We start from the raw sequence: 111,554 nt of genomic DNA on the forward strand, positions 1-111,554 counted from the left end.
CGGCTGCACCCGCGAAGCCGACCCCGCCACCGCCGGCGGCAGCGCCCGCACATCCCACGCCGACCCCACCGCCGCCTGCTGCAGCACCGCAGCGGCCGGGCACGCCACCGCCCGGCGCAGGACCCGCGCACACGCCGCCGACCCCAGCACCGGCGGCCACTCCCACAGCACCGGCTGCCGCTCCGGCTGCACGCCCAGGCACGCCGGCTGCGACGCCGACGCCAGCCGCACCGGCGGCTCCTGGAGCTGCAACACCGGCGCCGGCCGAGCGCCGGCCTGGTGATCGTCCGGGTGGCGAACGTCCTGGCGGCGCCAAGCAACCGCCGGGTACACCGCCCGCGGTGACGCCGCCCGGCGCGACGTCGCCGGCAACGCCTACGCCATCGACAACGACAACGCCTCCCGCAGCAGGCGGACAGCCGCCCGCAAAGCCTGGCACGCCCGGCACCCCACCCGCCGCCGCGCCGTCCGGCGCGACGCCGACACCACCGGCGCCGGGTCAACAGGGACGTCCTGCCACACCCGTAACGCCGGCGACCCCAGGCGCCGCAATGGGCGCCCCCGGCGCGACACCGGCTCCGGGTCAGCCGGGACGCCCGGTCACTCCGCCGGCTGCTGGTGCTGCGCCCGTGGTGCCGCCGGCCCAAGGAGCGGCCATGGGCGCGCCAGCGGCACGTCCGGCCGGCCCCTCGGCACCGGGTGTCGTCCCCGGCTCGGCGGCCGCAACGCCCCCGCCCGACAAGGCGCAATACGCCCCGCCGACGGTCTCGTCCGCGTTCCGGGCCGCGCCAACGGTCACGGCGCCGCTTCCGCCGCCTCCGCGACGTGACAACGTGTCGCCGCTCGCGATCGGTGCCGCCGTCGGCGTCGGCGTGGTGGCCGGTGCGATCATCGGCGGGACCATCGCCGACCTGCACAACCAGCGGCAGGAGGTCGTCGAAGACGGCCGCACCATCTACACCGAGCCGGACCGCATCATCATCCGCGATCCGGGCGGTCAGGCCTATGTGCGTGGCGACGACGTCTATCGCTTCCGCTATGGCGCGCGCGACATCCGCACCGAGACGATCGGCGGCGAGACCCGCACCGTCGTGGTTCGTCCCGACGGCAGCGAGATCATCACGGTGGTCGGTCCTGACGGCCAGATGCTGCGCCGGATCCGCAGGGATCCGGGTGGTCGCGAGCTCGTCATCATCGACAACAGCTATCGCGATCCGGGCGCGGTCGGCGGCTTCTATGTCGACCTGCCTCCGCCGGTGGTCCGCATCCCCTATGATCGCTACATCGTCGAGTCCGACAGCGCGGCGCCGGACGTGATCTACGACACCATGGAGGCACCGCCGGTGGACCGGATCGCGCGACGCTATACGCTCGACGAGATCCGCTATAGCCCGAACGTCCGCATGCTGATGCCGTCGATCGACGTCAACAGCATCAACTTCGACTCCGGCTCCTGGCAGATTCCGCCGGATCAGGCGGCGAAGCTGCAGGCGATCGCCGACGGCCTCAACCGGGCTATCCAGCGCAATCCGCGCGAGGTGTTCCTGATCGAAGGCCACACGGATGCGACCGGCAACGACACCGACAATCTGTCGCTGTCCGACCGCCGTGCGCAATCCGCCGCTGAGCTGCTGACGCAGCAGTTCGGCGTGCCGGCGGAAAACCTGACCTCGCAGGGTTACGGCTCGCAATACCTGAAGGAGCAGACCGACGGACCGAGCCGCATCAACCGGCGCGTCACCGTCCGCCGCATCACCCCGCTGCTCAACGGCGGCACCGCCTCCGCAGCGCCACCGCGCTGAGCCGGCGCGACATCACAATACGAAATGGCCGGGAGCGATCCCGGCCATTTTTGTTTCTTCTCCTTCCCCCTGAAAGGGGGAAGGTCGGGATAGGGGTCGGCCGCAGGCGACGCTGTATCTGGCGAGAGAGCGGGTCCCCACCCGCTTTGCTCTAACGAGCAAAGCGACCTCCCCTTTTCAAGGGGAGGTTTGAGCTGCGTGGCGCAGAGGGAGCGCACCGTCAATGCGGTGCTGCCGGAGATTTCAGCGCGCCATCTGCTGCGGATCGTAGAAGAAGCGCTCCTCGACCAGCTCTTCGCCGCGCCAGGTCTGCCAGGCGACCTCCTCCATGCTGCGGACCTTGCCGTCCTTGCCAGTGAATTCGAAGCGCCAGCAGATCGCCGAATGATCGCCGTCGAGCAGCAGCGGTCCGAGCCGCGTGGTCTTCACGCCGGAGACCGCGGCCAGCACCGCCGCCTCGCGCGCCGCCAGCGCCTCGCGGCCGACGCGCCATTCGCCGTCGTTCTCCTGGGTGCGGGCATCGGCGGTATAGAAGTTTCTGATCGCGCCGACATGGTCGTTGGATTCGACCGTATCGGCGAAGGCTTGCAGCGTCTTGAGCGAAGGCATCGGGCAATCTCCATTTACCGACTGATGGTCGGTATTTATCGACTGATAGTCGGTAAGTCAACTGGCGCCGATCCGGAACCTGGGCTAGACAGCATGATCCGGAAAAGTGTGAAGCGGTTTTCCCGCGACAAACGGGAAGCGTTTGCGCTGAGATCATGCTCAAACAATAGCGAACCATGGCAACCCAGGCCGAACGGCGCGAGAAGACCAGAGCCGCCATCGTCAAGGCGGCGCGGCGCATTTTTGGCGAGCGCGGCTTTGCGGCGGCGACGATGGACGACATCGCCAGTGGCGCACGCGTCGCGAAGGGCGCGGTCTATCATCACTTCGCAACCAAGGAGGCCGTATTCGAGGCGGTGTTCGAGCAGGTCTCGATGGACCTCGTCGCCGATCTCGACCGCATCTCGCGCGCCGAGAACGATCCGCTCGCGGCGATGGCGGCGGGAACGCAGGGCTATTTCGCGGCGTGTTCGAAAGGCCCGACCGGCCAGATCATTTTACGCGACGGCCCGGCCGTGCTCGGCTGGGAACGCTGGCGCGAAATCGACGCGAAACATTTCGGCGGCAAGTTTCCGCGCGCGCTGACGGCCGCGATGGACGCCGGCGTGATCGCGAAGCAGCCGATCGAGCCGCTGGCGCGGCTGTTGCTCGGCGCGGTGACGGAAGCGGCGGTCGCGGTCTCCGCGGGGCCCGACATCGGCAAGACCGGCACGGATTACGCGCGCGCGTTTCGATCGCTGCTGGATGCGCTCAGGGTGAAGTAGGCGAACATTTCTCCCGTCGTCCCTGCGAAAGCAGGGACCCATAACCACAGGGGGCAGTCGTTGAAGCACGCTGTGGCCCCAGCGTGCTTCGTCACCACGGCCGGTGGTTATAGGTCCCGGGTCGCGCTTCGCTTGCCCGGGACGACGAGGTGAGAGAGCGTCGCCTCAATCCTTGTCGTTCTCGAGCTGAAAAATCTGCGAGCCTTCGCCGCTCGAGAGCAGACCGGTTTTGTTGTAGAGGCCGAGCTTGGCGCGGGTGTCTGATATGTCGAGGTTGCGCATCGTCAGCTGGCCGATGCGGTCGGCCGGCGTGAAGGCGGCGTCCTCGACCTTCTCCATGCTGAGCCGTTCTGGCGCATAGGTCAGGTTCGGGCTCTCGGTATTCGATATCGAATAGTCGTTGCCGCGGCGCAGCTCGAGCGTCACCTCGCCGGTGACGACGCGCGCCACCCAGCGCTGCGCGGTCTCGCGCAGCATCAAGGCCTGCGAGTCGAACCAGCGGCCCTGATAGAGCAGACGGCCGAGCCGCATGCCGCTGATGCGGTACTGCTCGATCGTATCCTCGTTGTGGATGCCGGTGACGAGACGCTCGTAGGCGATGTGCAGCAGCGCCATGCCCGGCGCCTCGTAGATGCCGCGGCTCTTGGCCTCGATGATGCGGTTCTCGATCTGGTCGCTCATGCCGAGACCATGGCGGCCGCCGATCGCATTGGCTTCCAGGAACAGCGCAACCGGATCGGCGAACGTCTTGCCGTTCAGCGCGACCGGCTGGCCTTCCTCGAAGCGCACCACGACCTTCTCAGGCTCGACGTCGCAATCGGCGCGCCAGAACGGCACGCCCATGATCGGATTGACGATGGTGATGCCGCTCGCAAGGCTCTCGAGATCCTTGGCCTCATGCGTCGCGCCGAGCAGATTGCTGTCGGTCGAATAGGCCTTCTCCGCGCTCATCTTGTAGGCGAAGCCCTGCGCGGTCATGAACGCCGACATTTCCGCGCGGCCGCCGAGCTCGTCGATGAACTGCTGATCGAGCCAGGGCTTATAGATGCGCAGGCTCGGGTTGGTCAGCAGGCCGTAGCGGTAGAAGCGCTCGATGTCGTTGCCCTTGAAGGTCGAGCCGTCGCCCCAGATGTTGACGCCGTCCTCCTTCATCGCCGCGACCAGCATCGTGCCGGTCACCGCGCGGCCGAGCGGGGTGGTGTTGAAATAGGTGATGCCGCCGGTCGAGATGTGGAACGCGCCGGACTGGATCGCGGCGATGCCCTCATGCACCAGCTGGGTGCGGCAATCGACCAGGCGGGCCTTCTCGGCGCCGAAATCCATCGCCTTGCGCGGGATCGCGTCGTAGTCGGCCTCGTCGGGCTGGCCGAGATTGGCGGTATAGGCAAAGACCTTGGCGCCCTTCAGCTTCATCCAGAGCAGCGCCGCTGACGTGTCGAGCCCGCCCGAGAACGCGATGCCGACTTTCTCGCCGGTGGGCAGGCTTTTCAGAATCGTACTCATGGGACGGTCCAATCGGTCGAAATCGGGATGATTACGCTGGGCGAATATCAAATTTCCGGAGCCTGGGCACGCCTTTAATCAGGCTTCCGGCTGGCTCGGCTCCACTCGGTCGCCCCGGCGCCAGCGCTGCATCAGCCGGTAGCCGGGCATTGCCAGCCGCGTCAGTGCCGCGTCGACCTGGGCGTCGGTCAGCCGGGTCGAGGCCCAACGGTAGATCAGCGCATAGAACAGCCAGACGGTGAAGAACGACACCAGGCCGGCGATCGCCACATCGGTGAAAAAGTGCCCGCCAAAGGCCATGCGAAGCCCGCTGGTGACGATGCCGAACACGGTCGCCCCGGCAAAGGCCAGCGGCCGCCAGGCGGGCGGCGTCAGCGCCGCCGGCGCATAGGTCCAGAACGCCGTGGCGCCCTCGCCGGAGAAGAAAGAGCAGTTGCGGGGACAGCCGCCGCGCGGGTCCCACCACGGCATGAATTGCAAATCGCCGCCGAACTGCGTCACGAACACCGGCCGCGGCCGGCCCCAATAGTTCTTGAAGGTGAGGTTGGTGAGCACGCCGGCCGAGAGCAGCATCGTGGTCAGCAGGAACACCGCGGCGCGCCCGGACATCAGCATCGGCCGATCCGGCCGGATGAATTTCCAGACGATGGTCACGATGGCGGGCAGCACCAGCGCCCAAGCGATCCACATCGCTGCATCGCGCGCGAACTGTGCCACCGCGTCGAGCTTCACGGGGAAGGTGTTTTCCGCGGCATCGTAGAACAAGGCCGCGAGCTTCAGGTCGAGCTCGGGATAGATCCCGAACACAAGGCCGATGATGAGCGCGAGCGCCAGCGCAATGACAAGTCCGGTCCGGTTCATGGCGCGCGGTTTAGCCGAGGCGGCGGGGCATGAAAAGTGCGTCGGCTGCCTTACCCTCCCCTGGAGGGGGAGGGTCGACTCACATTGAGCGGAGCGAAATGTGAGTCGGGGTGGGGTGAAGGTCCCTCCACGTCTACACTGCCCGAGTTGAGAGATCACCCCACCTCGGTTCGCATTGCGCTTACGCTTCATGCGAACCGATCCTCCCCCTCCAGGGGAGGATGAGAGTCCCGATCACGGCCGCGGCGATTGCGATGGCAATGGCGGGGGCGGCGGCAAGGGGCGCGGCGGCTCGCGCCAGCCGCCGGCGGTCCGGCCGGCGATCAGCCAGTAGACCAGGCCCGCGACGATGCCGGCGCCGGTCATGATCTCCATGTGCCGGCGCACGATGCCGTGGAATTGCATCATGTCGGGATCGAACGGAACCAGGCCAAGATAGCAGGCCGCACCGACGATCGCGCCGCCGACCGCGTAGGCCAGCACGCTCCGGATGAAGAACGCCTCGGTGATCAGCACCACGATCAGCGCGGGCAGCAGCGCAAAGCCTGAGATGAAGATAAAGCCGAAGCCGAGCACGACGTTAACAGCACTCTGGTCGATCTGCCCGCCAAAATCGCTGATCTCGGGATACAGCACCGCAACGACCACGATCACGCCTGCCACGAAGCAAGCCATCAGGAAGCCGAAGGCGACGACGAACAGGCGGCCGATCAGGGCCATGAGATCATTCCATCATCGGAAAACAAGCTTAGCACTCGTCTCTCCTCGTCATGCCCGGGCTTGTCCCGGGCATCCACGTCTTCTCTCGTCGCAGCAGAAGTAAGACGTGGATGGCCGGGACAAGCCCGGCCATGACCACAATTGTGGGCACCATCAATCCGTCATCGCCATCGCGCGCAGCGCCTGGCGCTCGCGGGCGGAGAGCTTTTCGGTCTCCGACTTGAGCTGACCGCAGGCGGCGAGGATGTCGCGACCGCGCGGCGTGCGCACCGGCGAGGAATAGCCGGCGTTGAAGATGTATTCGGAGAATTTTTCGATCTGCTCCCAGTCCGAGCATTCGTAGGCGGTGCCCGGCCATGGATTGAATGGGATCAGGTTGATCTTGGCTGGAATGCCCTTGAGCAGTTTCACCAGCAGCTTGGCGTCGTCGAGTGAATCGTTGACGCCCTTGAGCATCACATATTCGAAGGTGATGCGCCGCGCGTTCGAGGCGCCGGGATAGTCGCGGCAGGCCTGCAGCAATTCCTTGATCGGGTATTTGCGATTCAGCGGCACCAGCTCGTTGCGCAGCTCGTCGCGCACCGCATGCAGCGAGATCGCGAGCATCACGCCGATCTCGTCGCCGGTGCGCTGGATGTTCGGCACCACGCCCGAGGTCGACAACGTGATGCGCCGGCGGGAAATGCCGATGCCTTCATTGTCGCCGACGATCAACAGCGCATCGCGCACCGCGTCGAAATTGTAGAGCGGCTCGCCCATCCCCATCATCACGATGTTGGTAACGCGCCGGGTGCCGTCCTCGCGGTCGGCCCAGTCGTTCAGCCGGTCGCGCGCCACCATCACCTGGCCGACGATCTCGCCGGCGGTGAGGTTGCGCACCAGCCGCTGCGTGCCTGTGTGGCAGAACGAGCAGTTCAGCGTGCAGCCGACCTGCGAGGAAACGCACAGCGTGCCGCGATCGGTCTCGGGGATGTAGACGCACTCGACCTCGTGCGGCCGCTCGACCTTGTCGCCGCTCGGCAGCCGCAGCAGCCATTTGCGCGTGCCGTCATTGGAGATCTGCTCGGCGACGACCTCGGGACGGTCGACGGTAAAATGCTTCTCGAGCTCGGCGCGCATGTCCTTCGAGACGTTGGTCATCTCGGCAAAGCTCTTGGCGCCGCGGAAATACATCCAGTTCCAGAGCTGCTGGGTGCGCATCTTGCGCTGCGCGGCCTGCACCCCGATCTCGCCCAGGCGATCGGCGATCTCGGCGCGAGACAACCCGATCAGCGACGGCTTGGCCGGCGGCACATAGGTCTCGAGCGGAACCTTTTCGACCAGCGCGCTGGCGCCGGACACGGCTGTCGTGGTCACGGTGTCGGTCATGAAACCTCAAATAGGCCTTCCAGCCGGTGCTGGAAAGCCACCAAATACCTTGATTTTGTGTCTCCAAGCCGGTCTTAACGCCGGCAGTCCTGCCCAAGCCGGTCGAGCGCCTGCGCCAGGCCCTTCAGCGAGAAGCTGTCGATCGTCTCGGTGCCCTTCGCCGAGACGGCTTTTACCGTCAGATCGGCCGATTTGCGCATGGCTTCCACCATCCGCTCCTCCTCGGCCGCATTCTTGATCCAGAGGCCGTCGCCCTGGGTGTACATCGCATAGGTCCCGCCGCCGACCTGGAGCGTCGATTCCGAGCCCGGCTTCACGGTGTAGCCGATCATGATCGAGACTTCGTTGACGACCTTCTCGGCCGGGCGGGTCGAGATGAAGGCATAGGCCGGGTCACGCGGCCGGTTCGGCGGGTTGGTCTTCGACGACGACGGCTTGGCGAGCGCAAAGCACACCTTCTTGCCGTTGGGTGACGCTGTGTAGGCGCCCCAGGTCCCGAATTGGCCGATCAGCGTCGGCTCGGCACCGCCGGCCGCAGCCGCGGCGGCCGAAGGCGCCGGCTTGGCCGCTTCCTTCGCCGTATCCTTCTTGGGTGCAGCCTGCGCCGGCGCGAGGGAGACGATCCCGCACACGACACAAACAGCCAGTGATGTCAGAATTTGCCGCACGGCCAACTGGTTCCCCCATCATTGTGACTGGAAGATGGCTCGGCGATTCCCCTCCGCCGGCTCGGATGGATAACCGGGAAACGCTTTTTTGGGAAGGCAGTTAGGTCCGACGCGCGCGCCGGCGACAGCCCCGCGCGCGTTGATTGATTCTCAATTCACGCTCAATGCGTGTTGTTGCGTATCAGCGCTTGATCAACCCTTGGCGCGCGCTGCACGCTGGTTCTCCCACTGTGCATCGGTCCATTGCAGCAGGTCCTCGGCACCGGAACTGCGCAAATGCGCGCCGCCGTCCTGCACCACCATCTCGCCATTGATGTAGCCGCCCTGATCCGAGATCAGGAAGGTCGCGAGATTGGCGAGCTCCGAATGCTCGCCGGCGCGGCCGAGCGGGTTGCGATGCGACCAGGTCTCGCCGCGCGCTTCGGGGCGCAATTGTCCGGTCGCACCTGGCGTCGGGAACGCGCCGGGCGCGATCGCCACGGTGCGAATGCCCTTCGGGCCCCACTCGACGGCCAAGCTCTTGGTCATCGCCAGCACCGCGGTCTTGGCCATCGAGGACGGCACCGTGAAGGCACGGCCGGTGATGGTCGAGGTCGAGAGGATCGAGAGCACCACGCCCTTGTGCTTGCCTTCGATCCAGCGGCGGCCGGCGGCGAGCGTGCAGTACATCGTGCCATGCAGCGTCGGCGCGAGGATCGCGTCCGCCGCACGGAATGACAAATGTTCGCTCTGCGCAATAAAGGTTGCGGCAGCATTGTTGACGAGGACGTCGATCGGCGCGTCCTGCCAGACCTGATCCATCATCGCCTCGACCGCCGCGCCATCGCGGATATCGCAGCGCGCGGTCGACACCTTGGCGCCGAGCTCGCTGCGGAATTTTGCTGCGGTCTCCTCCAGCAGCCCCTCGCGCCGCCCGCAGATGATCAGCTCGGCACCGAGTTCGGCAAAACGGGCGCCCATCGCCGCGCCAAGACCGGAGCCACCGCCGGTGATCAGGATGCGCTTTTTCGCTAGCAGGCCTTTTTCAAACATAGTTTGATCCCTCCGCACTGTATTGTCGCTCCGCCGCAAATCCGGCATGAAGCTTGTAGTCCAAGATCTTGCAGCTCTTTCTGCGTCCGAAACTCAGGTGTGTCCATGAAAGCCATCCTCTGCTCGCAATACTGTCAACCCGACGATCTCGTGCTGGCTGACGTGCCCGATCCGGTGGCGGGTCCGGGCGAAGCCGTGATCGCGATCAAGGCGGCGGCGCTGAACTTCTTCGACATCCTGATGATCCAGGGCAAGTACCAGATCAAGCCGCCGTTCCCGTTCTCGCCGGCCGCCGAAGTCGCGGGCGTGATCGAGAGCGTCGGCGCCGGCGTCACTGACCTGAAGGTCGGCGACCGCGTCGTTGCGTCATGCGGTCACAACGGCGCGCGCGACAAGATCGCGCTGCCCGCGAATACGATCGTGAAGATTCCCGACAATCTCGATTACGACCGCGCCGCCGGCATCATCATCATCTACGGCACCGCGCTGCATGCGCTGGAAGATCGCGCGAGCCCGAAGCCGGGCGAAACGCTCGCGGTGCTGGGCGCCGCCGGCGGCACCGGCCTTGCCGCGTGCGAACTCGGCAAGTTGATGGGCCTGAAGGTGATTGCCTGCGCATCGTCGGACGAGAAGCTCGCATTCGCCAAGCAGCACGGCGCCGAGCTGACGCTGAACTACGCCAAGGAAGATCTGAAAGAGGGCCTGCGCAAGCTGACGAACGGCAAGGGCGCCGACATTGTGTTCGATCCGGTCGGCGGCTCCTATGCCGAGGCCGCATTGCGCTCGACCGCATGGGAAGGCCGCTTCCTGGTGATCGGCTTTGCCGCCGGCGACATTCCGAAGATTCCGCTCAACCTCGCGCTGCTCAAGGGCTGCGACATCCGCGGCGTGTTCTGGGGCGCGTGGGCGCGGCTGAACCCGGAGAAGAACCGCAAGAACCTCGAGAAGCTCGTGCAGTGGACCGCGGAAGGCAAGATCTCCTCGCATGTCGACCGCACCTTCCCGCTGTCGCAGACATCAGAAGCCCTGAAGGTGCTCGCCGGCCGCAAGGCGATGGGCAAGGTGATCCTGCATCCGGGAAGCTGAGCTGAGATCGCGTAGCCCGGATGGAGCGCAGCGAAATCCGGGACCGCTCGATCGATTGGTGAAAGGACCCGGATTACGCTTCGCTTCATCCGGGCTACTATTCCGTGCTGTCAGGCACTCCGCGCTTCAGTGCGGCGCGCGCGGCGTCGCGGTGCTCCGATGTGATGTGGCTTGCCACCAGGCGGATCGCGGTTGCGAGCACCGCGGCATCGTCGGTGAAGCCGAGCACCGGCAGCATGTCCGGGATGAAGTCGAACGGCAGGATGAAATAGGCGATCGCGCCGAGCAGCGCAGCCTGCACGTGGCGCGGCGTCTGCCGGTCGAAGGCGCAGTAATAGGCTGCGAGCAGATCCTCGGCGAACGGCAGCCGCGCCACCACTTTCTTGAACTTGATCCAGAAGCGGCGGCGCACGCTTTCCGGGTCCTGCGCCAGCCGGTCGGCAGGCCCAAACCCCACGCCGGTGTCGGTCGATGGCATCGCCAGGTTCCCTTCGGCGCCGCGCGACGGATCGGCGGCGGACGATGCGAATCTGGGGATGTCGGCCAACCGGCGCAAGGTTGCGCGCAGCCGGGTCAGTTGACCCCGAGCTGCCTTGCGATCGCGTTCATCGCCTTGGCGAGGTCGATGTCGCGCTTGGTCACCCCGCCGACATCATGGGTTGCCAGCACGACCTCGACCGTCTTGTAGACGTTCTTCCATTCGGGGTGGTGGTCGCTCTTCTCCGCGACCAAAGCGGCGCGCGCCATGAAGCCGAAGGCCTCGTTGAAGTCCTTGAACACGAAGGTCTTTGCGATCGCCTCACGTCCGGCCAGCTCCGACCAGCCGGCCAGTTCCCAAAGCGCGGCCTTCCTTGCTTCCGCTGACAGCCTTTCGACCATGGCAACCCTCCCGTTTGACGCTGACCTTAGCCTAACAACCGGCCTCCGGGTGGGATCCATGCCGAAAATAAGGCCGAAATAGCGTCCTATCGCCGCTGGTAACCATGACGGAGATGTAACATCTGTGGCTTCAGGAATTTGCTACAAATGCCTGATGTGTGCGCGTTGGTAGTTTTGCGAGATTGAGCCCCGACGATTGTTTGCGAGATCGATGACAGACGGCTCCGCCAGCATATCGCCCAAGCCCCTGCGCTCTGCAAAGCGACGGCTGATGTTCGTCTTGATCGCGGGCGCGCTCGCCATCGTCGGCGCGACGATCGCCGGTTATTATTTCGCGGTTCGTCCGGTGACGCTGCGGATTGCGGTCGGCCCCGCAAGCAGCGATGACCTCAGGGTCGTGCAGGCACTGGCGCAGGCCTTCAACAACCAGCAGCACACCCAGGTCAAACTCCGCCCGGTGCAGACCGACGGCGCCAACGCCAGCGCGCAAACGCTGGCCGACGGCAAGGCCGACCTCGCCATCATCCGCGGCGACCTCGAGGTGCCGAAGAATGCGCAGGCGGTCGCAACCTTACGCAAGAACGTCGTGGTGATGTGGGTTCCGCCCGCAAAGGGCAAAGTTCGCAAGTCCGCGCGGATCACCAAGATCGCACAGCTCTCCGGCCGCAAGATCGGCGTCGTCGGCCGCACGCCGGCCAACGTCAATCTGCTGAAGCTGATCCTGACGCAATACGGCGTCGACCCGATGAAGGTCGAGATCGTGCAGTTCCCGGCCAATGAGGCGGTCGAGGCCATCAAGAACCTGAAGGCCGACGCCTATCTCGCCGTCGGTCCGGCCAACAGCAAGCTCACGATCGATGCGATCACGGCGTCGGCCAAGGACGGCGGCGAGCCCACCTTCCTGCCGATCGACGCGTCCGAAGCGATTGCGCAGAACCATCCGGCCTATGAAGCCGCGGAAATTCCCGCCGGCTCGCTCGGCTCGGCCGACCGGCCCGACGACGAGGTGAAGACGATCAGCTTCTCGCACCATATCGTCGCGCGAAAGGGCCTGTCGGACGCGACGGTCGCGGCATTCACCCGGCAATTGTTCGCGATCCGGCAGTCACTCAAGAACGATTTCCCGCTCGCCGCCAAGATCGAGACGCCCGACACCGACAAGGACGCCACCATTCCGGTGCATCCGGGCGCGGCCGCCTTCGTCGACGGCGAGGAGAAGACCTTCCTCGATCGCTACAGCGATTACATCTGGTGGAGCCTGATGGCGTTCTCGGCGATGGGCTCGGCCGGTGCATGGTTCGCCGGCTATCTCAAGCAGGACGAACGCAACACCAACACCTCGCAGCGCGAGCGCCTGCTGGAGATGCTGAAGGCCGCGCGGCAGAGCGATTCGACCGACGAACTCGACCAGCTGCAGGCGGAAGCCGACGACATCCTGCGCCACACGCTGGACTGCTTCGAGCACGGCGCCATCGAGGAAGGCACGCTGACCGCCTTCAACATCGCGCTCGAGCAGTTCCACAACGCCGTCGCCGACCGCAAGGCACTGCTGCTCAGCATGCCGCAGAATTTGCAGCGGACTGCGAGCCAGTTCAGGGCGGCGGGCACGGCGTAGAAGCGTCGCCACTCTATCCACGAACTCCCTTCGCCTCCCCCGCGATACGACTCGTGGAGAGAGCCCCCACCCCACCCTCCCCCGCAAGCGGGAGAGGGAGCCCGACAGACGTGCTCACCTCACGCCGTGTACCCCCTGTAATCTCTCCGTCATGGAATTTTTCTAGGTCTGTGCTCGCCCGCGGCGCATTGTCGCTGTGACCTGAGGAGGCTTCCCATGACGATCCGGTTCTCGCGAAATCTGACCCGCCGACGCTTTCTCTCGACGGCTGCTACGGCCGGCGCGGGCGTGATCGCGATGCCTTATCTGTCGCGCGCGGCCGACCGCCCCGTGATCACCCATGGCGTGCAGTCCGGCGATGTCGGCGTCGACGGCGGCGTGGTGTGGGCGCGTGCGGACCGGCCGTCGCAGATGATGGTCGAGGTCGCGACGACAGATTCGTTCAAGAATGCCCGCGCGCTGCCGCCGATCACGGCGCTGCCGGAGAGCGACTTCACCGCCAAGATGCTGCTGGAGAACCTGCCCTCCGGTCAGGACATCTTCTATCGCGTCCGCTTCCGCGACCTCGCCCATGTCGACGTTGTCGGCGAGCCCGTGGTCGGCCGCTTCCGCACCGCGCCGAGCGACCGCCGCGACGTCTCCTTCGTGTGGGGCGGCGACGTGGCCGGCCAGGGCTGGGGCATCAATCCCGACGACGGTGGGATGATCACTTTCGCAGCGATGAAGAAGCACGCCCCGGACTTCTTCCTGCATTCCGGCGACACCATCTATGCCGACGGCATCATCACCGCCGAGCAGAAGCAGCCCGACGGCAAGATCTGGAAGAACATCACGATCCCGGAGAAGGCCAAGGTCGCCGAGACGCTCGACGAATACCGCGCCGCGCACAAATACAATTTCCTCGACACGAATTTGCGCGCCTTCAATGCCGAGGTGCCGATCTTCGTGCAGTGGGACGACCACGAGGTGACCAACAACTGGTCGCTGTCGAAGCAGCTGCCGGCGGTCTACAAGGAGCGCGACATCAACGTGCTGGCCGCGCGCGCGGCAAAAGCCTTCCACGAGATGTATCCGATGCGCGAGAGCATCGTCGAGCCGGGCCGGGTCTATCGCACGCTGAGCTACGGCCCGCATCTCGACGTGTTCATGCTCGACGAGCGCAGCTATCGCGGCCCCAATGGTCCGAATCTGCAGGAGACCTACGGCCCCGACGCCTATTTCATCGGTCCGGATCAGATGGCGTGGCTGAAGCGCGCGCTGCTCAACTCGCGCGCCACCTGGAAGGTGATCGCCTCCGACATGCCGTTGTCGCTGATCGTCTATGACGATGCCGCCAACAAGAAGGGCTCGGAAGCGTTCGCGCAGGGCGACGGCCCGGCGCGCGGCCGCGAGCTCGAGATCGCCGACATCCTGCGCTTCATCAAGACCGCGGGCATCGCCAACACGGTGTGGCTGACCGCCGACGTGCACTACGCGGCTGCGCATTACTACAACCCGAACAAGGCCCAGTTCCAGGAGTTCGATCCGTTCTGGGAATTCGTCTCCGGCCCGCTGCACGCCGGCACGTTCGGTCCGAACGAGCTCGACAACACGTTTGGCCCCGAGGTGAAGTTCGTCAAGGCGCCGGGCGAAGCCAACCAGAACCTGCCGCCGTCGGCCGGCATGCAGTTCTTCGGCCACGTCAAGATCGACGGCAAGAGCGGGCAGATGACGGTGAGCCTGCGCGACCGCGTCGACGCCGAGCTGTGGGCGATCACGCTCGATCCGAAGCCGGTGTAATCCGGTCGCAGCCGCGACGGAACCCTAACTCGCCGTGCTGAACGCCCTTGCCCCCAAGGCAAGGGCGAACAAGGCAAGGGCGGCACGATTGACGGGGGATAGACGTCACCGGCTTCTTCCGGTACCGATATCAGAGCCGTTATGCTGGGGGCCCGGAGGGGCGGAGCATGAGGCGCTGCGAATTGATTCGCGTGCTCGGTGGCATCGTCGTGGGGCTTCGGCCGCACCGCTTGCTTGTCGTCGCGATCGCTATGTTCGCGCTGCTGCCGATCGAAGTCAGTGATGCCGGCTGGCTGCCTGATTTCTTCAAGGGCTCATCGAAGCATCCCAAAGCGCCAAAGCGTGCGAAATCGGCAAAGCCGGCCAAATTGGCACGGCACCACGCGCCATCAAAGCAACGCGCCACGCGGCTTGCCGCCCTTGGGCCGGTCGCCCTGCCGCCTTCCGTTGCCAAGCCGGCCGCGGGGAAATGCGATCCCTCGACATTGCGAATCGTGCTCGACGTCGGACATACTGCTGAATCGGAAGGCGCGATCAGCGCGCGCAACGTCGCCGAGTTCGCCTTCAACCTGCGCCTTGCGCGGCTGATCGAGGAGAAGTTGAAGGCCGAAGGCTTTGTCGAAACCAGGCTGCTGCTGACCGAAGGCAAAGCGAGACCCAGCCTCTTCAGGCGGGTCGCCGCCGCCAACAATCTGCACGCGGATCTCCTGCTGTCGATTCACCATGACTCGGTGCCCAACAAGATGCTCGAGGACTGGGAATTCGAGGGCAAGAAACGCCATTTCAGCGATCGCTTCAGCGGTTACTCGGTGTTCGTCTCCCGCAGCAATCCGGACTTCAAGACCAGCCTCGTGTTTGCCGAGCTGGTCGCCAGGGAAATGAAGGCCGAGGGGCTGCAATATGCCGAGCAATACAGCCAGCCCATCATGGGCCGCGACCAGCATCCCCTGCTGAACAAGGACACCGGCGTCTACAGCTACGATAAGCTCATCGTGCTGCGAAAGACCGCGATGCCCGCCGTCCTGCTGGAGGCAGGCTCGATCATCAACCGGGACGAAGAACTCAAGATGGACTCGCCTGAGCGCCGCAACGCGATCGGCAGCAGCATCGTGTCTGCCGTCAAGGAATTCTGCGAGCCGCGATGGGCCCTCCTCGGTCCGCTCTGACGGCCCGGCGATCAGCACTTCCCGGCTCAGCCCGGTTTGCCGGCCTTGATCTCCGCGAATTTGGCCAGCGCCTGTTCGAACTTGGGGCTGAACAGCCACATCGCGTCGAGGATTTCGCGGAAGCTCGCGGATGTCCTTGCCCGGTCGGCCCGGCCGAAGGCGAAGACGCTGTTGTTTCGCAGATATCCCATGATCCTGGGCTCGGAGATCCTGTAGTTGACGAGGTCGCCTGACTTCAGCGCGGACCTGGTCGGGCTGGGAATGATCTGGATGAGCTCAAAGAGCTTCATCTGATCGATCGGATTGGGCAGGGCTTTTGCGATCGCCGGGACCTGGGGGAAAATATCCGCGTGCTCATTCATCAGCGCATCGCGCACCGCGGTCCAGTGATTGAACCGGTGATCGAGATTGCCGACCCGCGCTTCTTCCATGTCGTCGCGACGGCTCAGCGCAGGATCGAGGGCCGCGATCGATTGCTTGATCGCGGCCCACTTCTTACGGCCGTTGTGATCTTCGGACGGGCCGGTCTGCAGGCTGCCCTTGTAGGTGTTTGACCGCGCATTTCCGGCATTCTGCTTGCCGCTTGTCTCGGCAAAGAACAGGCCGAGGCTGATCCGGCCCGCAGTAGCGGCGGCAGCGGCATCTAGCCCCCTGGCGCGCGCGATCGCCGTCGCCAGGTCGACCACGTCCTTGAATGGCGTCTCGGAGCTTTGCGCGCCGGCGGGCGGCGCCTCCATCACGTCGAACAGCTCCCTGTACTCATCGAGCAGCGGCTCATTGTCGGCGTCGAAATAGGCCGGAGGGATCCCGAATCGGTTGGGCCTCCCGATCCTGGACGGAACCGCATCGGTGAGATCCTTGTAGGCGCTCATCATCTCGACCCGGGCAAGGTAGACGGCCTGGCCCGGCAGATCGGGCAGCGGCTGACGGGAATCGATCTGCGCGCGCCGCTGGCGCAGGATCGAGACGAAGTTCTTCAGGGCATTGTCGTAAGTCTTGAGCGCGGCCGATTGCTCGCTCGTCGGTGCGGCTGGCTCGGCAACCGCGGGAGACACGAAGCTACCGACGACGGTCGAGGCGAGCGGAGGCGCGAGCAGCAGCCCGAGAGAGAGCGCCGCTGCGCGCGCAGCGGCGGATGTCCTGATCGCCATGGCGGCTTCCCGATGCCTGTGCGTCGCCGAATCCGACAGACCGGATGGTAGACGACCAACGCGCCGACGGCGAGGCCGAAGCCCGGCGATCGGTCAGTGCCCGTTTCTCAGCGCGGCTTCGAGCGCTTCGCTCGAACACGGCTTGGTCAGCCGCGGCTTGCCGGCGAGCGATTCCGGCAACCTGATATCGGCGCCATAACCTGTGACGAATGCGAACGGCACCTTCAATGCATCTAGCCGCTCGGCAATCGCAAAGGTCTTCTCGCCCCTGACGAGGCCGACGTCGAGCAGCGCGAAATCCGGCGCGCGCTCGGCGATCAGTTCGAGCGCGCGGGCGACGTTCGCCGCGGTCCGCACCGTCCGGGCACCGAAGCCCAGGATGGTGTCCTCGAAATAGAGCGAAATGATCGGATCGTCCTCGACCACGAGAACGTCACCGGGCATGCCGGCATTGGAGGCGGATTCCATGGCTCGGTGTCCATTGCTTCGATGATGGATGAGAGACCGGATCAGTCCGGCCGGATGGCCCGCGACCGGCGCCCGAAGGCACGCCGGCTGTTCCCGGGATGAAACCCACCACATCGCAAGGTGCCGCGTCTGTTCACTAGTGCACATAAAAGCTGGAACTTCTTCATTATGGTCGGCGTTGGGTCGTCAGGATTTTCCAATGATTGCGAAACGGACCGATGTGGCCGGGACGAACGACCGGCCGTTCAACAACCTGTTGCGCCGGCTGAATGCCGCCGACTACGAGCTGATCGCATCGCATCTTGCGGTGGTCGACGCGGCGGCCGGCGACCTGCTCTACAATCCCGGCGACGACGTCCAGATCGTGCATTTCCCATGCGGACCGAGCCTTGCGTCCTACATGGTGGCCAACGAGGACGGGCGCGATGTCGAGACCATCCTGGTCGGCCGCGAGGGCGCGGTCGGCGGCATCGTCAGCCAGGGATTCCTGCCGGCGTATACGCGCATCACAGTCAAGTTCGGCGGCCCGTTCGTGCGACTGCCGATCAGCAAGCTCGACGCCGCCAAGCTGAAGTCGATCTCGGTGCGCAACATCTTCGCCCGCTATGCCGACTGCATGCTGGCGCAGATCTTCCAGTCGACCGCCTGCAATGCGATCCACTCGATCGAGCAGCGCGCCGCGAAATGGATCATCTCGGCGATCGAGCGCACCAATGGCAACGGCGTGGTGCCGCTGACGCATGAGCAGCTCTCGACCTTGCTCGGCGTCGGCCGCAGCTACACCAGCCGCGTGATCCAGAACTTCAAGGCGGAGGGCGTGCTGGACACGCGCCGCGGCGCGATCGTGATCCGCGACCCCGACAAGCTCAAGCTGCGCTCCTGCCTGTGCAACGAGGCGGTGAAGGATCACTTCGAGGAAGTGCTGCGCGGGGTGTATCCAAGCGAGGACAACCCGGCGAACTGAGGCCTCAGAGCGCGTACTCGCCCCGCGACTTCATCGCTAGTCATGCCCGGGCTTGTCCCGGGCATCCACGTCTTCAACACCCATCGAAGGAAGGCGTCGATGGCCGGGACAAGCCCGGCCATGACGATGCGGAGACATCGGGGCCAAATACCGACCAAGCTCCCCCACGAGCGGGAAAGCGTCCGCCTATCGCCCACCGCGAAATTCGCGCTACACTCGCCTCATGAGCGGGGCTGAACTTCACGCCGTTTTCGACGTCGCTGCATGGTGCGCCGCCGCCATCGCGATGTGGTGGCTGTCCCGGGTGCGCGGGCTGCAATTCCCGCGGCAATCGTTCGAGCTGACGTATATCGCCGCGCTGGTGTTCGGCGCCGGCATCGGCGCCTACATCTTCGGCACACTGAACCTGTGGTTCTCGGGCATGCCTGGCATCGCCCGCTCGGTCGAGGGCGCGCTGGCCGGCGGCATCGTCGCGATCGAGCTCTACAAGTGGCTGCACGGCATTTCGCTGCGCACCGGGGCGCGGTTCGCGCTGCCGCTTGCGATCGGCGTCGCGGTCGGGCGGCTCGGCTGCTATTTCGCGGGGCTCGAGGATTTCACCTATGGCACGCCGACTGCGCTGCCCTGGGGGCACGATTTCGGCGACGGCATCCTGCGCCATCCGGTGCAGCTCTATGAAAGCCTGGCGATGGCGGCGTTCGCCGCCTTCTATGTCCTGATGGTGTTGAACCGCAACGCCGCCGTCATCACCAATGGATTCTACCTCGTGCTGTTCTACTACGGCCTGCAGCGCTTCGTGTGGGAGTTCATCAAGCCCTACGGCGCGCTGATCGGTCCGTTCTCGCTATTCCACCTGCTGTCGCTGTTTGTCATGGTTTATGCCGCCGTCATGCTGGCGACGGCCCCGAATGTGAGTGTGAAGCATGAACGCGCCGCTGCGTAAGTCCCGCCCCTACATCTTCTGGGGCCAGACCCAATCGCTTTGCGAGACCTGCCTGGCCCTGGTGCCGACCAAGATCCAGATATCAGGCAACGAGGTCTGGTACGAGAAGCGCTGCAAGCAGCACGGCGTGCAGTCGACCTTGGTCTCGACCGATTCGGCCTATTGGCGGCTGTGCAAGGATTTCATCAAGCCCGGCGACCGGCCGCTGGCCTTCCAGCGCCACACCGAGTTCGGCTGTCCCTATGATTGCGGGCTATGCCCGGACCACGAGCAGCACTCCTGCCTGGCGCTGATCGAGATCACCGAGCACTGCAACCTGACCTGCCCGGTGTGCTTTGCGGATTCCTCGCCGGCCCGCACCAGCTTCACGCCGCTGGCCAAGATCGAGAAGATGCTGGACGCGCTGGTGGCGAGCGAGGGCGAGCCCGACCTGGTGCAGATTTCCGGCGGCGAGCCGACGCTGCATCCGGATTTCTTCGCCATTCTGGACGCGGTGCGCGCTCGCCCGATCCGTCACGTCATGATCAACACCAACGGCCTCAGAATCGCGCGCGAGCCGGACTTCGTGGCGAAGCTTGCGGAGAACAAGCGCGGGCTGGAAGTCTATCTGCAGTTCGATTCACTGAAGCGCGAGGCGCTGGTCAATCTGCGCGGCGCGGATCTGCGCAGGATTCGCCAGCAGGCGCTGGAGAATCTCGAGCGCCACGGCGTCTCGACCACGCTGGTCGCGACCATCAAGCGCGGCGTCAACGACGCCGAGATCGGCGACATCGTCCGCCATGCGCTGACCTGGACATGCGTCCGCGGCGTCACGCTGCAGCCGGTGCAGGACGCCGGCCGCAACGAGGATTTCAACAAGGACACCGACCGCATCATGCTGTCGGAGATCCGCCGGCGCGTGATCGAGACCGGGGTGTTCGGCGACAAGGACATGATCCCGCTGCCGTGCAACCCCGAGAGCATTTCGATCGGCTACGGCCTGCGCAACGGCGACAAGGTGCTGCCGCTGACCTCGCTGATCCCGCAGGAACAGCTCGTCGCCGTGATGCCCAACACGATCAGCCCGGAAAAATATCCGGTGCTGCGGGAAAAGTTCGTCGATTTGTTCTCGCTGTCGTCGGGGCCGCTGAACACCTCTGAGCGGGTCTGCGAACTGCTGTGCTGTCTGCCGAGCTTCGAAGTGCCGGAGGGCCTCACTTACGAGAACGTGTTCCGCGTCACCATCGTGCAGTTTCTCGATCGCTTCAATTTCTGTGTCGGCAACGTCAAGCGAAGCTGCATCCACTTCGTCACCGAGAGTGGCGCGATCATCCCGTTCGACAGCTACAATCTGTTCTATCGTGACGGAAAGATCGACGGCATCCGCGCCAGCCTGGCCGGCCAGACCTATCGGGAAGCACGGCAGGACGAGAAGGTGCCGCGATGAGCGACGACAGCCGCCCCATCAATCCGGATGGATCTCCGTCCTCGCTGCCCCCGCCGCTTCCGCCACCACGCGGCGGCTGCGCGACTGCGTTCATGGTGCTGTTCGGGGTGATCCTTCTTCTGCCCGGGCTCTGCGCCCTGCTGTTCGGGTTCGGCGTCCTGAGCGAGTCGAGAACCGATCCCTCCATTCTCTTCCTGATCCTGCTCGGGCTCGCCGTCTGCTTTGCCGGCGTGATGCTGATCCGCGCCGCGATCAAGGGGAGCTAGGACACCGTGAGCAATTCCGACATACCCCCGCCACCGGACCGGCCGCAGCAAGCATCGCGCCTGCCGCGTGGCTGCGCGATTTTCATGCTGATCGTCGGGGTGCTGCTGCTGATCCCGGGGGCCCTCTGCGTGGTCCTCAGTGTCACGCTGGGTGGGTCAAACGACCCAATCACCGGGTTCGCGGTGCTGGTGACGCTTGGCGGGCTCGGGCTGATTGTGTTCGCGCGGGCACAGAAGCGGGGCTGAATCGCACCCGAAAAGCCCCTCAAAACCAGCCTCCGGAGCGAAAATCAGCCCCCTAAACGGCCAATAAACCATTGTTTTTTGGCGTTTTCCGACTATATTGCGCCGCAACGCGCAAGGTGCCCGGTCCTCTGACCGGGCTTCCTTTTTGGGGTGATGCGTCCCCGTCAAATTTCTTGGGTATGAGCGTGATCCGGGCCCCGATTGGGCCACGTGAGCGAGCGGCCGGCCAAACTGGTCCGGCGAGATCGCGCATCTGACCATTGCACGACCAGAAGAAGAGCCATGAACCTTCGTAACGTCGCCATCATCGCCCACGTCGACCACGGCAAGACCACGCTCGTCGACCGCCTGCTGCAGCAATCCGGAACCTATCGCGAGAACCAGAAGGTCACCGAGCGCGCCATGGACTCCAACGATCTGGAGCGCGAGCGCGGCATCACCATCCTGGCCAAGGCGGCCTCGGTGCAGTGGAAAGATACCCGCATCAACATCGTCGACACCCCCGGCCACGCCGATTTCGGCGGCGAGGTCGAGCGCATCCTTAACATGGTGGACGGCGCCCTGGTGCTGGTCGATGCCGCCGAGGGCCCGCTGCCGCAGACCAAGTTCGTGGTGTCGAAAGCGCTCAAGGTCGGACTGAAGCCGATCGTCGTGATCAACAAGGTCGACCGCCCCGACGCACGCCCGACCGAAGTCATCAATGAAGTGTTTGACCTGTTCGCCGCACTCGATGCCTCCGAGGAGCAGCTCGACTTCCCGATCCTGTACGGGTCGGCCAAGCAGGGCTGGATGGGCGACAGCCCGGAAGCTTCGCATGACGCCGGCATGCAGCCGCTGTTCGACCTGATCGTGCGCCACGTCGCGCCGCCGAAGGTCGAAGAGGGCCCGTTCCGCATGATCGGCACCATCCTCGAAGCCAACCCCTATCTCGGCCGCATCATCACCGGCCGCATCTCATCGGGTTCCATCAAGCCGAACCAGGCCGTCAAGGTGCTTGGCGCCGACGGCAAGACCATTGAGCAGGGCCGTATCACAAAAATCCTCGCCTTCCGCGGCATCGAGCGCACCCCGCTGGAGGAAGCCGACGCCGGCGACATCGTCGCGATCGCGGGCCTCACCAAGGGCACCGTCGCCGACACCTTCTGCGATCCCAGCGTCGAAGCGCCGCTGACCGCGCAGCCGATCGATCCGCCGACGGTGTCGATGTCGTTCATCGTCAACAACTCGCCGCTCGCCGGCACCGAAGGCGACAAGGTGACCTCGCGCATGATCCGCGACCGCCTGCTGCGCGAGGCCGAGGGCAATGTCGCGCTGCGCGTCGTCGAGGCAGCCGACAAGGATTCCATGGAAGTCTCCGGCCGCGGCGAATTGCAGCTCGCGATCCTGATCGAGACCATGCGCCGCGAGGGTTTTGAGCTCTCGGTGTCGCGCCCGCGCGTCGTGCTGCAAAAGGACGAGGCGACCGGCGCGTGGCAGGAGCCGATCGAAGAGGTCGTGATCGACGTCGACGAGGAGCATTCCGGCGTCGTCGTGCAGAAGATGAGCGAGCGCAAGGCCGAGATGATCGAGATGCGCCCGTCCGGCGGCAACCGCCTGCGGCTGGTGTTCTACGCGCCGACCCGCGGCCTGATCGGCTACCAGGGCGAACTGCTCACCGACACCCGCGGCACCGCGATCATGAACCGCATCTTCCACGGCTATGCCGCCTACAAGGGCGAGATCCAGGGCCGCCGCAACGGCGTGCTGATCTCCAACGACCAGGGCGAAGCGGTGGCCTACGCCATGTTCAAGCTGGAAGACCGCGGCCCGATGATGATCGAGCCGGGCTGGAAGGTCTACAAGGGCATGATCGTCGGCGAGCACACCCGCGACAACGACCTCGAGATCAACGTGCTGAAGGGCAAGCAGCTCACCAACATCCGCACCACCTCGAAGGACGAAGCGGTGCGCCTGACGCCGCCGATCCGGATGACCCTAGAAAAGGCGCTCGCCTATATCGAGGACGACGAGCTCGTCGAGGTGACGCCGAAGTCGATCCGGCTGCGCAAGAAGCATCTCGATCCGAACGATCGCAAGCGCGCCGAAAAGGCCAAAGAAGCTGTAGCTTAAGCGGTGGCGTGAGCCTCATCTGTCGTGCCCCGGCTCGACCGGGGCACCCAGTACGCCGCGGCCTATGAGGCTAATCATCGCCATCTCGGCAATACTGAATCACCCGCATGCGCATGCGCGGGTGATGACAGTCATGCATGCGGCGGCTTCAGGCCCGGCGGCGAACGTGCTAGAGCCGGGACATGAGTTCCCTTCCCTCCACGGTCGATGTTGCCATCATCGGCGCCGGCGCTGCGGGCCTCGGCGCCGCACATGCGCTGAAGCGCAGTGGCCTTTCCACCATCGTTCTGGAAGCCCGCGACCGTCTCGGCGGCCGCGCGCATACGATCCAGGCCACGCCTGACGTGGTGTTCGACGTCGGCTGCGGCTGGCTGCACTCGGCCGACCAGAACAGCTTTGTCGGCATCGCCGAGCAACTCGGCTTCGAGCTCAACAAGGACCTGCCGCCGTGGCGCGAGCGCGCCTATGGCAAGGCGTTCCCGCAAGCCGACCGCGACGCGTTCATGCTTGCGCTCGACCAGTTCTACGATCGCATCGAGCAGGCCGCACGCGGCGGCAAGGACGCATCCGCCGATCGCTATCTCGAGCCCGGCAACTGCTGGAACCCGATGATCGATGCGATCTCGACCTATGTGAACGGCTGCGAGCTCGACCAGCTCTCGATCCTCGACTTCGACGCCTATGAGGACAGCAACGTCAATTGGCGGGTCAAGCGCGGCTATGGCGCGCTGGTCGCAGCCTATGGCGAACAGATATCGGTCGCGCGCAACTGCGAGGTCCGGCTGATCGATCATTCCGGCAAGCGCCTCCGCATCGAGACCTCGCGCGGCGTGCTTGAGGCGGACAAGGTGATCGTCACCGTGCCGACCAACCTGATCGCCGACGAGGCGATCCGCTTTGTGCCTGCGCTGCCGGACAAGCTCGATGCCGCGCGCGGCCTGCCGCTCGGCCTGGCCGACAAGGTGACGCTGGCGCTCGCCGAGCCTGAGGCGCTCCCCAAGGAAGGCAATCTGCGCGGCGCCACCATGCGCACCGAGATGGGCACCTATCACATCCGCCCGTTCGGCCAGCCTTGCATCGAAGGCTTCTTCGGCGGCCGTTTTGCGCGAGAACTCGAAGACGCCGGCGACGGCGCCATCGCCGCCCACAGCATCGACGAGATCGTTTCCTTCCTCGGCAACGATTTCCGCCGCAAGCTGAAGCCGCTCAACGAGTCCCGCTGGGCCCACGACCCGTTCGCCCGCGGCTCCTACTCGCACGCGCTGCCCGGCCACGCCGACAAGCGCGCCTTGCTGGCCGCACCGGTCGACGGCCGGCTGTTCTTCGCCGGGGAGGCCACATCGCCGCATTTCTTCTCGACGGCACATGGCGCACGGGACAGCGGAGAGAGGGCGGCGAAGGAAGTGGTGGCGGAGTTGGCGCGCAAGTAGCCCCATCGTCATTGCGAGCGGAGCAAAGCAATCCATCCCGCCGCAATCGGATAGATGGATTGCTTCGTCGCTTTGCTCCTCGCAATGACGGCGGAAACTATTCGAGCACCCTCGCCCGCATGTCCGCATCCGGCACAAAGCACGTCTCGTACTTCCCGAAGATCTTGTAGCGGTTGCGGGCGATGAGGCTGTAGACCGCGTCGCGCAGCGGCTTGGGCACTGCGAACAGCGCGCGGGTCCAGCCCCAGCCGGGGAGATGGCTCAGCACTGTCAGCGCCGCGTCCGACTTCATCCAGGCGATGCCGTCATGGACCACGGCGTTGGTGTCGGGATCCTCGGGGTCGATGCCGAAGGTCTTTGCCAGCCGTGTGCCGTAGTCGGACTGGATTGGCGTGAAGCGGAAGCGGTGCGTGGTGTCGCGGGCGACGACGAAGCGGACCCAGCGCGAACAGAAGATGCAGAGGCCGTCGTAGAGGATCACGTCGTCGTCGGGCCAGATCTTCATCGATTATCCAGAATGAGAAGCGCGACCAGCATCAGCACGATCGCGGGCCCGGTCTTCACCAGCGCGCCGAGCGGCTCGATCCACAGATCGGGCGTCAGGATCGCAGATCCCGCCATGTAGCCGAGCGAGGCGATGATGCCTGCAACAAGACCGAATGCCGCGGTGCGGCGGATCGCGATCAGCACCCCGATGCTCATGTCCATCAGGCTGGTCAGCACCGTCACCGGCCCGACCAGGGCAGGCGGGAAATGGTGCGCGCTCAGGATGCCGGCTGCAGCGTCATAAGAGATGACCAGCCCGATGAAGCCGGACGCAACCCAGAACAGCACGAGGCTTGCGAAGATCAGCGCCTTGATGAGGAACAGCCGCGCAAACCATTTGTCCTGAATGGTCGCGGGGCGCCCGCCAACCACCTGCACGATGGTCTTCGGCACGATGCCGGTCGCTTCCATCCAGGCTGTGGGATCGCCGGTGACGCCGCGGCGCAATTCGGCGATCGCGTTGGAGCGCAGCGGCGGCATCCAGCCCAGGCGGCTTGTGAGATCGCCGAGGCGGGCGCCGAGATCGATCAGCAACGGCGGCGTCGGAAGACGGACATGTTTCGCCGTGCCGAACGACCAGCGGAACTGGGCGATGACGCCGCCGAGCGAGATTGGCTGCTTCTGCATCAAATCCCATGTCACCGATCGCACCGCTTCATCGGCGACGTCGCGCGCCGCAAGCCAGGCGATGGTGGCGGCGATATCCTCGACCGCAACCGGCTGGAACGGCGTCGCCGCCTCGTCGGCCGGCAAATCGACCGGCAGCGCCGCCAGCGCGCGCAACATGGCGCTGCCGCCATAGGCCGAGGGCGCGATGACAAAGCCGGGGCGCAGGATGGCGTACGCTACGCCTGACGCCGCGATCAGCCGCTCGGCCTCGCGCTTGGTGGTGCTGAAGGCCGTGCGGTCCTCACTATCCGTGCCCGGAATCGAGATGTGCACGAGACGGATGGCACGGTGGCTGTCCCTGACGGCCTGCAGCAGCCGCGCCACGAAGTCGCGATGCACCGCGCGGGTGTCGCTGCCTGGACCATCCTGCAGCACGCCAAGGCAATTGACGACGATGTCCGCCTCGTGGGTGCGAACAAGCTGCGTCAGCGCCGCGGCATCCATCGACATCACGGGAAGCTCGAGGTCGGCCGCGCTCATCTTTTGCGCAGGCGTGAAGTGCCGTGCGATCCCGATCACGTGAAAGCCGCGCGCCCTCAGATCGTCGGTGATGGTGCGCCCGATCAATCCGGACGCGCCGAGCACGAGGATGTTGTGTGATGCGTCGTCACTCATGGAGCCGGATCATGCTCTAAAAGGGTTTCGCGATCATCAGCCACAGGATGACCATCACCGATCCGAAACCGGGAATCCCGAACAGGAACCAGCGGCGAAACAGCGCAAAGTAACGCGGCGGCAGTGGGAGGCCTTTCTCGGCGGCCGCCTGCGCGAGATCGCGCATCTCCATCTGCATGAAGATGACGGGAACCCAGAACACGCCGGCCAGCGCATAGAGTGCCAGCGAAACCAACAGCCAGCGTTCGGTCAGGCTTGTGGCCGACAGCATCATCAGCAGTCCGCCGCTGACCGGCTGCAGCAGCACGGCGCTCAGCGTGAAGATCATGTCCGCGATCACAACGGTCGACGCCGTGCGCGCGATGAAGGCCGCATCGTGGGTGCGATGCGCCGCCAGCATGAAGAAGGCGATGCCGGTCCCGGTGCCGAGGATCACGATGGCGCCAAGCACATGCAGATATTTGATCAGGAAGTAGAGCGTCATCGCAGTCCGCTAGTGATCAGGCCGGTCTCGGCGCGCACGAATACCGGTGCTGCCATAGGCCGGGCACGTGCGAAAATCCACTGCGGCGGCGCGGACGCCGCGCGCTCGACGCACCCGCGTCGTTATTGGATTCGCTCGCAAATTCCCGTGCCGAATCAGGTCCGAACGGCCTTTTCCCGAACTGCGGCATTGTCATCCAGCGCTCGCGATCCACGCTTTGCACAGGCCGGCATCGGCGATTGGTCGCGCGAGCCCGGCGAGTGTCCTCTTTCGGTACAAGTTTTCATGCCACTGATGCAAAAAATCCACACGTTAACTGATAATTAATGATGGACCTTGAAGGCGGCCCTCCGACTTGCTTTGATTGGGTGCATGAGCACAACGCTAATCGAGGTCCGGCCGGCCAAAGCTGCAGACGCAGCCTCGGTGGCGTCTACCCATGACGAAGCCTGGCGCTCGGCGTATCAGGGAATCATCCCCGGCGCCGAACTCGAAAAGCTGATCAATCGCCGTGGCCCGCAGTGGTGGGACAGCGCCATCCGCAAGGGCAGCCGCGTCAGCGTGCTGGTGTTCGGCGACAGAATCGCGGGCTACGCCAATTACGGCCGCAACCGCGCCCGCAGCCTGCACTTCGAAGGCGAGATCTACGAGCTCTATCTGCGGCCGGAATTCCAGGGCCTCGGCTTCGGCCGGCGGCTGTTCGCGGCAGCCCGCCGCGACCTCCTGCAGAGCGGCCTGAAGACCATGGTGATCTGGGCGCTCTCCGACAACGAGCCGGCGACCGAGTTTTACCGCGCGCTGGGCGGCCGCATGGTGGCGCGCTCCTCGGAGCGGTTCGGGCCGAAGTCGCTCGACAAGGTCGCTTTCGCCTGGAGCAACTGAAAATCCTGCTTCTCTCGCAGCTGCAGCAAGGCTAAACAGCCTGAGCGTTTGCGCGCGACGGCCAGCCCGGCTCCCAAGGCCGGGCTTGAAGCTGTTTCGCGGCCTGGCGGCGCCAAGCAAAAAATCACATCCTTCTCAACTTCCAAAGGCCACGCGGAGCAATCCATGCGTATCGACGCCATATCGATCGGAAAAAATCCGCCCCACGACGTCAACGTCATCATCGAGGTTGCCGTCGGCGGCGAGCCCATCAAGTACGAAATGGACAAGGAGGCCGGCACGCTGGTGGTGGACCGCTTCCTCTACACGCCGATGCGCTATCCCGGCAATTACGGCTTCATCCCGCACACGCTGTCGGGCGACGGCGATCCGTGCGACGTGCTGATCGTCAACACCCGCGCGATCGTGCCGGGCGCCGTGATGAGCGTCCGCGTGGTCGGCGTGCTGCTGATGGAGGACGAGGCCGGCGGTGACGAGAAGATCATCGCGGTGCCGTCATCGAAGCTGACCCAGCGCTACGACAAGGTGCATAACTACAGCGACCTGCCCGACATCACGCTGCAGCAGATCCAGCACTTCTTCGAGCACTACAAGGATCTCGAGAAGGGCAAGTGGGTGAAGGTGCTGCGCTGGGGCGACGCCGACGAAGCCCGCAAGCTGATCCTCGAAGGCATCGAGCGCGCGAAGAAGAAGTGACGGCGGAGCCGTCATTCCGGGACCTATTTCGTCATTGCGAGCGGAGCGAAGCAATCCATGCCACCGCATATGCGGAACGATGGATTGCTTCGTCGCTTCGCTCCTCGCAATGACGCCGGAACTAGTTTGCCTTAACTCACACCGCCGGCGCCGGCAGGCCGGCAATCGCGCAGGCGGCGCGCAGCGTGTTGACCAACAGGCACGCCACCGTCATCTGCCCGACGCCGCCGGGCACCGGCGTGATTGCGCCGGCGACATTGAGCGCTTCCTGGAAGGCGACGTCGCCGACCAGCTTCGGCTTGCCGCCGGGCACCGGAATGCGGTTGATGCCGACATCGATCACGGTCGCGCCCGGCTTCAGCCAGTCGCCACGCACCATCTCCGGACGGCCGACCGCGGCATAGACCAGATCGGCCTGGGCGCAGAGCTTCGATAGATCGCGCGAGCGCGAATGCGCGATCGTCACCGTCGCGTTCTCGTTCAGCAGCAATTGCACCAGCGGGCGGCCGACCAGATTGGAGCGGCCGATCACGATCGCATTCATGCCCTCGAGCGAGGGGTGCACGCTCTTGGTCAGGATGATGCAGCCGAGCGGCGTGCAGGGCGACAGCGCGGCAAGGCCGCCGGCCAGCCGGCCGGCATTGTTCGGGTGCAGGCCATCGACGTCCTTGGCCGGGTCGATCGCGTTGATGATGGTCTCGGTGTGCAGCGATTTCGGCAGCGGCAGCTGCACCAGGATGCCGTGCACCTTCGGATCGCGGTTGAGCTGTGCGATCAACGCCAGCAGATCGGCCTGCGACACATCCTCCGGCAGCTTGTGCTCGAACGAGGCCATGCCGGCGGCCTGGGTCTGGGTGTGCTTGCTGCGGACATAGACCTCGCTCGCCGGATCATGGCCGACCAGCACGACGGCGAGCCCCGGCGTTAGCGCATGGTCGCGCCTGACGCGGGCGACCTCGTCGGCGACGCGGGCGCGAAGCTCGGCGGCAATGGCTTTTCCGTCGATGATGCGGGCAGTCATGTCAGTCCCTTGTTTCCTGCTGGGTCAGCTTCCTCAACATTTCGCCAAGCCCTTTCGGGTCACCGTCCACCGCCACCTGCTTCAGCCGCGAGGTGGCGCCGGACAACAGCTTCACCCTGGCCTTCGGCACGCCCAGCGCCTTGGCCAGCAGCTCGGTCACCGCACGGTTGGCCTCCCCGCCTTCTGCAATGGCGCGGACCCTGACCTTCACCACCGAGCGGCCGTTGGCCAGCGTCTCGATCCCGTCGATGTCGTCGCGGCCGCCACGCGGCGTCACGCGCAAGGCGATGCTGATGCCCCCGGTGGAGTAGCGCCAAGGATCCATCAGCCCTCGCTCAGGATCAGATTACGTTGGGATAGATGTAATAGGCGATCACCCGCTGGATGAACATGATGATCAGGATCACGATGATCGGCGAGATATCGAGCCCGCCCAGATTCGGCATCACGTTGCGAATCGGCCGCAGCACCGGCTCGGTGATCCGGTACAGGAACTCGGCCACCGCGGAGACGAACTGGTTGCGCGTGTTGACCACATTGAAGGCGACCAGCCAGGACAGGATGGCGGAGGCAATCAGGAGCCAGACATAGAGGTCGAGGACGATGATGACGATGTCGAGAACAGCGCGCATATGATGGGGGCTCGCGGGTGGGACGACCAGGTGAAGCGCAACAAGACCGGACTGGGCCGCCAGCGCGCTTCTTGTTTGAGCAGGATCTTTTCGGAAAGCCGCGACGCACTTTTTGCTGGCGCGGCCCGCCGGGTCTGGATCATGCTCTAAATATCGGTTCGTCCCCCCGCAAACAAGGGAAGTTCCCGGCGGGATGGGCCGAAAACCGTTGTTTCACCGTTCTTGACTTGGCCTTGAACGGGACTGTAAATGGCGCCCGACTGACGGCCGGGATACTCAGCAACACCCGGCCGCAATGGGGCCATAGCTCAGCTGGGAGAGCGCGTCGTTCGCAATGACGAGGTCGGCGGTTCGATCCCGCCTGGCTCCACCAGCCTTCGCTCGCTTCGCGAGCTACGGCTCGGCAAGCCCGGGAAGTCCATCGTAGCGAAGTGAGCGAAGGCTGCCGCGGCGTAGCCCGGAGGGCGAAGCCGGGCTGGTTCAGCATGCTCCCCAATCCTCCCCCTCACGTCCCCGTAAACCTTGGCGGCCGCTTCTCCACAAAACTCGCGACGCCTTCCCTGAAATCGTTACCCTTCAGTGCGATCTGCATCTCGCGGTTGGCGTCGATGGTGGCTTCGGCGAGCGTCTGGAACGGCACGTCGTAGACCTGGCGCTTGATCACCGCGATCGCGCTCGGCGAGACGAAATCGGCGAGGTCGCGGGCATAGGCATAGGTTTCCTCGCGCAGCTTCTCCGGCGAAGAGAGCCGGTTGACGAGGCCGATGCGCAGCGCCTCCGCAGCCGACACGCGCCGCGCCGACATCAACAGATCGAGCGCGTTGGCATGACCGACGATGCGCGGCAGCATCCAGCTGATGCCGTGCTCGGCGATCAGGCCGCGCCGCGCGAAGGCGGTGGTGAACACCGCGCTGTCGGCGGCGAAGCGCAGGTCGCAATAGAGCGCGTGGACCAGGCCGATGCCGGCGGTGGCGCCGTTGAGCATCGCGATCACGGGCTTCTTGATCGCGGGGTAATAGGCGTAGCGCGTCTGCCAGTCGGCGCGCCGGTTCATGTCGAACGGAATATTCTCGCCGCGCCTGACCTCGTTGGGATCGATCCCCTTCAGCGCTTCCATGTCGGCGCCGGCGCAGAAGCCGCGGCCCGCGCCGGTCAGCACGATGACGCGAACATTGTCGTCATTGGCCGCCGCCTCCATCGCGTGGCGCACGTCGCGCTCCATGATCGCGGTCCACGCATTCATGCGGTCAGGGCGGTTGAGCGTGATGGTCGCGATCCTGTCGCTGACCTCATAGAGGATGTGTTCGTAGCTCACGGCGATCTCCCTGTGCTGTGTTGGTCTTGTTGTTCTGAGTTCGCGCGACCATGCGACGGCGCGCGCAGCTGCGGCAAGACTAGCACATCTCTGCAAATGAGAAGACGGCGCGAAATTCCGCGCGGCGGCTATTCCGCGGCCTGCAGCACGACCGGCCGCGGCACGCGCGCGATCCAGCCGTCGATGAAATGCTTCAGCCACGCGCGCTCGGCGGCATCGTGCACGGCACGCTCGGCGAAGTGCAGATGACCCGGTTGAGCGCCCGGCGAATCCATCCGCGCGCAACCGCGCGCGGTCCAGCGATGCATCATCGCGTAGGTCACGTCGGGGTGGAATTGCAGGCCGAAGGCGTTGCCGCACTGGAACGCCTGCACCGGGAAATCATCGCCCGCCGCGAGCAGGTCGGCGCCTGTGGGCAATTGAAAGCCCTCGCCATGCCAGTGATAGACCCGCGCCGGCCAGTCCGGGCACAACGCGCGGCCCGCCGCCGTCGGCCTGATCGGGTAATAGCCGACCTCGACCCGACCTTGCGGATGCGGCGCGACCTTGGCGCCGAGTTGCCGCGCCAGCATCTGCGCGCCGAGGCAGATGCCCAGGAAGGGGCGCTGCTCGCGCAGCGGAACTGAAATCCAGTCGATCTCGCGCCTCACGTAGTCGTCGGGATCGTTGGCGCTCATTGGGCCACCAAAGATCACCGCGCCGGCATGCGCGTCGAGCGTGTCGGGCAGCGTATCGCCGAAGCGCGGGCGGCGGATGTCGAGGGGGTAGCCCAGCGCCCGCAGGGCGTTGCCGATCCGGCCGGGAGTTGATGTCTCCTGATGCAGGACCACCAGCACTGCCCGCAGCTGCGCCTGGTCTGAGATCCGATCCCCGAGCGTGACCGCGGCCGGCCTTCGGCTCGCGAAGGGCACCACGACACGGCTCTGGTCAGACCGGAACGGCATTGCCTCTGCTTAAAGTTTCGGCACGTAAGGCACGATCATAGCTAAGTGGTCGTTAACATCGTGTGAGTTTGCGCACACCCGTGCGAAGCAAATCGCGGGCCAGAGATAGCCTTAACGGCGATGAAGGGCGCTTTCCGGTGACGCTAGCGCTTGCGCAGCTGAAATCCGCCGACCGCGGTCAGGATGAAGGAGCGCGGAAACAGCCGGAGCAGGAACGGCACCATTTTGATGAAGGTGCCCGGTAGCACGGCGCGCTTGTTGGCCATCAGTCCGCGATACGCCTGGCGGGCGACCTCGGCCGGTGCGACGTTGAGGATGGCGGAATCGAATCCGGGGGCAAAGCCGGCGCGGTCCTGGAATTCGGACGGCACGGGACCCGGACAAACCACGGTGACGCGCACGCCTTTCGGCGCCAGTTCACAGCGCAACGCTTCGGAAAACGACAGCACATAGGCCTTGCTGGCGTAGTACACGGCCATGCCGGGGCCCGGCAGGAATCCGGCGATCGAACCGAGATTGAGGATTCCACCGCGGTTGCGGATCAGCTGGTCGGCAAAACGCAGCGTCAGATCGGTCAGCGCGCGGATATTGAGGTTGATGATGTTGAGCTGTTCGGCGCGGTCGCGCTCCACGGCAAGCCCGAACAGGCCGAAGCCGGCATTATTGACGAGATATTCGACCTCGACCCCGGCCTCGGTCAGGGCCCGCGCGATCTGATCACCCGCATCGGTCTGCTGGAGATCGCAGGGAATCACGATCGGCGCCGCGCCGCTCTTGGCTCCGAGCTCATCGGCGAGGGTCTTCAGGCGATCGGCGCGCCGCGCCACCAGCGCCACGCGGTGACCATTCGATGCAAACACGCGCGCCAGTTCGGTGCCTATGCCCGCCGATGCCCCGGTTATCAGCGTCACACGCTCAGTCACGTTTCAAACTCTTACTGCAAATTCTAATGAGGTCCCCAACGGGGCGACGAGAGCATAGGGATGCGGTATGACGCAAGCCGCGTATGGGCTTGTGGATAGCGGCGAGGTCGCTGGTTTCGTGACGAAACGACCGATTTTCAGTCGGATCGCCCACAATCGCGGCGGAGATTAAAATTTCGTCATCCGCTACGCCGGCAGGGGGCCGTCCGGCACGTGCAGGAGCCGTGTCAGATTGCCGCGTCTGCCGTGCCCCAGGGGCCCTTTGGCAGCTCCGCCTGCTTCTCGGCGACCCGGTGCTTGAGATCGATGCGGTCGCGCGAGGAGATGCCGAGCAGATCGGCGGCACGCCAGACCACATTGTCCTCGAACTCGCTGACCTGGCCATCGGCATAGACCAGCTCCCACATCATCTCGACGATGCGCAGCCGTCCTTCCTCATTCACCGAGCGCATGATCACACTGGTAAAGTGATAGAGATCCACGGCCTCGCCCTCGACGCGCATGGCGGAGGCGATCAGTCTGTCGGCGGTGCCGGGATCGAGCTGGAAGCGGCTCTCGATCAGGCTGTGCAGCTTGAGCTTTTCGGCAGGCGTCGGCTCGCCGTCGAGCGAGACGACATGCACCAGCAGGGCGGTCGCCGCCAGACGATAATCGCTGTCGTCGAAGGCGCGGTCGGTCTGGGCATCGGGGGAGACGATATCGGCAATGAATTGGCGGAGTCCGTCGAGCATCGCTCTCTCTGTGGAATGAAGCTGTCCGGAAAACCGCTACGCACCTTTCCGGATCATGCGCTGTTGAAATCTATATGGCGTGGAAACAGAACCGGCGCAATCCGCGCGGGTTCCCGCTGCGGCATTACGTTTCAGCAAGCATTACATGTCAGCAATGTGACTACGGTATCTCGTACACCACGAGCTTGTCGGCAATGCCGCGCAGCGCCGCTTGCTTCTGGATCGGCTTGATCGCGGCGCGGTCGAGGATGCCCGCGACCTCTGCCGATTCCATCACCGGCTGGGTCAAATGGATTTCCTGCGACGTCGACAGGCTCTGCACCCGCGCGGCGATATTCACGGTCTGGCCGAAATAGTCCTGCCGCTCGTTCAGCGTCACCGCGAGGCACGGCCCCTCATGGATGCCGATCTTGACGATCAGATCTTCCTTGCCGCGCTCGGTGTTGAGCTGCTTCATCGCGGCCCGCATGCGCAGGCCCGCCGACAATGCGTGCTCGGGCCGGATGAAGGTCGCCATCACGGCATCGCCGATGGTCTTCACGACTGCGCCGTGTTCGGAGGCGATGATCTCGAGCAGGGCGTGGAAATGCGCGCGCACCAGGTCGAACGCGGCAAGATCGCCGACCCGCTCATAGAGCGCGGTCGATCCTTTGAGATCGGTGAACAGGAAGGTCAGCGCGGTGATCTTCAGCCGCTGGTCGACGGTGAGGTTGTCGGCCTTGAACACGTCGCGGAAAGTCTGGTTCGACAGCATCCGCTTCGCGGTGAGGATCGGCTTGCGCTTGCCGAGCAGTTTGTGCAGCGGATCGCCTGCGATCCACACCGAAGGCAGCACGCGGACGTCGGCGTGATTCTCCAGCGAGAGCCGCAACGGCCCCGGCCGCATCGTCGAGGTGCCGGTCGGCGCATGCGACTTGTTGAACGCGATCGAGAACTGCTGACGCTCGGTGGTCGGCTCGCCCTCGATGGCAAAGAAGTGCGCCGAATGCGTCACCGGCTCGAACACGATGACGAACTGATTGGGCAGATTGAGCGACAGGATCGCCTTTTCGCCGGGCGGCAACTCGAGCCCCTCCAGCGTCACCTCGTTGATCAGGGTCGACACCGAACTCTCGTCGAACTCGATCCCGGAACTCCAGAACATCTGGCGGAAATATTCCCAGATCGGCAGCGTGTTCGGATCGTGCGCGGCGATGCGGCGGACCCGCGGACTGACGGTGAAGGCAACCTCGACCAGCTCGTCGACGGAGGCCTCGTAGCCGGCTGCGCACAGCGCGCAATTGTAGTCGTCATGGCGCAGCGACTTCAGCGTGGTGTGGGCGTCGAGCACGCCGCCACACCCCGGACACAGCACGTTCCAGCTCATGTCGAACAGGCCGAGTCGCGAGGCATGCAGGAAACCGGAGATCACCTTCTCCTGGTCGAGCCCGGTGCGGCGCGAGAAATCCAGAACGTTGATGCGATTGAGCTCGCGGTCATGGCCGTCCGCGATCAGCTGCTGCATGGCATCGACGACGGCCGGATCGGCCGTCTGCCTGAGGACTGCGAAGTGGGCTTGCGTATCGCTCATGGTGAGCCCCTAGATGAGCATTGGGACACCGCCGCGCAAGGTCAGCGCGGCTTGATCGTGAACACCGGAGAGCGGTTCGGCTGTGTCGTCACCACGCCGATCGGAAGCACCGGATCCTTGTCCGCCAGCGCGACGCGGAACGCGCCGATGATCCGCGCCAGCGCAAGCGTCGCCTCGACCAGCGCGAAATGCGCGCCGATACAGACCCGCGCGCCGACGCCGAACGGCAGATAGGCGAAGCGATCGGGCGGCGTCTCCGTCATGAAACGCTGTGGCACGAACGCGTTCGGCTCGCGCCACAGCTTTTCATGCCGGTGCAACAGCCACGGCGCGATCAGGATTACGTCATGCTTCCTGACCGGACGGCCCGCGATGGTGTCGGGGCCACCTGCCGCACGCGCGATCAGGAACGCCGGCGGATAAAGCCGCATGGTTTCGTCGATCACCGCGCGGGTGAATTTCAGCCGTTCGATGTCGAGCGCGCCTGTCGTCGTCACGCTCCTGACTTCTGCTGCCAATTGTTCCTGAGTGCCGGGATCGAGCGCCAGCAGATAGAGCGCCCAGAACAGCGCGGTCGCGGTCGTCTCATGGCCGGCCAGGATCATGGTCGCGACCTGGTCACCAAGCTGAGCATCGGTGAAGGCCTCGCCGGTCTCAGGATCGCGTGCGGCGCCCATCAGATCGAATAGGTCGCGGGCCGGCGCGTTGTCATCCTTGCCGGCGGCGCGACGCTCGGCCATCAGCTGGCCCACAAACGCAGTCCAGCGCTTGCGGAAACGGGCGCGCCGAAAATCCTGCAGGGTCGGCCAACTCAAGGGCAGCACGAGGTCCAGCATATGCGGCCGTGCCAGCGTGTCGCCATACTCCATCACGAAGTCGCGTAGCGCGGCGCCGTGACGATCCATGCCGAACGAGAACATGGTGCGGCCGGCGATCTCCAGCGTCATGCGCTGCATCACCTCGCGCAGATCGACCGGGCCGCCGCTCGCGGCCTTCAGCTTGGCGATGGTCTCGTCGACCACCGCAATCATGTACGGCACCAGCGTCGTCACCGCGCGCGGCGTGAACGCCGGCGCCAGCGTGCGGCGTTGATACTTCCACGCGCGGCCCTCGGCGATCAGCAACCCCTCGCCCAGCATCGGACGCAGCACGCGGATGCCGGCCGGCGTGCGGGTGTAGTTCTCGTAATTGTCGACCAGTACATGGCGGATTGCATCCGGCGTGTTGAGGATGAAGCTCGAGCGGCCGAGAAAGCGGCCCTGGACGATGTCGTCCTCATAGGCGCGCTGGCCCCAGGTCTCGATCGGCGAGTTGCGCATCACCCGCATCCGCTCGAACGCACCCATGTCGTCGGGGGCGCGCGGCGGGGCCGGCGGGACCAGGGGACGCCGCGTGACCGTGATGTCGTAGACTTCGGCTATGCTCATGGTCCTCGCTTCCTGCCTCACGCAACGGCCGATCCGGCCATGCGATCCCGGCGCCACGAAGGCGCGCGGACCCTGCACAAGACCTAATAAGTCAGCTCGGCGACTGCAATCCGGTTTTCCGATGCCGGCCAGCCCCGCGCCACGATGCGTTCCCCGTTGAAGATCGCAGCCACCGGACGGCCGACATCGGCTGCGGCTAGCCGCAACGTCGTCACCGCATCGGTCGGCACGCCGGATTTGAGATCGGCCGGTTCCTTGCCGTCGAACAGCACGATATCGCGCGGTAGCCCGAAATAGCCGCGCGGCCGTGACATCAGCATGATGGCGCCCGCACCGGCATCGGCAGGCAACAGCGGTCGCGCCGCGCGCAGATGCACGATCTCGGACGAGCGCGGAAACGACGAGCGATAAATATGCGTCGTCACTGCATTAGGCGAGGTCAACACGAATTCGAGCGGCCAGGATGGATCGACCTGTGCAGGCCCCCAGCGGCCGTCGGCGCCGGTCTGCGAGCTGTGCAGCGGACCACTGAGGCGCTCGCCGGTTTCCGCCGACACGTGATAGATGTCGACCGTGGCACCCGGCACCGGTCGATTGGTCGGCACGCCGCCGGGCGTGCCCGTGACGAGGCCGCTCAGCCTCACCACCGACTCCGGCACGATCTCGATCCGCGACGGCTCGTGCCCCGCGATGAATTTGTAGATCTCGCGAAAGGCGCGCGGATGATACGCGGTCTCGCGATGATCCACCGCGCCGAGCACCAGATTGGTCGCGCCTTTCAGCGCCGGACCTTCCGCGGTCACATTGGTCGGCGTGCCCGGCTTGCCGACGAAACGCCCATCGGCTTGCGCATATTTGTCGAGGCCATCACTGCGCAAGGTCAGGAATGCAGTGCCAGCAGTCACCTCGCTGTCGCTGTCGTTCAGCCCACGCAGGAACGGACCGCGCCCGTTGAACTCGTTGCCGAGCCCATCGTCCCAGGCATACACGCCGTGATTGGGCGTGCCACACAGCACCGCGTGGCTGATGTCGCCGCCGCCACCGTTCTTGATGGTGTTGCGGATGGCATTGCCGCCGCGCGAATTTCCGACCAGCGCGATCCGCACGGCGCCGCTCTTCTGCTTCAGCTCCCTGATCGCCTCGGCGAGCTCGCGGCGCTGGTCCTCGGTCGAGGAGCGACCCGCCTGCTCGACCTTGTCGTCGGCGCGCGCCAGGGGATCGGTGAAGTTGATCGCGGCCATGCGCGCGCGCGGCACGCCGTTGGATTCCATCCGCCAGAGCGTCGTCAACCAGAGCGCTGCGTGATCGCCATTGCCATGCACGAACAGGATCGGCGGGATGTCGCCGGCGGGTGCGGACTGCGCTAGGGCCGGGCCGCCAAGGCGGCCCGCCAGCAGGGACAGTGCGCCGGTCCCTTGCAAAAATCTCCGCCGCGACAGCGCCATTGGTCCCCTTCCCCAAGCCTTCCTTAGCTCTTTCAGTGCTTTAGCTGTGTCCTACAGCCCGTAAGGATACCGTAAACGCTGGACAGGACCCGCGTTTCGCGGGCATCAGTTGACGCAGCCGGAATCATTCGACAAGCCATAGCAGGCCAACCGGAACCGGATATGACCGAAGCGCGTGATCGACCCGACAGTATCACTGCACCGTTGCGGCATTCAATCTTCAGGCGAATCTGGCTCGCCAGCCTGCTCTCCAATCTCGGCATCCTGATCCAGGGCGTCGGCGCCGCCTGGGCGATGACGCAGATGACCGCGGAGGCCGACAAGGTCGCGCTGGTGCAGACCGCGCTGATGCTGCCGGTGATGCTGATCGCGATGCCGGCCGGCGCCATCGCCGACATGCACGATCGCCGCATCGTCGCACTGGTGTCACTGGCGATCGCACTGACCGGCGCCACAACGCTGACCGTGCTGGCCTGGTTCAACCTGGTGACGCCGAACATCCTGCTCGCGCTGTGCTTCGTCGTCGGCAGCGGCATGGCGCTGTTCGGCCCGGCTTGGCAATCCTCGGTCAGCGAGCAGGTGCCGTCGGAGACGCTGCCCGCCGCGGTCGCGCTGAATGGCATCAGCTACAACATCGCACGCAGCTTCGGCCCGGCGATCGGCGGCATCGTGGTCGCATCCGCCGGCGCCGTGGCGGCCTTCGCCGCCAATGCCGTGCTGTATCTGCCGCTGCTCGTCGTGCTGTTCCTGTGGAATCGCGTCAGCGAGCCGTCGCGGCTGCCGCGCGAACGGCTGAACCGCGCCATCGTCTCGGGCGTGCGCTACATCACCAATTCGCCGTCGATCAGGATCGTGCTGACCCGCACCATGGTGACCGGCATCATCGGCGGCTCGGTCTCGGCGCTGATGCCGCTGGTGGCGCGTGACCTCCTGCATGGCGGCGCGCAGACCTACGGAATCATGCTCGGCGCCTTCGGCATGGGCGCGGTGATCGGCGCGCTCAACATCAGCGAGATCCGCAGCCGGCTCAGCGGCGAAGCCGCGGTGCGAACCTGCGCGCTCCTGATGGGCGCAGCGATCGCAATCGTCGCCGTGAGCAAGCAGCCGGTGCTCACCGCCGCCGCGCTGGTCGTTGCCGGCGCGGTGTGGATGCTTGCGATCGCGCTGTTCAATATCGGCGTGCAGCTCTCGGCGCCGCGCTGGGTCGCGGGGCGTTCGCTTGCGGCCTTCCAGGCCTCGATCGCCGGCGGCATCGCAATTGGAAGCTGGTGCTGGGGCCGCATCACGGACCTCGGCGGCGTCGAGATGGCGCTGTTGATCTCCGCCGGGCTGATGCTGCTGTCGCCGCTGCTCGGCATCTGGCTTCGGATGCCTCCCGTCGGCGCGCGCAACGAGGACGCGACCGATACCCTGGCCGATCCCGAGGTGCGGCTGCAGCTGACCGGGCGCAGCGGGCCGCTGGTGGTCGAGATCGAATACCGGGTGGCGCAGGACAACGCCCGCGCCTTCCACAATGTGATGCAGGACGTGCAGCTCAGCCGCCAGCGCAACGGCGCCTACGGCTGGTCGATCGCGCGCGACATCGCCGATCCCGAATTGTGGACCGAGCGCTATCATTGTCCGACTTGGCTCGATTTCCTGCGCCAGCGCAACCGCGCCACCCAGATCGAGCGCGAGTTGCATCAGAAGGCGGCCGACTTCCACATCGGCGCCGAACCGATTCGCGTGCGCCGGATGCTGGAACGTCCGTTCGGCTCTGTGCGCTGGAAGGACGAGACCCCGGACCGCGCCGCCAAGGAGGTGATCCCGGTGGTCGCGACGGCGGCGGGAAGTAGTACGTAATTCTCAGTCGTCATTCCGGGGCGTCGCGGAGCGATGCACCCGGAATCTCGATGGCTACTGCCCGTGATCGGTGAGCGTTTGCTGGCAGGCCTTGCTGAGGCGGCTGCGATGCTCCTTCAGGCAGGCCAGCACGGCCTGATCGCCCTCGCTGAGATGGGCGCGGCAGAACCGCGAGGCGTCGCGTGAGCAGGCATCACGCCCCTGCTGCTGTGCCGAAGCGGCCGACGTCAACAGAACCAGTGGAACGACGGCGAACAGAAATCGGGTCATCTCTCAAAGCCTCTAAGGAATCAAACGCCGGTTCTATAGCGTTTCAGGGTCGCGAAGAAGCTTAGAACGGCGGGCCAGACCAGCCGGTTCCCTGTTCGATGCAGCGCAAGATCACTCCGCCGCGGCCCTGCGCTGCGCGGCGAGATCGCGATCCAGCACCACGCGGCAGCCGCTGCTCAGCTGGGAGCGATTCTTGAGCATGCAGGCGGTGATCCTGGGGATGTTCGGGATCTCCGCGCTGCACAGGCGGAACGCGTCGCCCGAACACATCTGCTGTGCCTCGGCGCTGAACGCAAAGCTCGCGGTCGACGACAGTACGGAAACGGTGGCCGCAAACGCCAACGCGACGCTGGCCCTGCGAACGGCACCCTCCAGAACCTGGCTCTTCAAGACGGTGGTCATGATCGGCTCCCATCGGCACCGCAAATGGCGGGGCCCGTTGTTTGATGGGTCCCATCCTGCACGCGAGCGAGCTGACCGACTGTGATGGTCATCACGCACGCGTAAGCCGCACTTTTTCTTGTCCTTCCGGCGCCCTGTTGGGATCGCGTTAAGACCTTGTTGGCATTAATCGCTCGTTACGGGTGTGGCGTATCCTTAAGTTCCGAGAGAGTGTAGCGATGCGTAGTGCGTTGGGCCTGATGCTGGCCAGTGTTGTAGCGGCGATTGTGATCGCCGGCGTGTGGTTCTGGACCTCTTCGCCGCGTGCCGACGCGGCTCCTCCGCAGACAACTGCCGCAGCCAAGGCCGAGCCGCTTCCTGCGGCAGCGGCAAAGCAGGCTGCCAGAGACGATGTCGAGACGACCGCCGCGCTGTCGAAGCGCGCCGATGCCACCCAGGCGGCAGCCCCGGCCCCGGCCGCTGCCCCCGCACCAGCGCCGGCCCCGGTCGCGGCCATGCCCAAATGCGCCAATCCCGATGCGCTCGGCATCAGCCGCACCGTCGTGGTCGACACCACAGGCGGCCCGGGCTTCGGCTTCCTGCAGTACAAGCAGTATGACTTCCTGACCGACCATGAGGTCGTGCTGACCTTCGACGACGGTCCGTGGCCGACCACGCCCGCCGTGCTCAAGGCGCTGGCAGACGAGTGCACCAGGGCGGTGTTCTTCCCGATCGGCCTGCACACCACCTATCACCCGGACATCCTCCGCCAGGTCGCCGCCGCCGGCCACACCATCGGCGCCCACACCTGGTCGCACGCGCATCTGGCGAGCAAGAAGCTCACCGAGCAGCAGGCCAAGGACGAGATCGAGAAGGGTTTTAGCGCGGTGAAGCTGGCGCTGGGCAGCAACCCCGCCCCGTTCTTCCGCTTCCCGGCACTGGCGCACACCCCGGCGACGACCGCCTACCTCGGCACCCGCAACATCGCGATGTTCTCGGTCGACGTCGACTCCAACGACTTCAAATCGAAGAGCTCGGACGAAGTGATCAACAACGTGATGACCAAGCTCGACAAGGAGCACAAGGGCATCATCCTGATGCACGATTTGCAGAAGCACACCGCGCAGGCACTGCCGACGCTGCTGCGCAAACTGAAGGCAGGCGGCTACAAGGTGGTCTGGATGAAGGCCAAGACCCAGATCGAGACGCTGCCCGAATACGACGCGATGATGGCGAAGACCGAGAAGCCGATCGCAACGGGTCGGCCGATAGGCAACGTCGTGCAGACGGTCGCCGAGTAACGCAGCCCACACATTGAATACGCTCAACGCAAAGCGCCCCTGGATCCGATCCGGGGGCGCTTTCGCTTTCTGATCGCAGCCACCTTCTGCTGGTCCGACACGGCCGGACGACCTTGAAGGCCTATGCGCCTTCGAGAGTGGCGCGATCGCAGCCGGTAGCTGCGGCTCCTACCAAAATATCGAAAACAACCCCATGCAAAGTAGCTGCCGGGTGCCGGCGCTCGACAAGGCAACTTGACCCGTCGGACAAATCGGGGATGCCCGGGTCATTTTGCTTGAAGGCGCGCCCTCGCGCGCCTGCCCGGGCATGACGAAACTGAACTCGTGGCTACCAGTAAATCCCGTGGCGATGTAGCTCGCCGATGATGCGGCCCTCGGTCCAGCGCCGCGCGTGGCGGCGATAGCTCGACCGGTGCGAGGTCGCCGGCTGCTCGCCTGCCGGCCTGGCGTCGGGCACCATCTGCGGCTGGACGTTGGCCGGTTGCACCGGCGCCTGCTGCACGGTCGGCTGGGTTTGCGGGGGATGGTGCTGAGGAGTGGTGCCGCAAGAGACCTGCTGGCCCTTCCGCTCGTTGAAGCGAAGGACCCCGCATGGCCACAGTGGTTCGAAGCGGCGGGCTGTCCCACCCCCAACATGACAAGCCGCCCGGCTCTGCGTTTGGCTGGCCGTGATTTCTACGGTCAAGCGGCCCTCGCGGGCCGAGGAGTCGCCTTACTCACGCCGGAACTGTACGCGCGAGAGTTATCGACCGGGCAGCTTATGCAGCCGTTCTCGACGGTGATCGACCTTGAGCCGCGAGCCTATTGGTTCGTTTATCCTGCCTCCCGAAAACGATCTCGCCCTATCCGGCTGCTCCAGAATTGGCTTGCGGGTAGAGCGTGAACAAGGTCAGAGCTATCGAGGCTTCTTTCCGAAAGGTATCGCAAATTTCGGGATTTTGCGAAAAGGACGCATGGAATTGAGCATATCTTCAACAACGTCGCGCGATCTTTCCGGAATACGCGCCGTAGCCCTCGTGGCGCTCGGGTTTTTCGGCGCGTTTCTAATCCCATCTGCTTCCTTTGCTGACAGCAGAAATGGAGAGCGAATTTTTTCGTCGAGATGCGCTATGTGCCATGGAACTGATATTAGAGGCACAGGGCCATTAGCTACTAAAAGCGCCCCTCCCACGCCCGATCTTACAACACCTGCATTCAGGCAACGCCTAGTCGATTACCCAGGCGTCATTATTTCATCCGTAATACTCCGCCCAAACGGAGACCTAATTCCGAGGACCTTGCGAGAGAATGGCGTAAGACTTCCTGCATTTACATGGACAGTTAAGGATTTCCGAGATCTAAATGAGTATATGACTGGCATAATTTCTAGAGGCAGATGATCGCATCGCCGCAAAAATCCTGACTTTTCGGTGAGGGTAGCGGCGAATTGAAATCGCTCAACAATCTCCGTCGCAAAATTTAGGCGCAAAAGTCGGCCAACTGGAGGGGACTTTTGCGACAGCCGCTTGGCACTTCCTCACTTTGGGGTGCAGTCGACGGTCGCCAACCGGATCTGGGCAACCGGTCTCGCAGCCGGCGCGTTGATCGCGATTGCGATCATGAGCGGACTGTGCCGATCTAGAGCATGATCCGCAAAAGTGTGTAGCGGCCTTCCGAAAAGATCATGCTCAAAACAAAGAGATAGAGCGGGATGATCGAAGAAAAGACGTCCCGCTCTAGGCGGCGCAAATCGTTCGATAAGCGGCCAGTTGAAGCGCGACGACGCGCTGCGCGGAATGACACTTCTCAAACCACAGACGCGCGGCATCGCCGCAGCCATTGTCGTCCAGCGGATCAGCAAGAACCTCGAGAATCCGCGCCGCACACGACTCGACGCTGTCGGCGACCAGGCATGGCGGCGCCGCTCCAAAGAACTCCGCTGATTGGGTTTCATCAAGATTGGTTATGACGCGGCGTCCGAGCGCCATTGCCTCAAAAGTAACTCCGCCGATCGCTGGTATCCTGAACTGATCGACGACGACGTCGCTCGAGCAGTAAAGCTGTCGAAGCTCCGCTTTGTTCAACGACGGTATCCACGAAACCATACCTTCAATTCCAAGTTCCTGGATGAGTTCCTTGCTTCGTTGAACGTCAACACCCCACTCGACCAGGATGATACGAAAATCGCGATCCGTTTGCGCAACCTGCGCTGCCGCCCTCAAGAAATGATCATTACCCTTCTGCATCGAAACAGGTGCTGCGTGCCAGTGATGGCGAGTCGGGCTAAAGAATGTGGTGACCTTGGGGTCCCGCTTCGGAAGCTTGAGGCCTGCTCGAAAGCTTGAAATTTTTTCATCGTCGAAGGCATGCGGAAGATAAACGGTCCGCTCCCTCTTTAGTTTCAGCCGTGCCACAGACGGCAACACGTCCGAGTTGGTCACGAAGGAAAAAGCCGCATTCTTGTACGACGCCGAACAAAGAATGCCATTGTAGGTTTTCTCAAAAGGCATTTCCCGCAACGTGCCATGCTCGTAACACGTGTAATTTTTGAGTCCGTTGATGAACGGAATGAACCCGTCGATCGAATAACCCTGAATGATGTCATAGTGCTCCAATACGTCCGCGAATTCATTTGCAATGGTGGATGCGAAGGCTTCGACCAAGACCAGGGCTTCTGCCGGATAGTCCGTGAGCTGTCGCAGCAGGTCACCAAGAAGTGCCGCACGTTGCGAAGCGTTTCGATCCTCTCCCTTGCCGTAATTCTCGAAATAGCGAAACTCCGGACGGTCGATGATATCCGGATGGGTCACCACGGAAATGGCTGATGAACCGACGTCAGCGGCCGCGCCGTTGCTTGCATCCGATGTCACGGTGTTAGGACTTGGGATCGTGAAAACAACGTTTTCGCCTGCAACCGGCGTCGCGGTGTCAGGATCCGGCATCTTGAAGACATCAGCAGGAAATTCGAAGCCAAAGCGCGGCAAGCCGCGGCTGCGCCTCTGACTTCGCCAAATTGCGACCGCCAAACTTGGCCTGGCGACAACGCCGGTTTCCGCCTCACACCGCAAATGAGCAAATACATATTTCGTCAGCAAGGAGCGATAGATCGATACGAGGCGGCTCGGCCCCCTGGGATTTGGTGACCGCGAATTGCGAAACGTCCGATGTTCATTGCTTTGGCTTGCAGCCGGCGTCGCCGTATCAGGATTCGGCATCGTGAAGGCGTCGGCAGGAAACTCGAAGCCAAAACGCGGCAAGCCGCGGCTGCGTCTCTGACTTCGCCAAATTGCGACCGCCAAACTTGGCCTGCCGACAACGCCGGTTTCCGCCTCACGCCGCAGATGAACAAAGACGTATTTCGCCAGCAAGGAACGATAAACCGATGCGAGGCGACTTGGCCCTTCGGGATTTGATGGCCGCGAGCCGCGGAGCGTCCGATGTTCATTGCTTTGGCTTGCAGCCGGCGTCGCCGTATCAGGATTCGGCATCGTGAAGGCGTCGGCAGGAAACTCGAAGCCAAAACGCGGCAAGCCGCGGCTGCGTCTCTGACTTCGCCAAATTGCGACCGCCAAACTTGGCCTGCCGACAACGCCGGTTTCCGCCTCACGCCGCAGATGAACAAAGACGTATTTCGCCAGCAAGGAGCGATAGGTTGATACGAGGCGGCCTGGGCCTTCGGGATTTGGAGATCCGTTGGCGAGAGATCGGCTTTGCTCCGTCTGCGGGCCCGGCGAGGCCGACTTTGATGACGCCGGCGAAATCGGGGAGAGTGCAGACTCAGGCTCTATGGTCGCCCCTGGCAGGGCGATGGTCGGCTGATCGAGCGGCTGCGGGACTGCCTTGCTTGCCTGGAAGTCCTGAAACTCGCGCGCAATTGAAATTGTATCTGCCAGATGCTCCGGCATCGGAGGACGGACCCGGCTCTCCGCGGCAGCGATGCCATCAAGCATCTCCCAATATCTTGCCTGCAGCAGCGTCCAGAAAAATGCGGCGGCTCCGCCGTCGCCGGCGTTCTTTGCACGAAGGTACGAGAGGCAATCGAGAACGGGGCCTTGCGCAAACCAATCCGGTCGCCGCCAACCGCCCAGCTCGGTGGCCCACCAATCCGGGAACATGTTGTCGATGTTGCCGTCGAAGCTTGCGGCCTCCCACTCCGGGCAACCCATGACGTGATAGTAATTGTAGCAAATGACATCCGCTTCGATTCCGAAGCGCCGCTGAATCAAGGCATTGTTGTAGGCGTTGTTCGCGATATTGCCGATATGCAGGACGCGGAGCGGGCGATTATGGGCGCGTTGGAACTCCTTCAGGAAGGCAAGCTGTAGTTGAAAGTCGCTATCACGATCCTTCTGCACCAACGTCATTCCCCAGCAATCGTAGTTCAGGTATTACGCTTCCGCGCAAGAACGCACAATCAACGAACACCGATCCCGCAGCGTTTATCCTGCTCCATGTCGCGTCTCATCTCACCAATCATTTAGTCGGCTTGCGCATTGGGTCGGCTCGCCTTGCGCGGGAGTTCGCTACCGGCGGATGTGTTCCGCGTGTTGCAGATCGGCTCAGGCGTTTTATCGCGCCACGTCGCGGCGCAGGCTATGCACTGCATCGACACCAATTGGGACTGAGCGTCGGATGCACCAACTGGCCTGATCCACGACGCCTGGAGCATTCGCCTCGCGCCGCACTGCGCATTCGGCGTTGTCTTCGTGTTTTCGCATCTCGCTTCGGGGTTGTACAGCGTACTGACGCACCCCGTGGCCACCAGAGTCGCCAACCGTATCAGCGCAACCGGGCTCGCAGCAGACGGACCGGTCGCGATTGCGATCATATGCAGATTGTGCCGTGCGAGAATTCAGGCGAGTAAATCTCGCCTGCGCATGGAGGCGGGAGATGGTCCCGAAGAGTGGTGCCGCAAGAGGGACTCGAACCCCCGACCCCGTCATTACGAATGACGTGCTCTACCAACTGAGCTATTGCGGCGAACCGTTCGGCAACGGCCTGACAGCGCGCCACCTGATATCGGGCATGACCCCGATTGGCAAGGAAAACGCGGTTATTGAACCGCGCACCGGTTATCTAACCGCCGGTTAGCTTCCCAAACGTGACAGAAATCCGCGCCAACCCCCGATCTGGGCCTTGGGCGGGCCGATTTGTTCCGCAAATTCGTCCACGGCGCCGTCCTCGTCGACCCCGGGGTCGTCGGGGGCCCGGACGATGGGGATCACGGCCGGAATCGGCGCAGGCGCCGCCTTGGGCAGGTCGGTCCGGGAACGGAACAGGGGGGCGGGTGCCGGGGGAGCCGATTCGGCGGCCGGCGGCTGAGCCGGCTCCGATGCGGGCGGGTCGGCGGGGGCCGGGTCGGCCTCGATGGCCGCCGGCAGCGGGGCGTTATCCTGCACAGGCGGCGTGGCCGGTTCGACGGGCTTGGCCTCGACCGGCTCGACCGGCTTGGCCGCCGGAGGCTCGTTCGTGACCTCCTTGGGCGGCTCGACCCGCCGCGGTGCCAGCATCGCCTCCTCGAACGGCGAGGGCTCGATCGCATTGCCTTTGTCGGAGGGCAGCGCCGCCACCGGGGTCTGCCACTGGAAGGCATCGAGACGGCCGGTGACCGGCGACACCGGACGCCAGCGGTCGGAGACATAGCCGTCCGCGGTCCACACCGGATCGTGCAGCGCGCGCACTGCGCGCAAGGTCCAGGCCCGAGCCCGGCCGCTGTCGCCGTGCTCGGTGCGCTCGAGCTCCGCCATCAACAACGCGACCCGCTGCGTCGGCGCCGCCGTGAACGGCTCCAGCGCCGCACGCGCCTTGGCGAATTCGGCCGCATCGATCCCGGCGCGCGCGATCGCCAGCGCGCCCTCGATATGGCCCGGCGTTTTCGCCGCCAGCGTCTCGACGCGCACCAGGCGCTGGCGCGCGGCATCGCCGAGCCGCACATGCGAATAGGCATCGGCGAGATCCGGATGCGGCTGCGCCAGCCACGCGGTCTCGACGATCCGCATTGCACGGCGCACCTGATGCGCCTCGCTCTCGAATTTGGCGGCCAGCACCGCGGCCGGGATCAGCGTCGGCGCCAGCTTGAGCGCCTCCATCGCGCTCGAGCGCGACAGGTCGCGATCGACGGTCTCGAACTCCAGCGCACGCGCCGTGAGCAGCACGCCGCGTTGCCGCCGATAGGTCGCCTTGTCGATCAATCCGGCGGCCTGGTTGTTGTCGATGATCGACAGCGCGCCAGCCCAATCGCCCTTGGCGCAACAGAAACCGAGCACCGCATGCGAGGCCCAAGACGAGGACGGCGACATTTTCAGCGCTTCCTCGGCAATCATCACGGCCGCAACCGGATCGTCGGCGCGCTGCGCTTCGATGAACAGGCCGCGCAGGCCGAGCAGCCGTGTGTCCGCGCGCTCGGCCATGGCGCGGAAGGCGCGCTGCGCGCCGTCGCGATCACCGTCAAGCTGCGCCGATTGCGCGTGCAGCAACAGCGCCAGCGGATCGCCTCCGGCGTGACGCCGCGCCACTTCGGCATGCGCGCGCGCCGCCGACGAATCGCCATGCCCGATCGCGAGCAGGCCTTGCGTGATGGCGTGACGGCCGCGCGCGTGGCGCCGCTCGCGCCTGCCACGGCGAACGTGGCCCGGGATCTTCCACAACGCGCGCAGGATCACGCCGGCGACCATCGCAACGATGATGACGAGGCCAAGCAGATACATCGGCTGCTTGGACGTCAGGCGCAAACCGCCCCAATTCAGCACGAGATCGCCGGGCTGATCGGCCAACCAGGCCGCACCCGCTGCAGCGAGCGCGATCAGCAGCAGGAACAGAATGATGCGGATCATCGAGAACCTATTGCAAAGACTTACTGGTTGACCGTGGCGAGCGCCGCCATGGCGTTGTCGGCAAATTTCCGCGACGCGTCGAGCGCGGCGCGGCGCGCGTCCACCTTGGCGAGCCAGGCTTGCGCCGCGGCGCGATCGGCCGGCGGCAGCGACTTCAATTCGCGCTCGGTCAATGCAAGATCATTATGCACGGCAGCCGATGTCACGCGCGCGACGATGCTGCCGCGGTCGGTCCCGGTGCCGTCGGTCCGCTCGATGCGGATCAGCTTGGAAGCGCCGGCCTGCAGGCGATCGACCAGCCCGGCGCTGGCTGCCGCAGCTTCCGGCGGCGGCGGCGCGAGTTGCGGCACGATCTCGATCAGCTCGCGGCACAGCTTATTCGGATTCGGCACGCCTGACGCAGCGAAGACGTCAAGCGGCTTCAGCAGGTCGGGATTGTCGGCGATCGCTTTCGCGGCCTCGAGCGCGGAGGCATAGGGGTCGCCGTGACGAACCGCGACGTCGAGCAGCGATGCCGCGACCACGCGACGCAGCGGCACGTCGTCCGCCTTCGCCTCGGCCTTGGTGTCGGCGATCTTGCTATCCTGCTTCGCGATCGCGGCACCCTGCGCCTTCACCGCGCCCTCGACCTTGTCGATGCGTGCCGTAATGCCGGAGATGTCAGGCGCAGCCGCGCCATCGCGCGGCGCGGCCTTCGCCTCATTGACCGCCGCCGCAAGCTTGTCGGATTGCGCGCGCGTTGCGGCGAGCTCGGTGCGCAGCGCGGCGATCGATTTGTCGAGCGCCTCCAGCCGCGCGGTTGCCGCGGGATCGGCGGCCGCAGTGACCGGCCTGCTGGCTCTTGATTCAAGCGCGGTCAGGCGCGTGCCGAGCTCGTCCACCACTGCGGCACTGGACTGCGGCGCGGACGCCGGCGGCACCGCGGGCCAGCCGAGCAACCAGCCGACCCCGATCACCAGCGCTGCTGCGACCGCGCCCGATACCGGCGCCACCACCCAGGGTGACACCGGCCGCGACGGCTCGGCCTCGGGCTGCGGCTCTGCGTGGGGAACAGGATCGGGATGAGGCTCCGCCTCAGGCGCGGCCGCCTCCGCTGCCTTGTCGGTATCCTTTTCGGTAGCCTTGCCGGCTTCCTCGCCCCCCTCGGCCTTTGGCGGCTCGCTGGAGATCTCGGTCGCCTGGAGATCGATGGTCGGCGGCGCGCGCTTGGGCCGGGAATCCGGCGAAGGTCCTGGGTCGTCGGGCCGTTCTTCAGCCATCGCGAGGGTCCTCAAAACTACTGGCCGCACATTCTAGGGCATGATCCGATCCGATTGAATTGGATCATGCTCTTATCCTTTTGTTTGGTCGCGTTTTCTTAACGCGAACCGGTCCCCACTTCGCTTGAAAACGCTCCGTCAGAATCGGCTCGGGTTCTTAGAGCACGATCCTAAAAACGGAGCATTGCCTAACATCATGGTCAGACGAAAGAATTATTCCGCTCGCGGCCGCAGGGTGCGGCCGAGCGCCTCCAGCAGGGCGTTCTCGTCCGGCCGCGCCGCCACCACGACGTTGGTCGCGCCGGCGTCATGGAGCACCGCGGCGACCGCGGCCGAGATGCAGCATTGTGGCAGGGCGAGCGCCGAAATCTCGATTCCATCGGCCCGTATTGTGTCCAGGAACGCCTGCGCGCTGCGGCGGGAATAATGCAGCACCGCGGTGATCCGGTTCGCCAGGAAGGCATCGCTGACCTCGGTTGGGAGGCCGGCCACCGGCGCCATCCGGTAGGTGGTGTGGGTGACGACGGTCAGCCCCCTTTCGCTGAGCTCGCCCGCCAGATCGCGCGACAGATCGGCCCCGGCGAGATAGAGCAGCGTGGCTGACGCCGCCAGTTCGCCGGCCTCGACCCGCGCGAGCACGAGATCTCGCAAGCTCACCGCATCGCCCTTGGCCACCATCACCTTGTCGAAGCCTGCGGCGGACGCGGCGTCGGCGGTGTGTGCCCCGACCGCGAACAGTGGCAGCCGCAGCAGCCGGCTGCCGGCGAGATCGATTGCGCGCGGCGCGTTGGCGCTGGTCAGGATGACCGCGTCATAATCCGCGTCGTCGTCATGGAACGGTAATGGCTCGAAGCGCAGCACCGGTGCGGCAAGGGCCTCAAAGCCGCGTTGGCGCAGCGTCGCGAGCGTCCCTTCATTGTCCGGATACGGTCGCGTGACAAGGATGGTCACGGATCAGGCCTCCCGCCTTGCGAATTGGACCTTGCCGACCGATTGCACTTTAAGACCTCGCAATGCTACCCCGGAGGGGACACTTTGATGAACATGATCTTGCCGGAAACCGGTTCCGGCCCGTCCGGATCATGCTCGTAGCACAAGGGCCGAAATTGGGACACGAACCACCGATGCTGGTGCTGGGGATCGAGACCACCTGCGATGAAACCGCAGCCGCCGTGGTCGAGCGCCAGGCTGACGGACAGGCAAGGATTCTCTCGAACGTCGTGCGCTCGCAGACCGACGAGCACGCCCGCTTCGGCGGCGTGGTGCCGGAGATCGCGGCGCGCGCTCATGTCGACCTGCTCGACGGTATCGTCGCCTCCGCCATGAAGGAGGCCGGCGTCGGCTACGGACAATTGTCGGCGGTCGCCGCCGCCGCCGGACCCGGCCTGATCGGCGGCGTGATCGTCGGTCTGACCACCGCGAAGGCGATCGCGATGGTGCACGATACGCCGCTGATCGCGGTGAACCATCTCGAGGCGCACGCGCTGACGCCACGGCTGACCTGCGCGCTGGCGTTTCCCTACTGCCTGTTCCTGGCCTCGGGCGGCCACACCCAGATCGTTGCCGTCGTCGGCGTCGGCGAATATGTGCGGCTCGGCACCACGGTCGACGATGCGATGGGCGAGGCGTTCGACAAGGTGGCGAAGATGCTGTCGCTGCCCTATCCCGGCGGGCCGCAAGTCGAGCGTGCGGCGGCCGGCGGAGACCCGACGCGATTTGCGTTTCCGCGCCCGATGCTCGGCCGTCCCGATGCGAATTTCTCGCTGTCGGGACTGAAGACAGCGGTACGCAACGAAGCGAGCCGCCTTGAACCGTTGGAGCCGCAAGACATCAGCGACCTCTGCGCGAGCTTTCAAGCCGCAGTGCTGGAATCGACCGCGGATCGGCTGACCGTCGGGTTGAGGTTGTTCCAGGAGCGGTTCGGCACGCCGCGCGCGCTGGTCGCGGCCGGCGGCGTTGCCGCCAACCACGCCATCCGCAGCGCGCTGCAGGATGTCGCGGCGAAAGCACAGACCACGCTGATCATCCCGCCGCCCGCTCTCTGCACCGACAATGGCGCGATGATCGCCTGGGCCGGTGCCGAGCGAATGGCGCTCGGCCTCACCGATACGCTGGAAGCGCCGCCGCGGGCCCGCTGGCTGCTCGATGCCAACGCCAAGGCGCCGGCCGGCTACGCCAACAGCCGCGCCGGATATTGAGCCGAGGGTTCAGATGCCCGCGCATATGTCAGTCAGCGTGATCGGTGCGGGCGCCTGGGGTACGGCATTGGCCGAGGTCGCAGCGCGCGCCGGACGCAAGGTGACGCTCTATGCACGCAATGCCGAGCATGCCGCGCAGATCCAGGCGACGCGGGTCAATCCGCGGCTGGCTGGCGTCCAGCTGCATCCCGGCATCGCCGTGACATCGGATATTGCGGCGGCCGCGCGTGCGGATATCGTCCTCGCGGTCACCCCGGCGCAGCATCTGCGCGCGGCGGTGAGCCATCTCTCGCCGCATCTTCCGCCCGATACACCTGTCATCGCCTGCGCCAAGGGCATCGAGCACGGCACACACAAATTCATGACCGAGGTGATCGCCGAAGCCGCACCGCGCGCCGTGCCGGCGATCCTGTCGGGGCCGAGCTTTGCCGACGACGTCGCGCGCGGATTGCCGACGGCCGTGACGTTGGCCACCAGGGACGAGACGCTGGCACGCGCGCTCGTCCAGGCGCTCGGCTCGGCGACCTTCCGGCCCTATCACACCACTGATGTGCGCGGCGTCGAGATCGGGGGCGCGGCCAAGAATGTGCTGGCGATCGCCGCCGGCATCGTCGTCGGCAGGAATCTCGGCGCTTCCGCGCTCGCCGCGCTGACCACGCGCGGCTTCAGCGAACTCGCCCGGTTGGGCCGGGCTTGCGGGGCGCGCACCGAAACCCTCGCTGGCCTGTCGGGGCTTGGCGATCTCCTGCTCAGCTGCTCGACCGCGCAATCGCGCAATTTCGCGCTCGGCCTCGCGCTCGGGCGCGGTGAAGCGGCGCCGGTCGGCAAGCTCGCCGAAGGCGCGTTCACCGCGCCGGTGCTGTGCGAGCTCGCTGCCGCGCAGAAGGTCGACATGCCGGTGTCAAACGCGGTCGCGGCGATCCTGAGCGACCGGCTGACGATCGATGACGCGATCGAAGGCCTGCTGACGCGGCCATTCAAGGCCGAAGGCTAGAGCTTGTCGTATTGACGTTTTCTCGACGCGCACCGCTTCCCGCGAAGACGCCCTAATCATCGCACCGTCGCGAAGGCGACGAGGTCGTGCAGTCCGGCCCCCGCTCCGTCGGGTGTCACGCCGAGTTCCTCGGCCGACGCGTTGGTGCGGTTGACCCAAAAGGTCGGATAACCGAACCATTTTGCGCCGGCCACATCCCATCCGGCGAATGCCGCAAAGACGATCTCCTCCTTCTTCAGTCCGAACGCATCGATACCCATTTGATAGGCGCGCGCGTCCGGCTTGAAGGCAGCGACCTTGTCGGTGCTGAGGTGATCTTCGAACAGCCCCTCGAGCCCGGAGTTCTTGATCACCGCGTCCAGCATCGGTGCAGTGAAATTGGAGAGAAACGCGAGCCGCAAGCCGGCGGCGCGAAGCTGCACGAGCGCCGGCGCGACGTCCGGCCACGCCTTTAGCTCCAGATAGCTTTGCATCGCGCGGTCGCGCTGCTCGGGCGCGAGCGAGATCTTCATTGCCTTCGCCGCGAACAACAGCGCATCCTCGGTGACGCGCCAGAAGTCGGCATATTGCCCGCCGAGCGTCCTGAGCCAGCTGTATTCGAATTGCCGTGTTCGCCACACGGCGCTCAGCTCCGCGCCCATGCCGGGGAACATCTCTTCCAGCCGGACGGACACGGGGCGGGGATCGATCACCGGGAAGCCGTCGAAAGCCACTGCCCGGAACGGCGGGCGGCCTGCTGCGCGCGACCGATCGGGCAGCACCGTCGCAGCCGTGACCGAAGCCGCGGCCAGGGTCGTAAACGTCCGGCGATCCAGAAGCATGTCGTTTCCTCGCGTTGCGCGCCGCCAGCGTTCACACAATTGCGTGTTGGCACAATCGCCCGATTTCAGCAGAGATCATTCCGCGCTTTGGAACAATCAGGGAGGGGATGACGATGGACCGGCTCGACGAGCTCCGTCTGTTTCTCGCGATCGTCGACAGCGGACAATTTGCGGCCGCCGGTCGCAAATTCGCACGTTCCCCCTCCTCGACGACGCGGATCGTCGCCGAGCTCGAGCGGCGCCTCGGCACCCGGCTGCTGCAACGGACCACACGAAAGCTGTCGCTGACCGACTCTGGCGCGCGGCTTGCGGCGCAGGCGCGCCGCCTGCTCGCCGATTATGACGACGCGATCGACGGCGCGATCGGCGAGGCCGCGAGCCTGCGCGGCAACATCAAGCTGTCGGCGCCGACGCTGTTCGGCAGCCGTCACGTCGCACCGCTGGTGCGCGCATTCCTTGAACGTCACCCCGACATCACGCTGCAACTGGCGCTCGAGGATCGTCTCGTCGATCTGATCGACGAACGGATCGACATCGCGCTGCGGATCGGCCATTTGACGGACTCATCGCTGAGGGCCCGGCGCGTCGGGGAAGTCCGACGCATTGTCGTAGCCAGCCCCGATTATCTGAAGCGGCATGGCCGGCCGCGCAGACCCGACGATCTTGCGCAGCATCATGCCGTGACCTTCGTCAATCAGGCGAGCCCCGCGGCCTGGTCGTTCCAGCACAAACAAGGCGGTCCGCAGAAGGTCAAGGTATCGAGCCGCATGGAGGTCAACCGCGCCGAGACGGCGATCGGACTGACGCGTGACGGCATGGGCTTGACGCGCGTGCTGTCCTACCAGGTTGCAGGTGAACTCGCGGCGGGGTCGCTGGTCCGCATGCTGAGGGATTATGAAGTGGCGCCGATCCCGGTGCAGCTGGTCTATCCCAGCGCACGCCTGATGGCGCCGCGCATTCGCTCCTTCCTGGACTTCGCCGCGAGTGAGCTACCCCAGACGGCATTCAACCACCCATAGCGGGTCTGCGCCGGTCGCGCTTGACGGCGCTGACTTCCGCGCAGAGATCATACGCACTGTGATAGCGTAGCGGCGACCATCGGATCCCGTTCCAACAACAAGAAACCGAACTTGGGGAAAGTACATGCGTCAACCGCGTCACGTTATCGTTTCGATGAGCATTCTGTTTGCCGTCGCCACCTCCTGCGCCACCACGCGCGCGCAAACGGCCGTACCGTACGACGAACTCGCCAAGCGCGAGGCTGCGGCGAACGCCGAGGATGGCAAGCGGGTCGCCCCGCTTAAATCGATCGGCAATCCCACAATCGACGTTTCTCCCGAAATGCAGGCGATGATCGGCGCGCCCTACCCGCCGCATTTCAACGCCGACCCGAAAACCCCTGCGGAGTGGAAGGAGCTGATCGACCGCCGGGCCAAGCTCCTGATCGCGGGCATTCCGGCCATGAAGGCGAAGCTCGGCGTCAAGGTCGAGGAAACCAGGATTGCCGGCGTGCACTGCTACATCGTGACGCCGAACAAGATCGCGCTGGAGAACCGGCGGCGCCTGCTGATCCACGTCCATGGTGGCGGCTACGTGTTCGGCCCCGGCGAAGCGGCGTTGCCGGAAGCCATCATGATGGCGGGCTTTGGCGGCTACAAGGTGATCTCGGTCGACTACCGGATGCCGCCGGACTTCCCCTATCCGGCCGCGCTGGACGACGCGATGGCGGTCTGGAAGCAGGTTCTGAAGTCGCATGAACGCCACCGGCTGGCGATCTTCGGCACCTCGACGGGCGGTGCGATGACGCTTGCGATGGTGTTGCGGGCCAAAGACGAGAAGCTGCCGCTGCCCGCCGCCATCGCGCCGGGCACGCCATGGTCGGACATCGACAAGATCGGCGACAGCTACGCCAGCAACGAGTGGGTCGACAATGAGCTGGTGACCTGGGACGGCTGGCTCGGCCGCGCGGCAAAGCTCTACGCAAGCGGAACCAGCCTGAAGAATCCCTACATTTCGCCGATCTACGGTGACTTCAAGGGATTTCCGCCGACCATCCTGACATCGGGCACGCGCGACCTGTTCCTCAGCAACACGGTCCGCACGCATCGCAAATTGCGGCGCGCCGGCGTGATCGCCGATCTCAACATCTATGAAGGGCAGTCGCACGCGCAGTACCAGATGAACGTCGACGCGCCGGAGACGAAGGAGGCGTTCATCGACATTGCCAACTTCTTCGATCGGTATCTGAAGCAGTGAGTGCTGCCATCAACACCTGATGCTCGCGCTTGTCGCGGGCATCTAGCTGCCTGTAGATTGCCACGCGATCAGCGATCGATAACGGGGTGAGTTGCGATGAATTACTGGCTGGTGAAATCCGAACCGTCGACCTGGTCGTGGGACCAGCAGGTCGCCAAGGGCGCGAAGGGCGAAGCCTGGACCGGCGTGCGCAACTTCACGGCACGGCAGAACCTCGTCAACATGAAGAAGGGCGACAAGGCGTTCTTCTATCATTCCAACGAGGGCAAGGAGATCGTCGGCATCGCCGAGATCATCAAGGAAGCCTATCCGGATCCGACCGACAAGACCGGCAAGTTCGTCTGCGTCGACATCAAGGCCGACAAGCCGCTGAAGACGCCGGTGACGATGGCCGCGATCAAGGCCGACAAGAAGCTCACCGACATGGCGCTGGTGAAATATTCGCGGCTTTCGGTGCAGCCGGTGACATCTGAGGAATGGAAATACGTCTGCAAGATGGGCGGGCTGTAGCGTTCCGCTCTACTGTCGTCCCTGCGAAAGCAGGGACCGATAACCACAGGCCTGTGTAGCAGTAGCGCGCTGGGGCCCCAGCTCGCTCAAACGTCATGCTTCTGTGGTTATGGGTCCCGGGTCGCGCTTCGCTTGCCCGGGACGACGGTGACTTACGCCCCCGCCGCCATCACCACCTGCGCCAGCAATTGCTCGCGCTTGGACTGGGTGCGGTAGCCGCCCATCGTCGCGGCGAAACGCTCGAGGATGCCGTCCTCGAACGCAGTGACGATGGTGTCGTGGACATAGCTCTTGCGGCAGATCGCCGGCGTGTTGGAGAGCTGGTCGGCGGCGGCGCGGATCGCATCCAGCACCTGGCGCTTGCGGCCGCGCTCGCTGGCGGCCGGCGTGATCCGCGACAGCGATTCAACGACGACGGCCGAAGCCATCAGGGTGCGGAAATCCTTCAGCGAGATCTTGATGCCGGCGAGCTCGCGCAGGAACGCGTTCACCGCCGTGGTCGAGGCGGCGCGGACAACTCCGGAGCGGTCGTAATACTGGAACATGCGCTTGCCCGGGACGCCGCGCAGAATGCCGATCGCGCGCACCAGCTTGGCCGCGTCGCATTCCTTGCGCACGGCCTTGCCGCCCTTGGCCTTGAAGGTCAGCACCAGCGAATCGTCTTCCAGCGTGACGTTGGACTTCAAAAGCGTGGTGGCGCCGCGGGTGCCGTTGAGGCGGGCGTAGGATTCGTTGCCGGGCCGGATCGCGGTGCGCGCGATCAGCTCGATCACCGCCGACAGCGCGAACTCGCGCGTCGGCTCGTCACCGGACAGAAACGCCGAGACCTTGCGCCGGATCTTCGGCAACGCGGCGACGAGCTTGGCCAGGCGATGCGCCTTGCGCTGCTCGCGGACCTTCTCCCAGTCGGCGTGATAACGGTACTGCAATCGGCCCGCGGCATCGCGGCCGACCGCCTGCAGATGCGAGCTCGGATCGCTGGAATAGCGGACCTGGCGATAGGCCGGCGGAACCGCCATCGCATGCAGCCGGCGGATCGTCCGCGCATCGCGGACGCGCGAGCCGTTGGCACGCACGAACGAATAATTCTTGCCGCGCTTGATGCGGCGGATGGTCAGCTCGTTCTGATCGCCGAGCCGAAGGCCGAGATCGCGCGCCAGATCCTCCACAGAGGTCTTGATGGCGGCGGGAGCGGTGAGCTTTGCCGACGGCTGGAGCTTGGCTCGTGGCGACTGCTTCGGCCATTGGCCCAGCGCCTTCGCCATGGCGACAGCGGGATCGGCGGACATGGGCCGCACAGCCGCGATGTTCTGCTGATCCATCATTATTCTCGCAAGACGCCTTGTTCCGCTGTTCTCCCGGTAATGCCATTGCTTCGGGCTTCGTTCCGGTGGGGCCGTCCGGCCTCGGATTGGCGATTTAGGGCGTCAGGGCTGACATTGCGAGTCGCGAATCGGTTATCGACGGTTTCTAATTACCTTTCATGGGTGCCATTCGCCCGCTAACCTTGATTTTGAGCCCTCCGGGATCGGTCAAAATGGCGGGAGCACGGCCCGGAACCGGCGTTGAGGGTCGGACAGATCAGGTCAGGGACCATGCCCTTTCGCGCGGCTTCCTCGACGGAGCGCCGCTTCATCTCGGCAGCAGCCGACTGGCCAAGCCGTTATCAATCCGGCGGGATCTGCGCGGCGCGAACGGGCGTCTTCGCAACCAATTCCTGGCCGGCCGGGCGGTCAGGGCCGCAGATCTCCGGCAACGCAATTGTTGACGTAAATCATCGCGGCGGCGTCCGGCAGTCCGTTCAATGTGCCTGAAGCTGTCGATCAAAATCGACGCCAGCGTATCGCCATCGGACTCGACATTGCCGCGGCGGCGAGGGGCGCAGAGAGCAACATCACTACGACCAAGAGACGAGTGACCCCGAGCACGCGATATAGCATAGGTTTCTCTCGTCAATGAGGCGCGCTAAACCGCCCTATCAGATGCGGAAGCCGACCGGATACTCGGCGGTTTCCACGCGGCGAAAGTGACAGCCCTTTTTCCTTGCCGGGCCGGAATGCGGCAACGCATAATCGCGGCAATGATCAAGACGGCTTGCCGCCGCGTTGGGTGCGATCGGCAATGAGCGGAGGAAAAGGATGTCCGAGAAGATCTATGACGTGTCGGCCGACTGGGCCAAGCGCGCTTATGTCAACGACGCCAAATATCGCGAGATGTACGCGCACTCGGTCAAGGACCCGAACGGCTTCTGGGGCGAGCACGGCAAGCGGATCGACTGGATCAAGCCCTTCCACAAGGTTGAGAACGTCTCCTTTGCGCCCGGCAACATCTCGATCAAATGGTTCGAGGACGGCGTGCTGAACGCCGCCTGGAACTGCATCGACCGCCATCTGGAGAAGCGCGGCGACCAGACCGCGATCATCTGGGAAGGTGACGATCCCTCGCAGTCCAAGCACATCACCTACCGGCAGCTGCATGACGAAGTCTGCAAGATGGCCAACATCCTGCGCACGCGGAACGTCAAGAAAGGCGATCCGGTCACGATCTATCTGCCGATGATCCCGGAAGCGGCCTACGCGATGCTGGCCTGCGCACGCATCGGCGCGATCCATTCGGTGGTGTTCGGCGGCTTCTCGCCCGACAGCCTCGCCCAGCGCATCAACGACTGCAAATCCAAGGTGGTCATCACCGCCGATGAAGGCCTGCGCGGCGGCAAGAAGGTCCCGCTGAAGGCCAATGTCGATGCCGCGCTCGGCAAGACCGAGGGCGTCGACTGGGTCGTGGTCGTCAAGCACACCGGCGGCGCGGTCGACATGAGCCCGGCGCGCGATCTCTGGTATCACGAGGCCGCCAAGGTGGTGACGACGGAATGCCCGTGCGAGCACATGCACGCGGAAGACCCGCTGTTCATCCTCTACACCTCGGGCTCGACCGGCACGCCCAAGGGCGTGCTGCACACCACCGCCGGCTATCTCGTCTATGCGTCGATGACGCATCAATACGTCTTCGACTATCACGACGGCGACATCTTCTGGTGCACCGCGGACGTCGGCTGGGTCACCGGCCACAGCTACATCCTCTATGGGCCGCTCGCCAACGGCGCGACCACGCTGATGTTCGAAGGCGTACCGAACTACCCCGACAATTCGCGCTTCTGGAACGTCGTCGACAAGCACAAGGTCAACATCTTCTACACCGCGCCGACCGCGATCCGCGCGCTGATGCAGGGCGGCGACGAGCCGGTGAAGAAGACCTCACGCGCTTCTCTTCGCCTGCTCGGCTCGGTCGGCGAGCCGATCAATCCCGAAGCCTGGGAATGGTATCACCGCGTGGTCGGCGACGGCCGCTGCCCGATCGTCGATACCTGGTGGCAGACCGAGACGGGCGGCATCCTGATCACGCCGCTGCCGGGCGCGACCAAGCTCAAGCCCGGATCGGCGACACGGCCATTCTTCGGCGTGGTGCCCGAGATCGTCGACGCCGATGGCAAGACGCTGGAAGGCGCGACCGAAGGCAATCTCTGCATAGCCAAGTCGTGGCCGGGGATGATGCGCACGGTCTATGGCGATCACGCCCGCTTCGAGCAGACCTACTTCTCGACCTACAAGGGGAAGTACTTCACCGGCGACGGCTGCCGGCGCGATGCCGACGGCTACTACTGGATCACCGGCCGCGTCGACGACGTCATCAACGTCTCCGGCCATCGGATGGGCACCGCCGAGGTCGAGAGCTCGCTGGTCGCACATGAGGCGGTGTCGGAAGCCGCCGTCGTCGGCTACCCGCACGACATCAAGGGCCAGGGCATCTACGCCTATGTCACGCTGATGAAGGGCACCGAGCCGACCGAGACCTTGCGCAAGGAGCTCGTCGCCTGGGTCCGCAAGGACATCGGCCCGATCGCCTCGCCGGACCTCATTCAGTTCGCGCCCGGCCTGCCGAAGACGCGCTCCGGCAAGATCATGCGCCGCATCCTGCGCAAGATCGCCGAGGACGAACCGTCCAGCCTCGGCGATACCTCGACCTTGGCCGATCCAGCCGTGGTCGACGACCTCGTGCAGAACCGGCAGAACAAGAAGGGCGCGACGGCGTAGGCCGGCGGCAGCAAGATCGGAATATCGAACAAGGGCCGCGTGCGATCACCGCCGCGGCCCTTCGCCTTTCCGCAGCATCATGACGTCAGGTTGAAGGCATCTCACGCGGGACTGGCTACGCCTCTCCCGCGGGCGGAAGAGGGAGCACACCACGGTCGCGACCGCCATTCAGCGTAATCTCATCACACTCTGAGGCCGGCCATTTCACGGGATTGTCAGAGGCGAGGCGCCATTGCGGCGCGTTTGTGGCCAAGTGTTGTTTTCCGGTCATTTACTTTAATCCGAACTTTTCCTTTTCTCCCCACCATCAGGACGTGTCTCGCGGCCGGTGTGAAACCACCCGGTTAAGACACGCGGTTAATATTGCGTGCGCGAGACCGGCGGGCCCGGTTTTTTCAGGGCTCTGCACCTTCGTTTTTGGCTCCTTTACCGGAGCTGTTGGGAAGTGGAGAGGTTGATGTCGATGAAGTTTGCGGTGGCGTTGGCTGCCACCCTTGGTGCTGTTGTTGTGATGTCGCAGACGGCCGAAGCGCGGCCGGAAATGGTCGGAATACACGCCGACAATTATGAGCCGGGCACCATCGTGGTGAAGACCAACGAACGGCGGCTCTACCTCATTCTCGATTCCGGCCACGCGATGCGTTACCCGGTCGGCGTCGGCAAGTCCGGCAAGCAGTGGGCCGGCACCACCCGGATCGACGGCAAGTATCGCAACCCGGCCTGGTCGCCGCCCGCCGAGGTCAAGCGCGACAAGCCGAGCATTCCGAACGTGATCGCAGGCGGTTCGCCCGCGAACCCGATGGGCGTCGCCGCGATGACGCTGGCCGGCGGCGAATATGCGATCCACGGCACCAACGTGCCGGGTTCGGTCGGCGGCTTCGTCTCCTACGGCTGCATCCGCATGCTGAACACCGACATCACTGATCTCTATCAGCGCGTCTCGGTCGGCACGACGGTCGTCGTCACCCGCTGATCGCGCACGGCGCTTCGCCGAAAGAAAAGCCGCGCAGCTGCGCGGCTTTTTGTTTGCCTCTCCTGCGTCGTCGCGGCGATGACGCTATTGCCTAGAGCAAGATGATTTTTGGTTGAATCAGCCGAGCCGCAGACTCGCTTCGCCTCTCCCGCTTGCGGGGGAGGCCGACGCGCGTAGCGCGGCGGGTGGGGGCTCTCTCCGCGATGGGATTCGCGGCAATACCGCCACCCCAGCCCTCCCCCGCAAGCGGGAGAGGGAGCGCAGCGTCCTTGCGGTCGCCAGCTCAACCTAACTTCATCTTGCTCTACCGCGCGAAATTTCCGCACCAGCCGAAGCGGTGGCCGCCATTGTAGGCGCGGGCATGACCGGCTGCGAGCAGCGCGGCCGAGACGTTGTCGGTTTTCTTGGTCGCGACGTCGGCGACGACGCGGCCCTGATATTTGTCGGGACCGATATTATAGATCGCGACATCACCCTGGCCGAGCAGATCGCGCAGCGCCACCGTCGCCGCTTGCGCCATTTGCAGTTCGCGCGCGCACGACGCTTTCAGCTCCGGCGCATCGATGCCGCGCAGCCGGACCCGCGTGTACAGATCGGGTCCCGGCGCGAGATGCACTCGCGCCTCGAACGTGTCGCCATCGATCGTCCTGATGACATCGACAGCATGGCGCGCGTCGGGCGCGCCGCCGCGCTGCCAGATCATTTCGGCATCACGCGACCGGCTCAACGACCAGTGCGACGGCAAGGGCACCCATTGAGGCACCCATCGGCGGATCGGCAGCATGCTGCCGACGGCAATCCCGAGGACGAACACCCACGGCAGCGCCGCCGAGACGCGGCGGCCCCAAGGCGAGCGGCGAAAGGGCGGACGTCCCGTCCCACGATAAGGATTTATTCTCTCGTATGGGGACATATTCCCAGACTGGTCCGAGTCGGGCCATCAGACAAGGCCCTCAGAAGTCCGAGGCGATGCCCTTGGTCTCCCAATCGCCATAACGCGTCGGTTCCGGCCCCTTCGGGCCCTGGAATTCCTTCGGCCGCGCGGCTGCATCCTGCGCGGCCAGCTCCTCGGCCGCCTTGCGCCGCGCTGCGGCCTCGGCGAGCGCGCGCTGCGCGGCCGGCGTCAACGGCTTGCGCGGCGCGGGTTCCGGTGGCGAGGACGATGGCGATTTCTCAGACATGACAAAACTTTCTGCCTGCGAATTTCGTATCTTGGTGCTGGCTCAGTGACGGCATCACGATCACAAAATCCCGCAAGACGATTCTTACATTTGGCATATTCGCATGCCAGAGGTGTTTTCGAGTTGATGGCATGAGCCGAATGTAACTCAGCACCTTCGAGATATCTCCGCTCCATGCCTCCTTCAAGATTTGCAGTCCCTGCCGAAGTCCCCGGTCTCGCGGCGCGCCGCATCGCGGCCGACATCCTCGATGGCGTGCTGCACAAGCACCGCACGCTCGACGATCAGCTCGACGGCGCCGGCGCGCATCCCGGCCTGAAATCGCTGGCCGATCGCGACCGCGCGCTGATGCGCCGGCTGGTGTCGACCATCCTGCGCAAGCTCGGCACGCTCGGCCATCTGCTGTCGCGCCTGCTCGACCGCGGCGTCCCGACCGATGCACCGCGCGCGCAGAGCGCGCTCCTGATCGGCGCCGCGCAGATCCTGTGGATGGATGTGCCTGACCATGCCGCGGTCGATCTCTCGGTGCGGCTGGTGCAGTCGGACCGGCGCGCGGCGAAATATGCCGGGCTCGTCAACGCCGTGCTGCGCCGTTGCGCGCGCGAGGGCCAGGGCCTGATCGACGAGATCAGCATGCAGACGCTGGACCTGCCGCAATGGATGCTGGCGCGCTGGAACGCGCATTACGGCGAGGCCACCGCGCGCGACATGGCGCTGGCGCTCGGCCACGAGCCGTCGCTCGATCTCACGGTGAAGTCCGACGCGCCGCAATGGGCGAGCCGCCTGCACGGCGAGATACTGCCGACGGGAACCGTGCGCACGCTGCTGCAGGGTTCCGTGACGATGCTGCCGGGCTTTGCCGAGGGCCAATGGTGGGTGCAGGACGCCGCCGCCGCACTTCCGGTGCGCCTGTTCGGCGACATCAAGGACAAGCGGGTCGCAGATCTCTGCGCCGCGCCCGGCGGCAAGACGGCCCAGCTCGCGCTGGCCGGCGCACAGGTCACCGCGGTCGATCGCTCGCCCGCGCGGGTCGCGCGGCTGCGCGACAATCTCACCCGGCTGGCGTTGCAGGCCGAGACGGTCGTCGCCGACGCCGCCGAATGGCCGGCGGAAGCCGCGAGCTTTGACGGTATTCTGGTCGATGCGCCCTGCACCTCGACGGGAACCATCCGCCGCCATCCCGACGTCGCCTGGCTGCGCCAGGAAGGCGACATCGCTGCGCTGTCGGCGCTACAGAAGCGGCTGCTGCATAAGGCCACCCATCTGCTGAAGCCAGGCGGCACGCTGGTCTATTGCACCTGTTCGCTGGAGCCGGAGGAAGGCGAGCACGCGATTGCCGCGCTGCTGGCCAGCGAATCAGGCCTGCGCCGTGCGCCGGTCGAGAAGGACGAGGTCGCCGGCCTCGACGGCATCATTACCGCCGACGGCGATCTGCGCACCCTGCCCAGCCATCTGCCCAACGCCGACCCGCGGCTCGGCGGGCTGGACGGTTTTTACGCCGCCCGGCTGATCAAATCCTGATTTTAAACTTCAGTCTTCTAAGCTCGAAGTGATTCGTGCGGTATCAAGAGGGTGTCTTGTATATCAAGAAGGTGTCTTGGCCGCGTTTCCGGATTAAATAAGGATTCGTTGAAAATTCCCTCCCCGCAAGGTTAGGCGTGTCGGTCGCTCAAAGCAGACGCATCTCGACGCTGATTGCTGGCCGCTTTGCCCGCAGCCTGCTCGCACGCGCCAGCGGGAGCACGGTTGCGCTGTCGCGGCTCTGGCCCGGCCGCACCGACCGGCTGATCATCGCCCCGCACGACCTCCGGACCGCCGACGCCACCCGCGCTGCCGAGATCTATGCCGGGCGATTCGTGTTCGCCGGCAAGATCGTCACCTGCCACGGCCGCTCGATCTTCGATCTCGAACCGCCGTCGGAGGATTGGGAAGCCGCCCTGCTCGGCTTCGGCTGGCTGCGCCATCTGCGTGCCGCCGACACCGCGCTGACCCGGGCCAATGCCCGCTCGCTGGTCGACGACTGGATCTCCAACCAGGCCCGCAAGCGGCCGCTGGAGCGCCGCGCCGACGTGCGCGCACGGCGGGTGATCTCGCTGCTGTCGCAGGCGCCATTGGTGCTCGGCGACACCGACGGAAAATTCTACCGCAAATATCTGCGCGGGCTGGCGCGCGAGATCCGCTATCTGCGCCACGCGACGCTCGACAATGACGGCGTGCCGCGCCTGCAGGTGCTGATCGCGCTGTGCTACGCGTCGCTCTGCCTCGCCAACCAGGCGCGCAACATCAAATCCGCCACGCGCAGGCTGTCCGACGAATTGCAGCGCCAGATCCTGCCCGATGGCGGCCACATCTCGCGCAATCCCGGCGCGCTGGTCGAGCTGCTCAGCGATCTGCTGCCGCTGCGGCAGACCTTTGCCGCACGGAATATCGCGCCGCCGCCGGCGCTGCTCAACGCGATCGACCGCATGATGCCGATGCTGCGCTTCTTCCGGCACGGCGACGGCAGCTTCGCGCTGTTCAACGGCATGAGCACCGCGCCATCCGATCTTGTCGCGACGCTGCTCGCCTATGACGACACCCGCGGTGTGCCGATGGCGAGCATGCCGCACACCGGCTTCCAGCGCCTCGATGCCGGCAACATGACCCTGATCATCGACACCGGCCCGCCGCCACCGGCCAGCGTCAGCCAGGATGCGCATGCCGGCTGCCTGTCGTTTGAGCTGTCGTCCGGGGTGAGCCGCATCGTCGTCAATTGCGGCATGCCGAACACCGGGCGCGACAATTGGCGGCCGTTCGCACGCTCCACCGCGGCGCATTCGACGCTGACCTATCGCGACACCTCGTCGTGCCAGTTCGTCGAGCTGTCGGCGATGAAGCGGCTGTTGCGCGGCGCTCCGGTCACCAGCGGGCCCAGCAATGTCGAGAGCTACCGCGAAGCCATCCCCGACGGCGACGTGCTGACCGCCTCGCATGACGGCTATCTCTCGCGCTTCGGCGTGATTCACCGCCGCGTGCTGATGATCGCCCAGGACGGCACGCGGATGGAGGGCGAGGACTCGCTGTCGCCGGCACCCGGCGGCCGCATCAAGGGCAGCGAGGCCGATTTCGCGCTTCGCTTCCATTTGCACCCCTCGGTGAAGGCGAGCCGGCTGTCCGACGCCCGCGGCGTGATGCTGGTGCTGCCCAACCGCGACGTCTGGACCTTCGAGGCGATGGACGACAAGGTCGACCTCGAGGACAGCGTGTTCCTGGCCGGCAATGACGGCCCGCGCCGCACCTCCCAGATCGTGATCCGGCAGGACGCAAGGCAGGCCGCCAGTATCCGCTGGAGCTTCGTGCGCTCCTCGACCTCGGCCACCGCCACCAACGCCCGCCGCAACGCCCGCCGCGAGCCGGAACTGCCGCTGTAAATTTGTGGCCAAACCGGCCCTTCACGGTTCCGAACCCTGCCAAACCATGCTACCCGGCTGCCTTAACAGCCAGGGATTTTCTATATGACCGAGCAGCTTCGCCGCGTGACCCGCGCTCTGTTGTCCGTTTCCGACAAGACCGGACTGATCGATTTCGCCAAGGCGCTGGCCGACCATGGCGTCGAGCTGGTCTCGACCGGGGGCACCGCCAAGGCGATCGCGGCGGCCGGGCTGCGGGTCAAGGACGTCTCCGAGCTCACCGGTTTCCCTGAGATGATGGACGGCCGGGTCAAGACGCTGCATCCGAAGGTGCATGGCGGCCTGCTCGCGATCCGCGACAACAAGGAACACGCCGCGGCGATGGCCTCGCACGGCATCGCCCCGATCGACCTCCTGGTCGTCAACCTCTATCCGTTCGAGGCCACCGTCGACAAAGGTGCCGGCTTCGAGGAATGCATCGAGAACATCGACATCGGCGGTCCCGCGATGATCCGCGCCGCGGCGAAGAACCATGACGACGTCGCTGTGGTGGTCGAGGCGAATGACTATCAAGCCGTGCTCGACGAGCTCGCCGCGCACAAGGGCGCGACCTCGCTTGGCCTGCGCCGGCGGCTTGCCGCCAAGGCCTATGCGCGCACCGCGGCCTATGACGCTGCGATCTCGAACTGGTTTGCCGTACAGCTCGACACCAAGGCGCCGGACTTCCGCGCCTTCGGCGGCAGGCTGATCCAGTCGCTGCGCTACGGCGAGAACCCGCACCAGACCGCGGCGTTCTACGCCACGCCGGAGAAGCGTCCGGGCGTCGCGACCGCACGCCAATTGCAGGGCAAGGAACTGTCCTACAACAACATCAACGACACCGATGCGGCCTATGAATGCGTCGGCGAGTTCGACCCGCAGCGCACCGCGGCCTGCGTCATCGTCAAGCACGCCAACCCCTGCGGCGTCGCCGAGGGTCCGGATCTCGCCACCGCCTATGCCCGCGCGCTCGCCTGCGACTCCACCTCGGCCTATGGCGGCATCATCGCGGTCAACCGCAAGCTCGATGCGGATGCCGCGCGTGCCATCATCGGCATCTTCACCGAGGTGATCATCGCGCCTGATGCGACCGACGAGGCGATCTCGATCATCGCCGGCCGGCGCAATCTGCGCCTGCTGCTCGCCGGCGGCCTGCCGAACGCGCGTGCGCTCGGCCTCACCGCCAAGACCGTTGCCGGCGGCCTGCTGGTGCAGAGCCGCGACAATGCCGTGGTCGAGGACATGAACCTGAAGATCGCGACCAAGCGCGCGCCGACCGACGCCGAGCTGCGCGACCTCAAATTCGCCTTCCGGGTGGCAAAACACGTCAAGTCGAACACCATCATCTATGCCAAGGATCTCGCCACCGTCGGCATCGGCGCCGGCCAGATGAGCCGCGTGGACTCCGCGCGCATCGCCGCGCGCAAGGCGCTGGATGCGGCGGCGGAGCTGAAGCTCGCCGAGCCCCTGACCAAGGGTTCGGTGGTCGCCTCCGACGCGTTCTTCCCGTTCGCCGACGGCATGCTCGCCTGCATCGAGGCCGGCGCGACCGCGGTGATCCAGCCCGGTGGCTCGATGCGCGACGACGAGGTGATCAAGGCCGCCGACGAGCACGGCATCGCCATGGTGTTCACCGGCGTGCGGCATTTTAGGCATTGATTGGATCCGTAGCCCGGATGCAGCGAAGCGAAATCCGGGACGGTTTCTCCGCGGACCAAGACCCCGGATTGCGCTTCGCTGCATCCGGGCTACGAAGCTGTCGTCCCTGCGAAAGCAGGGACCCATAACCACAGGCGTCCGTTGTTAGAACAAGCTGGGGCTCCAGCGCAGCGCAACACGAGCAGCGGTGGTTATGGATCCCGGCTCGCGCTTCGCTTGGCCGGGACGACAGCCGGTGGTTTACTCGCGCACCTTCGCCAGCAACACCAGCCCCACCACGAAGAACGCCACCAGCACGGCCATGCCGTACTTCTGGCTCGCGGTCGCTGCCGTGATCGCGCCGATCAAGAGCGGGCCGATGAAAGACGTTACCTTTCCGGTCAGCGCGAACAGTCCAAAATACTGCGCGATGCGATCCTTCGGCGCGAGGCGAATCAGGAGCGAGCGCGAGGCCGCCTGCAACGGCGCGCCGGTGGCGCCGATCAGGCAACCGAGCACGATATAGGCGCGCTCGGCGGCGCCCGCGAACAATGGACCGCCCGGCACCGGCGGCGCGACCGGGATGAACAGGATGGAATCCTTGTTCACGGTGAGGATCACGACGATCGCAAACAACAGGATCACGAGACTGCCGGTGATCACGCGTTTCGGCCCGAACGCATCGTCGAGCTTGCCGCCGAGCCAGCCGCCGAACGTCCCGGCCACCGCCAGGATGATGCCGAAGGTGCCGATCCGGATGGTGTCCCAGCCGAACGTGCCGGCGGCATAGATGCCGCCGAACGCGAACAGCGAAACCAGCCCGTCGGTGTAGATCATGTTCGCCAGCAGGAACCGCGCCAGCGACTTCTGCTTCGGCAGGCTGGCCAATGATTCCCTGAGCTCGCGCAGACCTTCGCCGAGCGCCTCGCGCAGTGGCCGCTTCGCCGGATAATCCGGCGTGAACAGGAACATCGGCGTCACGAAGATGATGAACCACAGCCCGGTCAACGGCCCGGTGATGCGATCGCCTTCGTGCATGACGGGATCGAGACCGAACAGCGGCGTGAAACCGAACAGCGTGCGGCCGGTCTCGGCATTAGCGGCAAGGAAGCCGAGCACCAGCACGAGGCTCAAAATGCCGCCGACATACCCGGTGGCCCAGCCGGTGCCGGAGAGCCGCCCGATCCTGTCGGGCGGCACCAAGGTCGGCATCATCGCATTGTTGAACACGGTCGCGAACTCGACGCCGACGCTGGCGATCGCATAGGCGAGCAGCAGCATGGGAATGATGTCGGGGTTACCTGGCTTGCCGATCCACATCGCGCTAGAGCCGATCACCAGCAGCGCGCCGAAAACAGCGATCCACGGCTTGCGCCGGCCGCTGGCATCGGCGATCGCACCCAGCACCGGCGACAGCAGCGCGATCGCAAGTCCCGCGGCCGCGGTGGCAAAGCCCCACAGCGCCTGCCCGCTTGCAGCATCGGGCGCGACGAAGCTCGCGAAATACGGCGCGAACACGAAGGTCGTGATCAGCGTGAAATAGGGCTGCGCGGCCCAGTCGAAGAAGATCCAGCTAATGACGGCTGCGCGGCCAGGATAGACCTTGGTGTAGGCCTTCACATGTTCAGTGCCCGTCTGCATTGTTGCCGTCATCGCGAAAGATATTCCCAAACTCGAACCACAGGCAGGCTTTTGCCGCTTCAATCCGTTCCCATATAGCATGGGCCGGTTTGCTGATACGGCGATGAACAGGGCAGGACATTTCGATGGCGCTGACAGCAACCATGTCGCGACGGCTGTTTGCCGCTCTCCTGCTGATCGGCATCGCGACACCGGCCCTCGGCCAGGTGCAACGTCGCGCTTACGAGCCCTCGGCCACCAATACGATTCAAAGCATCCGCGCCGAAAACGGCATGGTGGTGGCGCAGGAGAAGCTGGCCGCGCGGGTCGGTGCCGACATCCTGCGGCAAGGCGGCAACGCAGTCGACGCCGCGGTCGCCACCGGCTTTGCGATGGCGGTGACCTATCCGCGCGCCGGCAATATCGGCGGCGGCGGTTTCATGGTGATCCATCTCGCCGGCCGCAGTGAAGATGTCGCAATCGACTATCGCGAAACCGCGCCGCAGGCCGCGACGCGCGACATGTTCCTGAATGCCGATGGCAAACCCGATCCGGACAAGTCGCGCAACTCCGCGCTCGCGATCGGCGTGCCCGGCACGGTCGCGGGTCTCGCGCTGGCGCTGGAGAAATACGGCTCCGGCAAGTTCACGCTGGCGCAGATCGTCAAGCCCGCGATTGATCTCGCCCGCGACGGCTTCATCGTCACCGACGACACGTCGGACACGCTGGCGGACATGTATCGCCGCATGTCGCGCTGGCCGAATTCGGCCAAGACGTTCTCGCATGCCGACGGCACGCCGCTGCATGAAGGCGACCGCCTGATCCAGGGCGATCTTGCAACGACGCTGACGGCAATTGCCGAGCAGGGGCCGCGCGGCTTCTACGAGGGCACGGTCGCCGAGAAGCTCGTCAGCGGAATCAAGAATGCCGGCGGCATCCTTACGATCGAGGATCTGAAAGCCTACCAGCCGGTGATCCGCACGCCGATCCGCGGCAGCTATCGCGGCCACGACATCGTCTCGATGCCGCAGCCTTCTTCCGGCGGCGTCGTGCTGCTGGAGATCCTCAACATCCTCGAAGGCTTTCCGATGTCCGACATGAAGCAGGGCTCGGCCGCCTCGCTGCATGTCATGATCGAGGCGATGAAGCGAGCCTATGCCGATCGCGCCCGCTATCTCGGCGATCCCGCCTTCGTCGACGCGCCGACCCAGCTGCTGATCGACAAGGATTATGCCGCCCGCCAGCGCGCGACCATCGACCTCGCCCGCGCCACGCCCTGGACCGATGTGCGCAACGCCAAGCAGCCGCATGAGGGCGACAACACCACGCATTATTCGGTGGTCGACGCCAGCGGCAACGCCGTCAGCAACACCTACACGCTGAACTTCCCCTACGGCGTCGGCCTCGTCGCCGACGGCACCGGCGTGCTGCTCAACAACGAGCTCGACGATTTCACCGCGGCGCCGGGCGCCTCCAACGCGTTCGGCCTGGTCGGCTTCGAGGCCAATCTGCCGGGACCCGGCAAGCGCCCGCTGTCGTCAATGTCGCCGACCATCGTGCTGAAGGACGGCAAGCCGGTGCTGGTGACGGGATCGCCGGGCGGCAGCCGCATCATCTCCGCGGTGACGCAGATCATCGTCGACGTCATCGACTACAAGATGGACATCGCGGCCGCGGTGGCGGCGCCCCGCATGCATCATCAATGGCTACCCGACGAGGTCCGGATCGAGCGCGGATTTCCCGACGAGGTGCTCGCCGAACTGCGCGCCAAGGGCCACAAACCGGTCGAGCCGCTCGGCTACTCCTCCGCGAACTCGATCGTCGTCACGACCAATGGTCTGCTCGGCGCACCCGATCCGCGCACGCGCGGGTCGGAGGCGGCTGGATACTAGAGCTTGATCCGGAAAAGTGCGAAGCGGTTTTCCGAAAAGATCATGCTCAAACTAAAGACCTAGAGGGCAAACGCGGCTTTGCCCGGCCTGCAACATCGCGATAGATTGGCGGTCCGCGCAACTCCGGCCGCGGATCGCAAACAGCCGGTGAATGATTTCTCCGGGGAACGCGCATGAGCACGGCCGAATCCAAATCAATCGAAGTCGCAGAGATCGAGGACACCAGTCTCCTCGCCTTCTATCGCGACATGAACCTGCCGGAGCGGCGCACGTTCTGGGCCTGCGCCTCGGGCTGGACGCTCGACGGCATGGATTTCATGATCTATCCGCTCGTGATCGGCACCATCATCACGCTGTGGAAGGTCGATGCCGGCACCGCGGGTCTCGCCGGCACCGTGACGCTGCTGGCCTCCGCCGTCGGCGGCTGGCTCGGCGGCTATCTCTCCGACCGGATCGGGCGGGTCAAGACGCTGCAGCTCACCATCATCTGGTTCTCGTTCTTCTCGCTGGTCTGCGCCGTGGTGCAGAATTTCGACCAGCTGCTGATCGCCCGCGCGCTGCTCGGTCTCGGCTTCGGCGGCGAATGGGCGGCCGGCGCGGTGCTGATCGGCGAAGCGATCCGGCCGCAATATCGCGGGCGCGCGGTCGGCTCGGTGCAGTCGGGCTGGGCGATCGGCTGGGGCCTTGCGGTGCTGGCGCAGGCGGTCCTGTTCTCGATCCTGCCTCCGGAAAACGCCTGGCGCTGGATGTTCGTGATCGGCGCGCTGCCGGCGCTGCTGGTGTTCTATCTGCGCCGGTATGTCACCGAGCCGGAGATCTCCGCCGCGACGATGGCCCAGCAGCAGGCATCCGGCAGCGGGCCCGCGGCATTGTGGGAGATCTTCCAGGGACCGATCCTGAAGACCACGCTGCTGGCCTCGCTGGTCGGCACCGGCATGCAGGGCGGATATTACGCCATCACGTTCTGGGTACCGCGCTTCCTCACCACCGAGCGCAAGCTCTCGGTGGTCGGCTCGACCGGCTATCTCGCGACGCTGATCATCGGCTCGTTCATCGGCTATCTGGTCGGCGCCTGGCTTGCCGACCGGATCGGCCGACGCAATCTGTTCCTGATCTTCTCGCTCGGCGCCATCGCAGTCGTGCTGCTCTATACCCAATTGCCGCTCTCCAACGAGGTGCTGTGGGTGCTGGGCTTCCCGCTCGGCTTCTTCGCCTCAGGCTATTTCTCAGGCATGGGCGCGTTCCTGACCGAGCTCTATCCAACCCGGCTGCGCGGCTCCGGCCAGGGCTTCTGCTACAATTTCGGCCGCGGCGTCGGCGCGCTGTTTCCGTTCCTGGTCGGCGCACTCTCGACCACCACGACGCTCGCCAACGCGATCGCGATCTTCGCGGTGGCGGCCTATGCCGTGTTCTTCATCGCCGCCTACGCGCTGCCGGAAACGCGCGGGCGCGTACTGCATGCGGGTGGGTAGAGCTGTGAGAGTTGCGCGATGGCCGCGACACTTGCTCCGTCGTTCCCTCCCCCCCTTGTGGGGGAGGGCTAGGGAGGGGGGTGGCCGCGAAGACGGTGTATGTGGCGTACCCCTCACCCCCAACCCTCTCCCACAAGGGGAGAGGGAGCCTGACAATGGTGCGTCCCTAACTAAAGAGGAGCCGTCGCATGACATCGCTCAAAGGCAAGACGCTGTTCATCTCGGGTGCGAGCCGCGGCATCGGGCTTGCGATCGCGCTGCGCGCCGCGCGTGACGGCGCCAATGTTGCGATCGCGGCGAAGACCGCCGAGCCGCATCCGAAGCTGAAGGGCACGATCTACACTGCCGCCGACGAGGTCCGCGCCGCCGGTGGCAAGGCGCTGCCGGTGCTCTGCGACATCAGGGACGAGGCCCAGGTGATGGCGGCGATCGACACTACCGTCGCCGAATTCGGCGGCATCGATATCTGCGTCAACAATGCCAGCGCCATCAGCTTGACCAATTCGCAGGCGACCGACATGAAGCGGTACGATCTCATGATGGGGATCAACACCCGCGGCACCTTCATGGTGTCGAAATACTGCATTCCGCATCTGAAGAAGGCGGAGAATCCACACATCCTGATGCTGTCGCCGCCGCTCGACATGAAGACGAAGTGGTTCGAGCACTCGACCGCTTACACGATGGCGAAGTTCGGCATGAGCATGTGCGTGCTTGGGCTGGCCGGCGAGCAAAAATCTTCAGGCATTGCGGTCAATGCGCTGTGGCCGCGCACCACGATCGCAACGGCCGCGGTCGGCAATCTGCTCGGCGGCGACGCCATGATGCGCGCGAGCCGCACGCCCGAGATCATGGGCGATGCGGCCTACGCGATCGTCACGCGGCCATCGCGCGAGTTCACCGGCAATTTCTGCATCGACGACAAGGTGCTCTACGCCAACGGCGTGCGCGACTTCGAGCGCTACCGCGTCGATCCATCGGTGCCGTTGATGTCGGATTTCTTCGTGCCCGACGACGATGTGCCGCCACCCGGCGTCGCCGTACAGGCGCTGCCGTCGGCGGGCGGAGCGCAGACGTCGCGTTAAACTAGACCGCCGACGCGTTCAGCTGCGTGCGCCAGTGCTGCACGCGCTCCTTGAGCAACGTGTCGCGCACATAGGCCAGCTCTTCGTCCTCGATGCGCTCCAACGTTTGGAGCGAGAGATTGTCCGCGCCATGCGCCGCCCAGGCGCGCTGCAGCTCGGCATTGCGATGGCTGCCCATCCGCAGCGTGAACCAGATGCGGTTTTCTATTTTCTCCAGATCGAGCGCCTGCCCGACCCAGACCTCGCCGCTGGCGCGGCAGCGGATCGCGAACACGCCGGCGACGGCAGCGCGTTTCTTGTAGTCGGCAATGGCCAGCTTGCGGTCCTCGGTCTTCATGGCGGCTCCTGTCGTATCGGCACGTTATTTATATCCGGGTATTATTGACAAAGCAATTACACCCGGATAAAACATCGCCATCGAAAGCGAATGGGACGAGCTGACATGGACACCACCTGCCATCTGGAGCCGACGTGGAATGCCGGGCGCGACTTTGCCCAGCGCGAGATCACCGGCGAGCTGGTGATGCTCAACCTGCTGCGCTTCCGCGAGATCGCCGATTATTCGCAAAGCCCCGAACTCGCTCCGCCGCAGCCGATCACGGGTGCAGAAGCCTACGACCGCTATGTCGCCCACACGCTTCCGCATCTGCGCAAGAGCGGCGGCGACATCCTGTTCATGGGTGAAGGCGGCTCGTTCCTGATAGGGCCCGAGGGCGAGCGCTGGGATCGCGCGATGCTGATCCGGCAGAAGAGCCGTGGCGCGTTCCTGGCCTTCGCGGTGGCGGAAGCCTACCTCGCCGGCATCGGACATCGCACGGCAGCACTGGCGGATTCACGCCTGCTGCCACTGGTCGAGCTGCCGCGATGACCGAGATGCTAGCGGCCAACCTCGTACGGCCCGCCCTTTTCGAGCGCCCGCGCATAGGCCGGACGCGCGTGAATACGCTCGAGGAATGCAACGCATTTCGGGTGGCCGTCCTCGAGCCCGCCGCGCGCGGCCGCCGCCTCGAGCGGAAAGCTCATCTGGATGTCGGCGCCGGAGAATTCGTTGCCGGCGAACCACTCGCTCTTGCCGAGTTCGCCTTCCCAATAGGCCATGTGCTGCTTGAGCTGCGGATTGACCAGCGTGGACAGCGCCTGGTTCGAGACCTTGCGCACCAGCGGCCGCAGCAGCGCCGGCGCGCGCTTCGGCATCAGCGTGAACAGCAGCTTCAAGAGCAGCGGCGTCATCGCCGAGCCTTCGGCATAGTGCAGCCAATACGTGTAGCGCAGCCGCTCTGGCGTATCGGCCGGCGGGATCAGGCGGCCCTTGCCATAGGTCGCGATGATGTATTCGAGGATCGCGCCGGATTCCGCGATGGTATTGCCGTTGTCGGTGACAACAGGCGATTTGCCGAGCGGATGGATCGCGCGCAGCTCCTTCGGCGCCCGCATGTCGGGCTGCCGCTGGTAGCGCACGATCTCGTAGGGCACGCCCAATTCCTCGAGCAGCCACAGCACGCGCTGCGAGCGGGAATTGTTGAGATGATGAACCGTCAGCATGGGCGTCCTCTGAAATATCGGCGCAATCGGGCGGCGCTTGGTGCCAGCCGGGGACAGGAAAGTCGAGATCCACGCGCCGTGCTTGCTGGAAATCACCCGGGCAATACGTCGCGCAATCGGAGAGGTCTACCATGAATCCTGCCTATGTCGCGTTCGAAGGCGAGCATCGCATCGGGGCCGGTGACCTTCCGGAGGTTGCACGCGCCGCCAAGCAGCACCTGGACCAGCGCAAGGATGCCGCGGTCCTGGTGTTCAACGGCCGCACCTCGGCGCTGGTCGATATCGATTTTCGCGGCTCGGTCGAAGACGTGCTCGCGCGGCTGCCGAAGCTCGCGCCTCCGCTCGACGAGGAGCCGGCAACGCCGGCCGGGCCGCGCGGTCCGGGACGGCCGAAGCTCGGCGTCGTCGCGCGCGAGATCACGCTGCTGCCGCGCCATTGGGACTGGCTCGCGCAGCAGAAGGGCGGCGCATCGGTTGCGATCCGCAAATTGATCGACGAGGCGCGGCGCACGAGCGGCGACAAGGACCGCACGCGCAGCGCGCAGGATGCCGCCTATCGCTTCATGACAACGATGGGCGGCAACCGGCCGCATTACGAGGACGCGATCCGCGCGCTGTTCGCGCACGACCGGCGGCGCTTTGCGACGCTGATCGCGGACTGGCCCGCCGATATCCGCGACCACGTGATCCGGCTCGCCTATAGCGATCAAGCGGACTGACGCGCTTTCGCGCGAAATGGGCGGCGGCCGCAGGTGGGTGATTCGGCTTCAGAGCCGAACCACAGACCTGCCCCGCCGCCGTCCTCACGGTCTCGATTTTTGGAAGTTGAACGTGTCAAAGCCTCCCTCCCTACGCAAAGCCTTCCTGTCGTTCCTGGCGCCGATGCTGCTGAGCAATGTGCTGCAGTCGCTGTTCGGCACCATCAACGGCATCTATCTCGGCCAGATGATCGGCGTCGACGCGCTCGCCGCTGCGTCGGTGTTCTTTCCGGTGATGTTCTTCTTCATCTCCTTCGTGATCGGCCTGAGCGCGGGTGCATCGGTCATGATCGGCCAGGCCTGGGGCGCCGGCGAGCCCGACCGCGTCAAGGCGGTCGCCGGCACGACCATGACCGTGACGCTGCTGCTGGCGCTTGCGATCGCGATCTTCGGCGGCCTGTTCGCGCGCCCGCTGCTGATCGCGCTCGCGACGCCGCCGGACGTTCTCGACGCCGCTGTATCGTATGCGCGGATCATGATGATCACGATGCCGGTGACCTTCGCATTCCTGCTGCTCGCGGCGATGATGCGCGGCGTCGGCGACACCGTGACGCCGCTGGTGGCGCTGACGGTCTCGACCGTCGTCGGCCTTGTGGTGACGCCCGCATTGATCCGCGGCTGGCTCGGGCTGCCGATGCTGGGCGTCGCCAGCGCCGCAGTCGCCTCCGCGGTTTCGGGCGTCGTCACGCTGCTCTGGCTGCATATCCACATGCTGCGGCACAAGCATCCGCTGGCCTTCGACGCCGCGTTCCTGCGCGCGATGCGGCCGAACGGCGGCCTGCTGCGCATCGTGCTGCGGCTCGGCATTCCGACCGCGATCGGCATGGTGGTGGTCTCGCTCGCCGAACTCGTGCTGCTCGGCCTCGTCAACGGCTTCGGCTCGGAGGCCACCGCTGCCTATGGCGCAGTCAACCAGGTGATCGGCTATGTGCAGTTTCCGGCGATCTCGATCGCCATATCCGTCTCGATCTTCGGCGCACAGGCGATCGGCCGCGGCGATGCCAACCGGGTCGGCGCCATCGTGCGGACCGGGATCGAGATGAATCTTGCGCTGACCGGCGGCCTGGTGGTGCTCGGCTATCTCTTTGCGCGGCCGCTGATGGCCTTCTTCATCGTCGACGGCGCGGTGCTCGCGCTGGCGCAGCAGCTTCTGTACATCGTGCTGTGGAGCATGGTGCTGTTCGGCATGGCGACGGTGTTCTCGGGCGCGATGCGCGCCGGCGGCACGGTGTGGATGCCGCTGTTCATCTCGATCCTGGCCATGGCGCTGGTCGAGGTGCCGGTCGCGATCCTGCTCAGCCGGGCCATCGGCATCAGCGGCATCTGGATCGCCTATCCCGCCACCTTCGCAACCATGTTCGTGCTGCAGATGGCCTATTACGCCATGGTATGGCGCAAGCAGACCATCAAGCGGCTGATTTGACATCACGCGCCGCGGCTCACATGATGAGTATCATATTCTACTGGTGGCGCCTGCGGCAGCAGGTACATGCTAGACAAGTCCAAACGAGACAAGCCGAGGGGAGAGACCGCCGTGAGCCAGAATCCGCAATTCCTGTTCGATTTCGGCAGCCCCAATGCCTTCCTCAGCCATGAGGCGATCCCGGCGATCGAGAAGCGCACCGGCGTCAAGTTCGAATACGTCCCGATCCTGCTCGGCGGCATCTTCAAGGCCACCAACAACAAGTCGCCGGCCGAGACGCTGGCCGGCGTCAAGAACAAGCCGGAATTCATGAGGATCGAGACCGAGCGCTTCCTCAAGCGCTTCAACGTCAAGCCCTACACCTGGAACCCGTTCTTCCCGGTCAACACGTTGAACCTGATGCGCGCAGCCGTCGCCGCCCAGCTCGAAGGCGTGTTCGAGAAATACGTCGAGGCCGCCTTCCACCACATGTGGGTCGAGCCGAAGAAGATGGACGATCCGGAAGTGGCCGGCAAAGCCATCGCCGCCTCCGGCCTCGACGCCGCCAAACTGTTCGCGCGTGCGCAGGACGCCGACGTGAAGGCCAAGCTGATCGCGAACACCCAGGCCGCCGTGGAGCGCGGCGCGTTCGGCTCGCCGACTTTCTTGGTCGGCAACGAGATCTTCTTCGGCAAGGAGCAGCTGCGCGAGGTCGAGGAACTGGTGTCGGGAAAGTGAGATGAGCGAATGGCCAATAGCGGGTAGCGAATAGTCGGTCAGTATCCCTATCTATTCCCCATTCCCCATTCGCTTTTCGCTCGCGTCCCGGGCAGCAACAAAGAAGGACAAATTCCCATGCGCGTTCTCGTGGTCGGCGCCGGTGCGATCGGCGGTTATTTCGGCGGCCGGATGCTTCAGGCCGGCCGCGACGTGACTTTTCTCGTCCGGCCCCGCCGCGCCTCCGAGCTCGCCTCCGCCGGGCTCGTGATCAAGAGCCCGAACGGCGACGTCACCTTGAACAATCCGCCGACCGTGCAGGCCGACAAACTGTCGGACAAGTTCGACGTCGTGCTCTTGAGCTGCAAGGCGTTCGATCTCGAGGATGCGATCAAGTCCTTTGCGCCTGCGGTCGGCGACAAGACTGCGATCATCCCGCTGCTCAACGGCATGCTGCACCTCGATGCGCTCGACAAGAAGTTCGGCGCTCAGCATGTGCTCGGCGGCCTCTGCGCGATCGCGGCGACGCTGAACGAGAAACGCGAGGTGGTGCAGCTACAGCCGATGCAATCGCTCGCCTTCGGCGAACGCGCCGGCGGCCTGTCGGACCGGGTACGCGCGATCGCGGAGACCTTGTCCGCGATCAACGGTGCGGCCGCCAGCGATCACATCATGCAGGACATGTGGGAGAAGTGGGTGTTCCTGGCGTCGCTCGCCGCCTCCACCAGCCTGATGCGGACCTCGGTCGGCAACATCCTAGCCGCCCCCGGCGGCAAGGATTTCCTGCTCGGCATCCTCGACGAATGCAGCGCGATCGCGGCCGACGCCGGCCATGCGCCTGGCGGCCCGTTCTTCCAGCGCACCCGCGGGCTCTTGACCACCGAAGGCTCACCGATGACCGCATCGATGTTCCGCGACATCAAGGCGGGACTGCCGGTCGAGGCCGACCATGTGATCGGCGATCTGGTCGTGCGCGCGGATGCCGCCAAGATCCCGGTGCCGAAGCTGCGCACGGCCTACACGCATCTCAAGGCGTATGAGAAGCAGCGGGCCGGTTAGGCTTCACCCTCCCCTGGAGGGGGAGGGTCGGCTCACATGAAGCGAAGCGGAATGTGAGACGGGGTGGGGTGATCTCTCAACACGGGCATTGTTCGAGTGGAGAGACCGTCACCCCACCTCGTCGCTCATTTCATTCGCGCCGATCCTCCCCCTCCAGGGGAGGATGGCAGCATCGCGGCTACAAATGCGCCAGATAATGCGCGAGCGCGGTGATCTCTTCGTCGCTCAAGGGATACGCGACATCGGCCATCGCTGCTTGCGCGCCGCCGGAGCGCACCCCCGATTTGTAGTCGTGCAGCGCCTTGACGAGATATTCCTCGCGCTGGCCAGCGATGCGGGCGACCGCCTTGGTGCCGACGAAGGTATCGGTGTGGCATGAGGCGCAGCGGCGGCCGGCCGCGGCCTGCTTGCCCTTCTCGGACAAGTCCGGATTGTCGTCCTTGCGGCCCTTGAACGGCGTCAGTGACGCGAAATAGGCGCCGAGATTACGGATGTCGTCATTGCTCAGCTGCTCGACGATCGGCTGCATCTGCTCATTCTTGCGCGCACCGGCACGGAAGAACACCAACTGCCATTGAATGAACTGGTCGAGCTGGCCGGCGAGCGAGGGAATGTTCTCGGTCTGCGAGATGCCGTTGTCGCCGTGGCACCCGGCGCAGATCTCGGCCTTCGCCATGCCGGCGGCAACGTCGGCTGCATGGGCGGTCGACGCCAGCAGCATGGCCGCTGACAGAATTCCAAACGACGCATGACGCATAGTCAGTTTCTCCGGCTGTCATTGCCGGGCTCGACCCGGCAATCCATCGCGCTTGCAGAAGGGTTCTTGTTGGGATGGATGCCCGGATCAGATCCGGGCATGACGAGTCTGTTCCGTAGCTTGCCAAACCAAGCAAACGGGGCTGCAGCCGCCTCGAAGGCCACCGCAGCCCCGCGTGGGCTCAACCCTTACTTCTTGCTGTAGCTGATGCGATAGATCGCACCCGCCCAATCGTCGGCGACGAGGATGGAGCCATCCTTGTCGAGCAGGATATCGGCGGGACGGCCGAGATAGCCCTGGTCACCCTCGATCCAGCCGGAGGCGAAGATCTCCTGCTTGGCATTCTTGCCGTCGGGGCTCGCGGTGATCTTCACGATGCGGCCGCCCTGGTACTTGTGCCGGTTCCAGGAGCCATGCTCGGCGATCAGGATGCTGTTCTTGTACTCGGCCGGGAATTGGCTGCCGGTATAGAACTTCATGCCGAGCGGAGCGACGTGCGCGCCGAGCTTGTACACCGGCGGGGTGAACTCCGAGCACTTGTGACCCATCGCGAACTTCGGATCGGGCAGATCGCCCTGGTGGCAATAGGGATAGCCGAAATGCTCACCGGGCTTGTCGATCATGTTGAGCTTGTCGCTCGGCAGATCGTCGCTGACCCAGTCGCGGGCATTTTCGGTGAACCAGTACTTGCCGGTGCGCGGATCGACGTCGCCGCCGACCGAGTTGCGCACGCCAAGCGCCTTGAGCTCCGCATTGCCGGTCTTGGGATCGACGCGTCGGATCTGCGACACCGAGGTCGGCGGGATGCCGATGTTGAAGGGAGGCCCGAACGGAATGTAGAACCAGCCATCCTTGTCGACGGCGATGTATTTCCAGCCGTGCGCCGCGTAGGACGGCATGTCGTCATACACCACCTTGCCGCTGCCGAGGTTGTCGAGATTGGCTTCGGCATTGTCGTACTTGATCAGCTTGTCGACCGCGATGACGTAGAGCGCGCCGTCGCGGAAGGCGAGGCCGGTCGGCATGTTGAGGCCCTTCAGGATGGTCTTGACCTCTTTCTTGCCGTTGTTGTCCTTGATCGCATAGACGTTGCCGAGGCCGAACGAGCCGACGAACAGCGTGCCCTTGTCGCCCCAGGCCATCTGCCGAGCCGCGAGCACGTTCGAGGCATAGACCTCGATCTTGAAGCCCGGCGGCAGCTTGATCTTCTTCATCATGGTGGCGAGTTCGGCGTCGGATGCGCCGGTCGGCGGACCGGACGGCGGGGCAAGGCCCTTCTGCGCTTCGGTCTCGTCGCCGAGGAACCAGTCATCCGGCGGATGGGTCCAGAATTCCTTGGTGCCGGACTCGTACTTCTTCAGCGCCCGGTTCTTGTCGGTTTGTTGCTGCGCATTGGCGAAGGTTGTCCCCGCCAGCAGCGCAATCGCCGCGAACGCAAGTATGGATCGATTGAAAGCCGATTTCATCGCGTCACTCCCCTACGCAAGCCGTTGCAGCTTGCCTGTTATTGATTTTTGAACGCCCTGAGAGATGATGGTGGCGGTCTGTGAGGTAGGTCAGACGGCAAAATGGTAGCACATCCATCGACGCTGAAAAGCGCATGCAGTGGTGTGCGCTGCGTCAAAACAAGTTGAGACGAAATTTGAGACGAAATTCGAGTGAAATTTTCCTGCGCGAGCCTGCCTGCAAACAAGGCATTCTGCACCGCAGCGTAATATTCGAACGTAGCTAACGCTTGAGATCGCGGCTATCGCGACGAGAAACGCGCAAGGCCGAGCGCCTGCGCCTTGGCCTTCGGCAGCGGCCTGAACAACACGCTGCGCTTCTGCCCGCTGGAGATCGCCGCGATCTTGAAGCCGTCATCGGCGGCGATGATGTCGCCGGTCCGAAGGGTCATGTCGTCCTCGATCGCAATCGGCGACAGGCCGGTGGACGCGCCGGCACTGCACGCGCATTGCGGCACCATCTCGCGCTGGAAGCGGAATGCGTTGGCAAGCGTCTTGTAGGTCTCGCCCGCTTCGGTTCTGGCGCTGTCGATATCGGAGCCGGAGTACAGCTTCACCTCGGCGGCCGGACAGGCCGCTTCGCAGGCCTTGATATCCGCCGCCTCGCTCACGCGCGGCAGCGGGAAGAACCGGCCGTCGCAGGTCCTGACGCAGAAATTCTGCCGGCCGCCCGACCGCGTCGTGATGTAGACCCGAGGCCGCGGCCGTTGCTCGGGCTCAAAGCCAGGCGCTTGCTCGAAGCCGGGCATGGAAGAGAAATTCGGCGCCGGGGCATACGCCGAGTCGCTCGGCAATTGCTGCGCCGATGCCCGCGAACAGGCCCAGACGCCGACAAGCACGACCAGCGCTGCAACGCATGCGCGAGCCAAGCGGCGGTTCAACCCGGGATCTGGCTTCCAGCTGATCGACATCATTCACTTGCTCGCCGCGTCGGAAGGCGAGCGGCAACCATTTCGACGCCGACACAACCACGGATTTCTATCAGTTTTGAGAATGCATCGTCTTGGCGGCTCACGGAGCCGGAAAGGGCCATCGCGGGTCGCGGCATCTTGACCGCGCGATCGCGGCGCTGCCCGAGCCGCCTGAACAACAAAAAGCCCGCACCAATGGGCGGGCCTTCATCAGACTGTCAGCTCGGTCAGCGAGATATTTTGGAGCGGGCGAAGGGGCTCGAACCCTCGACCCCGACCTTGGCAAGGTCGTGCTCTACCACTGAGCTACACCCGCATCCGAAATGGCGGCGATCGCTCGCCGGCAACGGCAGACCTATGCCAAATGCTGTCTGTGAATGCAACACAAGAGCGCGGTCCGACCTTCACGAAATCGCACGGTTTCCTTAAAAATTGACCCCCGAATCGGCCGAAACCGGCCATCGCGACGATTTCTTTTTATGTTTCGGCCGGAACCGGCCTCAGAGCCATCTCATCCCGGAGCGATTCGAGCCAAGTCTCGAACCAGCCGGTCAGCGTCTGCGCCAGTTCGACGCGGCGGTCCGCGTCGCAATCGAACACCGCCCACCATTCGATAAAGGCCCGGTCGCCGTCGACCACCGGGGTTACCCGCAGGGTCGCACTGAAGTCCGTCATCGGCAGGGTCGGCGGACCGGCAAATTCGTAGGTCTGGAAGCGTTCGACGTCGGACTGTGCGAGCAGCCGCTGCCGGATCCGCCGTTCCCGGTACAGGACGTTGCGCACGGCACCGATGGTGTCGCCGGACTTGCCGTCCTCGATCTCGCTGGTGCCCGCGCCGTGGACCCAGACCGGGTAATTGTTGAAATCGCGGATGATTTTCCAGACCTCGCCGGCCGGCTGCTCGAACACGGTGCTGTAATAGGCCTTTGCCATAGGCGATCCCCCTGTTGCCATGAAGAAGCGCCATCGTCGGCCGTTTCGGGCCTCAAACCCACCCGATCTCCGATGGAACATGCCGGACGGCGAGCGATTGAATTTTGCCGGCCGACCGCCATCTACGGAGCATGTTCCGGGATCATGCTCTAGGCTGACAGAACGGCTGAACACGCCGTCCGGAGCGTGCTAGAACGCCCCCGTATTTTTCCGACCTCAGAAGACCAAGGCGAGGACAACGTGACGATAATGGAGCAGGGCGGCCCCACGCCCGAGGCAGCGCCCGATCTGATCAAGGAGACGACGACCCAGACCTTCGTCAAGGACGTCATCGAGGAATCGCGCCGTCAGCCGGTCATGATCGACTTCTGGGCGCCGTGGTGCGGTCCCTGCCGCCAGCTCACGCCGATGCTGGAAAAGGCGGTTCGCAACGCCAAGGGCCGGGTCAAGCTGGTCAAGATGAACATCGACGAGCATCCGCAGATCCCCGGCCAGATGGGTATCCAGTCGATCCCGGCCGTGATCGCCTTCGTCAACGGCCAGCCCGCCGATGGCTTCATGGGCGCGGTGCCGGAGAGCCAGATCAACGCCTTCATCGAGAAGATCACCAAGGGTGTGCCCGCCGCCGGCGAGCCCAATCTTGCGGAGATCCTGGCCGAGGCCGACGCCGTGCTGGCCGGGGGCGATGTCGAGGGTGCGGCGCAGATCTATGCCGAGGTGCTGGCGCACGATGCCACCAACATCGCGGCGCTGGCGGGCCTCGCCAAGTGCTACGTCACGTCGGGTGCGGTCGAGCAAGCCAAGCAGACGCTCGCGATGGTGCCGGAGTCCAAACGCAATGACGCCGCGGTGAAGGCGGTGCAGGCGGCAATCGACCTCGCCGAACAGGCGCAGTCGGTCGGACCGATCGCGGAGCTGGAACAGAAAGTCGCCGCAAACCCGCTCGATCATCAGGCCAGGTTCGATCTCGCGACCGCGCTCAATGCGATGAACAAGCGCACGGAGGCGACCGAGCAGCTGCTCGCCATCGTCAAGCGTGACCGCAAGTGGAACGACGATGGCGCGCGCAAGCAGCTGGTGCAGTTCTTCGAGGCGTGGGGCGGCACCGATGAGGCAACCGTCGATGGGCGCAGGCGATTGTCGACGATTCTATTCTCGTAACGCACGCCCGTCATAGCAGCGGGACCGCAGATGCCGATCAATGCCGAATATCGCGGGCCCGGCGAGCTCCCCGAGGTGATCCCGGTGTTCCCGCTGCCTGGCGCGCTGCTGTTGCCGCGCGGCCAGATGCCGCTCAACATCTTCGAACCGCGTTATCTCGCGATGATCGACGACGCGCTGCGCGACGGTCACCGCCTGATCGGCATGATCCAGCCTGATGTGGCGCACTCGCAGAAGGAGGCCAAGCCGGCGCTATTCCGCATCGGCTGCGTCGGCCGCATCACCCAGCTCGCCGAATCCGGCGACGGCCGCTACATCCTCGAACTGACCGGCGTCGCGCGCTTCAAGGTGGTCGAGGAGCTGGCCGTGCAGACGGCGTACCGGCAGTGCAAGGTCGACTTCTTCTCCTTCACCGGCGACTTCACCGCACGCAAGGGCGAGGACGCCGTCGACCGCAAGGCGCTGCTCGAGGTGCTCGCCGATTTCCTCGAAGCCAACAACCTGAAGGTCGACTGGGAAGGCATCGAGTCCGCGCCGAACGAGGCGCTGGTCAATGCGCTGGCGATGATGTCGCCCTATGGTCCGGCCGAGAAGCAGGCGATGCTCGAGGCGCCCGACCTGAAGACCCGCGCCGAGATCCTGATCGCGGTCACCGAGATGGACCTCGCCAAGAAGCGCACCTCGGGCGACCCGCCAGTGCAATGAGGCCCTTCACCGCAGCTCTCGTCGGCCCAGCCAGATGTGAAGCGGAAACATCACGGAGAGGGCAAATCCCGCTGTGAGGTGGATCCAACTCATCCAGGGCCGCACCTCCTCGGATCCAAGATAATAGAGCCCGAAGGCGGTCACGATCAGGACCGCATTGAACGCCGCCATGATCGATCCCGAAATGCGATTCTTCCGGCTCCGCCACGCGCGCAGCAGATGCACGGGGATGAGGGCGCCCAGCGTCAGCAGCGCCAGCATGGCGACCCCGCCATGAACCATCAATAAGTTGGCCGCGGCCTGCTGCCAGATCTCGTCGGCGGCAACGTTCTTTTGCCAATCCGCGACCAGCCAGCCGGCGCCCGTCAGCAACAGCGCTCCGAACGTCGCGTACATCGAATAGCGAAATGAACGTTTAAGCCGCAAGATGCACCGCCTGGGGCCAGTCGGAAGTGATCTGAACGTCTCCGCCGGTCGAGATCAGCAAGGCGCTTGCCCTGTAATGCTCAAGCAGGTCGCCGGCATCGGTCCCCGAGATCATGACAGTCTTCGTCAGCGCATCGGCGATCATGCATGAGGGCGCGCAGACCGTAGCGCCGATGGCGACGGTTGTCGGATTGCCCGTGGCGGGATCGATGATTGCCGAAGTGCCCGGAGACGCTCCGTCGACCAAATCGAAGCGAAGCGCGGTCGATGCCAGCGCCTGATCAGCCAGCTCGATACGGGCGAGCAAGCGGAGCGGGTCGCGGGGGTCGCGCAGATGGACCGTGTGCTGTCCCTGCCCGAACGCCCGAAGATCGCCGCCGGCATTCACCAGCCCGCCCCGAATATCGAAGCTGCGCAACACTTCGACTGCGCGGTCGACGGCAAAGCCCTTGGCGATCCCTCCGAGATCGATCGTGACGTCCGGAGATCGAAGGCGCACCGCTAGTTCGGGCAGCAGCTCGATCGCATTGTCGAAGCTCTGTTCCGGCCCGATGACGCGATCGCCGTCCGATCCGGGCAGCAGACCCATGGCTTGCAACACCGGCGCAACGGTGACATCGAAGGTACCCCTGGAGCGGCGATGCATCTCGAGCGCCGCCTCCAGGACCTCGAACGTCCAGGCATGAACGTACGTCGGCCGGACGCCGGCTTCCCGGTTGACGCGGCTGACGTCGCTGTCGTGCTCGTGAAAGCTCATCAGTCGATGAACCCGCGCGACGGCATCGAATGCGGCGTCAATGGCGGCATCCGTCTCGGGTCCGGAGGCGGCCGCGACCTCGATCTCGACGAAAGTGCCGAGCAGCGGCCGGGCGCGGCGAATGCTATCGGAGGCGATTGGCATAGGCGGCCAAAATCCTCTTCACGCCCTCCGTGACATGCGTCGACGACAGCGTCGCGCCGGAGATATTCCGGATGTCGCCGTTGATCTTCAACGCACTGCCGCCGGTCTTGCCGACGAATTGCGCCAGCCAGCTCGGACTTCGGATCTCGCCGCCATAGGACTCCCGATATTGCAGGATCTCGACCTTATGCACTGCGCCGCCCGGCGTCAGCGCCACTGCATAGTCGATGAACAGGTGCTTGCCGATCACCCGGTCGAAGACAAGGAAGCCCGCGACCTTGCCTCCGGCTTCGGCCTTCCAGACCCGGCCTGCCTGGACTTCGGTGAAATTCGTCGCCGAGGGAAACGCCTGCTTCTGCGCCTCCTCGATCGACAGGTACTGAACGGCATAGGCGGGCGAAGCAGCCGACACAATCGCCGCTGCAGGCAGTGTATATCGAACCCACGTCATCTCTCACCTGGCTCCAATCGTTTTCATCATGCGCGCGGAGCGTTTGCTCCGGCGTGACCGTGCTGATCTCAGAAGAAGAATCCGACGCCGCCGAGGAACGAATCCGACATCGCGCCGGTGATGCTCTTGTCGATGACGTGCTGATAGGTCGCCTTCAGCGCGATCTTCGGTGACGGGAAGAGCGCGAAGCCGGCGGTATGGTACTGGCGTTGGCCGGCGCCGGTCGGCATGTTGGCATCCGTGCCGGCAAAGCCACCGGTCTGCGAATTCTGGTAGGTGTAGCGATAGAAGGGCACCGCCTCCCACTCGCTGTTCAGGATGGTGCCGAGCGGCACGTGATAGGCGATCTCGCCGGAATAGCCGTACATGGACTTGCCGACGTTGTTGGTGGGATCTGAATCGTTGTTCGCGCGCAGGTTCTCCGGATGGCTGAATTCGGCGCGGACATACTCGCCGCGAAGCTCGAGGCCCGTTTCAGGGACGCGGTAGCGGAACTCGGCGTCGAACATCGCCAGACTGGAGTGACCGAGGAAATTGCCGAGATCATCGTGCGCGCCCCGTGGGGTCGTATTCGGCGAGAAATAGGCGCTTACACTTCCCGCGAAGCCGGGCACGAATGTCGGCGTGACGTCGAGCCGTCCGGAGACGGCGACGGCATTGTTGAGCTGCTGGAAGTCGCCGAGCGGGGGCCTGGAGAACCCGAGCCCATTCAGGCCATCGATACCCGCGGCATAGGGCGTTCCGGGAAGCGGCACGGTCTTGGCCGCGGTGCGATTGTCGAAGGTATCGCCGAAGTCCTCGTTGCTGGTGCTGACCATCACCTGATACTTCAGATCTTCGCTGATGGTGCCGTAGACGCTGCTCGACGGCACCTTCCAGGTCGATGGAATGAGGCCGTTGTACAGTTCGGGCCGGTTCACACTGTAGAACTGCGTCGGCTCGTGATGCTGGTTGATATAGCCGATCGGCACGAGATCGATGCCGGGCGCGCGCCAGTTGAACTGATCGAGGATCTTGAAATCGATCCAGAGCTGCTCGATCTCCGCGGTGCCGTGCAGCTTGTCGTCGTTGTCGAAACCAGACCCTGCGTGCTCGAACTCGATCTCGGCGTTGAAGATGATATTCGGCGTGATTGCATAGGTCGGCAACAAGACGAATCGTGCAGCATCGAAGCCCTTCTGCCACTGGCCGTTGGCGGCAGGGTTTTGCATGCTACCGAACTTGATCTCGCCATAGGCGCCGATGCTGAGACCGGCCACGGGCGAGTCCGCCAGCCCGAGAATGGGCTTGTCACCGACCGCCGGAAGCGGGGGCAGCTGCAACATCGGCTTGGCCGGCGTCTGCGCTGATTGAGCTGCGGGCTTGCCCTTGGCGTCCTTCGAGTCCTTGGTGTCGGTCGCCTCTTTCGGCTCGACCGACGAAGCCGCGGCGTTGGCGCTCCGGATCGAGGCCGCTTGTGGCGCGGGCGTGCGGCTGTCCTTCTGTTTCAACTCGGCCTCGAGCGCCTGGATACGCCGCTCCATCTTGTCGAGCTTTTTCAGCAGCGCCTCGTTCGCGCTATCTTCAGCCCCGAAAGCGCTGCCGCTGCTGATGATCAACAGCGCGGTCGCCGCGAGCAGCGCCGCGCGCCTGGAATTAAAGCCAAGTTCGAATTTCGATGCACCTAACCCCACGCAACGATGCGATGACATGCGCCCCCCTGCTCTGCGGCAACCAAAAGCCCGCGACATAAGGGCGCACCTAACACTACCGAGAATTATTTCGGAAAATTTCCGCCGTCCTGGTGGCAGCTCGGCAGTTAGAATCGCTCAAGTTTAGAATTAGAATAAGAATAAGCTTCAATAGTAGGTCGGGATTATCCGGCACTGACGGCGGATTTATGCATGGGCTTCCGAATCAAAGACGCGACCCGGCCTGACGGCTCAAAGGCGCTTACCGAGGACTGCGGAAAAGCTTGCGTCCAGTGAACATCGCGCGCACCAGGTTCTGACGCTGCAACAATCCCACGACGACGACGCCGAGTACGTGCAGCCCGACCAGGATGATGACCGCATCCGAGGCATAGGCGTGGGTGTCCTCGATCCACCACACGCCGAAGAAGGTGACGGTGACCTCCATAGCACCCGTGATCGCGGACACCGCGAGCGTGAGCAGCAGTGCCACCAGCATCACGGTGCCCGCGGGATTGAGCCCGATATAGCGACCGGTGATGCCGCGGCGGAGATTCCAGATGTAGCGCGGCGCGGCGCGCAACCGGACGCCGAGTTTGCCGAAACGCGCATAGCGCGTGCCGGCAAAGCCCCAGATCAGCCGGAACGCCAATAGCCCGATCACGGAATAGCCCGCCAGCCGGTGCAGCCGGTCATCGACGTTGGGCGTCACCCATGCGACCAGGACGAGGATGGCGAGCGCCCAGTGCCAGAGCCGCAACGGCAGGTCCCAGACCTGCACGGTGGTGGCGCCGCGGGCGCCGGGCGCCGCCTTCGTCATCGCGTCTGCTTCACTTCGCGATCGTGTGCTTCAGGCTGAGATCCTCCGGGCTGTAGAACAGCTCGTAGAGCTTGCCTTCCTTGACGCCGTACACTTCGTAGCAGGAGCCCTCGACCTTCGAGCGGCGCACCTCGTAGCCCGCGGCCTTGGCCTTGGCTTCGGCATCGGTTGCCGGCTTCCACGACGTCTTTTCGAGCTTGGTGCAATTCTTGTAGCCGTCGGCGAACGCCGCCGAACCGAAAAGCCCCAGAACGCACACTGCAAGCGCAGCGCTGAAAATCACTCTCACACGCATCTCCCCTCCGTTGACGATCATGCCCACAACGCCATCGCGCAGAGCACATGCGTGAAGAATGCTGAGGTGATTGCCAAGTCAAGGAAGCGCGCACACGGCATGCTTTAGAGAAATTCTAACGGTCGCAAAAACTGCTTTGCGCTCCACGCACAATTTGGTTTTGACCGCTTGCTGCGGCCTTAAGCCTCATGGGTATCCGAATCTGCTGCGCGCGGCCCTTCGGTCAGGACGCGGCACCGGCCATTGCGAGACGTATTGCGGGGCGTTCGACTGCTGCCGGCATCCGCCCACCGATCATCTGTGCGACCTTCTCGCTCTGGACCGCGGGGCTGAAGTGGAAGCCCTGCACTTCCACGCAGGCGTCGGCGCGCAGGATGTCGAGCTGCTCCCTCGTTTCAACGCCTTCGGCGGTCGTCGTCTTGCCGAGGCTGACGGCGAAGCGAACGATCGCGCGCGCAATCCGGCGCGACTCGTCGGTTGCGCCCGAGAGTTCGGACACGAAGCTGCGGTCGATCTTGACCTTGTCGAACGGAAACTTCTGCAGGAAGCTCAGCGACGAATAGCCGGTGCCGAAATCGTCGAGCGCGATCCGCACCCCGAGATCATGCAGCTGGCTGAGCGCCGCGAACACCGCTTCGCTGTCCTGCATGATCGCCGTTTCGGTGACTTCGAGCTCGAGCCGTCCTGGCGAAACGCCCGAGCTCGCCAGCGCGTGCACGATCACCGGAACCAATTCGGGGCTCCTGAACTGCACCGGCGACAGATTGATCGCGATCTTGAGGTCGTCGGGCCATTTGGCGGCTTCCGCGCACGCGGTGCGCAGCACCCATTCTCCCAGCGGCACGATCAGGCCAGTCTCTTCCGCCAGCGGAATGAACTGCGCCGGCGACACCATGCCACGTTGCGGATGATGCCATCGCAACAGCGCCTCGAAACCGCAGGTCGCCCCGCTCGCGACGTTGATGAACGGCTGATAGTGCAGTTCGAACTCGCCATTGGCGAGCGCGCTGCGCATGTCGCGCTCGAGGCTGCGCCGGGTTTGCAGCTGCCGATCGAGCTCCGGCTCGAAGAAGCGGAACGAGCCGCGCCCGCCGCTCTTGGCCGAGTAGAGCGCAAGATCGGCGCTGCGCAGGACCTCGTCGGAATCGGTGCCGTCGCGCGGCGCGATCGCAATCCCGATGCTGGTCGTGGTGGTCACCCGATGATCGCCGAGATCGATCGGCTCGCTGAGCGCCTTCCTGATCCTCTCGGCGAGCACACCGGCTTCCGTGACCGGATCGGTGACGTAGTCGATCACTGCGAACTCGTCACCGCCGAGCCGTGCGATCAGCGTGGTATCGCTGACGCACCTGCGCAACCGCGCGGCCACTGACTTGAGCAACGCATCGCCAGCCGGATGCCCGAGGGTGTCGTTGACGTCCTTGAAGCGGTCGAGATCGAGCATCAGCACGGCAAGGCTCGGTCCGCCGCACCGCGCGCCGGAGAGCGCCTGCTCCATCCACTCCTTGAGCAGCACGCGGTTCGGCAGATCGGTCAGTGCGTCGTGCTGCGCCATATGGGTGATCTTGGCCTCGGAACGCCGCTGCTCGGTGACGTCGCGATGCGTCGCCACCCAGCCCCCGCCGGGCATCGGCTGCCGCGTCACGCAGATCAGCCGGCCATCGGCAAGCTCGTCGACCCGGCTGCTGATCTCGTCGGCCGGCAGTGCGTTCAGTGTCGCCAGCACCTGGGTCGCGGCGCTGTCGCTGGTCTCGCCCTTGAGAATGCCATTGGCGATCCGATGCGTGATGATCTCGCGATGGGCGGTGCCGGGCAGCAGCAATTCGGGCGGCAGCCGGTACATCTTGGCGTAGCGCTCATTGCACACGACGAGGCGCTTCTCCGCATCGAACATGCAGAGGCCCTCGCCCATGTGATTGATCGCCGTGTCCAGCCGGAGCCTTTGCTCTTCCAGCTCCTTCTGAGACGCCTCGACCTGCTGCCGCGCCAGCGAAAGCTGGCTTATGATCTCCTCGAAACGGCGGGTGCGAAGCGCAAGGCGCCGGTCGGCAAGCACGCCGACCAGGCTCATCCCGAGCACCGAGAGCGCCACGCCCGCGATCACGATTGCGAGGAAGGCGGGAGAGAGCGACAGGGTTTCCGGAGCCAGCAGCGGGTCCGGAACGATCTCGACCGCGCCCATCGCGGTGAAATGATGCGACACGATCGCAAGCGTCAGCAACAGCGCCGCGACGAGCGACATCCAGCGATCCTGATAGCGGACCGCAACCGACAGCGCGGCGTAGCCGAACAGCATGCCGAGCACGATGGAGGCCGCCACGAGGTCGAGCGACCACACCACGTGGCCCGGCACTTCCAACGCCCACATTCCGAGATAATGCATGCTGGCGATGCCGGCTCCGATCACCGCGCCACCGACCGGCGCGCGCCAGGGGCTGGAGTCGCCGGCGGCAAGGCCGAGGCCGCCGGACGTCAGCATCATCGCGACGGCGAGCGACAGCGCCGTGAGAACGATACCGTAGCCGGTCGGCACGCCCGGCTCGTAGGCGAGCATGGCGATGAAATGCGTTGCCCAGATGCCGTAGCCGATCGCGGCACCCGCGATCGCGATCCAGATCAGCCGCGTCCTCGCCTGTGAAGCGATCGCGCGATGGAAGATGTTGACGGCGACAATGCTGGCGACGAAGCAGACCAGTCCGGCAAGCAGAACGAGCCGCCAGTCATGCTCACCTGAAAGGCACGTAAGAACACGAAACATGCGTCGGTCCATGGTTGTCCGCGCGGACAAGCTAGGCCGATTGAATTGGCTTCTCGATAATTTTCTACAACTTTCGGTGGCATGGTTATCCGCGCGTAAGCCGATTCCACATGGAAATTGATGGCTCCATAAATATTGCAGAGATCCCGCGGTCGCACGTCTTCAGCCCTCGAGCGGAACCAGGACAGTTCCGCCGGTTGCGACCCGCGACGCCTCGCGCTGTTCGTTCTCAGCCAGTCATTCCGCGCGCGAAGACGGTGCTTCGGCTGGCGCGATCGTCGTCATGATCGCGCTCGCTAGTAACCGGCGGCGGCAAGCGCCACCACGGCGCTCATCGCCATCCAGCCGAAATGCCGGCCGCGGGTCGCGACCGCATTGGCGAGCGCGGCGCTGCCGAACACGATGGCGAGCGTTGCCACGATCCAGTGCCGCGCGGCATCGGAGGCCATCGCGGGCGCGGCGACCAGCAGCACACCGCCGCCGATCCAAGCGACCGTGCCGGCCTGATAGACCAGACGGAGCAAGAGGCGCAGCCGCGCCGGTTCGACGGTGGCGCGCGCGAATATTTTGGTCTCGCCGAGAACGCCATGGATCAGGCTGACCAGGATGGCGATGATTCCGGCGCCTTGCAGCAGAAGATCACGCATCGCGACGTCTCCATACAGTACTGTATGGATTGGACACCGCCGGCTGGCGCCTGTCAATACACTTGTGTATGGTCGGGACGCGGGACGGGGAACCATGACGGAACAGCTCTCGGTCAAGGACTGGCTCGATCAGGGCCTGAAGACGCTGGCGAAGCACGGCTTCACGGCGCTCAAGGCCGAGCCGCTGGCCAAGGCGATGGGGGTCTCGCGCGGCAGCTTCTACTGGCATTTCGCCGACATCGGCGCCTACCGCACCGCGATTCTCAACCATTGGCGCGAGGTTGCCGCCGAGCAGGTGATCGCCGAGCTCGAGACCATTCCGGAAGGCGGCGACGCGCTGGCGCTGCTGCTGCGCCGGACCTTCTCGGCGCGGATGGCACTGGAACGCGCGGTACGCAGCTGGGCCACCGCCGATGCCGCGGCGCGCGCCGCCGTGCTCGAGGTCGACCAGCGCCGGATCGGCTATATCGAAACCCTGCTCCGGCATGCCGGATTCCCCGACGATGTGGCGCGCGGCCGGGCGCAGATCTTCTATTGGGCGTTCATCGGCTACGCGCTGTCCGAGCAAACGCTGCCGAAGCCGCGCCAGCAGGCCGCAATCGACGAGCTGTTGCGCATGACCAAGCGCTGACAGCTGACACGGGAATGTGCTACACGACGGCCAGCCGGAGACAGCTATGAATTCGACGACCGACCACCTCGAGAGCACCGCCGACCCAAAACTGCTCGAAATCCTGGTGTGCCCGATCACCAAGGGACCGCTGGAATTCGACGCCGCGCGGCAGGAGCTGATCTCGCGCTCCGCAAAGCTCGCCTATCCGATCCGCGACGGCATCCCGATCATGCTGCCGGAAGAGGCGCGCAAGATCGACTAGAGCATGATCCGGAAAAGTATGAAGCGGTTTTCCCGCGACAAACGCAAGCGTTTGCGCTGAGATCATGCTCCAATAAGAGAGCCACATGCGCGCCCTCGTCACATGGCTGTTGCTGCTCGTCTCGCTGGCGAGCGCGGCAGCCGACGAGAGCAGGCTGCGCATCGGCCCGATCGACGCGGTGCTGACCGTGCCGCCGGACATCACAAAACCGCCGGTGGCGCTGCTGATCGCCGGCTCCGGCTCGACCGACCATGACGGCAACGGGCCGCAGCTCAAGCCGGCGACGTTGAAGAAACTCTCCGAGCAGCTGGTCGCACGCGGCATCGCGACGCTGCGCTACGACAAGCGCGGCGCCGGCGAATGGAAGAAGGAGTTTGGTCGTCCGGAGGAGTTTCGCTTCAAGGACTATGTCGGCGACGCCGCGGCACTGATCGAGTATCTGCGCGGCAGCGGCAAGTTCGCTCATGTTGCGGTGGTCGGGCACAGCGAGGGCGGCCTGGTCGCGATCCTCGCCGCACAGCGCGTGCCGATCGACCGGCTGGTGCTGCTGGCAACGGCGGCGCGCAAGCAGGGCACGGTGTTGAAGGCGCAGCTCGAGAAGCAGCTGCCGCCAGACAAATTCGCGCCGATCGGAAAGGCCATCGACGACATCATGGCCGGGCAGATCGTCGATCCGCCGCCGGCGGGGCTGGCGATCGCGCCTGCGATGCAGCCCGCCATCGCATCGGCCTTTACCGAGGATCCGATCGATCCGATGAAGAAGATCACCGGGCCAACGCTGATCGTCGCGGGCGGCCGCGACCATCAGCTCGCGCGGCTCGACTTCCTCGCGCTCACCACCGCCGACATCGCGGCCAAATCATTGTGGCTGCCGGACATGAATCACCTGCTGGTCGACGTCACCGATGCGGCAGACGACATAGCAAGCTACAATGAGCCGGAGCGGCCACTCGATCCCGACCTGATCGACGCCGTGGCTGGCTTCGTTTCACAAAAATAGTGGATGCGGCAAGCCGTAGCCCGGATGAAGCGCAGCGCAATCCGGGACCGATCCATCCGCGGAGAGACTGCTCCCGGATTTCGCTTCGCTGCATCCGGGCTACGGCACCGCGCAAGGCTTACAGCGCCTCACCCTTCAGGAGCCGCGGCACTTCGCCTGACAATCCCGCTGCCTGGCGGATGAACATGCTCTTCAGCGGCGGCGCGCGATCGACGAGGCCCAATCCGATGTCGCGCACGGTGCGCAGCAGCGTCGATTCGTTGGAGAACAGGAAGTTCAGCGAGTTGGTGGCAACGCCCATCGCCATCGTGTCGAAGCGCCGCCAGCGCTGATAGCGCTCGAGGACGTCGGCCTGTCCGAGGTCCATGCCGAGCCGCGCCGCATCGACGACGACCTCGGCAAGTGCGGCGACATCCTTCAGGCCCATGTTGAGCCCCTGCCCCGCGATCGGATGGATCACATGCGCGGCGTCGCCGATCAGCGCCAGCCGTTCGGCGATGAATGAGCGCGCGACGAAATAGCCGAGCGGAAACGCGCGCGGTCTGTCGAGCGCCTTGATCTCGCCGAGATGCAAACCAAAACGCTGCTCGAGCTCGGTGTGGAATTCGTCCTCGCCCAACGCCGTGATGCGCGCGGCGTCCTTGCGCGTCTCGGTCCACACCAGCGACGAGCGATTGCCGGTCAGCGGCAGGATCGCGAACGGGCCCGCGGGCAGGAAATGCTCCTCGGCGCGGCCGTGATGCGCGCGCTCATGCCCGACCGTGACCACGATGCCGGATTGGTCGTAGTCCCAGCCATGGGTCGCGATCCCGGCACGCTCGCGCAGCTTCGACCGTGCGCCATCGGCGGCGACCAGCAGGCTCGCATCGATCTCGGTGCCGTCGACCAGCCGGACGCTGACGCCGTCGGGCCGCGAGTCGAAGCTCGACACCGCGGTGGCGCGCAGCTCGACGCCCTCGGCCTCGGCGCGGATCGCGAGCGCATCGATCAGATAGCGGTTTTCGACCATATGGGCGAACGGCTCGCCGGGCTCGACATTGCCGGCGAAGGTCAGGAACACCGGACGCGTCGCGTCCTCCAGCTTGGAATCGGTCACGACCATGTCCGTGATCGGCTGCGCCGTCGGCGCCACCTGCCCCCAGACGCCGAGGGTCTCGAACAGCCGCCGACAGGCCGCCACGATCGCGGTCGCGCGCGGATCGCGGCTCGGGCGCTGGCTCAGCGCCGGATCGGCCACGATCACCGGAATGTCCGGCCCCAGCCCCTGGCGCAACGCCACGGCCAGCGCCAACCCTGCAAATGCGCCCCCGCAGATGACAATACTTCGCTGTGCCGGCATGCCGTTCCCTTGCGCACCGTGCGCTCTCAGACTGTGCTTGCTACCTGATAATAGCTGGGCGAAACAGGGGGCAGAAACAAGGCCAAATCCAACGGTCGTCATTCCGGGGCACGCGCAGCGTGAGCCCGGAATCCATCAAACCGCATGTTCCGTGGACGAATGGATTCCGGGCTCTCGCTTCGCGAGCCCCGGAATGACGAAAGCGAGCGCATCCCCATGTCCAAGAGCCTGATCGACCTGTTGTCCATCCTCGATCTCGAGCAGCTCGAGGTGAATTTGTTCCGCGGCAACAGCCCGAAGACAAGCTGGCAGCGCGTGTTCGGCGGCCAGGTGATCGGCCAGGCGATGGTCGCGGCCTGCCGCACCGTCGAGGGCCGCCTGCCGCACTCGATCCATTGCTATTTCATCCTGCCGGGCGATCCGCAGATCCCGATCATCTACCAGGTCGAGCGGCTGCGCGACGGCAAGAGCTACACCACCCGCCGCGTCACCGCGATCCAGCACGGCAACGCGATCTTCTCCATCATGGTCTCGTTCCACGCCGAGGAAGAGAGCAACTTCAATCATCAGGAGAAGATGCCCGACGTGCCGCCGCCGGAGAAGCTGACCGCGGAGGAAGTGTCGAAGCAGCCGATGTTCAAGGAGATGCCGGAGTTCATCCGCCGCTACTATGAGAGCGACCGGCCGATCGAGCTCCGCCCGGTCGAGCTCGGCCGCTATTTCGGCCAGCAGATCGAGGACGGCCGCATCCATGTATGGATCCGCACCGCGGCGAAATTGCCCGACGATCCGGCGCTGCATATGTGCGCACTCGCCTATGCGTCGGATTTCTCGCTGCTCGACGCCGTCATGGCGCGCTACGGCCGGACGCTGTTCGACCGGCGCATGATGCCGGCGAGCCTCGATCACGCGATGTGGTTTCACCGCCCGTTCCGCGCCGACGAATGGCTGCTCTACGCGCAGGATTCGCCGAGCGCGCAATCAGGCCGCGGCCTAACCCGCGGCCAGATCTTCAAGCCCGACGGCACGCTGGTGGCGTCCGTCGCGCAGGAAGGTTCGGTGCGCGAACGCAAGGCGTAGCGCGCTCAGGCGTTGGCGTAGTCGCCGCGCTCGGTCAGCGCGAATTGCGAGATGAACCAGTTGGCGTACCAGCGCAGCACCCACGGAATCGGGATCAGGAATCCGCAGCCGATGGTGAACACGATGGTTCGCCACAGCACCTCGAGCCCGGACGCGTTGAAGTTGACCTCGCGGCGCGTGCCCTCGACGTTGCGGCAGATCCAGCGCAGCCATGCGGTCATCACCCAGGCCCAGCCGACGATGGTGATGGCCGAGATCACCATCAGCAAATACCAGCCGATATAGACGAGCGGGCTGCCCGTGAACGAGATCGGCAGCTCCTGGCCGCTCGAGCTGAGGCGGCCGAAGATCCAGCGCACGATCATCCAGCTCAGGAAAGCCTGCAACAGCAACGAGAGCAGCGTGACGATGTTGCTGTTGGCCGCTCCGGCATAGGTCAGCAGGCCGAGCACGATGAAGACGTACCAGATGTCGAGCGGCTGCCCGGTGAAGCCGAGATGCGGCCGGCCCGGCACGCGGATATAGGGAATCGCAAAACGATACAGGCCGGTCGCGGTCCACGGCGCCGGGATGACGAAAATCTGGCCGATGAACATCAGCACGCTGCGTCCGAACAGGCCCCAGATCGGGAAGTCGGCCGACAGCGCGCCGCCACTATAGCTTGCCGATGCGGCGACCGGCGGCGGCCCGCCGGCCTGCGGAAACGCCGGCGGCGCACCGGCGCTCGGAACAAGGCCCGGAATCTCCCCGGCCTTCTGCCAGCCGGCCATGCCCTCGGTCCACACCAGGGTATCGGCGCCCACCATGCCACGGGTGATCAGGTCGCGGAGCTGAGCTTCAGGCAGGGGGCCCTTCTGCTGGCCTTCAGATGCATAAAACCAGTTTCGATTCGACATTTTCTTGTTCCTCGGGGCGCGGGTGCACGCGCTGTGGCGAGAATGAGCCAGCGGGAGCGCTGGCCGGGGCGGGAAAGCCATATTCTGGCCGACGGTTGTCGTCCCGTACAGTGACGGAGTTCACGCGCTGCGCACGTTTTCCCCTTCAACCTGCAACTTTTTTGTGCCATTTGCCCGGAAAGCTGCCAGATTTGGCGGCGGCAAGTTGCCGCTCCAGAGACGGCAAGTTGCGGCTCCGGGGACGGGCGCACACGGAAAACCTCAAGGAAATGAAAGCCTGACCATGAAACTCGTCGTCGCGATCATCAAACCGTTCAAGCTCGATGAGGTACGCCAGGCCCTGACCGCGATCGGCGTTCACGGCATGACGGTGACCGAGGTGAAGGGCTATGGCCGCCAGAAGGGCCACACCGAGATCTATCGCGGCGCCGAATATGTCGTGAATTTCCTGCCCAAGCTCAGGATCGAGATCGCCGTCGACACCGAGCTCGCCGAAAAGGCAGTCAGCGTCATCACCGAGCACGCCCGCACCGGCCAGATCGGCGACGGCAAGATCTTCGTGACGCCGATCGACCACGCCCTGCGCATCCGCACCGGCGAGACCGACAACGACGCGCTCTAAATTCGAGATCACCGCCGGCAACGACGCCGGTGCACGCCGAAATCCACACCAAGAAACGACGACACGCCGGGGAATGATGATGGGGGCACGAGCTCTTCGTGCAGCGATATCAGCTGCGCCGATCACTGCTGCAATCCTGCTCTCGTGGGGCACGGCGGCTTTCGCGCAAGACTCTAGCGCCTCCGGCGTCAACCCCGCCGACACCGCCTGGATGATCGTCGCCACCGCGCTGGTGCTGATGATGACGATCCCGGGGCTCGCACTGTTCTACTCCGGCATGGTGCGCAAGAAGAACGTGCTGGCGACGATGGCGCAGAGCCTCACCGCCGTTGCGATCATTTCGATCCTCTGGGTCGTCTTCGGCTATTCGCTGACCTTCGTCGGCAACGGTCCTTGGCTCGGCTCGCTCGACAGCTGGTTCCTGGCCGGCATCACGATGGACAGCGTCAATCCGGCGGCAAAGACCATCCCGGAGGCGCTGTTCATGCTGTACCAGATGACGTTTGCGATCATCACGGTGGCGTTGGTTGCCGGCTCGGTCGCCGACCGCATGCGGTTCTCCGCCTATGTGCTGTTCTCGATCGGCTGGTTCATCTTCGCCTACGTGCCGCTGGCGCATTGGGTGTGGGGCGGCGGCTTCCTCGCCTCGATGGGCGTGATGGATTTCGCCGGCGGCCTCGTCGTGCATCTGTCCGCCGGAATCAGCGGCCTGGTCGCGGCCAAGGTGATGGGGAACCGGCACGGCTACGGCCATGACAATCTGTCGCCGTTCGATCTGTCGCTCGCCGTGGTCGGCACCGGCCTGCTCTGGGTCGGCTGGTTCGGCTTCAATGGCGGCTCGGCGCTGGCTGCCAATTCGCGCGCGGTGATGGCGATCACCGCTACTCATCTTGCGGCCTGCGCCGGCGCGCTGACCTGGGGCGCGATCGAATGGGCGACGCGCCGCAAGCCGTCAGTGCTCGGCATGATCTCGGGCGCGGTCGCAGGGCTCGGCACCATCACCCCGGCATCGGGTTTCGTCGCGCCGTGGCACGGCATCATCATCGGCATCATTGCCGGCCTGGTCTGTTTCTGGGCCTGTACCTGGCTGAAGCATCGCTTCCAGTATGACGACTCGCTCGACGTGTTCGGCGTACACGGCATCGGCGGCCTGACCGGCACGCTGCTCGCGGGCGTTTTCGCCACCGCGGCGATCGGCGGCACCTCCGGCCTGCTGGAGGGCAATCCGGGGCAACTCCTGATCCAGCTCTACGGCGTCGTGATCACGCTGGTCTGGTGCGGCGGTGTCACCTTCGTGCTGCTCAAGCTGGTCAGCGCCTTCGTCCCGCTGCGCGTCTCGATGCAGCAGGAGCTGGAGGGTCTCGACATCTCGCAGCACGGCGAGGCGTTGCAGTAGGACCACCGTTCGAGCCTTAAATGGTTCAGGCTTGCGCAACACATAAGTGTGTGCTTATGTGTTGGCATGGTCGACACCGATATCTTCAAGGCACTGGCCGATCCGACCCGCCGCAGGGTCTTTGAGAAGCTGGCCGGCGGCAGCCTGAACGCCAGTGCCTTGCGCGACGGGCTTGAGATCAGCCAGCCGGCAATGTCGCAGCATCTGGCAGTGCTGCGCGCGGCAGGGCTGGTGCGCGAGCAGCGGCAGGGCCGCTTCGTCAACTATGAAGTCGACCCGGACGGAATCGCCAGCATCGGGACCTGGCTCGCCCGCTACCGCGCCTATTGGCCGAAGCGCATCGAGGCGCTCTCCGACCTCTTGAAGGACATGGATCAATGAGCGACACGGTTGAGCCTGACGCCGACGCAGCTCTGGTGATCGAATACGACCTCGACGCACCGCCCGAGAAAGTATGGCGCGCCGTCACCATTCCAGCCCTGCGCGAGCGCTGGCTTCCGGATTGCGATCTCGCGGGCGCTGAACCCCTATCATCGGTCGCAGGCGAAGAGGTGCGTTACCGGCTCCGCGATTCCGAGCCGCCGTTCCGCGAGAGTCATGTCACCTTCCGGATCGAACCGAACGAGGCCGGCGGCACCCGGTTTCGCATCATCCAGGAAGCCTGTGGCCAGCGCGCAAACCAGCCGCGAGCGGCCAACTGCAACAGCCGCACCCTGATGCGCGCGGCCTGATCGCAGACTTCATCACCCGTTGAGACTTCGTCACCTGCAGACATGGAGGTCGCCGATGCGCGACATGATGCAACTCGTCCCTATGGTCGTCGAGCAGTCGTCCCGCGGCGAGCGGTCCTTCGACATTTATTCCAGGCTGCTGCGCGAACGCATCATCTTCCTCAACGGCGAGGTCAATGATGCGATGTCCGGACTGGTCTGCGCCCAGCTTCTGTTCCTCGAGGCTGACAACCCGAACAAGCCGATCAACCTCTACATCAACTCCTATGGCGGCGTGATCACTAGCGGGCTTGCAATGTACGACACCATGCAGTTCATCAAGGCACCGGTGCACACGCTGTGCATGGGCACCGCGCGGTCCATGGGATCGTTCCTGCTGATGGCCGGCGAGCCCGGTCACCGCGCCGCGCTTCCGAATGCCAGCCTCCACGTGCATCAGCCGCTCGGCGGCTTCCAGGGCCAGGCCTCCGACATCCAGATCCATGCCGCCGAGATGCAGGCGACCAAGCGGCGCATCATCCGGCTTTACGCGCAGCATTGCCGGCGCACCGAGGCGGACGTGGAACGGACGCTGGACCGCGATCACTTCATGTCCGCGGAGCAGGCGCTCGAATGGGGACTGATCGACAGGGTTTTCGCGGCCCGCGACGCCGCCTAATGGCCCGGCATTACTTTATCTGAATACCGGCACCTGCACCGCGGCTGAGCAGAATTGTGTCCAGACCCTGGCTTGCTCATGAATTAGGCCAATCTGATTAGATTTTAGGCGCGACGGAATAGCGCAGCAGCAGCTTGCTCCCGCAATGCGGGAAAAGGTCCGGATTCATAATCCATTAGCGAACCCGAGCCGTTTGGCACGGCATTTGATTCTAAGGGTCCCGGCTGTGCCCGCGTAGTGGATGTCTTCCGCGTGGTGAACCTCAGTCGAAACTCCCGGTGTTCGTTCGCACCGGGCCCAAGCGGGGATAGGACTCATGAAAATTGTTATGGCGATCATTAAGCCATTCAAGCTGGAAGAGGTCCGTGACGCCCTGACCGCCATTGGCGTTCACGGTCTCACGGTGACGGAAGTCAAGGGCTACGGCCGTCAGAAGGGCCACACGGAAATCTATCGCGGCGCCGAATATGCGGTGAGCTTCCTGCCCAAGATCAAGATCGAGGTCGCAGTCGCCTCCGATCAGGTCGACAAGACCATCGACGCCATCACCTCCGCAGCCAAGACCGGACAGATCGGCGACGGCAAGATCTTCGTCATCAGCCTCGAGCACGCCGTGCGCATCCGCACCGGCGAGGCCGATGCCGCGGCCCTCTGATTTCGCGCTCAACCTTTAAGACCTCAGGAGTGAAATAACATGACGTTCAAGCGTCCCTATGGCGCGGGACTGGCGGCCCTCGCAGTCGGCCTCTTTGCCGCAACCGCCGCCTACGCCGAGCCAACCGTCAACAAGGGCGACAACGCCTGGATGCTGACATCGACGGTGCTGGTGCTGTTGATGACCATCCCCGGCCTCGCGCTGTTCTATGGCGGCCTCGTCCGCTCCAAGAACATGCTCTCGGTGCTGGCGCAGGTGTTCTACACGGTCTGCATCGTCACCGTGCTCTGGGCTCTCTACGGCTACAGCCTCGCCTTCACCGGCGGGTCCGACTTCATCGGCGGCTTCTCCAAGGCCTTCCTGATGGGCGTCACGCCGGACTCCAAGGCCGCGACCTTCTCGGTCGACGCCAACATCTCGGAGCTCGTCTATATGTGCTTCCAGATGACCTTCGCGGCGATCACGCCGGCCCTCATCGTCGGCGCCTTTGCCGAGCGCATGAAGTTCGCGGCGATCGCGCTGTTCATCCCGATCTGGGTGACCGTGATCTACTTCCCGATCGCGCACATGGTCTGGTACTGGCCGGGCCCGGACGCGATCCAGGATGCCGCCAAGGCGCTCGCTGCTGCGGCTGACGGTGCGGCCAAGACCGCGGCGCAGGCCAAGCTCGACGCGATCAACGCCGACGCCGGCTGGATCTTCAAGAAGGGTGCGATCGACTTCGCCGGCGGCACCGTCGTGCACATCAACGCGGGCATCGCCGGCCTCGTCGGCGCGCTCCTGATCGGCAAGCGCACCGGCTACGGCAAGGAGCTGATGGCTCCGCACTCGCTGACCATGACCATGATCGGCGCCTCGCTGCTCTGGGTCGGCTGGTTCGGCTTCAACGCTGGTTCGAACCTCGAAGCCAATGGCGGCGCTGCGCTCGCCATGACCAACTCCTTCGTGGCCACGGCCGCGGCGGCGCTGGCCTGGATGTTCGCGGAATGGATCATCAAGGGCCATCCCTCGTTGCTCGGCGCGCTCTCGGGCGCGGTCGCGGGCCTCGTCGCGGTGACGCCTGCGGCCGGCTACGCCGGTCCGATGGGTGCCATCGTGCTCGGCCTCGTGGTCGGCGTGGTCTGCCTGTTCTTCTGCACGGTCGTGAAGAACGCGCTCGGCTATGACGACTCGCTCGACGTGTTCGGCGTCCACTGCGTCGGCGGCATCATCGGCGCGCTCGGCACCGGCATCCTGGTCAACCCGGCGCTCGGTGGTGCCGGCATCATCGACTACACCGCGATCCCGCCGAAGGTTGCCGATTACGACTTCGTGGCGCAGATGACCTCGCAGGTCTGGGGCGTCTGCACCACGCTGGTGTGGTCGGGCATCGGCTCGGCGATCCTCTACAAGATCGTGGACGTGATCGTCGGCCTGCGTGCCAACGTCGAGACCGAGCGTGAAGGCCTCGACATCACCGAGCACACGGAGCGCGCCTACAACATGTAAAATTAACGGCCCTTGAGGGCCGTTAATTTGGGTTCTCCCGGGGCGCGACCTCCCCAAGCGGTCGTTCCCAGAACTACGGTCCGGGCACATACCCGGCAATGTCCGGACCGTTGAGGGGCTCCAGCGCAAGTTGGAGCCCCTTTCTTTTTTCTGCGGGTTGAGAAAATATTGTCGGAATTGCCTGTCATTGTGGAACGGCAGGCTACAGCGAACAAAAGCGGGAGGACGTCATGAAGGTGCAAGGCAGATGCTATTGCGGCAACGTGCGCTATGAGGCCGAAGGCGAACCGATGATGGCGGCGCAATGCCTATGCCGCGAATGCCAGTACATCACCGGCGGCGGACCGAACATGTTCATGGCGATGCCGACCACCGGCTTCAAATACACCGCCAGCCAACCCAAGCAGTTCACCCGGAAGGATCTCGAGCGCGCGGTGACGCGGGAATTCTGCCCAGAATGCGGCACGCATCTCGTAACCAAGGTGCCCGGCCTGCCCGCCACCATCCTGAAGGTCGGCACGCTCGACGACCCCAGTGTGTTCACCCCGCAGATGACGATCTACACCTGCGACAAGCAGACCTTCCACCATGTGCCCGAGGGCAAGCCGTCGTTCGAGAAGCTGCCGGCGCGGTAGACCCACATCACCTGCGTAGCCCGGATGAAGCGCAGCGCAATCCGGGAACGGTGTCGCCGCGGGAAAGACCGCCCCCGGATTTCGCTTCGCTTCATCCGGGCTACGGGGGAACTGCCGGCGCGCCAAGACGCGCGACAAGCTCACGCCGCGTCGCGCGCGTGCTCGACGCGATCGCGGCCGTGGCGCTTGGCGGCGTAGAGCGCCTGGTCGGCGGTTCGCATCAGGTTGCCGAGATCGAAGCCGGAGTCCTTCAAGGTGAAGCCGATACTGATTGTCACCGGCAGAAGGGTCACGCCGTCGAGGATGGTGCGCGCCGCGCAATCGCGGCGGATTTCCTCGGCGCCGTGCGCCGCCTGCTCGTGGCTCAGGCCGGTCACGACGGCTGCGAATTCCTCGCCGCCGTAGCGGGCGACCAGCGCGCCGTGCCGGATCGCGAACTGGCGCAGCACGTCGGCGATCTCGACCAGCACCTTGTCGCCGATCTCATGACCGTAGCGGTCGTTGATCGATTTGAAATGGTCGATGTCGCACATCAGCACCGCCACCGACGCGCCGTCCGCCTGCGCCTGGTCGAGCGCCGCGGCGGCCTCAGTGTCGAAGCCACGCCGGTTCAACAGGCCGGTCAGCTGGTCGGTCTGCGAGATCTGGGCGAGCTCGCGGCGGGTATGCGCGAGCTCCAGCATCAGCATGCCGGCGCGAAAGGACATCGCGCCGCTGAGCGCGATCGAAATGAAGACGCCGGCGGTGAGCCCGAACAGCTGCATCTGGCCGACTGTGATCGGCGCGGCCAGATCGCCGCCGAACACCAGCATGCCGATGGTGAACGACATCACCGCGGTCATGCCGGCGGCAGTGACCATCACCTTGCCGGTGCGGCGCAGAACATCGCCGCGTGTCTCGATCCTGATGGCCATGTCCGTCTGCAAATCCTCGCAATCCGCGGGATCATTCGGTCGCGCTGTGTTGCCAATTGCTGAAGGAACTCGTGACGCGCGCGCTGGCCTTAATGGCGGGTAAAGCGGATCACTCGAATGCGTGGCAATGACCAGCAAGTGCTGTCAGTCGACCAGGACTTCCTCGTCCGGCAACTCGCTTGGCGCGCCGTCGCGCAAATAGCTTTCAAGGATACCAGCCAGCGACAGCGGCGTGAGGCGCTCGTTCGTCCTGGAGAGATCGGCGATCAGCCACCAGCGGAAGCAATCGAGCACCTTCGCCTCCGCCTCGTCTGCCATCACAGGATCGAATCGATCCGCGTGAACGATCCGGTATTCTTCCTTTTGGGAGATCCGCCGGCCGCCCCAGTTGAAGATATGATGGCGCCACCAGACCGCGGGACCGGGCTCGAAATCAATCAGCCCCAATTCCTCGGCCAATTCCCGCTGCAGCGTTACTTCCGGCGTCTCGTCTCCCTCGATACCGCCGCCGGGTGCGATCCAGAAACAGCCGCCGCCATGCGGCGGGCGAATCCGCATCAGCAGGACTTCGCGTTCACCCGTGATGATGAGCGCCCTGACGGCGCGGCGGTGGATCATGGCTCGGAGCAATTTTGACGCGGTTTTTTGAGGGGACCGCTGATATCACGCGGCGGCCAAACGTGTCGCGCCGCCGATGGTTAATCGCGTCTTAACCTCGCCCTATCTATGGTGATTTGATCGGTTTACGGTCGGCTCCCCCACCCCTCCGACCGCAGTGAAAGTGCTGGCTTTTCAACCATGGCAATGACCGCCTCATCCGGCGTGGCGCAGGGCGCCGCCGATGCCACATCCGCCGGCCAGGCCGAGCGCTCCCCATTTGTGCGAACCACCGAACTGCTGGCCCCGTACCAGCCGGCTAAGCCCTTGATTACACTATCTGTCGGCGAGCCGCAGCATCCCGTGCCTGACTTCGTCGGACCGGTGCTGGCGAAACACACCGCCGAGTTCGGCCGCTACCCGATGGCCAAGGGCATCGAGCCGTTCCGCCGCGCCGTCGCGACCTGGCTATCGAGCCGGTTCCAGTTGCCGCGTCCGGTCGATCCGGAGAGCGAGGTGCTGGTGCTGAACGGCAGCCGCGAGGGGCTGTTCTTCGCGGCGATCACAGCCGCGCGCCACGTTGCCCCACGCAAGGGCCGGCCGGCGATCCTGATGCCGAATCCGTTCTATCCGGCCTATGGCGCCGGCGCCCGCGCGGCCGGCTGCGAGCAAATCCATCTGCCGACCACGCTCGCGAACGGTTTCCTGCCTGACCTTGATGCGATCGACGAGGCGACTTGGGCCCGCACCGTCGCGTTCTTCATCGCCTCGCCTGCCAATCCGCAAGGCTCGGTCGCCTCGCGCGCCTATTTCGCGCGGCTGAAAGAGCTCGCCGACCGGTTCGGCTTCATGATCCTCTCCGACGAATGCTACTCGGAGATCTACACCCGCGAGGCGCCAGGCAGCATGCTGGAATGCGCCGGGCCCGACTACAGAAATGTCGTGGCGTTCCAGTCGCTGTCGAAGCGCTCGAACCTGCCGGGCATGCGGGTCGGCTTCGCCGCCGGCGACCGCAAGTTTCTTGCCGCATTCCTCGAGCTGCGCAATGTCGCCGCGCCGCAGGTGCCGGTGCCGCTGCAGCATGTCGCGGTCGCCGCCTACAGCGACGAGGCGCATGTCGAGGAGAACCGCAGGCTCTATCGCATCAAGTTCGATTTCGCCGACCAGATCCTCGGTAGCCGCTACGGCTACAAGCGTCCCGCTGGCGGCTTCTGCGTCTGGCTCGACGTCTCCGACCGCGGCAGCGACGAGGCGGTGACCGTCAAGCTCTATCGCGACGCCGGCGTTCGCGTGATTCCGGGCAGCTACCTGGCGCGCGCGCAGAACGACGGTTCCAATCCGGGCGCGGGCTATATCCGCCTTGCGCTGGTCTCCGACAGTGAATCAACGGCCGAGGCGATGCATCGCCTGGTCGAAACCCTGGGTTAATCGCGAAGCGCGAAGATTGAGTATGCCAGCGATCGAACGTGTCATCCCCCTGGTCGGCCATCTGCCGCTCTCGTTGCGCGAGGCGCTGGCGCGACGGCTGCGCGAACTCACCGGGCTCGGCCTGATCGCGCTCTCGGGCGCCGTCACCGCGGCGCTGATGACCTGGTCGGTGCAGGATCCGTCGCTGAGCCATGCAACCTCACGCGCGATCCGCAACGTGCTCGGCTATCCCGGCGCGATCGGCGCCGACCTCTTGATGCAGATTCTCGGCCTCGGCGCCATCATGCTGCTGCTGCCGGTCGCGGTGTGGGGCTGGCGGATGCTGACGCATCGTCCGTTCGACCGCGAGGCGTTGCGGCTCGGCTGCTGGATCCTGTGCACGGTGATCGCGGCGGGCTTCGCCAGCTGCTGGCCGCACAATACGTCATGGCCGCTGCCGACCGGGCTCGGCGGCGTGGTCGGCGACGCGCTGCTGCGCACGCCGGCCGTCGTGTTCGGGCCGCCCGGCTTCATCTATCGCGTCGTGCTCGGCCTGATCCTGTTTGTCGCGATGGCAGCTAGCTTCCTGTTCGCCTGCGGTTGGGGCGCCAAGGAACAGGATGAGGAGCTGACGCCGATATCGGATGACGACGAGCCGTTCGTCGAGGACGAGGATAACGACCGTAGCTCGGTCTCGCTGGGCTGGCTGTTCCACGCGCTGATGAGCGCGAAGGCACGACTCGGCTGGCTGTTCACCACGGCCTATAAATCGCTGGTGTCGAGCGGAGCGCAGGGCCGCACCCCCGCGTTCGAGCGTCAGGAGCCCAATATCGGCGGCGGCCGCTCGGCGCCCTCGATCGCGCCCGCGGCCGACGACCATGACGAGGACGAAGACGAGACCGAGGCTTTCGACGACGAGGAAGAAGAGGATGACGAGGAGGAAGCTCCCGTCGCCCGCGCCCCGCGCAAGAAGGCCGAGCCGAAGCCGAAGAAGAGGAACTCCGACAAGTTCGAGCTGCCGTCAGTCTCCGTGCTCAGTGCGCCGAAGGCGAGCGATCGCCAGCCGCTGAGCAAGGCCGAGCTCGAAACCAATTCGCGTGCATTGGAAGGCGTGCTGCAGGACTTCGGCGTGCGCGGCGAGATCGTCAAGGCCAACCCTGGCCCGGTGGTCACGCTGTACGAACTGGAGCCCGCGCCCGGCATCAAGTCGTCGCGGGTGATCGGATTGTCCGACGACATCGCCCGCTCGATGAGCGCGCTGTCAGCGCGTGTCGCCGTGGTCGCCGGCCGCAACGCGATCGGCATCGAGCTGCCGAACGCGCATCGCGAGAAGGTCTATCTGCGCGAGCTGCTTGTCGCCAAGGAAAGCATCGATTCGGTTGCGAAGCTGCCGCTGTGCCTCGGCAAGACGATCGGCGGCGACCCCGTGATCATCGATCTCGCGCGCACGCCGCATATGCTGATCGCCGGCACCACCGGCTCCGGCAAATCGGTCGCGATCAACACCATGATCCTGAGCCTGGTCTACCGGCTGCGCCCGGATCAGTGCCGCCTGATCATGGTCGACCCGAAGATGCTCGAACTCTCCGTCTATGACGGCATCCCGCATCTGCTGACGCCCGTCGTCACCGACCCGAAGAAAGCCGTGGTCGCGCTGAAATGGGCCGTGCGCGAGATGGAAGAGCGCTACAAGCGGATGGCCAAGCTCGGCGTGCGCAACATCGACGGCTACAATGCGCGCCTGGTCGAAGCCAAGGGCAAGGGCGAAGAGCTGACGCGCACCGTGCACACCGGTTTCGACAAGGAGAGCGGCAAGGCGATCTACGAGGAAGAGAAGCTCGACCTCGAGCCGCTGCCCTACATCGTCATCATCGTCGACGAAATGGCCGACCTGATGATGGTCGCCGGCAAGGACATCGAAGGCGCGGTGCAGCGCCTCGCGCAGATGGCACGCGCCGCAGGCCTGCATGTGATCCTCGCCACGCAGCGTCCGTCGGTCGACGTCATCACCGGCACGATCAAGGCCAACTTCCCGACCCGCATCGCCTTCCAGGTGACCTCGAAGATCGACAGCCGCACCATCCTCGGCGAGATGGGCGCCGAGCAGCTGCTCGGCCAGGGCGACATGCTCTACATGGCGGGCGGCGGCCGCATCAGTCGCGTGCACGGCCCGTTCGCATCCGACGAGGAAGTCGAGAAGGTGGTGCGTCACCTGAAGACGCAGGGCCAGCCGGAATATCTCGAAGCCGTCACCGCGGAAGAGCCGACCGACGAGGACGGCGCCGTGTTCGATGCCACCGGCATGGGTGGCGACGGCGGCGGCGATCTGTTCACGCAGGCGGTTGCGATCGTCAAGCGCGACCGCAAGGCGTCGACCTCCTACATCCAGCGCCGGCTGCAGATCGGCTATAACCGCGCGGCCTCGCTGATGGAGCGGATGGAACTTGAGGGCATCGTCGGCCCGGCGAATCACGCCGGAAAGCGCGAAATCCTGGTCGGGGAGGAAGAAGGCCAGTTCTGATCGGGGGCGATCATCACGGAAAAACCATATCTCCCTCGGAAGAGGCGGGATAAAATCCGGCGAAGCGGGACGAGCGTCGAACAGAGACCTGACATATCTGATGGCAAAACATCTCATTGACCGCGGCGCGCGCACTGCGCTGGCTCTTCTCGTCACCGCCGCGATCGCCGGCGGCGCGACTGCGCAGAACGCGCCGGCGACGCCGAAACCCGCAGCCAACGCGGGACCGAAGGCTGCGCCCAAGGCCAAGGACGCCGGCGCGCAGAGCAACGCGGACAAGGGCCCGGCAACCACCGGCGCCACCCAGGCACCGCCGGAGCCGGTGATTCCCGATCCGCGCCGCAACGTGCCGGCCAACATCTTCCAGACCTTCGACGCCAGCCAGAAGGCGCAGGCCGCCAAGGTCTCGGCCTATCTGTCGTCGCTGCAGACGCTGGTCGGGAATTTCGTCCAGGTCGGTCCCGACGGCACCAAGACCAAGGGCGATTTCTACATCCAGAAGCCCGGCAAGCTGCGCTTCGAATATGACAATCCGAGCACCAT

110 protein-coding genes and 3 tRNA genes (1 of these 113 running past the window's edge) are annotated in these 111,554 nt (G+C 64.9%); 56 read left to right on the forward strand and 57 right to left on the reverse strand.

All coding sequences use genetic code 11. The annotated features are described in order from the left end of the window. Positions 1-252 (reverse strand): hypothetical protein (locus Q0030_RS40585; protein WP_363323469.1); only part of this gene is annotated, 252 nt, incomplete at its 3' end. Positions 253-656: 404 nt separating this feature from the next. Between Q0030_RS40585 and Q0030_RS40590 the strand changes: the two genes are divergently transcribed. Then, positions 657-1,802 (forward strand): OmpA family protein, encoded by a 1,146-nt coding sequence (locus tag Q0030_RS40590; protein ID WP_363323470.1) that lies wholly within the window; start codon positions 657-659, stop codon positions 1,800-1,802. 243 nt (positions 1,803-2,045) lie between these two features. On the opposite strand, the gene Q0030_RS20095 is transcribed toward Q0030_RS40590, so the two are convergent. Beyond that, positions 2,046-2,411: a polyketide cyclase gene (locus tag Q0030_RS20095; protein WP_097676969.1), complete on the reverse strand. Its 366-nt coding sequence runs from the start codon at positions 2,409-2,411 to the stop codon at positions 2,046-2,048. A gap of 176 nt (positions 2,412-2,587) precedes the next feature. Here Q0030_RS20095 and Q0030_RS20100 point away from each other — a divergent pair, with 176 nt between their 5' ends. After that, on the forward strand, positions 2,588-3,175 hold the full coding sequence (locus tag Q0030_RS20100; RefSeq protein WP_298370790.1) for a TetR/AcrR family transcriptional regulator: 588 nt from the start codon (positions 2,588-2,590) through the stop codon (positions 3,173-3,175). A gap of 165 nt (positions 3,176-3,340) precedes the next feature. Here Q0030_RS20100 and argG read toward each other — a convergent pair whose 3' ends face one another. From argG to Q0030_RS20130, 6 genes are all read right to left on the reverse strand, one after another. Continuing rightward, positions 3,341-4,678 carry an argininosuccinate synthase gene (argG, locus tag Q0030_RS20105; RefSeq protein WP_298370792.1) on the reverse strand — a complete coding sequence of 446 codons (1,338 nt, stop codon included), beginning with the start codon at positions 4,676-4,678 and terminating at the stop codon, positions 3,341-3,343. Between the two features lie 78 nt (positions 4,679-4,756). After that, entirely contained in the window at positions 4,757-5,539 is a 783-nt protein-coding gene (locus tag Q0030_RS20110) for a phosphatase PAP2 family protein (RefSeq protein WP_298370794.1), read from the reverse strand. A 234-nt stretch (positions 5,540-5,773) separates the two neighbouring features. Further along, positions 5,774-6,259: a hypothetical protein gene (locus Q0030_RS20115; RefSeq protein ID WP_298370796.1), complete on the reverse strand. Its 486-nt coding sequence runs from the start codon at positions 6,257-6,259 to the stop codon at positions 5,774-5,776. Between the two features lie 153 nt (positions 6,260-6,412). Beyond that, on the reverse strand, positions 6,413-7,627 hold the full coding sequence (gene rlmN, locus Q0030_RS20120) for a 23S rRNA (adenine(2503)-C(2))-methyltransferase RlmN (protein ID WP_298370797.1): 1,215 nt from the start codon (positions 7,625-7,627) through the stop codon (positions 6,413-6,415). Positions 7,628-7,701: 74 nt separating this feature from the next. Beyond that, the gene (locus Q0030_RS20125) at positions 7,702-8,301 is read right to left on the reverse strand and encodes an invasion associated locus B family protein (protein ID WP_298370799.1); all 600 of its coding nucleotides are present in this window, start codon (positions 8,299-8,301) and stop codon (positions 7,702-7,704) included. A gap of 186 nt (positions 8,302-8,487) precedes the next feature. Next, the gene (locus tag Q0030_RS20130; RefSeq protein WP_298370801.1) at positions 8,488-9,327 is read right to left on the reverse strand and encodes an SDR family oxidoreductase; all 840 of its coding nucleotides are present in this window, start codon (positions 9,325-9,327) and stop codon (positions 8,488-8,490) included. 105 nt (positions 9,328-9,432) lie between these two features. On the opposite strand from Q0030_RS20130, the gene Q0030_RS20135 reads away from it, so the two are divergent. Continuing rightward, positions 9,433-10,413, forward strand: coding sequence for an NADPH:quinone oxidoreductase family protein (locus Q0030_RS20135; protein ID WP_298370802.1), 981 nt, complete (start codon positions 9,433-9,435; stop codon positions 10,411-10,413). A gap of 97 nt (positions 10,414-10,510) precedes the next feature. On the opposite strand, the gene Q0030_RS20140 is transcribed toward Q0030_RS20135, so the two are convergent. After that, the gene (locus tag Q0030_RS20140) at positions 10,511-10,891 is read right to left on the reverse strand and encodes a YkvA family protein (RefSeq protein ID WP_298370804.1); all 381 of its coding nucleotides are present in this window, start codon (positions 10,889-10,891) and stop codon (positions 10,511-10,513) included. 95 nt (positions 10,892-10,986) lie between these two features. Continuing rightward, the gene (locus tag Q0030_RS20145; protein WP_229185893.1) at positions 10,987-11,292 is read right to left on the reverse strand and encodes a 4a-hydroxytetrahydrobiopterin dehydratase; all 306 of its coding nucleotides are present in this window, start codon (positions 11,290-11,292) and stop codon (positions 10,987-10,989) included. A gap of 271 nt (positions 11,293-11,563) precedes the next feature. Between Q0030_RS20145 and Q0030_RS20150 the strand changes: the two genes are divergently transcribed. From Q0030_RS20150 to Q0030_RS20160, 3 genes are all read left to right on the forward strand, one after another. After that, positions 11,564-12,907, forward strand: a complete 1,344-nt coding sequence (locus tag Q0030_RS20150; RefSeq protein ID WP_298370808.1) for a TAXI family TRAP transporter solute-binding subunit — start codon at positions 11,564-11,566, stop codon at positions 12,905-12,907. 216 nt (positions 12,908-13,123) lie between these two features. Beyond that, positions 13,124-14,686, forward strand: a complete 1,563-nt coding sequence (locus Q0030_RS20155; RefSeq protein WP_298370810.1) for an alkaline phosphatase D family protein — start codon at positions 13,124-13,126, stop codon at positions 14,684-14,686. A 167-nt stretch (positions 14,687-14,853) separates the two neighbouring features. Next, entirely contained in the window at positions 14,854-15,852 is a 999-nt protein-coding gene (locus Q0030_RS20160; protein ID WP_298370812.1) for an N-acetylmuramoyl-L-alanine amidase, read from the forward strand. A 26-nt stretch (positions 15,853-15,878) separates the two neighbouring features. Here the strand turns inward: Q0030_RS20160 and Q0030_RS20165 are convergent, their stop codons facing one another. Then, a complete protein-coding gene (locus tag Q0030_RS20165; RefSeq protein WP_298370814.1) occupies positions 15,879-17,003 on the reverse strand; it encodes a hypothetical protein in 1,125 nt (374 codons plus the stop codon). Positions 17,004-17,096: 93 nt separating this feature from the next. Beyond that, on the reverse strand, positions 17,097-17,471 hold the full coding sequence (locus Q0030_RS20170; RefSeq protein WP_298370816.1) for a response regulator: 375 nt from the start codon (positions 17,469-17,471) through the stop codon (positions 17,097-17,099). A gap of 199 nt (positions 17,472-17,670) precedes the next feature. On the opposite strand from Q0030_RS20170, the gene Q0030_RS20175 reads away from it, so the two are divergent. The 7 genes from Q0030_RS20175 (at position 17,671) to Q0030_RS20205 (ending at position 24,855) form a co-directional block, all read left to right on the forward strand. Continuing rightward, positions 17,671-18,435 (forward strand): Crp/Fnr family transcriptional regulator, encoded by a 765-nt coding sequence (locus Q0030_RS20175; protein ID WP_298370818.1) that lies wholly within the window; start codon positions 17,671-17,673, stop codon positions 18,433-18,435. Between the two features lie 223 nt (positions 18,436-18,658). Beyond that, a complete protein-coding gene (locus Q0030_RS20180; RefSeq protein ID WP_298370821.1) occupies positions 18,659-19,378 on the forward strand; it encodes a prolipoprotein diacylglyceryl transferase family protein in 720 nt (239 codons plus the stop codon). Further along, positions 19,359-20,804 (forward strand): radical SAM protein, encoded by a 1,446-nt coding sequence (locus tag Q0030_RS20185; RefSeq protein WP_298370824.1) that lies wholly within the window; start codon positions 19,359-19,361, stop codon positions 20,802-20,804. Before Q0030_RS20180 ends, Q0030_RS20185 begins: the two co-directional genes overlap by 20 nt. Continuing rightward, complete coding sequence (locus Q0030_RS20190; RefSeq protein ID WP_298370827.1) at positions 20,801-21,070, forward strand: hypothetical protein; 270 nt, start codon at positions 20,801-20,803, stop codon at positions 21,068-21,070. Before Q0030_RS20185 ends, Q0030_RS20190 begins: the two co-directional genes overlap by 4 nt. 6 nt (positions 21,071-21,076) lie before the next feature. Then, positions 21,077-21,316, forward strand: coding sequence for a hypothetical protein (locus Q0030_RS20195; RefSeq protein ID WP_298370829.1), 240 nt, complete (start codon positions 21,077-21,079; stop codon positions 21,314-21,316). Between the two features lie 282 nt (positions 21,317-21,598). Beyond that, the gene (gene typA / locus Q0030_RS20200) at positions 21,599-23,425 is read left to right on the forward strand and encodes a translational GTPase TypA (RefSeq protein WP_298370832.1); all 1,827 of its coding nucleotides are present in this window, start codon (positions 21,599-21,601) and stop codon (positions 23,423-23,425) included. 182 nt (positions 23,426-23,607) lie between these two features. Then, on the forward strand, positions 23,608-24,855 hold the full coding sequence (locus tag Q0030_RS20205; RefSeq protein WP_298370835.1) for an NAD(P)/FAD-dependent oxidoreductase: 1,248 nt from the start codon (positions 23,608-23,610) through the stop codon (positions 24,853-24,855). Between the two features lie 97 nt (positions 24,856-24,952). Here the strand turns inward: Q0030_RS20205 and Q0030_RS20210 are convergent, their stop codons facing one another. From Q0030_RS20210 to Q0030_RS20220, 3 genes are read right to left on the reverse strand one after another with little or no spacing between them, the layout of a single operon-like run. Further along, positions 24,953-25,360, reverse strand: coding sequence for a thiol-disulfide oxidoreductase DCC family protein (locus Q0030_RS20210; protein WP_298370838.1), 408 nt, complete (start codon positions 25,358-25,360; stop codon positions 24,953-24,955). Next, positions 25,357-26,685, reverse strand: a complete 1,329-nt coding sequence (locus Q0030_RS20215) for an SDR family oxidoreductase (protein WP_298370841.1) — start codon at positions 26,683-26,685, stop codon at positions 25,357-25,359. The genes Q0030_RS20210 and Q0030_RS20215 overlap by 4 nt, the downstream gene beginning before the upstream one ends. Before the next feature lie 16 nt (positions 26,686-26,701). Continuing rightward, positions 26,702-27,169 carry a DUF2269 domain-containing protein gene (locus tag Q0030_RS20220; RefSeq protein ID WP_298370845.1) on the reverse strand — a complete coding sequence of 156 codons (468 nt, stop codon included), beginning with the start codon at positions 27,167-27,169 and terminating at the stop codon, positions 26,702-26,704. 372 nt (positions 27,170-27,541) lie between these two features. On the opposite strand from Q0030_RS20220, the gene Q0030_RS20225 reads away from it, so the two are divergent. After that, entirely contained in the window at positions 27,542-28,051 is a 510-nt protein-coding gene (locus Q0030_RS20225; RefSeq protein WP_194457662.1) for a GNAT family N-acetyltransferase, read from the forward strand. Between the two features lie 165 nt (positions 28,052-28,216). Next, positions 28,217-28,747: an inorganic diphosphatase gene (gene ppa, locus Q0030_RS20230; RefSeq protein WP_021078233.1), complete on the forward strand. Its 531-nt coding sequence runs from the start codon at positions 28,217-28,219 to the stop codon at positions 28,745-28,747. Positions 28,748-28,883: 136 nt separating this feature from the next. Here ppa and folD read toward each other — a convergent pair whose 3' ends face one another. From folD to Q0030_RS20245, 3 genes are read right to left on the reverse strand one after another with little or no spacing between them, the layout of a single operon-like run. Continuing rightward, positions 28,884-29,768 carry a bifunctional methylenetetrahydrofolate dehydrogenase/methenyltetrahydrofolate cyclohydrolase FolD gene (gene folD / locus Q0030_RS20235; RefSeq protein ID WP_298370852.1) on the reverse strand — a complete coding sequence of 295 codons (885 nt, stop codon included), beginning with the start codon at positions 29,766-29,768 and terminating at the stop codon, positions 28,884-28,886. 1 nt (position 29,769) lies between these two features. After that, complete coding sequence (locus tag Q0030_RS20240) at positions 29,770-30,093, reverse strand: DUF167 domain-containing protein (RefSeq protein WP_097676855.1); 324 nt, start codon at positions 30,091-30,093, stop codon at positions 29,770-29,772. A 16-nt stretch (positions 30,094-30,109) separates the two neighbouring features. Beyond that, positions 30,110-30,400, reverse strand: coding sequence for a YggT family protein (locus Q0030_RS20245; RefSeq protein WP_021078230.1), 291 nt, complete (start codon positions 30,398-30,400; stop codon positions 30,110-30,112). 297 nt (positions 30,401-30,697) lie between these two features. Between Q0030_RS20245 and Q0030_RS20250 the strand changes: the two genes are divergently transcribed. Further along, positions 30,698-30,773: transfer RNA gene (locus Q0030_RS20250), tRNA-Ala, on the forward strand. Between the two features lie 132 nt (positions 30,774-30,905). Here the strand turns inward: Q0030_RS20250 and Q0030_RS20255 are convergent. The 7 genes from Q0030_RS20255 to Q0030_RS20285 form a co-directional block, all read right to left on the reverse strand. Next, on the reverse strand, positions 30,906-31,715 hold the full coding sequence (locus tag Q0030_RS20255; protein WP_298370856.1) for an enoyl-CoA hydratase: 810 nt from the start codon (positions 31,713-31,715) through the stop codon (positions 30,906-30,908). Between the two features lie 128 nt (positions 31,716-31,843). After that, positions 31,844-32,659, reverse strand: coding sequence for a glutamine amidotransferase (locus Q0030_RS20260; RefSeq protein ID WP_298370859.1), 816 nt, complete (start codon positions 32,657-32,659; stop codon positions 31,844-31,846). A gap of 143 nt (positions 32,660-32,802) precedes the next feature. Next, positions 32,803-33,582 (reverse strand): SDR family oxidoreductase, encoded by a 780-nt coding sequence (locus Q0030_RS20265; RefSeq protein WP_298370861.1) that lies wholly within the window; start codon positions 33,580-33,582, stop codon positions 32,803-32,805. 227 nt (positions 33,583-33,809) lie between these two features. Continuing rightward, on the reverse strand, positions 33,810-34,313 hold the full coding sequence (locus Q0030_RS20270; RefSeq protein WP_298370864.1) for a TerB family tellurite resistance protein: 504 nt from the start codon (positions 34,311-34,313) through the stop codon (positions 33,810-33,812). 160 nt (positions 34,314-34,473) lie between these two features. Next, positions 34,474-35,883, reverse strand: a complete 1,410-nt coding sequence (locus Q0030_RS20275; RefSeq protein WP_298370868.1) for an adenylate/guanylate cyclase domain-containing protein — start codon at positions 35,881-35,883, stop codon at positions 34,474-34,476. 41 nt (positions 35,884-35,924) lie between these two features. After that, positions 35,925-37,310 (reverse strand): cytochrome P450, encoded by a 1,386-nt coding sequence (locus Q0030_RS20280; RefSeq protein WP_298370872.1) that lies wholly within the window; start codon positions 37,308-37,310, stop codon positions 35,925-35,927. 83 nt (positions 37,311-37,393) lie between these two features. Next, positions 37,394-38,755: a hydrolase gene (locus Q0030_RS20285; protein ID WP_298370875.1), complete on the reverse strand. Its 1,362-nt coding sequence runs from the start codon at positions 38,753-38,755 to the stop codon at positions 37,394-37,396. A gap of 162 nt (positions 38,756-38,917) precedes the next feature. On the opposite strand from Q0030_RS20285, the gene Q0030_RS20290 reads away from it, so the two are divergent. After that, entirely contained in the window at positions 38,918-40,597 is a 1,680-nt protein-coding gene (locus Q0030_RS20290; RefSeq protein WP_298370877.1) for an MFS transporter, read from the forward strand. A 54-nt stretch (positions 40,598-40,651) separates the two neighbouring features. On the opposite strand, the gene Q0030_RS20295 is transcribed toward Q0030_RS20290, so the two are convergent. Both Q0030_RS20295 and Q0030_RS20300 read right to left on the reverse strand, forming a co-directional pair. Beyond that, positions 40,652-40,867 (reverse strand): cysteine rich repeat-containing protein, encoded by a 216-nt coding sequence (locus Q0030_RS20295; RefSeq protein ID WP_298370880.1) that lies wholly within the window; start codon positions 40,865-40,867, stop codon positions 40,652-40,654. 111 nt (positions 40,868-40,978) lie between these two features. Then, a complete protein-coding gene (locus Q0030_RS20300) occupies positions 40,979-41,269 on the reverse strand; it encodes a hypothetical protein (protein WP_298370882.1) in 291 nt (96 codons plus the stop codon). 218 nt (positions 41,270-41,487) lie between these two features. On the opposite strand from Q0030_RS20300, the gene Q0030_RS20305 reads away from it, so the two are divergent. Continuing rightward, entirely contained in the window at positions 41,488-42,549 is a 1,062-nt protein-coding gene (locus Q0030_RS20305; RefSeq protein WP_298370885.1) for a polysaccharide deacetylase family protein, read from the forward strand. 328 nt (positions 42,550-42,877) lie between these two features. Here Q0030_RS20305 and Q0030_RS20310 read toward each other — a convergent pair whose 3' ends face one another. Then, positions 42,878-43,036, reverse strand: a complete 159-nt coding sequence (locus Q0030_RS20310) for a hypothetical protein (RefSeq protein WP_298370888.1) — start codon at positions 43,034-43,036, stop codon at positions 42,878-42,880. A 36-nt stretch (positions 43,037-43,072) separates the two neighbouring features. On the opposite strand from Q0030_RS20310, the gene Q0030_RS40595 reads away from it, so the two are divergent. Both Q0030_RS40595 and Q0030_RS40600 read left to right on the forward strand, forming a co-directional pair. Further along, positions 43,073-43,432, forward strand: a complete 360-nt coding sequence (locus Q0030_RS40595; RefSeq protein ID WP_363323472.1) for a LysR substrate-binding domain-containing protein — start codon at positions 43,073-43,075, stop codon at positions 43,430-43,432. 70 nt (positions 43,433-43,502) lie between these two features. Continuing rightward, positions 43,503-43,928, forward strand: coding sequence for a c-type cytochrome (locus tag Q0030_RS40600; RefSeq protein ID WP_363323473.1), 426 nt, complete (start codon positions 43,503-43,505; stop codon positions 43,926-43,928). A gap of 336 nt (positions 43,929-44,264) precedes the next feature. Here the strand turns inward: Q0030_RS40600 and Q0030_RS20315 are convergent, their stop codons facing one another. From Q0030_RS20315 to Q0030_RS20335, 5 genes are all read right to left on the reverse strand, one after another. Further along, positions 44,265-46,892, reverse strand: a complete 2,628-nt coding sequence (locus Q0030_RS20315; protein WP_298370891.1) for a glycosyltransferase — start codon at positions 46,890-46,892, stop codon at positions 44,265-44,267. 540 nt (positions 46,893-47,432) lie between these two features. Further along, positions 47,433-47,508, reverse strand: a tRNA-Thr gene (locus Q0030_RS20320). A 107-nt stretch (positions 47,509-47,615) separates the two neighbouring features. Beyond that, positions 47,616-49,361: a heme biosynthesis HemY N-terminal domain-containing protein gene (locus Q0030_RS20325; protein WP_298370893.1), complete on the reverse strand. Its 1,746-nt coding sequence runs from the start codon at positions 49,359-49,361 to the stop codon at positions 47,616-47,618. Between the two features lie 20 nt (positions 49,362-49,381). Continuing rightward, positions 49,382-50,620, reverse strand: coding sequence for a hypothetical protein (locus Q0030_RS20330; RefSeq protein WP_298370895.1), 1,239 nt, complete (start codon positions 50,618-50,620; stop codon positions 49,382-49,384). A 213-nt stretch (positions 50,621-50,833) separates the two neighbouring features. Further along, the gene (locus tag Q0030_RS20335; protein ID WP_298370898.1) at positions 50,834-51,571 is read right to left on the reverse strand and encodes a uroporphyrinogen-III synthase; all 738 of its coding nucleotides are present in this window, start codon (positions 51,569-51,571) and stop codon (positions 50,834-50,836) included. Positions 51,572-51,744: 173 nt separating this feature from the next. Between Q0030_RS20335 and tsaD the strand changes: the two genes are divergently transcribed. Together tsaD and Q0030_RS20345 are read left to right on the forward strand one after the other, a co-directional pair. Beyond that, the gene (tsaD, locus tag Q0030_RS20340) at positions 51,745-52,818 is read left to right on the forward strand and encodes a tRNA (adenosine(37)-N6)-threonylcarbamoyltransferase complex transferase subunit TsaD (RefSeq protein ID WP_173639911.1); all 1,074 of its coding nucleotides are present in this window, start codon (positions 51,745-51,747) and stop codon (positions 52,816-52,818) included. A 13-nt stretch (positions 52,819-52,831) separates the two neighbouring features. Next, complete coding sequence (locus tag Q0030_RS20345) at positions 52,832-53,812, forward strand: NAD(P)H-dependent glycerol-3-phosphate dehydrogenase (protein WP_298370900.1); 981 nt, start codon at positions 52,832-52,834, stop codon at positions 53,810-53,812. Between the two features lie 56 nt (positions 53,813-53,868). Here the strand turns inward: Q0030_RS20345 and Q0030_RS20350 are convergent, their stop codons facing one another. Further along, complete coding sequence (locus Q0030_RS20350; RefSeq protein ID WP_298370902.1) at positions 53,869-54,633, reverse strand: haloacid dehalogenase type II; 765 nt, start codon at positions 54,631-54,633, stop codon at positions 53,869-53,871. Between the two features lie 113 nt (positions 54,634-54,746). Between Q0030_RS20350 and Q0030_RS20355 the strand changes: the two genes are divergently transcribed. The 3 genes from Q0030_RS20355 to Q0030_RS20365 all read left to right on the forward strand — a co-directional run bounded on the left by Q0030_RS20355 (position 54,747) and on the right by Q0030_RS20365 (position 57,399). Continuing rightward, on the forward strand, positions 54,747-55,652 hold the full coding sequence (locus Q0030_RS20355; RefSeq protein WP_298370905.1) for a LysR substrate-binding domain-containing protein: 906 nt from the start codon (positions 54,747-54,749) through the stop codon (positions 55,650-55,652). 124 nt (positions 55,653-55,776) lie between these two features. Beyond that, positions 55,777-56,889: an alpha/beta hydrolase gene (locus Q0030_RS20360; RefSeq protein ID WP_298370908.1), complete on the forward strand. Its 1,113-nt coding sequence runs from the start codon at positions 55,777-55,779 to the stop codon at positions 56,887-56,889. 96 nt (positions 56,890-56,985) lie between these two features. Then, a complete protein-coding gene (locus Q0030_RS20365; protein ID WP_298370911.1) occupies positions 56,986-57,399 on the forward strand; it encodes an EVE domain-containing protein in 414 nt (137 codons plus the stop codon). A gap of 152 nt (positions 57,400-57,551) precedes the next feature. On the opposite strand, the gene Q0030_RS20370 is transcribed toward Q0030_RS20365, so the two are convergent. Then, on the reverse strand, positions 57,552-58,724 hold the full coding sequence (locus Q0030_RS20370; protein WP_298370914.1) for a DNA topoisomerase IB: 1,173 nt from the start codon (positions 58,722-58,724) through the stop codon (positions 57,552-57,554). 813 nt (positions 58,725-59,537) lie between these two features. Here Q0030_RS20370 and acs point away from each other — a divergent pair. Continuing rightward, positions 59,538-61,490 (forward strand): acetate--CoA ligase, encoded by a 1,953-nt coding sequence (gene acs / locus Q0030_RS20375; RefSeq protein ID WP_298370917.1) that lies wholly within the window; start codon positions 59,538-59,540, stop codon positions 61,488-61,490. Between the two features lie 457 nt (positions 61,491-61,947). Continuing rightward, the gene (locus tag Q0030_RS20380; RefSeq protein WP_298370919.1) at positions 61,948-62,463 is read left to right on the forward strand and encodes a L,D-transpeptidase; all 516 of its coding nucleotides are present in this window, start codon (positions 61,948-61,950) and stop codon (positions 62,461-62,463) included. A 304-nt stretch (positions 62,464-62,767) separates the two neighbouring features. On the opposite strand, the gene Q0030_RS20385 is transcribed toward Q0030_RS20380, so the two are convergent. Both Q0030_RS20385 and Q0030_RS20390 read right to left on the reverse strand, forming a co-directional pair. Next, positions 62,768-63,376 (reverse strand): thermonuclease family protein, encoded by a 609-nt coding sequence (locus Q0030_RS20385; protein ID WP_298370922.1) that lies wholly within the window; start codon positions 63,374-63,376, stop codon positions 62,768-62,770. A gap of 40 nt (positions 63,377-63,416) precedes the next feature. Further along, positions 63,417-63,644: a succinate dehydrogenase assembly factor 4 gene (locus Q0030_RS20390; protein WP_298370925.1), complete on the reverse strand. Its 228-nt coding sequence runs from the start codon at positions 63,642-63,644 to the stop codon at positions 63,417-63,419. Positions 63,645-63,818: 174 nt separating this feature from the next. Between Q0030_RS20390 and Q0030_RS20395 the strand changes: the two genes are divergently transcribed. The 3 genes from Q0030_RS20395 (at position 63,819) to purH (ending at position 68,731) form a co-directional block, all read left to right on the forward strand. After that, entirely contained in the window at positions 63,819-65,165 is a 1,347-nt protein-coding gene (locus tag Q0030_RS20395; protein WP_298370927.1) for an RsmB/NOP family class I SAM-dependent RNA methyltransferase, read from the forward strand. A 137-nt stretch (positions 65,166-65,302) separates the two neighbouring features. After that, positions 65,303-67,054 (forward strand): heparinase II/III family protein, encoded by a 1,752-nt coding sequence (locus Q0030_RS20400; protein WP_298370929.1) that lies wholly within the window; start codon positions 65,303-65,305, stop codon positions 67,052-67,054. An 84-nt stretch (positions 67,055-67,138) separates the two neighbouring features. Then, a complete protein-coding gene (purH, locus tag Q0030_RS20405; protein WP_298370932.1) occupies positions 67,139-68,731 on the forward strand; it encodes a bifunctional phosphoribosylaminoimidazolecarboxamide formyltransferase/IMP cyclohydrolase in 1,593 nt (530 codons plus the stop codon). 240 nt (positions 68,732-68,971) lie between these two features. On the opposite strand, the gene Q0030_RS20410 is transcribed toward purH, so the two are convergent. Next, on the reverse strand, positions 68,972-70,351 hold the full coding sequence (locus tag Q0030_RS20410) for an MFS transporter (RefSeq protein ID WP_298370935.1): 1,380 nt from the start codon (positions 70,349-70,351) through the stop codon (positions 68,972-68,974). A 125-nt stretch (positions 70,352-70,476) separates the two neighbouring features. On the opposite strand from Q0030_RS20410, the gene ggt reads away from it, so the two are divergent. The 3 genes from ggt to Q0030_RS20425 all read left to right on the forward strand — a co-directional run bounded on the left by ggt (position 70,477) and on the right by Q0030_RS20425 (position 74,779). Then, positions 70,477-72,222, forward strand: coding sequence for a gamma-glutamyltransferase (ggt, locus tag Q0030_RS20415; protein WP_298370938.1), 1,746 nt, complete (start codon positions 70,477-70,479; stop codon positions 72,220-72,222). 173 nt (positions 72,223-72,395) lie between these two features. After that, a complete protein-coding gene (locus Q0030_RS20420; protein ID WP_298370940.1) occupies positions 72,396-73,694 on the forward strand; it encodes an MFS transporter in 1,299 nt (432 codons plus the stop codon). 188 nt (positions 73,695-73,882) lie between these two features. Next, entirely contained in the window at positions 73,883-74,779 is an 897-nt protein-coding gene (locus tag Q0030_RS20425; protein ID WP_298370942.1) for an NAD(P)-dependent oxidoreductase, read from the forward strand. Position 74,780: 1 nt separating this feature from the next. On the opposite strand, the gene Q0030_RS20430 is transcribed toward Q0030_RS20425, so the two are convergent. Next, complete coding sequence (locus Q0030_RS20430) at positions 74,781-75,116, reverse strand: GIY-YIG nuclease family protein (protein ID WP_298370944.1); 336 nt, start codon at positions 75,114-75,116, stop codon at positions 74,781-74,783. Positions 75,117-75,221: 105 nt separating this feature from the next. On the opposite strand from Q0030_RS20430, the gene Q0030_RS20435 reads away from it, so the two are divergent. Further along, a complete protein-coding gene (locus tag Q0030_RS20435; protein ID WP_298370946.1) occupies positions 75,222-75,647 on the forward strand; it encodes a DUF1330 domain-containing protein in 426 nt (141 codons plus the stop codon). An 8-nt stretch (positions 75,648-75,655) separates the two neighbouring features. Here the strand turns inward: Q0030_RS20435 and Q0030_RS20440 are convergent, their stop codons facing one another. Further along, on the reverse strand, positions 75,656-76,321 hold the full coding sequence (locus Q0030_RS20440) for a glutathione S-transferase (RefSeq protein ID WP_298370948.1): 666 nt from the start codon (positions 76,319-76,321) through the stop codon (positions 75,656-75,658). Positions 76,322-76,452: 131 nt separating this feature from the next. Here Q0030_RS20440 and Q0030_RS20445 point away from each other — a divergent pair, with 131 nt between their 5' ends. The 4 genes from Q0030_RS20445 (at position 76,453) to panE (ending at position 80,257) form a co-directional block, all read left to right on the forward strand. Next, positions 76,453-77,040 (forward strand): DUF2239 family protein, encoded by a 588-nt coding sequence (locus Q0030_RS20445; RefSeq protein WP_298370950.1) that lies wholly within the window; start codon positions 76,453-76,455, stop codon positions 77,038-77,040. 106 nt (positions 77,041-77,146) lie between these two features. Next, positions 77,147-78,502 (forward strand): MATE family efflux transporter, encoded by a 1,356-nt coding sequence (locus tag Q0030_RS20450; protein WP_298370953.1) that lies wholly within the window; start codon positions 77,147-77,149, stop codon positions 78,500-78,502. 66 nt (positions 78,503-78,568) lie between these two features. After that, complete coding sequence (locus tag Q0030_RS20455; RefSeq protein ID WP_298370955.1) at positions 78,569-79,219, forward strand: 2-hydroxychromene-2-carboxylate isomerase; 651 nt, start codon at positions 78,569-78,571, stop codon at positions 79,217-79,219. A 117-nt stretch (positions 79,220-79,336) separates the two neighbouring features. After that, on the forward strand, positions 79,337-80,257 hold the full coding sequence (gene panE / locus Q0030_RS20460; protein ID WP_298370958.1) for a 2-dehydropantoate 2-reductase: 921 nt from the start codon (positions 79,337-79,339) through the stop codon (positions 80,255-80,257). A 178-nt stretch (positions 80,258-80,435) separates the two neighbouring features. Here panE and Q0030_RS20465 read toward each other — a convergent pair whose 3' ends face one another. From Q0030_RS20465 to Q0030_RS20475, 3 genes are all read right to left on the reverse strand, one after another. Further along, positions 80,436-81,014: a c-type cytochrome gene (locus tag Q0030_RS20465; protein WP_298370961.1), complete on the reverse strand. Its 579-nt coding sequence runs from the start codon at positions 81,012-81,014 to the stop codon at positions 80,436-80,438. 188 nt (positions 81,015-81,202) lie between these two features. Next, positions 81,203-82,480: a PQQ-dependent sugar dehydrogenase gene (locus Q0030_RS20470; protein ID WP_298370964.1), complete on the reverse strand. Its 1,278-nt coding sequence runs from the start codon at positions 82,478-82,480 to the stop codon at positions 81,203-81,205. A 281-nt stretch (positions 82,481-82,761) separates the two neighbouring features. Continuing rightward, positions 82,762-83,268, reverse strand: a complete 507-nt coding sequence (locus Q0030_RS20475) for a DUF2865 domain-containing protein (protein WP_298370967.1) — start codon at positions 83,266-83,268, stop codon at positions 82,762-82,764. Here Q0030_RS20475 and Q0030_RS20480 point away from each other — a divergent pair. Continuing rightward, complete coding sequence (locus tag Q0030_RS20480; protein WP_298370970.1) at positions 83,267-83,572, forward strand: hypothetical protein; 306 nt, start codon at positions 83,267-83,269, stop codon at positions 83,570-83,572. The genes Q0030_RS20475 and Q0030_RS20480 overlap by 2 nt on opposite strands. 99 nt (positions 83,573-83,671) lie before the next feature. Here Q0030_RS20480 and Q0030_RS20485 read toward each other — a convergent pair. Beyond that, a tRNA-Gly gene (locus tag Q0030_RS20485) sits at positions 83,672-83,746 on the reverse strand. Positions 83,747-83,907: 161 nt separating this feature from the next. After that, positions 83,908-84,363: an SRPBCC family protein gene (locus tag Q0030_RS20490; protein WP_298370973.1), complete on the reverse strand. Its 456-nt coding sequence runs from the start codon at positions 84,361-84,363 to the stop codon at positions 83,908-83,910. Between the two features lie 240 nt (positions 84,364-84,603). Here Q0030_RS20490 and trxA point away from each other — a divergent pair, with 240 nt between their 5' ends. After that, positions 84,604-85,524, forward strand: a complete 921-nt coding sequence (trxA, locus tag Q0030_RS20495; protein ID WP_298370975.1) for a thioredoxin — start codon at positions 84,604-84,606, stop codon at positions 85,522-85,524. Between the two features lie 30 nt (positions 85,525-85,554). After that, a complete protein-coding gene (locus Q0030_RS20500) occupies positions 85,555-86,229 on the forward strand; it encodes an LON peptidase substrate-binding domain-containing protein (protein ID WP_298370977.1) in 675 nt (224 codons plus the stop codon). 6 nt (positions 86,230-86,235) lie between these two features. On the opposite strand, the gene Q0030_RS20505 is transcribed toward Q0030_RS20500, so the two are convergent. From Q0030_RS20505 to Q0030_RS20540, 8 genes are all read right to left on the reverse strand, one after another. Continuing rightward, positions 86,236-86,655, reverse strand: coding sequence for a hypothetical protein (locus tag Q0030_RS20505; protein ID WP_298370980.1), 420 nt, complete (start codon positions 86,653-86,655; stop codon positions 86,236-86,238). Next, entirely contained in the window at positions 86,645-87,556 is a 912-nt protein-coding gene (locus Q0030_RS20510; RefSeq protein WP_298370983.1) for an FAD:protein FMN transferase, read from the reverse strand. Before Q0030_RS20510 ends, Q0030_RS20505 begins: the two co-directional genes overlap by 11 nt. After that, positions 87,537-88,007: an FMN-binding protein gene (locus tag Q0030_RS20515; protein ID WP_298370986.1), complete on the reverse strand. Its 471-nt coding sequence runs from the start codon at positions 88,005-88,007 to the stop codon at positions 87,537-87,539. Before Q0030_RS20515 ends, Q0030_RS20510 begins: the two co-directional genes overlap by 20 nt. Before the next feature lie 68 nt (positions 88,008-88,075). Continuing rightward, positions 88,076-89,698: a hypothetical protein gene (locus Q0030_RS20520; RefSeq protein ID WP_298370989.1), complete on the reverse strand. Its 1,623-nt coding sequence runs from the start codon at positions 89,696-89,698 to the stop codon at positions 88,076-88,078. A gap of 241 nt (positions 89,699-89,939) precedes the next feature. Further along, the gene (locus Q0030_RS20525; protein ID WP_298370992.1) at positions 89,940-90,497 is read right to left on the reverse strand and encodes a cytochrome b/b6 domain-containing protein; all 558 of its coding nucleotides are present in this window, start codon (positions 90,495-90,497) and stop codon (positions 89,940-89,942) included. 10 nt (positions 90,498-90,507) lie between these two features. After that, positions 90,508-90,786 carry a PepSY domain-containing protein gene (locus Q0030_RS20530; RefSeq protein WP_298370995.1) on the reverse strand — a complete coding sequence of 93 codons (279 nt, stop codon included), beginning with the start codon at positions 90,784-90,786 and terminating at the stop codon, positions 90,508-90,510. Positions 90,787-91,015: 229 nt separating this feature from the next. Continuing rightward, positions 91,016-93,550, reverse strand: a complete 2,535-nt coding sequence (locus Q0030_RS20535; protein WP_298370997.1) for an EAL domain-containing protein — start codon at positions 93,548-93,550, stop codon at positions 91,016-91,018. A gap of 296 nt (positions 93,551-93,846) precedes the next feature. Further along, positions 93,847-94,197 carry a hypothetical protein gene (locus Q0030_RS20540; RefSeq protein WP_298371000.1) on the reverse strand — a complete coding sequence of 117 codons (351 nt, stop codon included), beginning with the start codon at positions 94,195-94,197 and terminating at the stop codon, positions 93,847-93,849. A 94-nt stretch (positions 94,198-94,291) separates the two neighbouring features. On the opposite strand from Q0030_RS20540, the gene Q0030_RS20545 reads away from it, so the two are divergent. The 3 genes from Q0030_RS20545 (at position 94,292) to Q0030_RS20555 (ending at position 96,072) form a co-directional block, all read left to right on the forward strand. Further along, the gene (locus Q0030_RS20545) at positions 94,292-94,828 is read left to right on the forward strand and encodes a TetR/AcrR family transcriptional regulator (RefSeq protein WP_298371003.1); all 537 of its coding nucleotides are present in this window, start codon (positions 94,292-94,294) and stop codon (positions 94,826-94,828) included. Between the two features lie 46 nt (positions 94,829-94,874). Continuing rightward, entirely contained in the window at positions 94,875-95,072 is a 198-nt protein-coding gene (locus Q0030_RS20550) for a Trm112 family protein (RefSeq protein WP_018269337.1), read from the forward strand. A gap of 85 nt (positions 95,073-95,157) precedes the next feature. Then, positions 95,158-96,072: an alpha/beta fold hydrolase gene (locus Q0030_RS20555; protein WP_298371006.1), complete on the forward strand. Its 915-nt coding sequence runs from the start codon at positions 95,158-95,160 to the stop codon at positions 96,070-96,072. A 118-nt stretch (positions 96,073-96,190) separates the two neighbouring features. Here Q0030_RS20555 and Q0030_RS20560 read toward each other — a convergent pair whose 3' ends face one another. After that, the gene (locus Q0030_RS20560) at positions 96,191-97,411 is read right to left on the reverse strand and encodes a ubiquinone biosynthesis hydroxylase (protein WP_298371009.1); all 1,221 of its coding nucleotides are present in this window, start codon (positions 97,409-97,411) and stop codon (positions 96,191-96,193) included. A 216-nt stretch (positions 97,412-97,627) separates the two neighbouring features. On the opposite strand from Q0030_RS20560, the gene tesB reads away from it, so the two are divergent. After that, positions 97,628-98,491 (forward strand): acyl-CoA thioesterase II, encoded by an 864-nt coding sequence (tesB, locus tag Q0030_RS20565; RefSeq protein WP_298371011.1) that lies wholly within the window; start codon positions 97,628-97,630, stop codon positions 98,489-98,491. Positions 98,492-98,496: 5 nt separating this feature from the next. Here tesB and Q0030_RS20570 read toward each other — a convergent pair whose 3' ends face one another. Further along, the gene (locus tag Q0030_RS20570; protein WP_298371014.1) at positions 98,497-99,387 is read right to left on the reverse strand and encodes a DUF4339 domain-containing protein; all 891 of its coding nucleotides are present in this window, start codon (positions 99,385-99,387) and stop codon (positions 98,497-98,499) included. Positions 99,388-99,670: 283 nt separating this feature from the next. Here Q0030_RS20570 and Q0030_RS20575 point away from each other — a divergent pair, with 283 nt between their 5' ends. The 8 genes from Q0030_RS20575 (at position 99,671) to Q0030_RS20610 (ending at position 105,572) form a co-directional block, all read left to right on the forward strand. Then, positions 99,671-100,009 carry a P-II family nitrogen regulator gene (locus tag Q0030_RS20575; RefSeq protein WP_074128375.1) on the forward strand — a complete coding sequence of 113 codons (339 nt, stop codon included), beginning with the start codon at positions 99,671-99,673 and terminating at the stop codon, positions 100,007-100,009. Between the two features lie 79 nt (positions 100,010-100,088). Further along, positions 100,089-101,405, forward strand: a complete 1,317-nt coding sequence (locus Q0030_RS20580) for an ammonium transporter (RefSeq protein WP_298371019.1) — start codon at positions 100,089-100,091, stop codon at positions 101,403-101,405. A gap of 66 nt (positions 101,406-101,471) precedes the next feature. Then, positions 101,472-101,786 carry a metalloregulator ArsR/SmtB family transcription factor gene (locus Q0030_RS20585; protein WP_092121114.1) on the forward strand — a complete coding sequence of 105 codons (315 nt, stop codon included), beginning with the start codon at positions 101,472-101,474 and terminating at the stop codon, positions 101,784-101,786. After that, positions 101,783-102,136 (forward strand): hypothetical protein, encoded by a 354-nt coding sequence (locus tag Q0030_RS20590; protein ID WP_298371026.1) that lies wholly within the window; start codon positions 101,783-101,785, stop codon positions 102,134-102,136. The genes Q0030_RS20585 and Q0030_RS20590 overlap by 4 nt, the downstream gene beginning before the upstream one ends. Positions 102,137-102,191: 55 nt before the next feature. Beyond that, the gene (locus Q0030_RS20595; protein WP_173639875.1) at positions 102,192-102,794 is read left to right on the forward strand and encodes an ATP-dependent Clp protease proteolytic subunit; all 603 of its coding nucleotides are present in this window, start codon (positions 102,192-102,194) and stop codon (positions 102,792-102,794) included. Between the two features lie 316 nt (positions 102,795-103,110). Beyond that, on the forward strand, positions 103,111-103,449 hold the full coding sequence (locus Q0030_RS20600) for a P-II family nitrogen regulator (RefSeq protein ID WP_029080945.1): 339 nt from the start codon (positions 103,111-103,113) through the stop codon (positions 103,447-103,449). 39 nt (positions 103,450-103,488) lie between these two features. After that, positions 103,489-104,937, forward strand: a complete 1,449-nt coding sequence (locus tag Q0030_RS20605) for an ammonium transporter (protein WP_298371037.1) — start codon at positions 103,489-103,491, stop codon at positions 104,935-104,937. 230 nt (positions 104,938-105,167) lie between these two features. Continuing rightward, the gene (locus tag Q0030_RS20610; RefSeq protein ID WP_298371040.1) at positions 105,168-105,572 is read left to right on the forward strand and encodes a GFA family protein; all 405 of its coding nucleotides are present in this window, start codon (positions 105,168-105,170) and stop codon (positions 105,570-105,572) included. Between the two features lie 140 nt (positions 105,573-105,712). On the opposite strand, the gene Q0030_RS20615 is transcribed toward Q0030_RS20610, so the two are convergent. Together Q0030_RS20615 and Q0030_RS20620 are read right to left on the reverse strand one after the other, a co-directional pair. Continuing rightward, on the reverse strand, positions 105,713-106,486 hold the full coding sequence (locus Q0030_RS20615) for a GGDEF domain-containing protein (protein WP_298371043.1): 774 nt from the start codon (positions 106,484-106,486) through the stop codon (positions 105,713-105,715). A gap of 144 nt (positions 106,487-106,630) precedes the next feature. Further along, on the reverse strand, positions 106,631-107,104 hold the full coding sequence (locus Q0030_RS20620; protein ID WP_298371046.1) for an NUDIX domain-containing protein: 474 nt from the start codon (positions 107,102-107,104) through the stop codon (positions 106,631-106,633). A 180-nt stretch (positions 107,105-107,284) separates the two neighbouring features. On the opposite strand from Q0030_RS20620, the gene Q0030_RS20625 reads away from it, so the two are divergent. The 3 genes from Q0030_RS20625 to Q0030_RS20635 all read left to right on the forward strand — a co-directional run. Continuing rightward, on the forward strand, positions 107,285-108,511 hold the full coding sequence (locus Q0030_RS20625) for an aminotransferase class I/II-fold pyridoxal phosphate-dependent enzyme (RefSeq protein WP_298371051.1): 1,227 nt from the start codon (positions 107,285-107,287) through the stop codon (positions 108,509-108,511). Between the two features lie 16 nt (positions 108,512-108,527). Then, positions 108,528-111,011, forward strand: coding sequence for a DNA translocase FtsK (locus Q0030_RS20630; RefSeq protein WP_298371053.1), 2,484 nt, complete (start codon positions 108,528-108,530; stop codon positions 111,009-111,011). Positions 111,012-111,111: 100 nt separating this feature from the next. Then, positions 111,112-111,554, forward strand: partial view of an outer-membrane lipoprotein carrier protein LolA gene (locus Q0030_RS20635; protein WP_298371056.1) — the 5' portion only. It continues 382 nt past the right edge of the window; only the first 443 of its 825 coding nucleotides appear in the window; its start codon is at positions 111,112-111,114; its stop codon lies off the right edge, out of view.

Source organism: uncultured Bradyrhizobium sp., assembly GCF_947648125.1.
Classification (GTDB): domain Bacteria; phylum Pseudomonadota; class Alphaproteobacteria; order Rhizobiales; family Xanthobacteraceae; genus Bradyrhizobium.

Bases quoted from the DNA above. Each gene is read 5' to 3' on its own strand.
- Q0030_RS20175 (WP_298370818.1), top strand. From the start codon at position 17,671: ATGATTGCGAAACGGACCGATGTGGCCGGGACGAACGACCGGCCGTTC.
- Q0030_RS20130 (WP_298370801.1), bottom strand. From the start codon at position 9,327: ATGTTTGAAAAAGGCCTGCTAGCGAAAAAGCGCATCCTGATCACCGGC.
- rlmN (WP_298370797.1), bottom strand. From the start codon at position 7,627: ATGACCGACACCGTGACCACGACAGCCGTGTCCGGCGCCAGCGCGCTG.
- Q0030_RS20580 (WP_298371019.1), top strand. From the start codon at position 100,089: ATGGGGGCACGAGCTCTTCGTGCAGCGATATCAGCTGCGCCGATCACT.
- Q0030_RS20470 (WP_298370964.1), bottom strand. From the start codon at position 82,480: ATGAAATCGGCTTTCAATCGATCCATACTTGCGTTCGCGGCGATTGCG.
- Q0030_RS20180 (WP_298370821.1), top strand. From the start codon at position 18,659: ATGAGCGGGGCTGAACTTCACGCCGTTTTCGACGTCGCTGCATGGTGC.
- Q0030_RS20390 (WP_298370925.1), bottom strand. From the start codon at position 63,644: ATGTCTGAGAAATCGCCATCGTCCTCGCCACCGGAACCCGCGCCGCGC.
- Q0030_RS20435 (WP_298370946.1), top strand. From the start codon at position 75,222: ATGGACACCACCTGCCATCTGGAGCCGACGTGGAATGCCGGGCGCGAC.
- Q0030_RS20205 (WP_298370835.1), top strand. From the start codon at position 23,608: ATGAGTTCCCTTCCCTCCACGGTCGATGTTGCCATCATCGGCGCCGGC.
- Q0030_RS20285 (WP_298370875.1), bottom strand. From the start codon at position 38,755: ATGGCGCTGTCGCGGCGGAGATTTTTGCAAGGGACCGGCGCACTGTCC.
- Q0030_RS40595 (WP_363323472.1), top strand. From the start codon at position 43,073: ATGGTGCTGAGGAGTGGTGCCGCAAGAGACCTGCTGGCCCTTCCGCTC.
- Q0030_RS20540 (WP_298371000.1), bottom strand. From the start codon at position 94,197: ATGCGTGATCTTCTGCTGCAAGGCGCCGGAATCATCGCCATCCTGGTC.
- Q0030_RS20290 (WP_298370877.1), top strand. From the start codon at position 38,918: ATGACCGAAGCGCGTGATCGACCCGACAGTATCACTGCACCGTTGCGG.
- Q0030_RS40600 (WP_363323473.1), top strand. From the start codon at position 43,503: ATGGAATTGAGCATATCTTCAACAACGTCGCGCGATCTTTCCGGAATA.
- Q0030_RS20595 (WP_173639875.1), top strand. From the start codon at position 102,192: ATGCGCGACATGATGCAACTCGTCCCTATGGTCGTCGAGCAGTCGTCC.
- Q0030_RS20605 (WP_298371037.1), top strand. From the start codon at position 103,489: ATGACGTTCAAGCGTCCCTATGGCGCGGGACTGGCGGCCCTCGCAGTC.
- Q0030_RS20385 (WP_298370922.1), bottom strand. From the start codon at position 63,376: ATGTCCCCATACGAGAGAATAAATCCTTATCGTGGGACGGGACGTCCG.
- Q0030_RS20110 (WP_298370794.1), bottom strand. From the start codon at position 5,539: ATGAACCGGACCGGACTTGTCATTGCGCTGGCGCTCGCGCTCATCATC.
- Q0030_RS20525 (WP_298370992.1), bottom strand. From the start codon at position 90,497: ATGACGAAGGCGGCGCCCGGCGCCCGCGGCGCCACCACCGTGCAGGTC.
- Q0030_RS20380 (WP_298370919.1), top strand. From the start codon at position 61,948: ATGTCGATGAAGTTTGCGGTGGCGTTGGCTGCCACCCTTGGTGCTGTT.
- Q0030_RS20515 (WP_298370986.1), bottom strand. From the start codon at position 88,007: ATGACGTGGGTTCGATATACACTGCCTGCAGCGGCGATTGTGTCGGCT.
- Q0030_RS20240 (WP_097676855.1), bottom strand. From the start codon at position 30,093: ATGGATCCTTGGCGCTACTCCACCGGGGGCATCAGCATCGCCTTGCGC.
- Q0030_RS20615 (WP_298371043.1), bottom strand. From the start codon at position 106,486: ATGGCCATCAGGATCGAGACACGCGGCGATGTTCTGCGCCGCACCGGC.
- folD (WP_298370852.1), bottom strand. From the start codon at position 29,768: ATGACTGCCCGCATCATCGACGGAAAAGCCATTGCCGCCGAGCTTCGC.
- Q0030_RS20155 (WP_298370810.1), top strand. From the start codon at position 13,124: ATGACGATCCGGTTCTCGCGAAATCTGACCCGCCGACGCTTTCTCTCG.
- typA (WP_298370832.1), top strand. From the start codon at position 21,599: ATGAACCTTCGTAACGTCGCCATCATCGCCCACGTCGACCACGGCAAG.
- Q0030_RS20370 (WP_298370914.1), bottom strand. From the start codon at position 58,724: ATGATGGATCAGCAGAACATCGCGGCTGTGCGGCCCATGTCCGCCGAT.
- Q0030_RS20545 (WP_298371003.1), top strand. From the start codon at position 94,292: ATGACGGAACAGCTCTCGGTCAAGGACTGGCTCGATCAGGGCCTGAAG.
- Q0030_RS20190 (WP_298370827.1), top strand. From the start codon at position 20,801: ATGAGCGACGACAGCCGCCCCATCAATCCGGATGGATCTCCGTCCTCG.
- Q0030_RS20455 (WP_298370955.1), top strand. From the start codon at position 78,569: ATGCTAGACAAGTCCAAACGAGACAAGCCGAGGGGAGAGACCGCCGTG.
- Q0030_RS20575 (WP_074128375.1), top strand. From the start codon at position 99,671: ATGAAACTCGTCGTCGCGATCATCAAACCGTTCAAGCTCGATGAGGTA.
- Q0030_RS20270 (WP_298370864.1), bottom strand. From the start codon at position 34,313: ATGCTCGACGGACTCCGCCAATTCATTGCCGATATCGTCTCCCCCGAT.
- Q0030_RS20465 (WP_298370961.1), bottom strand. From the start codon at position 81,014: ATGCGTCATGCGTCGTTTGGAATTCTGTCAGCGGCCATGCTGCTGGCG.
- acs (WP_298370917.1), top strand. From the start codon at position 59,538: ATGTCCGAGAAGATCTATGACGTGTCGGCCGACTGGGCCAAGCGCGCT.
- Q0030_RS20555 (WP_298371006.1), top strand. From the start codon at position 95,158: ATGCGCGCCCTCGTCACATGGCTGTTGCTGCTCGTCTCGCTGGCGAGC.
- Q0030_RS20430 (WP_298370944.1), bottom strand. From the start codon at position 75,116: ATGAAGACCGAGGACCGCAAGCTGGCCATTGCCGACTACAAGAAACGC.
- tesB (WP_298371011.1), top strand. From the start codon at position 97,628: ATGTCCAAGAGCCTGATCGACCTGTTGTCCATCCTCGATCTCGAGCAG.
- Q0030_RS20365 (WP_298370911.1), top strand. From the start codon at position 56,986: ATGAATTACTGGCTGGTGAAATCCGAACCGTCGACCTGGTCGTGGGAC.
- Q0030_RS20215 (WP_298370841.1), bottom strand. From the start codon at position 26,685: ATGAGTGACGACGCATCACACAACATCCTCGTGCTCGGCGCGTCCGGA.
- Q0030_RS20590 (WP_298371026.1), top strand. From the start codon at position 101,783: ATGAGCGACACGGTTGAGCCTGACGCCGACGCAGCTCTGGTGATCGAA.
- Q0030_RS20500 (WP_298370977.1), top strand. From the start codon at position 85,555: ATGCCGATCAATGCCGAATATCGCGGGCCCGGCGAGCTCCCCGAGGTG.
- Q0030_RS20325 (WP_298370893.1), bottom strand. From the start codon at position 49,361: ATGATCCGCATCATTCTGTTCCTGCTGCTGATCGCGCTCGCTGCAGCG.
- Q0030_RS20315 (WP_298370891.1), bottom strand. From the start codon at position 46,892: ATGACGTTGGTGCAGAAGGATCGTGATAGCGACTTTCAACTACAGCTT.
- Q0030_RS20275 (WP_298370868.1), bottom strand. From the start codon at position 35,883: ATGAGCGATACGCAAGCCCACTTCGCAGTCCTCAGGCAGACGGCCGAT.
- Q0030_RS20475 (WP_298370967.1), bottom strand. From the start codon at position 83,268: ATGCCCGGCTTCGAGCAAGCGCCTGGCTTTGAGCCCGAGCAACGGCCG.
- Q0030_RS20395 (WP_298370927.1), top strand. From the start codon at position 63,819: ATGCCTCCTTCAAGATTTGCAGTCCCTGCCGAAGTCCCCGGTCTCGCG.
- Q0030_RS20220 (WP_298370845.1), bottom strand. From the start codon at position 27,169: ATGACGCTCTACTTCCTGATCAAATATCTGCATGTGCTTGGCGCCATC.
- Q0030_RS20550 (WP_018269337.1), top strand. From the start codon at position 94,875: ATGAATTCGACGACCGACCACCTCGAGAGCACCGCCGACCCAAAACTG.
- Q0030_RS20345 (WP_298370900.1), top strand. From the start codon at position 52,832: ATGCCCGCGCATATGTCAGTCAGCGTGATCGGTGCGGGCGCCTGGGGT.
- Q0030_RS20260 (WP_298370859.1), bottom strand. From the start codon at position 32,659: ATGCCGTTCCGGTCTGACCAGAGCCGTGTCGTGGTGCCCTTCGCGAGC.
- Q0030_RS20350 (WP_298370902.1), bottom strand. From the start codon at position 54,633: ATGCTTCTGGATCGCCGGACGTTTACGACCCTGGCCGCGGCTTCGGTC.
- Q0030_RS20570 (WP_298371014.1), bottom strand. From the start codon at position 99,387: ATGTCGAATCGAAACTGGTTTTATGCATCTGAAGGCCAGCAGAAGGGC.
- Q0030_RS20585 (WP_092121114.1), top strand. From the start codon at position 101,472: ATGGTCGACACCGATATCTTCAAGGCACTGGCCGATCCGACCCGCCGC.
- Q0030_RS20425 (WP_298370942.1), top strand. From the start codon at position 73,883: ATGACATCGCTCAAAGGCAAGACGCTGTTCATCTCGGGTGCGAGCCGC.
- Q0030_RS20225 (WP_194457662.1), top strand. From the start codon at position 27,542: ATGAGCACAACGCTAATCGAGGTCCGGCCGGCCAAAGCTGCAGACGCA.
- Q0030_RS20185 (WP_298370824.1), top strand. From the start codon at position 19,359: ATGAACGCGCCGCTGCGTAAGTCCCGCCCCTACATCTTCTGGGGCCAG.
- purH (WP_298370932.1), top strand. From the start codon at position 67,139: ATGACCGAGCAGCTTCGCCGCGTGACCCGCGCTCTGTTGTCCGTTTCC.
- Q0030_RS20150 (WP_298370808.1), top strand. From the start codon at position 11,564: ATGTTCGTCTTGATCGCGGGCGCGCTCGCCATCGTCGGCGCGACGATC.
- Q0030_RS20480 (WP_298370970.1), top strand. From the start codon at position 83,267: ATGGAAGAGAAATTCGGCGCCGGGGCATACGCCGAGTCGCTCGGCAAT.
- Q0030_RS20440 (WP_298370948.1), bottom strand. From the start codon at position 76,321: ATGCTGACGGTTCATCATCTCAACAATTCCCGCTCGCAGCGCGTGCTG.
- Q0030_RS20520 (WP_298370989.1), bottom strand. From the start codon at position 89,698: ATGTCATCGCATCGTTGCGTGGGGTTAGGTGCATCGAAATTCGAACTT.
- Q0030_RS20490 (WP_298370973.1), bottom strand. From the start codon at position 84,363: ATGGCAAAGGCCTATTACAGCACCGTGTTCGAGCAGCCGGCCGGCGAG.
- ppa (WP_021078233.1), top strand. From the start codon at position 28,217: ATGCGTATCGACGCCATATCGATCGGAAAAAATCCGCCCCACGACGTC.
- Q0030_RS20625 (WP_298371051.1), top strand. From the start codon at position 107,285: ATGGCAATGACCGCCTCATCCGGCGTGGCGCAGGGCGCCGCCGATGCC.
- Q0030_RS20330 (WP_298370895.1), bottom strand. From the start codon at position 50,620: ATGGCTGAAGAACGGCCCGACGACCCAGGACCTTCGCCGGATTCCCGG.
- Q0030_RS20280 (WP_298370872.1), bottom strand. From the start codon at position 37,310: ATGAGCATAGCCGAAGTCTACGACATCACGGTCACGCGGCGTCCCCTG.
- Q0030_RS20170 (WP_298370816.1), bottom strand. From the start codon at position 17,471: ATGGAATCCGCCTCCAATGCCGGCATGCCCGGTGACGTTCTCGTGGTC.
- ggt (WP_298370938.1), top strand. From the start codon at position 70,477: ATGGCGCTGACAGCAACCATGTCGCGACGGCTGTTTGCCGCTCTCCTG.
- Q0030_RS20245 (WP_021078230.1), bottom strand. From the start codon at position 30,400: ATGCGCGCTGTTCTCGACATCGTCATCATCGTCCTCGACCTCTATGTC.
- Q0030_RS20135 (WP_298370802.1), top strand. From the start codon at position 9,433: ATGAAAGCCATCCTCTGCTCGCAATACTGTCAACCCGACGATCTCGTG.
- Q0030_RS20445 (WP_298370950.1), top strand. From the start codon at position 76,453: ATGAATCCTGCCTATGTCGCGTTCGAAGGCGAGCATCGCATCGGGGCC.
- Q0030_RS20305 (WP_298370885.1), top strand. From the start codon at position 41,488: ATGCGTAGTGCGTTGGGCCTGATGCTGGCCAGTGTTGTAGCGGCGATT.
- Q0030_RS20410 (WP_298370935.1), bottom strand. From the start codon at position 70,351: ATGCAGACGGGCACTGAACATGTGAAGGCCTACACCAAGGTCTATCCT.
- Q0030_RS20100 (WP_298370790.1), top strand. From the start codon at position 2,588: ATGGCAACCCAGGCCGAACGGCGCGAGAAGACCAGAGCCGCCATCGTC.
- Q0030_RS20360 (WP_298370908.1), top strand. From the start codon at position 55,777: ATGCGTCAACCGCGTCACGTTATCGTTTCGATGAGCATTCTGTTTGCC.
- Q0030_RS20165 (WP_298370814.1), bottom strand. From the start codon at position 17,003: ATGGCGATCAGGACATCCGCCGCTGCGCGCGCAGCGGCGCTCTCTCTC.
- Q0030_RS20145 (WP_229185893.1), bottom strand. From the start codon at position 11,292: ATGGTCGAAAGGCTGTCAGCGGAAGCAAGGAAGGCCGCGCTTTGGGAA.
- panE (WP_298370958.1), top strand. From the start codon at position 79,337: ATGCGCGTTCTCGTGGTCGGCGCCGGTGCGATCGGCGGTTATTTCGGC.
- Q0030_RS20535 (WP_298370997.1), bottom strand. From the start codon at position 93,550: ATGTTTCGTGTTCTTACGTGCCTTTCAGGTGAGCATGACTGGCGGCTC.
- Q0030_RS20620 (WP_298371046.1), bottom strand. From the start codon at position 107,104: ATGATCCACCGCCGCGCCGTCAGGGCGCTCATCATCACGGGTGAACGC.
- Q0030_RS20420 (WP_298370940.1), top strand. From the start codon at position 72,396: ATGAGCACGGCCGAATCCAAATCAATCGAAGTCGCAGAGATCGAGGAC.
- Q0030_RS20510 (WP_298370983.1), bottom strand. From the start codon at position 87,556: ATGCCAATCGCCTCCGATAGCATTCGCCGCGCCCGGCCGCTGCTCGGC.
- argG (WP_298370792.1), bottom strand. From the start codon at position 4,678: ATGAGTACGATTCTGAAAAGCCTGCCCACCGGCGAGAAAGTCGGCATC.
- Q0030_RS40590 (WP_363323470.1), top strand. From the start codon at position 657: ATGGGCGCGCCAGCGGCACGTCCGGCCGGCCCCTCGGCACCGGGTGTC.
- tsaD (WP_173639911.1), top strand. From the start codon at position 51,745: ATGCTGGTGCTGGGGATCGAGACCACCTGCGATGAAACCGCAGCCGCC.
- Q0030_RS20140 (WP_298370804.1), bottom strand. From the start codon at position 10,891: ATGCCATCGACCGACACCGGCGTGGGGTTTGGGCCTGCCGACCGGCTG.
- Q0030_RS20160 (WP_298370812.1), top strand. From the start codon at position 14,854: ATGAGGCGCTGCGAATTGATTCGCGTGCTCGGTGGCATCGTCGTGGGG.
- Q0030_RS20300 (WP_298370882.1), bottom strand. From the start codon at position 41,269: ATGACCACCGTCTTGAAGAGCCAGGTTCTGGAGGGTGCCGTTCGCAGG.
- Q0030_RS20610 (WP_298371040.1), top strand. From the start codon at position 105,168: ATGAAGGTGCAAGGCAGATGCTATTGCGGCAACGTGCGCTATGAGGCC.
- Q0030_RS20355 (WP_298370905.1), top strand. From the start codon at position 54,747: ATGGACCGGCTCGACGAGCTCCGTCTGTTTCTCGCGATCGTCGACAGC.
- Q0030_RS20560 (WP_298371009.1), bottom strand. From the start codon at position 97,411: ATGCCGGCACAGCGAAGTATTGTCATCTGCGGGGGCGCATTTGCAGGG.
- Q0030_RS20600 (WP_029080945.1), top strand. From the start codon at position 103,111: ATGAAAATTGTTATGGCGATCATTAAGCCATTCAAGCTGGAAGAGGTC.
- Q0030_RS20115 (WP_298370796.1), bottom strand. From the start codon at position 6,259: ATGGCCCTGATCGGCCGCCTGTTCGTCGTCGCCTTCGGCTTCCTGATG.
- Q0030_RS20295 (WP_298370880.1), bottom strand. From the start codon at position 40,867: ATGACCCGATTTCTGTTCGCCGTCGTTCCACTGGTTCTGTTGACGTCG.
- Q0030_RS20210 (WP_298370838.1), bottom strand. From the start codon at position 25,360: ATGAAGATCTGGCCCGACGACGACGTGATCCTCTACGACGGCCTCTGC.
- Q0030_RS20095 (WP_097676969.1), bottom strand. From the start codon at position 2,411: ATGCCTTCGCTCAAGACGCTGCAAGCCTTCGCCGATACGGTCGAATCC.